110 protein-coding genes (1 of these 110 running past the window's edge) are annotated in these 115,343 nt (G+C 45.5%); 50 read left to right on the top strand and 60 right to left on the bottom strand.

The annotated features are described in order from the left end of the window. Both ACRD67_RS13315 and ACRD67_RS13310 read left to right on the top strand, forming a co-directional pair. Positions 1–1,405, top strand: partial view of a M14 family zinc carboxypeptidase gene (locus ACRD67_RS13315; RefSeq protein ID WP_430967682.1) — the 3' portion only. The gene continues 1,106 nt to the left of window position 1, outside the view; only the last 1,405 of its 2,511 coding nucleotides appear in the window; its start codon lies beyond the left edge, outside the window; it ends in the stop codon at positions 1,403–1,405. A gap of 318 nt (positions 1,406–1,723) precedes the next feature. Continuing rightward, on the top strand, positions 1,724–3,256 hold the full coding sequence (locus ACRD67_RS13310) for an amidohydrolase family protein (RefSeq protein ID WP_430968045.1): 1,533 nt from the start codon (positions 1,724–1,726) through the stop codon (positions 3,254–3,256). A gap of 297 nt (positions 3,257–3,553) precedes the next feature. On the opposite strand, the gene ACRD67_RS13305 is transcribed toward ACRD67_RS13310, so the two are convergent. Then, entirely contained in the window at positions 3,554–3,811 is a 258-nt protein-coding gene (locus ACRD67_RS13305; RefSeq protein ID WP_430967680.1) for a hypothetical protein, read from the bottom strand. A gap of 310 nt (positions 3,812–4,121) precedes the next feature. Here ACRD67_RS13305 and ACRD67_RS13300 point away from each other — a divergent pair, with 310 nt between their 5' ends. The 4 genes from ACRD67_RS13300 (at position 4,122) to ACRD67_RS13285 (ending at position 8,239) form a co-directional block, all read left to right on the top strand. Further along, a complete protein-coding gene (locus ACRD67_RS13300; protein WP_430967678.1) occupies positions 4,122–4,991 on the top strand; it encodes a helix-turn-helix domain-containing protein in 870 nt (289 codons plus the stop codon). 126 nt (positions 4,992–5,117) lie between these two features. Then, positions 5,118–5,354 carry a hypothetical protein gene (locus ACRD67_RS13295; RefSeq protein ID WP_430967676.1) on the top strand — a complete coding sequence of 79 codons (237 nt, stop codon included), beginning with the start codon at positions 5,118–5,120 and terminating at the stop codon, positions 5,352–5,354. Positions 5,355–5,388: 34 nt separating this feature from the next. Further along, entirely contained in the window at positions 5,389–6,513 is a 1,125-nt protein-coding gene (locus ACRD67_RS13290) for an acyl-CoA dehydrogenase family protein (protein WP_430967675.1), read from the top strand. A gap of 169 nt (positions 6,514–6,682) precedes the next feature. Then, a complete protein-coding gene (locus ACRD67_RS13285; RefSeq protein WP_430967673.1) occupies positions 6,683–8,239 on the top strand; it encodes a M81 family metallopeptidase in 1,557 nt (518 codons plus the stop codon). A gap of 47 nt (positions 8,240–8,286) precedes the next feature. On the opposite strand, the gene ACRD67_RS13280 is transcribed toward ACRD67_RS13285, so the two are convergent. Then, a complete protein-coding gene (locus ACRD67_RS13280) occupies positions 8,287–10,788 on the bottom strand; it encodes an ABC transporter permease (protein WP_430968044.1) in 2,502 nt (833 codons plus the stop codon). A 47-nt stretch (positions 10,789–10,835) separates the two neighbouring features. Beyond that, entirely contained in the window at positions 10,836–11,525 is a 690-nt protein-coding gene (locus ACRD67_RS13275; RefSeq protein WP_430967671.1) for an ABC transporter ATP-binding protein, read from the bottom strand. Positions 11,526–11,600: 75 nt separating this feature from the next. Between ACRD67_RS13275 and ACRD67_RS13270 the strand changes: the two genes are divergently transcribed. Then, positions 11,601–12,287 (top strand): arylesterase, encoded by a 687-nt coding sequence (locus tag ACRD67_RS13270; protein WP_430967670.1) that lies wholly within the window; start codon positions 11,601–11,603, stop codon positions 12,285–12,287. A gap of 9 nt (positions 12,288–12,296) precedes the next feature. Here ACRD67_RS13270 and ACRD67_RS13265 read toward each other — a convergent pair whose 3' ends face one another. Together ACRD67_RS13265 and ACRD67_RS13260 are read right to left on the bottom strand one after the other, a co-directional pair. After that, the gene (locus tag ACRD67_RS13265) at positions 12,297–12,533 is read right to left on the bottom strand and encodes a hypothetical protein (RefSeq protein WP_430967669.1); all 237 of its coding nucleotides are present in this window, start codon (positions 12,531–12,533) and stop codon (positions 12,297–12,299) included. A 186-nt stretch (positions 12,534–12,719) separates the two neighbouring features. Beyond that, positions 12,720–13,400 carry a peptidoglycan DD-metalloendopeptidase family protein gene (locus ACRD67_RS13260; RefSeq protein WP_430967668.1) on the bottom strand — a complete coding sequence of 227 codons (681 nt, stop codon included), beginning with the start codon at positions 13,398–13,400 and terminating at the stop codon, positions 12,720–12,722. 294 nt (positions 13,401–13,694) lie between these two features. Between ACRD67_RS13260 and msrA the strand changes: the two genes are divergently transcribed. Both msrA and ACRD67_RS13250 read left to right on the top strand, forming a co-directional pair. Next, positions 13,695–14,381: a peptide-methionine (S)-S-oxide reductase MsrA gene (gene msrA / locus ACRD67_RS13255; RefSeq protein ID WP_430967667.1), complete on the top strand. Its 687-nt coding sequence runs from the start codon at positions 13,695–13,697 to the stop codon at positions 14,379–14,381. A 37-nt stretch (positions 14,382–14,418) separates the two neighbouring features. Next, a complete protein-coding gene (locus ACRD67_RS13250; RefSeq protein WP_430967666.1) occupies positions 14,419–15,150 on the top strand; it encodes a CBM9 family sugar-binding protein in 732 nt (243 codons plus the stop codon). Here the strand turns inward: ACRD67_RS13250 and ACRD67_RS13245 are convergent, their stop codons facing one another. The 3 genes from ACRD67_RS13245 to ACRD67_RS13235 are packed head-to-tail and all read right to left on the bottom strand — an operon-like array spanning position 15,151 to position 17,678. Further along, the gene (locus ACRD67_RS13245) at positions 15,151–16,593 is read right to left on the bottom strand and encodes a hypothetical protein (RefSeq protein ID WP_430967665.1); all 1,443 of its coding nucleotides are present in this window, start codon (positions 16,591–16,593) and stop codon (positions 15,151–15,153) included. Next, entirely contained in the window at positions 16,565–17,152 is a 588-nt protein-coding gene (locus tag ACRD67_RS13240; RefSeq protein WP_430967664.1) for a hypothetical protein, read from the bottom strand. Before ACRD67_RS13240 ends, ACRD67_RS13245 begins: the two co-directional genes overlap by 29 nt. Beyond that, a complete protein-coding gene (locus ACRD67_RS13235; RefSeq protein ID WP_430967663.1) occupies positions 17,136–17,678 on the bottom strand; it encodes an RNA polymerase sigma factor in 543 nt (180 codons plus the stop codon). Before ACRD67_RS13235 ends, ACRD67_RS13240 begins: the two co-directional genes overlap by 17 nt. A gap of 100 nt (positions 17,679–17,778) precedes the next feature. Between ACRD67_RS13235 and ACRD67_RS13230 the strand changes: the two genes are divergently transcribed. Genes ACRD67_RS13230 through ACRD67_RS13210 form a run of 5 tightly spaced genes read left to right on the top strand, consistent with a single transcriptional unit; the run spans position 17,779 to position 22,175 of the window. After that, entirely contained in the window at positions 17,779–18,687 is a 909-nt protein-coding gene (locus tag ACRD67_RS13230) for an aldose epimerase family protein (protein WP_430967662.1), read from the top strand. Positions 18,688–18,714: 27 nt separating this feature from the next. Continuing rightward, entirely contained in the window at positions 18,715–19,275 is a 561-nt protein-coding gene (locus ACRD67_RS13225; protein WP_430967661.1) for a DUF2911 domain-containing protein, read from the top strand. A 2-nt stretch (positions 19,276–19,277) separates the two neighbouring features. Continuing rightward, positions 19,278–20,324, top strand: a complete 1,047-nt coding sequence (gene meaB / locus ACRD67_RS13220) for a methylmalonyl Co-A mutase-associated GTPase MeaB (protein WP_430967659.1) — start codon at positions 19,278–19,280, stop codon at positions 20,322–20,324. A gap of 35 nt (positions 20,325–20,359) precedes the next feature. Further along, on the top strand, positions 20,360–21,316 hold the full coding sequence (locus tag ACRD67_RS13215) for a glycosyltransferase family 2 protein (RefSeq protein WP_430967658.1): 957 nt from the start codon (positions 20,360–20,362) through the stop codon (positions 21,314–21,316). After that, a complete protein-coding gene (locus ACRD67_RS13210; protein WP_430967656.1) occupies positions 21,303–22,175 on the top strand; it encodes a lysylphosphatidylglycerol synthase transmembrane domain-containing protein in 873 nt (290 codons plus the stop codon). The genes ACRD67_RS13215 and ACRD67_RS13210 overlap by 14 nt, the downstream gene beginning before the upstream one ends. Here the strand turns inward: ACRD67_RS13210 and ACRD67_RS13205 are convergent. From ACRD67_RS13205 to ACRD67_RS13140, 14 genes are all read right to left on the bottom strand, one after another. Next, entirely contained in the window at positions 22,169–23,827 is a 1,659-nt protein-coding gene (locus ACRD67_RS13205) for an ArnT family glycosyltransferase (protein ID WP_430967655.1), read from the bottom strand. The genes ACRD67_RS13210 and ACRD67_RS13205 overlap by 7 nt on opposite strands. After that, positions 23,824–24,393: a phosphatase PAP2 family protein gene (locus tag ACRD67_RS13200; RefSeq protein ID WP_430967653.1), complete on the bottom strand. Its 570-nt coding sequence runs from the start codon at positions 24,391–24,393 to the stop codon at positions 23,824–23,826. Before ACRD67_RS13200 ends, ACRD67_RS13205 begins: the two co-directional genes overlap by 4 nt. A gap of 4 nt (positions 24,394–24,397) precedes the next feature. Then, positions 24,398–24,625 carry a DUF8828 family protein gene (locus ACRD67_RS13195; protein ID WP_430967652.1) on the bottom strand — a complete coding sequence of 76 codons (228 nt, stop codon included), beginning with the start codon at positions 24,623–24,625 and terminating at the stop codon, positions 24,398–24,400. Positions 24,626–24,631: 6 nt separating this feature from the next. After that, positions 24,632–26,002, bottom strand: coding sequence for an MATE family efflux transporter (locus ACRD67_RS13190; protein ID WP_430967650.1), 1,371 nt, complete (start codon positions 26,000–26,002; stop codon positions 24,632–24,634). A 150-nt stretch (positions 26,003–26,152) separates the two neighbouring features. Further along, the gene (mazG, locus tag ACRD67_RS13185; RefSeq protein WP_430967648.1) at positions 26,153–26,926 is read right to left on the bottom strand and encodes a nucleoside triphosphate pyrophosphohydrolase; all 774 of its coding nucleotides are present in this window, start codon (positions 26,924–26,926) and stop codon (positions 26,153–26,155) included. Positions 26,927–27,042: 116 nt separating this feature from the next. Further along, complete coding sequence (locus ACRD67_RS13180; RefSeq protein ID WP_430967646.1) at positions 27,043–28,224, bottom strand: Gfo/Idh/MocA family protein; 1,182 nt, start codon at positions 28,222–28,224, stop codon at positions 27,043–27,045. A 78-nt stretch (positions 28,225–28,302) separates the two neighbouring features. Beyond that, entirely contained in the window at positions 28,303–29,631 is a 1,329-nt protein-coding gene (locus ACRD67_RS13175) for a Gfo/Idh/MocA family oxidoreductase (RefSeq protein ID WP_430967645.1), read from the bottom strand. Positions 29,632–29,640: 9 nt separating this feature from the next. Next, a complete protein-coding gene (locus ACRD67_RS13170; RefSeq protein ID WP_430967644.1) occupies positions 29,641–31,020 on the bottom strand; it encodes a 3-keto-disaccharide hydrolase in 1,380 nt (459 codons plus the stop codon). 40 nt (positions 31,021–31,060) lie between these two features. After that, positions 31,061–32,356, bottom strand: a complete 1,296-nt coding sequence (locus tag ACRD67_RS13165) for a TRAP transporter large permease (RefSeq protein ID WP_430967642.1) — start codon at positions 32,354–32,356, stop codon at positions 31,061–31,063. A 4-nt stretch (positions 32,357–32,360) separates the two neighbouring features. Continuing rightward, positions 32,361–32,819: a TRAP transporter small permease gene (locus ACRD67_RS13160; protein WP_430967641.1), complete on the bottom strand. Its 459-nt coding sequence runs from the start codon at positions 32,817–32,819 to the stop codon at positions 32,361–32,363. Between the two features lies 1 nt (position 32,820). Beyond that, entirely contained in the window at positions 32,821–33,804 is a 984-nt protein-coding gene (locus ACRD67_RS13155; RefSeq protein ID WP_430967639.1) for a TRAP transporter substrate-binding protein, read from the bottom strand. 71 nt (positions 33,805–33,875) lie between these two features. Continuing rightward, a complete protein-coding gene (gene uxaC / locus ACRD67_RS13150; protein WP_430967638.1) occupies positions 33,876–35,285 on the bottom strand; it encodes a glucuronate isomerase in 1,410 nt (469 codons plus the stop codon). A gap of 22 nt (positions 35,286–35,307) precedes the next feature. Next, the gene (gene uxuA / locus ACRD67_RS13145) at positions 35,308–36,495 is read right to left on the bottom strand and encodes a mannonate dehydratase (protein ID WP_430967636.1); all 1,188 of its coding nucleotides are present in this window, start codon (positions 36,493–36,495) and stop codon (positions 35,308–35,310) included. A gap of 14 nt (positions 36,496–36,509) precedes the next feature. Next, a complete protein-coding gene (locus ACRD67_RS13140; RefSeq protein ID WP_430967634.1) occupies positions 36,510–37,325 on the bottom strand; it encodes an SDR family oxidoreductase in 816 nt (271 codons plus the stop codon). A 249-nt stretch (positions 37,326–37,574) separates the two neighbouring features. Here ACRD67_RS13140 and ACRD67_RS13135 point away from each other — a divergent pair, with 249 nt between their 5' ends. The 4 genes from ACRD67_RS13135 (at position 37,575) to ACRD67_RS13120 (ending at position 42,109) form a co-directional block, all read left to right on the top strand. Continuing rightward, positions 37,575–38,645 (top strand): substrate-binding domain-containing protein, encoded by a 1,071-nt coding sequence (locus ACRD67_RS13135; RefSeq protein ID WP_430967632.1) that lies wholly within the window; start codon positions 37,575–37,577, stop codon positions 38,643–38,645. 113 nt (positions 38,646–38,758) lie between these two features. Then, on the top strand, positions 38,759–39,652 hold the full coding sequence (locus ACRD67_RS13130; protein WP_430967630.1) for an alpha/beta hydrolase: 894 nt from the start codon (positions 38,759–38,761) through the stop codon (positions 39,650–39,652). 188 nt (positions 39,653–39,840) lie between these two features. Continuing rightward, positions 39,841–40,485, top strand: coding sequence for a GDSL-type esterase/lipase family protein (locus ACRD67_RS13125; RefSeq protein WP_430967629.1), 645 nt, complete (start codon positions 39,841–39,843; stop codon positions 40,483–40,485). 7 nt (positions 40,486–40,492) lie between these two features. Then, a complete protein-coding gene (locus tag ACRD67_RS13120; RefSeq protein ID WP_430967627.1) occupies positions 40,493–42,109 on the top strand; it encodes a beta-N-acetylhexosaminidase in 1,617 nt (538 codons plus the stop codon). 213 nt (positions 42,110–42,322) lie between these two features. On the opposite strand, the gene ACRD67_RS13115 is transcribed toward ACRD67_RS13120, so the two are convergent. The 4 genes from ACRD67_RS13115 to ruvX all read right to left on the bottom strand — a co-directional run bounded on the left by ACRD67_RS13115 (position 42,323) and on the right by ruvX (position 47,444). Next, positions 42,323–45,730, bottom strand: a complete 3,408-nt coding sequence (locus tag ACRD67_RS13115; RefSeq protein ID WP_430967625.1) for an amidohydrolase family protein — start codon at positions 45,728–45,730, stop codon at positions 42,323–42,325. A 105-nt stretch (positions 45,731–45,835) separates the two neighbouring features. Continuing rightward, the gene (locus ACRD67_RS13110) at positions 45,836–46,261 is read right to left on the bottom strand and encodes a DUF5606 family protein (RefSeq protein WP_430967623.1); all 426 of its coding nucleotides are present in this window, start codon (positions 46,259–46,261) and stop codon (positions 45,836–45,838) included. Between the two features lie 56 nt (positions 46,262–46,317). Then, a complete protein-coding gene (def, locus tag ACRD67_RS13105; protein WP_430967621.1) occupies positions 46,318–46,908 on the bottom strand; it encodes a peptide deformylase in 591 nt (196 codons plus the stop codon). A 122-nt stretch (positions 46,909–47,030) separates the two neighbouring features. After that, positions 47,031–47,444: a Holliday junction resolvase RuvX gene (gene ruvX / locus ACRD67_RS13100; protein WP_430967620.1), complete on the bottom strand. Its 414-nt coding sequence runs from the start codon at positions 47,442–47,444 to the stop codon at positions 47,031–47,033. Positions 47,445–47,544: 100 nt separating this feature from the next. On the opposite strand from ruvX, the gene ACRD67_RS13095 reads away from it, so the two are divergent. Together ACRD67_RS13095 and ACRD67_RS13090 are read left to right on the top strand one after the other, a co-directional pair. Continuing rightward, complete coding sequence (locus tag ACRD67_RS13095; protein ID WP_430967618.1) at positions 47,545–48,360, top strand: 2,3,4,5-tetrahydropyridine-2,6-dicarboxylate N-succinyltransferase; 816 nt, start codon at positions 47,545–47,547, stop codon at positions 48,358–48,360. Between the two features lie 95 nt (positions 48,361–48,455). Next, complete coding sequence (locus ACRD67_RS13090; RefSeq protein ID WP_430967617.1) at positions 48,456–49,250, top strand: glycosyltransferase family 2 protein; 795 nt, start codon at positions 48,456–48,458, stop codon at positions 49,248–49,250. Here the strand turns inward: ACRD67_RS13090 and ACRD67_RS13085 are convergent. Then, positions 49,232–50,050 (bottom strand): glycosyltransferase family 2 protein, encoded by an 819-nt coding sequence (locus ACRD67_RS13085; RefSeq protein WP_430967616.1) that lies wholly within the window; start codon positions 50,048–50,050, stop codon positions 49,232–49,234. The genes ACRD67_RS13090 and ACRD67_RS13085 overlap by 19 nt on opposite strands. A 121-nt stretch (positions 50,051–50,171) precedes the next feature. On the opposite strand from ACRD67_RS13085, the gene ACRD67_RS13080 reads away from it, so the two are divergent. The 6 genes from ACRD67_RS13080 (at position 50,172) to ACRD67_RS13055 (ending at position 55,816) form a co-directional block, all read left to right on the top strand. Then, positions 50,172–51,008, top strand: coding sequence for a zinc-binding alcohol dehydrogenase (locus tag ACRD67_RS13080; RefSeq protein ID WP_430967615.1), 837 nt, complete (start codon positions 50,172–50,174; stop codon positions 51,006–51,008). A 30-nt stretch (positions 51,009–51,038) separates the two neighbouring features. After that, complete coding sequence (locus tag ACRD67_RS13075; protein WP_430967614.1) at positions 51,039–51,599, top strand: L-threonylcarbamoyladenylate synthase; 561 nt, start codon at positions 51,039–51,041, stop codon at positions 51,597–51,599. A 7-nt stretch (positions 51,600–51,606) separates the two neighbouring features. Then, complete coding sequence (locus ACRD67_RS13070; protein ID WP_430967613.1) at positions 51,607–53,034, top strand: CCA tRNA nucleotidyltransferase; 1,428 nt, start codon at positions 51,607–51,609, stop codon at positions 53,032–53,034. A 65-nt stretch (positions 53,035–53,099) separates the two neighbouring features. Then, complete coding sequence (locus tag ACRD67_RS13065) at positions 53,100–54,134, top strand: COX15/CtaA family protein (protein ID WP_430967612.1); 1,035 nt, start codon at positions 53,100–53,102, stop codon at positions 54,132–54,134. A gap of 24 nt (positions 54,135–54,158) precedes the next feature. After that, the gene (locus tag ACRD67_RS13060) at positions 54,159–54,653 is read left to right on the top strand and encodes an IS1096 element passenger TnpR family protein (RefSeq protein WP_430967611.1); all 495 of its coding nucleotides are present in this window, start codon (positions 54,159–54,161) and stop codon (positions 54,651–54,653) included. A gap of 104 nt (positions 54,654–54,757) precedes the next feature. After that, entirely contained in the window at positions 54,758–55,816 is a 1,059-nt protein-coding gene (locus ACRD67_RS13055) for a nucleoid-associated protein (RefSeq protein ID WP_430967610.1), read from the top strand. Positions 55,817–56,614: 798 nt separating this feature from the next. On the opposite strand, the gene ACRD67_RS13050 is transcribed toward ACRD67_RS13055, so the two are convergent. After that, the gene (locus ACRD67_RS13050; RefSeq protein ID WP_430967609.1) at positions 56,615–57,703 is read right to left on the bottom strand and encodes a hypothetical protein; all 1,089 of its coding nucleotides are present in this window, start codon (positions 57,701–57,703) and stop codon (positions 56,615–56,617) included. Between the two features lie 90 nt (positions 57,704–57,793). Here ACRD67_RS13050 and ACRD67_RS13045 point away from each other — a divergent pair, with 90 nt between their 5' ends. From ACRD67_RS13045 to uvrB, 5 genes are all read left to right on the top strand, one after another. After that, a complete protein-coding gene (locus tag ACRD67_RS13045; protein ID WP_430967607.1) occupies positions 57,794–58,696 on the top strand; it encodes an ABC transporter ATP-binding protein in 903 nt (300 codons plus the stop codon). Between the two features lie 14 nt (positions 58,697–58,710). Next, a complete protein-coding gene (locus ACRD67_RS13040; protein ID WP_430967606.1) occupies positions 58,711–59,544 on the top strand; it encodes an ABC transporter permease in 834 nt (277 codons plus the stop codon). Positions 59,545–59,573: 29 nt separating this feature from the next. Next, positions 59,574–62,288 (top strand): T9SS type B sorting domain-containing protein, encoded by a 2,715-nt coding sequence (locus ACRD67_RS13035; protein ID WP_430967605.1) that lies wholly within the window; start codon positions 59,574–59,576, stop codon positions 62,286–62,288. A gap of 165 nt (positions 62,289–62,453) precedes the next feature. Beyond that, positions 62,454–64,190, top strand: coding sequence for a T9SS type B sorting domain-containing protein (locus ACRD67_RS13030; RefSeq protein WP_430967604.1), 1,737 nt, complete (start codon positions 62,454–62,456; stop codon positions 64,188–64,190). Between the two features lie 93 nt (positions 64,191–64,283). Then, entirely contained in the window at positions 64,284–66,272 is a 1,989-nt protein-coding gene (uvrB, locus tag ACRD67_RS13025; protein ID WP_430967603.1) for an excinuclease ABC subunit UvrB, read from the top strand. 108 nt (positions 66,273–66,380) lie between these two features. Here the strand turns inward: uvrB and ACRD67_RS13020 are convergent, their stop codons facing one another. Both ACRD67_RS13020 and ACRD67_RS13015 read right to left on the bottom strand, forming a co-directional pair. Continuing rightward, positions 66,381–66,806, bottom strand: a complete 426-nt coding sequence (locus tag ACRD67_RS13020; RefSeq protein ID WP_430967602.1) for an Hsp20/alpha crystallin family protein — start codon at positions 66,804–66,806, stop codon at positions 66,381–66,383. A 134-nt stretch (positions 66,807–66,940) separates the two neighbouring features. Beyond that, positions 66,941–67,342 carry a TerB family tellurite resistance protein gene (locus tag ACRD67_RS13015; RefSeq protein WP_430967601.1) on the bottom strand — a complete coding sequence of 134 codons (402 nt, stop codon included), beginning with the start codon at positions 67,340–67,342 and terminating at the stop codon, positions 66,941–66,943. A gap of 139 nt (positions 67,343–67,481) precedes the next feature. On the opposite strand from ACRD67_RS13015, the gene ACRD67_RS13010 reads away from it, so the two are divergent. Further along, positions 67,482–67,850 (top strand): DUF1456 family protein, encoded by a 369-nt coding sequence (locus tag ACRD67_RS13010; RefSeq protein ID WP_430967600.1) that lies wholly within the window; start codon positions 67,482–67,484, stop codon positions 67,848–67,850. Positions 67,851–67,864: 14 nt separating this feature from the next. Here ACRD67_RS13010 and sucC read toward each other — a convergent pair whose 3' ends face one another. Together sucC and ACRD67_RS13000 are read right to left on the bottom strand one after the other, a co-directional pair. Then, on the bottom strand, positions 67,865–69,058 hold the full coding sequence (gene sucC, locus ACRD67_RS13005) for an ADP-forming succinate--CoA ligase subunit beta (protein ID WP_430967599.1): 1,194 nt from the start codon (positions 69,056–69,058) through the stop codon (positions 67,865–67,867). Between the two features lie 174 nt (positions 69,059–69,232). Continuing rightward, the gene (locus ACRD67_RS13000) at positions 69,233–69,871 is read right to left on the bottom strand and encodes an LON peptidase substrate-binding domain-containing protein (RefSeq protein ID WP_430967597.1); all 639 of its coding nucleotides are present in this window, start codon (positions 69,869–69,871) and stop codon (positions 69,233–69,235) included. A 164-nt stretch (positions 69,872–70,035) separates the two neighbouring features. Here ACRD67_RS13000 and lysA point away from each other — a divergent pair, with 164 nt between their 5' ends. Then, positions 70,036–71,277 carry a diaminopimelate decarboxylase gene (lysA, locus tag ACRD67_RS12995; RefSeq protein ID WP_430967596.1) on the top strand — a complete coding sequence of 414 codons (1,242 nt, stop codon included), beginning with the start codon at positions 70,036–70,038 and terminating at the stop codon, positions 71,275–71,277. Positions 71,278–71,341: 64 nt separating this feature from the next. After that, entirely contained in the window at positions 71,342–71,872 is a 531-nt protein-coding gene (locus tag ACRD67_RS12990) for a thioredoxin family protein (RefSeq protein WP_430967595.1), read from the top strand. 63 nt (positions 71,873–71,935) lie between these two features. Here ACRD67_RS12990 and ACRD67_RS12985 read toward each other — a convergent pair whose 3' ends face one another. The 6 genes from ACRD67_RS12985 to ACRD67_RS12960 all read right to left on the bottom strand — a co-directional run bounded on the left by ACRD67_RS12985 (position 71,936) and on the right by ACRD67_RS12960 (position 78,464). Then, entirely contained in the window at positions 71,936–73,474 is a 1,539-nt protein-coding gene (locus ACRD67_RS12985; protein ID WP_430967594.1) for a hypothetical protein, read from the bottom strand. Positions 73,475–73,586: 112 nt separating this feature from the next. Further along, on the bottom strand, positions 73,587–75,059 hold the full coding sequence (guaB, locus tag ACRD67_RS12980) for an IMP dehydrogenase (RefSeq protein WP_430967592.1): 1,473 nt from the start codon (positions 75,057–75,059) through the stop codon (positions 73,587–73,589). Between the two features lie 58 nt (positions 75,060–75,117). Further along, positions 75,118–75,627 (bottom strand): hypothetical protein, encoded by a 510-nt coding sequence (locus ACRD67_RS12975; protein ID WP_430967591.1) that lies wholly within the window; start codon positions 75,625–75,627, stop codon positions 75,118–75,120. Continuing rightward, positions 75,627–76,163, bottom strand: a complete 537-nt coding sequence (locus ACRD67_RS12970; protein ID WP_430967589.1) for an FMN-binding protein — start codon at positions 76,161–76,163, stop codon at positions 75,627–75,629. The genes ACRD67_RS12975 and ACRD67_RS12970 overlap by 1 nt, the downstream gene beginning before the upstream one ends. A 91-nt stretch (positions 76,164–76,254) precedes the next feature. Further along, the gene (locus ACRD67_RS12965) at positions 76,255–77,433 is read right to left on the bottom strand and encodes a hypothetical protein (RefSeq protein ID WP_430967587.1); all 1,179 of its coding nucleotides are present in this window, start codon (positions 77,431–77,433) and stop codon (positions 76,255–76,257) included. A 164-nt stretch (positions 77,434–77,597) separates the two neighbouring features. Continuing rightward, the gene (locus tag ACRD67_RS12960) at positions 77,598–78,464 is read right to left on the bottom strand and encodes a hydroxymethylglutaryl-CoA lyase (protein ID WP_430967586.1); all 867 of its coding nucleotides are present in this window, start codon (positions 78,462–78,464) and stop codon (positions 77,598–77,600) included. 143 nt (positions 78,465–78,607) lie between these two features. Between ACRD67_RS12960 and ACRD67_RS12955 the strand changes: the two genes are divergently transcribed. After that, positions 78,608–79,030 (top strand): Dabb family protein, encoded by a 423-nt coding sequence (locus tag ACRD67_RS12955; protein WP_430967584.1) that lies wholly within the window; start codon positions 78,608–78,610, stop codon positions 79,028–79,030. A 13-nt stretch (positions 79,031–79,043) separates the two neighbouring features. Here the strand turns inward: ACRD67_RS12955 and ACRD67_RS12950 are convergent, their stop codons facing one another. From ACRD67_RS12950 to ACRD67_RS12930, 5 genes are all read right to left on the bottom strand, one after another. After that, positions 79,044–80,087, bottom strand: coding sequence for a quinone-dependent dihydroorotate dehydrogenase (locus ACRD67_RS12950; RefSeq protein WP_430967582.1), 1,044 nt, complete (start codon positions 80,085–80,087; stop codon positions 79,044–79,046). A gap of 87 nt (positions 80,088–80,174) precedes the next feature. After that, complete coding sequence (locus tag ACRD67_RS12945; RefSeq protein WP_430967580.1) at positions 80,175–80,603, bottom strand: hypothetical protein; 429 nt, start codon at positions 80,601–80,603, stop codon at positions 80,175–80,177. A gap of 141 nt (positions 80,604–80,744) precedes the next feature. Next, positions 80,745–83,582 (bottom strand): TonB-dependent receptor, encoded by a 2,838-nt coding sequence (locus ACRD67_RS12940; protein WP_430968043.1) that lies wholly within the window; start codon positions 83,580–83,582, stop codon positions 80,745–80,747. A gap of 384 nt (positions 83,583–83,966) precedes the next feature. Beyond that, positions 83,967–84,971, bottom strand: coding sequence for a FecR family protein (locus tag ACRD67_RS12935; protein WP_430967579.1), 1,005 nt, complete (start codon positions 84,969–84,971; stop codon positions 83,967–83,969). 89 nt (positions 84,972–85,060) lie between these two features. Next, the gene (locus ACRD67_RS12930; RefSeq protein ID WP_430967577.1) at positions 85,061–85,663 is read right to left on the bottom strand and encodes an RNA polymerase sigma factor; all 603 of its coding nucleotides are present in this window, start codon (positions 85,661–85,663) and stop codon (positions 85,061–85,063) included. 102 nt (positions 85,664–85,765) lie between these two features. Here ACRD67_RS12930 and pepT point away from each other — a divergent pair, with 102 nt between their 5' ends. Next, on the top strand, positions 85,766–86,998 hold the full coding sequence (pepT, locus tag ACRD67_RS12925; RefSeq protein WP_430967576.1) for a peptidase T: 1,233 nt from the start codon (positions 85,766–85,768) through the stop codon (positions 86,996–86,998). Beyond that, a complete protein-coding gene (locus ACRD67_RS12920; RefSeq protein WP_430967574.1) occupies positions 86,995–87,588 on the top strand; it encodes a YdeI/OmpD-associated family protein in 594 nt (197 codons plus the stop codon). Before pepT ends, ACRD67_RS12920 begins: the two co-directional genes overlap by 4 nt. A 73-nt stretch (positions 87,589–87,661) precedes the next feature. Here ACRD67_RS12920 and yajC read toward each other — a convergent pair whose 3' ends face one another. Genes yajC through nusB form a run of 3 tightly spaced genes read right to left on the bottom strand, consistent with a single transcriptional unit; the run spans position 87,662 to position 89,421 of the window. Then, positions 87,662–87,949 carry a preprotein translocase subunit YajC gene (gene yajC, locus ACRD67_RS12915; protein WP_430967572.1) on the bottom strand — a complete coding sequence of 96 codons (288 nt, stop codon included), beginning with the start codon at positions 87,947–87,949 and terminating at the stop codon, positions 87,662–87,664. 4 nt (positions 87,950–87,953) lie between these two features. Further along, on the bottom strand, positions 87,954–88,430 hold the full coding sequence (locus ACRD67_RS12910; protein WP_430967571.1) for a DUF1573 domain-containing protein: 477 nt from the start codon (positions 88,428–88,430) through the stop codon (positions 87,954–87,956). 43 nt (positions 88,431–88,473) lie between these two features. Continuing rightward, the gene (gene nusB, locus ACRD67_RS12905; RefSeq protein ID WP_430967570.1) at positions 88,474–89,421 is read right to left on the bottom strand and encodes a transcription antitermination factor NusB; all 948 of its coding nucleotides are present in this window, start codon (positions 89,419–89,421) and stop codon (positions 88,474–88,476) included. A gap of 159 nt (positions 89,422–89,580) precedes the next feature. On the opposite strand from nusB, the gene ACRD67_RS12900 reads away from it, so the two are divergent. The 6 genes from ACRD67_RS12900 to ACRD67_RS12875 all read left to right on the top strand — a co-directional run bounded on the left by ACRD67_RS12900 (position 89,581) and on the right by ACRD67_RS12875 (position 95,886). Further along, positions 89,581–91,335, top strand: a complete 1,755-nt coding sequence (locus tag ACRD67_RS12900) for an ABC transporter ATP-binding protein (RefSeq protein WP_430967568.1) — start codon at positions 89,581–89,583, stop codon at positions 91,333–91,335. 76 nt (positions 91,336–91,411) lie between these two features. After that, positions 91,412–91,786 (top strand): PUR family DNA/RNA-binding protein, encoded by a 375-nt coding sequence (locus ACRD67_RS12895; protein WP_430967566.1) that lies wholly within the window; start codon positions 91,412–91,414, stop codon positions 91,784–91,786. A gap of 84 nt (positions 91,787–91,870) precedes the next feature. Beyond that, positions 91,871–94,396, top strand: a complete 2,526-nt coding sequence (locus tag ACRD67_RS12890; RefSeq protein WP_430967565.1) for a M14 family metallopeptidase — start codon at positions 91,871–91,873, stop codon at positions 94,394–94,396. A gap of 61 nt (positions 94,397–94,457) precedes the next feature. Continuing rightward, positions 94,458–95,018, top strand: coding sequence for a thioredoxin family protein (locus tag ACRD67_RS12885; RefSeq protein ID WP_430967564.1), 561 nt, complete (start codon positions 94,458–94,460; stop codon positions 95,016–95,018). 14 nt (positions 95,019–95,032) lie between these two features. Further along, complete coding sequence (locus ACRD67_RS12880; RefSeq protein WP_430967563.1) at positions 95,033–95,362, top strand: cupin domain-containing protein; 330 nt, start codon at positions 95,033–95,035, stop codon at positions 95,360–95,362. After that, complete coding sequence (locus tag ACRD67_RS12875) at positions 95,359–95,886, top strand: GNAT family N-acetyltransferase (RefSeq protein ID WP_430967562.1); 528 nt, start codon at positions 95,359–95,361, stop codon at positions 95,884–95,886. Before ACRD67_RS12880 ends, ACRD67_RS12875 begins: the two co-directional genes overlap by 4 nt. 13 nt (positions 95,887–95,899) lie before the next feature. On the opposite strand, the gene ACRD67_RS12870 is transcribed toward ACRD67_RS12875, so the two are convergent. Continuing rightward, complete coding sequence (locus ACRD67_RS12870; protein ID WP_430967561.1) at positions 95,900–96,442, bottom strand: YfiT family bacillithiol transferase; 543 nt, start codon at positions 96,440–96,442, stop codon at positions 95,900–95,902. A 189-nt stretch (positions 96,443–96,631) separates the two neighbouring features. On the opposite strand from ACRD67_RS12870, the gene ACRD67_RS12865 reads away from it, so the two are divergent. The 4 genes from ACRD67_RS12865 (at position 96,632) to ACRD67_RS12850 (ending at position 99,208) form a co-directional block, all read left to right on the top strand. Next, positions 96,632–97,270 carry a peroxiredoxin gene (locus tag ACRD67_RS12865; protein WP_430967560.1) on the top strand — a complete coding sequence of 213 codons (639 nt, stop codon included), beginning with the start codon at positions 96,632–96,634 and terminating at the stop codon, positions 97,268–97,270. A 261-nt stretch (positions 97,271–97,531) separates the two neighbouring features. Next, positions 97,532–98,386 carry a hypothetical protein gene (locus tag ACRD67_RS12860; RefSeq protein ID WP_430967559.1) on the top strand — a complete coding sequence of 285 codons (855 nt, stop codon included), beginning with the start codon at positions 97,532–97,534 and terminating at the stop codon, positions 98,384–98,386. A gap of 2 nt (positions 98,387–98,388) precedes the next feature. After that, positions 98,389–98,781, top strand: coding sequence for a hypothetical protein (locus ACRD67_RS12855; protein WP_430967558.1), 393 nt, complete (start codon positions 98,389–98,391; stop codon positions 98,779–98,781). A gap of 232 nt (positions 98,782–99,013) precedes the next feature. Next, positions 99,014–99,208, top strand: a complete 195-nt coding sequence (locus tag ACRD67_RS12850) for a cold-shock protein (protein ID WP_430967557.1) — start codon at positions 99,014–99,016, stop codon at positions 99,206–99,208. Positions 99,209–99,726: 518 nt separating this feature from the next. Here the strand turns inward: ACRD67_RS12850 and ACRD67_RS12845 are convergent. The 3 genes from ACRD67_RS12845 to ACRD67_RS12835 form a co-directional block, all read right to left on the bottom strand. Next, positions 99,727–100,662 (bottom strand): peptidylprolyl isomerase, encoded by a 936-nt coding sequence (locus ACRD67_RS12845; RefSeq protein WP_430967556.1) that lies wholly within the window; start codon positions 100,660–100,662, stop codon positions 99,727–99,729. Positions 100,663–100,846: 184 nt separating this feature from the next. Further along, positions 100,847–102,241, bottom strand: coding sequence for a M20/M25/M40 family metallo-hydrolase (locus ACRD67_RS12840; protein ID WP_430967555.1), 1,395 nt, complete (start codon positions 102,239–102,241; stop codon positions 100,847–100,849). Beyond that, positions 102,238–103,122 (bottom strand): PPK2 family polyphosphate kinase, encoded by an 885-nt coding sequence (locus tag ACRD67_RS12835; protein WP_430967554.1) that lies wholly within the window; start codon positions 103,120–103,122, stop codon positions 102,238–102,240. The genes ACRD67_RS12840 and ACRD67_RS12835 overlap by 4 nt, the downstream gene beginning before the upstream one ends. Before the next feature lie 201 nt (positions 103,123–103,323). Between ACRD67_RS12835 and ACRD67_RS12830 the strand changes: the two genes are divergently transcribed. Next, positions 103,324–104,019, top strand: a complete 696-nt coding sequence (locus ACRD67_RS12830; RefSeq protein ID WP_430967553.1) for a hypothetical protein — start codon at positions 103,324–103,326, stop codon at positions 104,017–104,019. Between the two features lie 10 nt (positions 104,020–104,029). Here the strand turns inward: ACRD67_RS12830 and ACRD67_RS12825 are convergent, their stop codons facing one another. The 9 genes from ACRD67_RS12825 to mnmC2 form a co-directional block, all read right to left on the bottom strand. Further along, on the bottom strand, positions 104,030–105,193 hold the full coding sequence (locus ACRD67_RS12825; RefSeq protein WP_430967552.1) for a sigma-54-dependent transcriptional regulator: 1,164 nt from the start codon (positions 105,191–105,193) through the stop codon (positions 104,030–104,032). A gap of 10 nt (positions 105,194–105,203) precedes the next feature. After that, positions 105,204–106,073 (bottom strand): DUF6268 family outer membrane beta-barrel protein, encoded by an 870-nt coding sequence (locus tag ACRD67_RS12820; protein WP_430967551.1) that lies wholly within the window; start codon positions 106,071–106,073, stop codon positions 105,204–105,206. A 27-nt stretch (positions 106,074–106,100) separates the two neighbouring features. Beyond that, positions 106,101–106,964 (bottom strand): mechanosensitive ion channel family protein, encoded by an 864-nt coding sequence (locus tag ACRD67_RS12815; protein WP_430967550.1) that lies wholly within the window; start codon positions 106,962–106,964, stop codon positions 106,101–106,103. A 1-nt stretch (position 106,965) separates the two neighbouring features. Beyond that, entirely contained in the window at positions 106,966–108,306 is a 1,341-nt protein-coding gene (locus ACRD67_RS12810; RefSeq protein WP_430967549.1) for an ABC transporter permease, read from the bottom strand. After that, positions 108,299–109,234, bottom strand: a complete 936-nt coding sequence (locus ACRD67_RS12805) for an ABC transporter ATP-binding protein (protein WP_430967548.1) — start codon at positions 109,232–109,234, stop codon at positions 108,299–108,301. Before ACRD67_RS12805 ends, ACRD67_RS12810 begins: the two co-directional genes overlap by 8 nt. Positions 109,235–109,430: 196 nt before the next feature. Then, entirely contained in the window at positions 109,431–110,546 is a 1,116-nt protein-coding gene (gene dnaJ, locus ACRD67_RS12800; protein ID WP_430967547.1) for a molecular chaperone DnaJ, read from the bottom strand. A gap of 9 nt (positions 110,547–110,555) precedes the next feature. Continuing rightward, the gene (locus tag ACRD67_RS12795) at positions 110,556–111,107 is read right to left on the bottom strand and encodes a nucleotide exchange factor GrpE (protein ID WP_430967546.1); all 552 of its coding nucleotides are present in this window, start codon (positions 111,105–111,107) and stop codon (positions 110,556–110,558) included. A 142-nt stretch (positions 111,108–111,249) separates the two neighbouring features. Further along, positions 111,250–112,209, bottom strand: a complete 960-nt coding sequence (locus tag ACRD67_RS12790) for a TIGR01777 family oxidoreductase (RefSeq protein WP_430967545.1) — start codon at positions 112,207–112,209, stop codon at positions 111,250–111,252. Between the two features lie 160 nt (positions 112,210–112,369). Further along, positions 112,370–113,032 carry a tRNA (5-methylaminomethyl-2-thiouridine)(34)-methyltransferase MnmC2 gene (gene mnmC2 / locus ACRD67_RS12785; RefSeq protein WP_430967544.1) on the bottom strand — a complete coding sequence of 221 codons (663 nt, stop codon included), beginning with the start codon at positions 113,030–113,032 and terminating at the stop codon, positions 112,370–112,372. Between the two features lie 176 nt (positions 113,033–113,208). Here mnmC2 and ACRD67_RS12780 point away from each other — a divergent pair, with 176 nt between their 5' ends. Further along, positions 113,209–114,276 carry a branched-chain amino acid aminotransferase gene (locus ACRD67_RS12780; RefSeq protein WP_430967543.1) on the top strand — a complete coding sequence of 356 codons (1,068 nt, stop codon included), beginning with the start codon at positions 113,209–113,211 and terminating at the stop codon, positions 114,274–114,276. Between the two features lie 49 nt (positions 114,277–114,325). Here ACRD67_RS12780 and ACRD67_RS12775 read toward each other — a convergent pair whose 3' ends face one another. Next, positions 114,326–114,712: a pyrophosphohydrolase domain-containing protein gene (locus tag ACRD67_RS12775; RefSeq protein WP_430967542.1), complete on the bottom strand. Its 387-nt coding sequence runs from the start codon at positions 114,710–114,712 to the stop codon at positions 114,326–114,328. 461 nt (positions 114,713–115,173) lie between these two features. Between ACRD67_RS12775 and ACRD67_RS12770 the strand changes: the two genes are divergently transcribed. Further along, the gene (locus tag ACRD67_RS12770; protein ID WP_430967541.1) at positions 115,174–115,335 is read left to right on the top strand and encodes a hypothetical protein; all 162 of its coding nucleotides are present in this window, start codon (positions 115,174–115,176) and stop codon (positions 115,333–115,335) included. The last annotated feature ends 8 nt before the right edge of the window (positions 115,336–115,343 follow it).

Raw genomic sequence — 115,343 nt, 5'->3', positions numbered from 1 at the left:
AAAATACCAACAGGACTTCTTTAAGAGTGCACTGATCAATTCCGCCATAAGTCGAACCAAAGCCTACCGCTTTGGGGATGCCCATGACAAAAACCGGGTAAAGGCCTTTATTGATAAGTTGTTGTTGCATCAAATAGAAGTATACCGGTCTGGTGATCAATATGTGGTGCCCACGGCGCAACCCCAGTACCGTATGGTACAAACCATGTTCGAGACCTATCAGCGATACCGTGACAGTGTGTATTATGATGCTTCTGCCTGGTCTGTGGCCAATTTTTACAATATGAAGTACAGTCCCCAAACGAGAATCAATAGAGGGCAACGGATTACTTCGACCGAAAACATGATCACTGTGGCTCCTGTCCAAAAATCGGACTACGCCTATATCATTGATTGGGACGATTACAATGCCCCTGCGGTGTTACATGCCCTGCAAAGTAAGGGACTCGTGGTCTCCTCGGCCTTTAAGCCATTTTCTGTGAGGGGGGAAAACACCAAAAGCTTTAACTATGGTGCCCTAGTGGTACCTGTTTCCCTTCAAAAGAAAAGTAGCGACGAAGTCTACACCTTGCTCCAAGAGGCGCAACGGCAATTTCAGGTACCCATGTTGGGGGTAGACACCGGATACAGTTTCAAGGGTATCGATCTGGGCAGCCGCTATGTGGAGCCCTTAAAAAAACCAAAAGCAGCCATGTTGATCGGCAATGGGATACGGTCCTATGAAGCGGGAGAGGTTTGGCATCTGTTGGATACCCGTGTGCATATGCCCATTACCAAAATCCCCCTCCGCAATTTTTCACGGGCCAATCTTGACAAGTATAATACCCTGGTCATGGTATCGGGAAACTACCGCCTTACACAAAAGCTGCAGGACAAGATCAAGGATTGGGTCAAAAAGGGCAATACCCTAATTACCATAGGCACGGCCACCAAATGGGCCATTGAGAAAAAACTGGTAAAGGAGAAGTTGGTGAAATCCGAGGAGGATTCCACGAAATTGACGCCCAGAAAACCGTATGTGGACGCTCCGGAAAACATTGGAAAGGAAAGCGTTGGCGGTGTCATCCTACGGGTAGACCTGGATGTGACGCACCCTTTGGCCTTTGGGTATCACGATGCTTCCATTCCGATCTACAAGAACAACACGGTCTGGATGGCCCCTAGCAAAAATGCCTATGCCACCGTGGCCCAGTACGCCAAGAATCCTTTAATCGATGGTTTTATCACCAACAAAAACCGGGATGAATTTTTAAGCAAATCAGCCTCGCTGGTCGTGAGCAAAGTAGGGAGCGGCCGTGCTATTCTATTTGCGGACAATCCCAATTTTAGGGGTTCCTGGTACGGCACCAATAGACTATTCTTGAACGCACTGTTTTTAGGTAATGAAGTAAATGTACCGGAGTAAATTAATCAAGGAATGGAAGACAATCTCCCCGCTCTCGGCAAAGCCGAGACCACCCCTCTTTACCAAAGAGGGGAGCTTAATTGGATTCGTAGTAAAAGTAGATACCAGGCCTCGGGCCTTAAACCAATAAGATTTGGAAATAAAAGATAGCTTTAAAAACTAACCGAAGCTCCTCCCTTTGACAAAGGGAGGTGGCGCGCCGAAGGCGTGACGGAGGGATGGAAATTTAAATCATTGAGGGTGGGCGTTGCAATGGGATCGCCCCACCATTTTATAAAACATATTATGAACACAAAACCTTTGATTATCCTGGCACTGATGGTATTTTGGAGCCTGGGATGCATGGCTCAATCTGCCCAAGGCGATGGCCCACATACGCAGTTGATCATCCGAGGGGCAACCTTGATCAATGGAAACGGCGCGCCACCCCGGGGACCGGTAGATATTGTGGTGGAGAACAACAAAATTGTACAAATCGAGGTGGTGGGTTATCCCGGTGTAGCCATTGATGCCAGCAAACGCCCACAACTAAAGCCGGGCGGAAAGGAACTGGATTGCAACGGCATGTACGTTTTACCCGGTTTTGTGGATATGCACGGACATATAGGAGGGGTGGCCCAGGGAGCGGATTACGATTATGTCTTTAGGCTTTGGATGGCCCACGGAGTTACCACCGTCCGGGAACCCAGTGGCCGTGGGGTGGATTATACGATGGACCTTAAACGAAAAAGTGCCAAAAATGACATTGTGGCCCCACGTATCTTTGCCTATACCGGTTTTGGACAAGGAACCGACCCGATAAGTACACCCGAAATGGCCCGTGCCTGGGTACGGGACAATGCAAAAAAGGGTGCGGACGGCATCAAGTTCTTTGGGGCGCCTCCAGAGATCATGACCGCCGCGTTGGACGAAAACAAAAAGCTCGGACTGCGGTCTGCCTGCCATCATGCCCAATTGAACGTGGCCCGGTGGAATGTACTGCATTCGGCCAGAGCCGGACTCACCAGTATGGAACATTGGTATGGCCTGCCGGAAGCGCTCTTCGAAGATCGTACGGTGCAAAACTATCCGCTGGACTATAATTATCAAAATGAGCAAAACCGTTTTGAGGAAGCCGGTAAATTATGGCAGCAAGCGGCCAAGCCCTATTCCGAGCATTGGAACGCGGTGATGGACGAGCTTCTGACGCTCGACTTCACCCTGGATCCTACCTTTAATATTTATGAAGCCAGTCGTGATCTACAACGGGCGCGTAGGGCCGAATGGCACGAGGAGTATACCTTGCCCTCCCTGTGGGACTTTTACCAACCCAGCAAAATATCCCATGGTTCCTATTGGCACGATTGGGGAACGGAACAAGAAGTGGCGTGGCGGGAAAACTACCGCTTGTGGATGACCTTCATCAACGAATATAAGAATCGGGGCGGACGCGTAACCACCGGATCCGATTCTGGATTTATCTTCCAATTGTACGGCTTCGCCTATATCCGGGAAATGGAGCTCTTAAGGGAGGCCGGCTTTCACCCCTTGGAGGTCATCCGGGCCGCCACACTGAACGGGGCCGAAGCCCTGGGCGTGGATGGTCTAATCGGCACAGTGGAACTGGGCAAACTGGCCGATTTTGTAGTTGTAGCCGAAAATCCGTTAAGAAACCTAAAGGTGCTCTATGGAACCGGGGCCATAAAATTGACCGAGGCCAACGAGGTGGTACGCGTAGGCGGAGTAAAATATACGATAAAGGATGGTATTGTGTACGATGCCAAAGCCTTGCTCCAAGAGGTCAAGGAAATGGTGGCCCGTGCCAAGGCACGATCAAACTATAAAATTGTACAACCTGGGTTAAAAGAATAAAAGAGCCCCTTGTCCTATCCTTCCTCGGGGGAGCGGGTTATCGATATAAGCGCGGAAATTAGCGATGTATCTTTTCCTAAGGCGTTCCTTCCCGGAAGGAAGAAACTACCCGAAGGCAGGTGAAGGGGCCTTTATTATTTATTTCTTACAGGAACCTTTAGTGGTCGTAGTACGCCTTTGGTCTTAGGAAAGATAAGTACGTACGTAAGTACTAAGGTAATTGGGATTAATAGTGCGATGAGTATCATATCATGTAGGTTTTAGTCCGCTATGGGGGAAAGCGGGTTTATAAAAATATTAGGCCAATTTGGCTTTGTTTCTTTTAGTGGTGAAAGCCAAAGCTTTCTTTATTCTTGAATTTTTAAATTTGTATACGCGGGCGATGGTAGTTTCATCCGCTTCCTCAACTTCGTTAAAAGTGATAGTAGCCACAGTGCCAGCATCCAAAACAATACCCATTTCAACAGTTGCCACTTTTCCATCCGTAGTTGTATTTTGAGCTAGTGCGATAGCTCCGAAAAAAAGTACTAAGATTAAGGTTAAAATAGCTTTCATGTCTTTGTGATTGGGTTACATTAAGTTAACTCGGATTTCGTATCCCTGGCAGGTATAAATCGCTTAAACCCCCATATTTTTCGGTATCTGACAAAAAAAAGGATGAAGTGTATAAAAGCCTCGGTGAACGTAAAGACTCCCGAAAACACTTTATCGAAAGGAGCTGCTTTTTATCGGTGGTTTAGAAGGTGCAACAAAGGAAGAAATAAGGGTTTTAGCCCTTTTTTTGATACTCATGGCATGTTTGAAATAGGGAATATTTGGACATTACCCTTATATTTATGATGCGATACGATGCAAAAACACCACAATGATCGTAGACATCTACCAATACTTCAAGGAACATCCCAGCTTCAATAAGCTGGTAGGGGACAACTTTATATTTGTGGAGTACAAATGCCCCATCGATATTGAAGAGTTTCAACTTTGGACGGAATCGCACATCATAACCTATGTGGTCAGCGGGAAAAAGGATTGGATCACGCCCAACAAAACCTATGAACTCTTGGCTGGCGATGCCATATTTGTTAGGAAAGGCGTCTATGTGACCAAGCAGTACTTTGAAGAGGATTATTGCGTAATGCTGTTTTTGATCAACGACGACTTCATCAAAAAATTCATGTCCGAAAATAACCTTAGCCCGGGTGGGTCCGTCCAAGGGCGGGAATTTGAACCCGTTTTCAGAATTGACACCAGTGATTCCTTCCAATCCCTGATCGAAAGTATCTTTCATTATCTAAAACAAGGGGAAAGCCTACCAGAGCGCCTGGTCACGATCAAATTCAAGGAACTGTTGTTCAACATTGCCCTAAACCCTAAAAACCGACAACTGCTCCAATATTTTGGCTCTATCCAACAGCGTGCCAAGGTAGATATGGAAGATACCATGCTACAGAACTTTCAATACGATCTAAGCATGGAGGGTTTTGCCAAATTGTGCGGCAGGAGCCTGTCTACCTTTAAAAGGGATTTTAAAAACCGTTTCAACAGCACGCCCTCCAAATGGTTGAACGAAAAAAGGCTGGAATACGCAAAGGCCCTACTTTTGGGCTCGGATCTTAGTATTAGTGAGGTATGTTATGAAAGCGGGTTTAAAAACACCTCGCATTTTAATCGGATCTTCAAGGACAAGTATCGCTTACCGCCCAATCAGTTCAAAATGTCACAAAACCTTTCTTAAAAAGACCCTACAGCATCCTTTCTTTCCTTTTGAACCGCTCAGGACATCATTTGGACTTTTTAGCAAATCCTTAGTGCGCTCATTATAAGACTTTTGTGATATACCAATCCATAAAAGTTAGAAAGCATGTTAGGAAAGAAAACTAGGACAACCTATAAGGGGTTTTTTAAAAGTGGGGCCACCGCCGATCGGAATGGCAAAAAATCCAAGGCCATTACCTTTTCCCGGGGAGGCATCTCCTTTATGAACGGACTACAGGAACTCGCCTTCACTTCAACAGATTTTGAATTCAGTAATTCGGACCTACAGTTGGATGCCGGTGCTTTGGATCTTTTTTTGTTCGACAGGACAAATAGAAAGTAGGGGTATAAAAAAGAACTATTAAAAACCAAAAAAGATGGAAGTATTGGAAAAAACGGAAACCCAAATGCTCGATGTAATCCACGAGCTGGGCAAATCTTTTGCCGAAAGAGCGGCAAACTATGATTTGGAGGGCACCTTTGTGTCCGAAAACTATGAAGCTCTCAAAGGGGTTGGCCTTTTTGGCGGCCTTGTTCCCCTGGAACTGGGAGGTCTCGGGATGTCCTATCCGGAAATGTGCAACCTCATTCGGACCATGGCGCAGTATTGTGGGTCTACTGCCCTGGCCTTTGCCATGCACCAACATCTGGTGGCCGCTTCGGTCTGGAAATACAAACATAAAGGTGTAGGAGAGGCAACTTTGAGAAAAGTAGCGGAAAGGCAATTGGTATTGGTGAGTACGGGAGCCCGCGACTGGCTTCGATCCAATGGGGAGGTGCAACGTACAGAAGGTGGTTTCCTGGTCTCTGGAAAAAAACATTTTGCCAGCCAGTCCTGCGCCGGAGATATCGCAATAACCAGTGCCCCTTACTTGAATGAGGACAAGGAATGGAAGGTGCTGCACTTTCCGATACCCTTGACCGCTAAGGGGGTAAGTCTGCAAGATGATTGGGACGTAATGGGTATGCGCGGTACAGGTTCACAATGCCTGGTCTATGACCAGGTCTTTGTCCCAGAGGATAACATCGCCCTGGAGCGGGACCGCGAAGGTTTCCATCCCGTATGGAACGTGGTACTAACGGTGGCCATGCCTTTAATCATGTCAGTATATGTAGGCTTGGCCGAAAAAGCAGTGGATATTGCCATTGCCAAAGGAAAGACCTATGCCCGAAACCAGGCGCATTTCAACTATATTTTGGGAAAACTGAACAATAACCTGATCAGTGCCCAAACGCAATGGAAAGCCATGTATGACATGACCAACAATTTTGACTTTGATTTGCACCAAGATTTTACGGTTCCCATTCTAAGTCTAAAGACCAACGTGGCCGAGGCTTGTATGAAAACAGTAAGCGAGGCCATGGAAGGTATAGGTGGACAAAGTTTTTACAGAAAGAATGGCCTGGAGCGGGTCTTTAGAGATGTACAGGCAGCGCAATTTCATCCCTTGCCCAAATGGGAACAGTACGCTTTTTGCGGCGAAAAATTATTGGCGCCGTAAGTCCTTGGATGTACCACCAAGTTAAAGCTCCTTGAACGGGAGCTTTTTTATTGGGCTTAACTGCGGTAATCGTCAGTAGTCTAGCCCCTTACCTACCTTGCCCCAAATTCCAACAGGAATTGCTACCTTTAAACAGCAAGAATACCATAACCAAAATCAATAGACGAACATGAAAAAAATTGTCATCGCCCTTGTATCCCTGACCTTTCTTATCAGTTGCGGAGGACCTAAGGAAAACCCCATACCGCGCATTGCCATCGCCGGCCTTGCCATTGAATCGAGCACCTTTTCCCCGGCCCAAAGCCACGAGGATGCCTTTCACGCCAGGGTGGCCGACAGTATTTTTAGCTTTTACCCCTTTTTGGCGGAGGATTCCTTGAACCGCAAAAGGGCGGAATGGGTTCCCACGATAAGGGGACATGCGCTCCCCGGGGGTATCGTTACCAGGGAGGCCTATGAATCGCTCGTAACCAAAACACTTAACATGCTTAAGGAAAATGGCCCCTACGATGGGCTCTTCTTTGATATCCATGGTGCCATGAGCGTGGTGGGTCTGGACGATCCCGAAGGCGATTTCATCGTCCGGGTCAGGGAAGTGGTCGGAACCGAAACCCTCATTTCCACCTCTATGGACCTGCATGGTAATGTGTCGCCCCGTTTGGCGCAGCACAGCGACCTCATCACTTGCTATAGGATGGCACCTCACGAGGACGCCCTGGAATCCAAAAAAAGGGCAGTAGACAATCTCCTTGAACGCCTGGAGAACGGCAAGGGCAAACCCGCTTACAAGGCATGGATTCCCATACCCATATTGCTGCCCGGAGAAAAAACCAGTACCCGCATAGAGCCTGGAAAAAGCCTCTATGCCAAGGTAGGACCCGCTACGCAGGAAGAAGGGGTTATCGATGCCGCCATATGGATCGGTTATGCCTGGGCAGATGAACCAAGGAATCATGCTGTGGTCATGGTTACCGGGGACGATAAGGAAAAAGTTGCAAGCGCAGCCGAGCATTTGGCCCAAAATTTTTGGGATGCGCGCTCGGATTTTGAATTTGTAGCTCCCACTGCCACCCTCGAAGAAAGCCTAAAAATGGCACTTGCCAGTGAAAAACACCCCTTTATCATAAGCGATATGGGGGACAATCCCACTGCCGGTGGTGCGGGAGACGTTACCTGGACCATAACTCAGATCCTGGCACGGCCCGAATTTCAAACTGAAAATGGCCCCTCCCTGATCTATGCTTCCCTACCGGGACCCGAATTTGTAGCTAAGGCCATGGAAGTGGGCATTGGTGGAAAGATTGAAGCCCAGGCCGGAGCGGCCATTGACGATCGTTTTGCCCCTCCCATTACCCTATCGGGTACTGTAGAAGCCATTGTACACGGAGACCAACATGCGGAAACGGAAGTCGTGGTCAAAGTGGGCAGTGCCCATGTGATTGTTACCAAAAAGCGTAAGCCCTACCATAAGGAAGCCGATTTTACCCGTTTGGGGCTCAATCCCAGGGAAGCGGACATCCTTGTGGTAAAAATTGGGTATTTGGTCCCTGAACTCTATGACATGAGGGCCGACTGGATTATGGCACTGACCCCGGGCGGCGTTGATCAGGACCTGGAACGATTGGACTACCAACGGATCAAAAGGCCCATGTTTCCTTTGGATAAGGACATGGATGATCCCGATCTTAGTGCACAGTGGATACCCGCTTCCAACAGTGACAAATAACAATTTTGGATGAAATATAAGGCTCTTTGCCCAATCTATCGGACCTGCTAAACCCCCTCCTTTCGAAGGACCTCCAGTGGTGGACTTGTTAATACGCTCCGGCTATTGCTAAGGCCGATGAGCAGCACTAAAACCGTAATTCCGGGCAAAAGGAACGCAAAGGGGACCCAGGAGGGCACAAAGGGTGCCTCAAAGACAAATTGTGCCAACAACTGGCTGCTGAACAGCGACAACAAAATACCGATACCACTGCCCAAAACCCCCAAATAAGTATATTCCAGGGCCGTTATCTGTAAAATCTGTCGACTTTTGGCTCCCAGGGTACGCAGCAGTACACTTTCCTTGATTCGCTGGTACTTGCTGGTACGCACCGATCCAATTAATACAATAATACCGGTAAGGATACTAAAAAAGGCCATGAAATTAATCACCCAACTGATCTTGTTCAAGATATCCTCAATAAGGTTTAGAATCTGACGCAAGTCCAAAATGGAGACATTTGGAAACTTTCGTACCAATTCTCGTTGCAGGGCCGCCGAACTGGCCTCATCCGGAGCTTTGGTCGTCAATACATGAAACTGGGGGGCATCTTCCAAGACCCCAGTAGGAAAGACAACAGAAAAATTCAACTGCATCCGGGCCCAATCCACGGCTCGGATACTGCCGATCACGGTTTCCATTAAAACCCCCTGCACATTAAACGTAATGGTATCGCCTACGGCTACCTGTGCATCCCGTGCAATATTATCGGCCATGGAAATGGTTATGGGGCCTTCGCCCGAGTTTTTGGATACCCATTCCCCATCGGTAAGGGTCTCGGAAGCAATCAGGGAATCCCGATAGGTAACCCTGAACTCGTGATTCAAGACCCATTTGTTCATCGTACTGGTTGTATCCAGTCGCAAATCGTTTACAGGTCTTCCCTTAATGCTGTGCATCCGCATGGTAATGATCGGGATCTTATCGATCAAGGGCAAGCCTTTGGGAATAATAGTGTTGGCAACCGCTTCCTTTTGTTCGGTCTGTACATCGAGCAAAATAATATTGGGGCTATTGGTCTGGTCTTCCAACGTGGCCTTTGCCAACAGGATATCCTTGGTAAAATACAATGTGCTGATCAGGAATGCCCCTACCCCAATGGCCAGTAACAAGACCATGGTTTGGTTGTTGGGCCTAAACAAGTTCAACAGGCTCTGGCGTGCGATAAAGCTCCAGGAAGAAGGAAAGAATTTTTTAATGCCCCGCATAAAAAGTATGGCCACACCGGCCAATACGGAAAAGGTGACCAGGATACTTAGGACAAAACCAAGTGCATAGTCCAAATCCTGCAACAACCAGAAGGAAAACAGAAAGATAAAAAGTAAAATTCCCAACAAAATGAGCGTACTTGCCCTTTTTGATTTTGCCGGCTGTCCTTCCTGAATACGCAATACTTCCAAAGGTGAGACATACCAAGTACCCATTAAGGGTAAAAGGGCAAACAAAACCGACATGAATATACCTAACAAGAGGCCCATAGCAATGGGTTGTGGTGCAAGGGCCACCTCAACCTGAAAAGGGAGAAACTGTGCCAACAGGCTAGGAAACGAAAGTTGCAGCCCAATCCCCACAAGGGTACCTAAGATGCCGCCCAAAAGTCCCATTCCAGCAATCTGTATAAGATAGATGAGAAAGGTTTGTCTACGGGTGGCACCCATGCATTTCAGCACGGCTACAGCTCGTAATTTTTCCTTGATATAGATATGCACGGAACTGGCTATGCCCACACAGCCTAAAAGTAGGGCCACAAAAGCGACCAAATTGAGAAACTTACCCACATTGCTGTAACTACGGCCCATGCGCTGACTGTCTACCGTATGGATGTCCATATCCGCATTTTCGGCATCTAGAATGGGATCCAGGACCTTGTTCATCGCTACCAGGTCCAGTTCGGGATCGGCCTCAAAAAAATACTGGTATTCCAATCGACTTCCCACCTGTAAAAGTCCGGTATCCGCAATAAAGCGATAAGGAATCAATACCTGGGGCGCTACAGAGCTTCCTAGGGCCGTACTCCCAGGTACGGATAAGAGGGAACCAGTGATGGGGAGACTTATCTCCCCCACCTTAATCCGGTCGCCCACCTTCAATTCGTATTGCAACATCACGGTGGCATCCACCAGCGCCCCGCCTTCTTGTTGGTAGGTATTTGCTGCGGAAGTGGGTTGGGTATCCAGTTCCCCGTAAAGCGGATAAGCCCCCTTTATGCCACGTACGCGTACCAGCTTGCTTCCCCCATTTTTGGGAAAGGCCGCCATAGAGGAAAAATTCACTTCCATTGCCTGGGCACCGCCCAAGGAATCTATGATGCCCTGCACTTTCTCATTGGGCAAATGACGGCTATCGATGATAAAATCCGCGCCCATAAGCGCTTTGGACTGTAAGGTAATATTGTCTTTTAAGTTTTTGCTAAAGGACTGGATAGACACAACCGCCGCAATGCCCAAAATAATCGAAGCCATAAAAAGTAGCAAGCGCCCTATACTGGCCCTGCCGTCGCGCCAGGCCATTTTAAACAGCCATTGAATTCCCGCCTTCGCTGATGTATTGGGTTTGCTCACCTTACCAGAGTACTTTCGTTTGCCATAATTTTTCCACCCTTTAAACGCAGAATGTGCTGTGTTCGGCGTGCCAGCTCCAAGTCATGGGAAACGATGACCAAGGTAGTACCCGCTTCCTGATTTAGGTCGAACAACAGCTGTACCACTTTTTCCCCGGTTTCTTCGTCCAGGTTGCCCGTAGGCTCATCGGCAAAGAGAATGGACGGGGTATTCGAAAAGGCCCTGGCCAAAGCCACTCGCTGCTGCTCCCCGCCAGAAAGTTGCGAGGGGTAATGATGCATGCGATCAGTGAGTCCAACCTTGTCGAGGAGGTCCTTGCTGTTCGCATTCGCGTTTTTGGCGCCCTGCAGTTCCAAGGGTACACTTACATTCTCCAAGGCGGTAAGGGTGGGCAATAACTGGAAGTTTTGAAAAATAAAACCCACTTCCCTGTTCCGCAACTGGGCGCGTTGATCTTCGTTCAGGGTATCAAGGCGTGTCCCGCAGAGTTCTACATAGCCCGAATCGGGTTGGTCCAGACCCGCGCAAAGACCCAAGAGTGTAGTCTTTCCACTGCCCGAAGGTCCTACGATGGAAAAAGTATCCCCAGCTTCTATCGCAAAGGAAATATCGTCTAGCACGGTCAATTTTTTGGAACCGCTGGTATAAGTTTTCTCTAGATGGTGTACGTTTAATATCTTTGGCATAGCAACTGTGTTGTGACTTCTTCTTTCGAAAGAAGCAAAATAAACAAATGATTTTGATTTTTAGACCCTAATACCATGCGCACCTTCTTAAAGTTTCGTTATTTTTTAGTGTTTTTGCTCCTATTTTCCTGCGGGGACAGTGCTACAAAAAAAGCAGCGGAGGAATCCACCGAGAAATTTAGCGAAGAACCAACCGTCAAAACGGGTGATAAGGTCATCCTTTTCTTTGGAGACAGCCTTACCGCAGGGTATGGTTTAGACCCGGAGGAAGCCTTTCCCGCAGTAATCCAGTCGACATTAGATTCCCTGCAATTGCCCTATACCGTGGTAAACTCCGGGCTAAGTGGGGAAACTACCGCCAGTGGCAGAAATCGGTTAGATTGGGTATTGGGCCAAAAAGCAGATGTTTTTGTACTGGAATTGGGAGCCAATGATGGCCTTCGCGGTATTCCCCTTACGGAAACCCGTACCAATTTACAGGCAATCATAGATGCAGTACGGGAGAAAAGTCCGGAAATAAAGATTGTACTGGTAGGGATGCAGATTCCTCCCAATATGGGACAGGCGTATACGACCGAATTCCGGAGGATATTCCCAGAACTCTCAGAGAAGAACGATGTTCCACTTATCCCCTTTCTTTTGGATGGTGTAGCCGGTATTCCTGAACTGAACTTGGAAGACGGTATACATCCTACGGCCGAAGGGCATATTCTAGTGGCCAGAAATGTATGGAAAGTGCTTGGGGAAGTTGTGCAAGAGTAATCCCTGGGATTAAGCCAATTTGGCCCTGTTTCTTTTTGTGGTAAAGGACAAAGCTTTCTTTACCGTAGCATTGGCCCTTCTGTACAAACGAGCCACTTCAGTTTTTGTTTCCAAGTTAATCTCCTCTTGGCTATCGGTAACGATTGTCATTTCAATAACGTCAACCTTAACATCTACCTTGGCATCTTGGGCCTGGGCAGCTACTCCGATAAAAAGAACAAAAATTAAAGTTAAAACAGCTTTCATGACTTGGGGTTTTGTTATATAAATTTAACGCCCTATGGGCGTTAACCCCGGTCATGAATCGCTCAAAACCCCTTATTTTTCGGTATCTGACAAAAACTTGGATGAAGTGCAAAAAATCTCCGATAAACGTTTCGAAGGGTGAAAACCGCTTACCGAAAGAATATGTTTTTAAACGATGAAATAGAACTATACTTTCAGCAATAAATTGGGATTCGGACAGTTTTTTGCGTAGTATTCCTTGTCCTTTGTAGTACATACCCCAGGATAGTCTCCCTTGTATTCCCCTAAATTGCGAATGATCTGAAAATGAAGATGGGGCGCGTAGTTCACATTGATCTCGGTAGTACCCAAGGTTCCAAGGGTATCGCCCTGATAAAATTTCCTGCCCACATAGAGCGGTTCCAACGAAGCCAGGGAAAGATGCCCGTAAAGGGTGTGGAATCTGATTCCCTCCACTTCATGCACCAGAATGATGGTAGGGCCGTAATCGCCGGCACTGTGGTTGTTCCTAAAGCTATGCACCTTGCCCGATATGGGCACGCGTACCGCTGTCCCGGCCTTGCTCCAAAAATCCATACCCAAATGAATGTTCCGTTGCCCATCCACGAGACCCGAGAAACCGGCCCTGCCGTTATAGAGGTTCCTGCGCTCCAAATACCCTCCATAGGCCACAGACCCCTGGCCTTCATTCAAAACGTCATCTATATATTGCTGACAGGCATTGGGATTGGTAATATCAAAGGAGAGCAAAGCGTTATTATCTATGGAAAGATCAATGGGAACGTATTCTTGGATCGGAATGGTCTCGTCCAAAATGGCTATAGGTTTAACCGAAAAGTTCTTAAAAAAAAGTAAGAGGGGCTCCATAGGGCAAAGATACAGCAGAATTACAGGGGTAAAAAAGCACTTCGATGTATTCCCTAATTTGTTAACACTTTTTAACCTTGGCACTGTAAGTATTCGTATCTTGAATGTACTAAAGAGAAGATGAAAAGAGGAAGGACGGAAAGGGCAAGGAAAATCCAAAGTTAAGATTTAGAATCCTTGGTCCTTAACTCAAAATTATCAGTGAACAGTTCATATTCCGTATTTGGCGTTCAGTGGTAATACTGGGCACCTAACCGTTCCAAATACCAAATAAAACAAATAATATAGATACAGATGAACGTCTTAAAAGTGACCCTATTGACCTTGGTGGCATTAATCTCTACCAACTGCCAGTCCAAAAATAAAAAGGTGGATACCGTCGTGGCCGAGGAAAAGGTAGCGGCCGAACCCATTAAAATGGCTCCCCAAGACCTGGAGGCCTATGAAACGGCATACTTTGCAAGTGGTTGTTTCTGGTGTGTTGAAGCGATTTTTGAAAGTGTAAAGGGAGTCAAGGAAGTTGTTTCGGGCTATGCCGGAGGAACAGAAAAAGACCCTACTTATGAAAAAGTAGCCAGGGGGCTCACCAGCCACGCCGAAGCCGTCGTTGTTTACTACGATCCAAAGGAAATTTCCTTTACCGCCTTGGTCCAGGTGTTTTTTGGATCTCACGACCCCACGAGCCTTAACAGGCAAGGGCCAGACCGGGGCACACAATACCGTTCCATTGCATTTTACAAGAATGATGGGGAAAGGAAGATTATAGAAGACTATAAAAAAACCTTAGAGGAAAGCAAGGTATACGGGCGTCCTATTGTTACGGAAGTGGCAGCCTTTACAGCGTTTTATGAAGCGGAGGCCTACCATCAGGACTACGAGCGCAAAAATCCCTATAATTCGTACATAAGAAACGTCTCCATACCAAGATTGAACCGTTTCAAGAAAAATTTTCCGGAATATTTGAAGGAAGATGCACACTAAAGGGTAGTATAAGACCTAAATTTATTATTTTAGGCTTATGAAAAATATATATATACCCCTGATATTTTTCTTTTTAGCCTGCAATAGCCCCAAAAAGAAAGACCACCAGATCATTGAAGTAAAAAAGGCGGTAAAAAGTCCGGTAGTGGATGGAAGAGCTACCGATAACTGCTGGAATATGGCCCAATGGCATCCGCTGGACCAGAATTGGCTAGGCAATGCCTACTCCCACGAAGACTTTAACGGTAGGTACAAACTCAGTTGGGACAAGGACGCCCTTTACCTACTGGTGGAAGTTACCGATGATGTGCTCTACGATCAATACAAGGACCCGCTAAAACTGTGGTGGGACGATGATTGTCTGGAAGTTTTCGTTGACGAGGACAATTCCGGGGGGCTTCATCAATTTAGTCACAATGCTTTTGCCTATCACATAGCCCTGGACGGCAATGTGGTGGATTTGGCACCCGACAAGGAAGCTCGGTTGTACAACGAGCATGTGACCTCCGAGAAAATCACCGAGGACGGTACGACCGTTTGGGAAATTGCCATAAAACTGTATCCTGATACATATTTGGATGGTGCAAAAAACAGTGCAAAGACTTTGATCAACAATAAAAAGGTGGGCTTTGCCCTAGCTTATTGTGACAATGATGGCAGTTTGGAAAGGGAAAATTTTATCGGTTCTGTTTTTGTACCAGGAGAGGATAAAAACCAAGGGTGGATCAATGCGGATATCTTTGGGACTTTGGTGTTACAGGACAACTGATCAGCGTTCTAGGACAACGTCGCTGTATTTGGAGTTAATCACGATAGACCTACCTGTGTTCTTATTGATGTGATATCCCTTTCGCAAAACGGTATTACGGTCCTCGCTGGTGTCCAGAATAAGACTTGTAGGTCCTATGAACTCTGAGGAGGTGCCGCGTACATAAATTGCAAAGGGTGTTTCGGGAAGCACACAAATAAGCTCCCCGTTCTGCACCGTAATATCCATATCCGTAAAGTTTTCCGACACCGAATTTATTTTGAGCGCCCCTAAATTATTTCTCACATAGGCGCTTTTCAGCAAACGATCAATGGTAACATCCGAAGAGATCGAACTTAGGCGTAAATTCCGCACCTCCTTCAGATTAACCCTATCCGAATAGTCCGTTTTAAGTTGTCCGTAGTTCCATCGTTGTACCGATACCGGTGAATAGGATGCATTTATAATGGTCTGCTCTCCATCAATAGTGCTGGCCAGCAAGCTTGCATAAGACAAGCTTGCTTTGATGTTCCTAGCGTTTTCGGCCAATTTTACCTCCCCATGGCGAACGTTCATTTTTAGTTTCACCGACTTGGGCATTTTTATCTTAATGGTCTTTTTTACCTTGTAGTTTTTGTTTTCCCCATCCGACGACCAATAGAATACGTTGGGCGTATCCCCGTCCCTAGAGATGATGACGGAGCGTTTGTCGAGGGATTTTTTCCGTTCTTCCAGTTCTTCTTTTCGTTCCTGAATCAGTTTCTTGCGCTCCTCCATTTGGGCCTTCCGTTCTTTCAACTCTTCCTCTCGCTCTTTTAAGCGTTCTCGGCGTTCCTCTTCCCTTCGTTCCAAACGTTCCGCACGTTCCTCAGCTCTGGCCTGCACCCGCTCGCTCCATTCTTCAAATCGTTGTTTGTATTCTTCGTCAAAGTTTTCATCAAATTCCTTCTTCCACTCTTTCAGGTATTTTTCGCCTTCTTTTTGATACCTACTGTAATCAAAGCTTTGCATGGGAAGTGGTAGTATGGGAGGAATATCGGGGATGACTTGTATATCCGGAATTCGAAGGTCCAAGAACAAGGGTTCCAAATCAGGGATTTCAGGAATTTCAAAGTGAAGATTGTCAAAATCCCCATGGGCAAACTGCCAGGAACTCTGCCTTCGGGTACGGACTTCAATTTCCTTGCTATTCCCCATTATTTCGATCCCGTTCTTTTCAAAATAAGCTGCCGCCTCCTCTTTGGAAGCTCCCTCCAGCTCAATAATCGCTTCGATCTGGACTTGATCTTTATCCCAGGTCTCGAACTCAATGTCCGCATGACTTGTATTGATGTCCAAAACGGCATCCTTGCCCACGTTAAACGTCTCTTTGTACGTTTTTTTCTGCTGTCCGTACGCCCCTAATAAACCCAGGGAAAACAGCAGGGCAATAATTTTAAATGGTATTTGTGACAACTTGTTCATTTTTTGATGATTTTAATTCGTTTAACTTATCTCTTAATCGTTGTAACAACTGTAACCGTAACTGTAGATTTTTGACCAATGCCGTAATGGTCTGGTCGTTGGGCCCTATTTCATTCAATTCTGTATTCAACTTTTGATATTCGGCATTAAGCTCTGCCAGGCGTTCCATAAAACTGTCTACCAGACCTTTGTTGTTCTGGGAAACCTCTAATTGCGAAAGCTCCAGATTAATGTTGGCCACATAGTAATTTTCCACCTTCTTCAGGTCTGGCGAAAGATCGCCCAGGGAAATACCTTTTTCCTCCACCACACCCTTGTCGCGATCTACTATTTTGGTCTTAATCGTGTCTCCAGCTGCGTATCGATTATAGGTGAAAAATCCGAGGCTGACCAACAGCAGTACCGAGGCTGCAATCTTAAGCGTTAGATACCGCGCCTTACGCGCTTGTGGTAGTTCTTCCTCCAAACGATCCAAAAACCGCTTTTCATGTCCTTCCTTCATGGGAAAAACCTCTTCCTTTTTGTCCTTTCGGAACATGTCCCTAAGATCCTGTGACATACTTTTTGTTTTTTAAAAGTTCCCTTAAACGTCCCTTGCCTCTTAACAACCTGGTTCTGCACGCAGTACCCGATAGGTTGAGGATTTGGGATATTTCATTATGATCATACCCCTCCACCAGAAACAATTGTACCACATACCTGTAATTTTCTGGCAACTCCGTTATGGCTTGTTTTACCTGTTTGACCCCAATCCCGTCCTCTACCGTCCAGTCCTCGTCTTCCTCAATATGCATATACCCTTCATCCAACGATACCAGCTGTTGCTTTTTCGATTTTAAAAAATCGATGCTCTTGTTGATAACGATCCTTTTTAACCACGATCCAAAGGTGACCTCGCCCTTAAATTGATCAATTTTTTGAAACGCCTTGATAAAGGATTCCTGCAGGACGTCCTCCGCATCATCGGCATTGTTCAAAAAACGCATGGCAACACAGAACATCCCCTCGCAATATTGCTTATACAGCTTTAGTTGGGCCCTGCGATCGTTCTTTTTGCATTGCGCTACCAGATCAATTTGAAACATGGTCAGTTTCCAGTTGTGTTACAGTTGTTATTAAAAGGACGATAGGAATATATGGATGTTGCAGAAAATAGTAATTTTACGCACAACTTAAATTCGCCTCTTGAACCAAATTACGATTAAAAATGACGATATACGCCTGGAGGTACTTGATTATGGGGCTATTATCCAAAAAATACTGGTTAAGGACAAAAAGGGCACACCCACCAATGTGGTGGTAGGTTTGGAAGATCCCATGGCGTATTTGGAAGATGACGTATTTTTAGGTGCTTGCGTTGGGCGCTATGCCGGTAGGATATCCAATCAGGGATTTGTACTCAACAACAAAACCTATTCCCTCTATACGGAACAAGGGGTTCACCTGCACGGTGGCAAGGAAGGTTTTGGAAAAAAGTACTGGAAGGTCCTTGAGGAGCATCACGGTCCGGATCCATATGTAAAATTGGGCTACAAGAGTCCGCACTTGGAAGAAGGGTATCCGGGGAACCTCAACGCAACGGTCACCTACAAACTGGTGGGGCCGGCACTACATATCATCCATGTGGCCCAGACGGATGAACCCACCGTGGTAAATTTAACCAACCACTCCTATTTTCATTTGGATACTTCGGACCAATTGGGCCATCACCGGTTGCGCCTAAACCTTTCCCATCGTCTGGAAATCCAGGACAACATGATTCCCACGGGCCAACGTCTCCCTGTTGCACATTCCGACTATGATTTTATGTCGGAAAAAAACATAACGCAAGGATGTTTGGACATGCCTTTTATTATCAGGGATCTGGGCAGGGAGGTCGCCCGGATCTACTCTACCCTATCGGGCATCCTCATGAAGGTGACCACCAATCAGCCGGCCATGGTCGTATATACGCCACCCCATTTTGCCGCCATTTGTTTCGAGGCACAAAACTATCCGGACGCACCTAACCAACCCCTTTTTCCATCGAGCATTTTGAATCCTGGAGAAACCTATTACAATCATACCGTGTTTGAATTTGGTTTTGTAAATTAGGGAGATACTAATTAAATAAGCGACACTATGAAATTTTTGAAATGGTTTTTAATAGTACTAGGGGCTCTGGCCCTATTGTTTTTCTTCGTTGTAGGCCCCTACATGAGAAAACAGACCAAAAAACACAGTCCGGAGACCACAAAGACCTACACGCAAAAGGGGCTGGATCTATCGGTAAACTATAGCAGCCCCTCTAAAAAAGGAAGGGTTATTTTTGGGGAATTGGTTCCTTATGACCTAGTTTGGAGAACCGGGGCCAATGAACCTACTACCCTGACTACGGGTACCGATATTCTCATTATTGATAAAAAACTGTCCGCAGGTACCTACTCCGTGTGGGCGAAACCCGGCAAACAACATTGGGAGGTGATGTTCAACAGCGATATCCCAGATTGGGGCGTTACGGTGAGCAGTGGTGGAAGGGAAACCACTAGAAACCCTGAATACGATGTGGTACAGGTACAGGTGCCTGTGGAAACGCTATCGCAGCCCCAAGAGCATTTTATCATTGATTTTGAGGATTCGGGACAGTTAAAACTAATTTTCTCCTGGGACACCACTAAAGTAAGCATCCCGATCAACCAATAGCCTTGGGCAATACGAAAAATACACGTTCGGAACGTATTTCCAAAATTCAGTCCTTTCGGAAAAGGGCACCTTCGGTAAGTACCTTGGTCGATGGTATTTTTAACGGTGACCCCACTGCCCTGGCTAGGGCCATAACTTTAGTGGAAAGCACCGATAAGCGGCACCAGCAAAAGGCCAATGAGTTGGTGGAGCAGTGCCTGTCCAAAAAGAGTGATGCCATGCGAATCGGGATAACGGGGGTACCCGGTGTGGGCAAAAGTACTTTTATCGAAAGCTTTGGAAAAACATTGACCGCTTTGGGTAAAAAAGTGGCCGTATTGGCTGTTGATCCTACCAGTTCAATAAGCAAGGGTAGCATCCTGGGCGATAAGACCCGTATGGAGGAATTGGTAAAGGATCCCCATGCTTTTATACGCCCTTCCCCCTCGGGAACTTCTTTGGGGGGTGTTGCACGCAAAACACGAGAGACCATTGTGCTCTGCGAGGCGGCCGGCTACAATGTTGTTTTGGTGGAAACCGTGGGTGTGGGCCAAAGTGAGACCGCGGTGCACAGTATGGTCGATTTCTTTCTGCTCTTAAAACTTCCAGGAGCGGGAGACGAGCTCCAAGGTATCAAAAGGGGCATTATGGAAATGGCAGATGCCCTGGTTATCAACAAAGCTGACGGCGATAATTTAAAACGTGCCAATTTTGCCAAATCAGAGTTTACCAGGGCCTTGCATCTGTACCCCCCCAAAGAGAACGGATGGGTGCCTAAGGTGCTCAGTTGTTCGGCCCTGAACAACAAAGGCATTCCTGAGATATGGGATATGATTCAGGAGTACGGGCTGGAAACCAAAGAAAAAGGCCATTTTAGGGCAAAACGGCAGGAACAGAACAAATATTGGTTTATGCAGACCTTGGATAGCAGTCTTAAACAGCACTTTTACCAAAACAAAAAAATAAGAAGTGTGCTGGACTTACTCTTGGTGGAGGTTATTGAGAACAGGATATCGCCCTTTAAAGCAGCAGAAAAGCTTCTTCAGCAATACGAAAGGGAACTTAAATAAAAAACCTAAATTTGTCGCCTAAACACGTCCAGCACATGAATCCTGTTACATCGTCCCTATTGTCCATCGTGGTTCCCCTATACAATGAGGAGGAAAATGTTGCCTTGCTCACCCAAAAAATACACGAGAGTTTGGCGGGATACAACTACCAGATTATTTATGTGGACGATTTTTCGAAAGACGGTACCCGAAAAGTAGTCCGGGACATGGACGATGCCAAGGTACATTTGATTGAACTCAAAAAAAACTATGGACAAAGCCTTGCTTTGGCAGCCGGCCTTGACTATGCCGAAGGCGATTTTATCATAACCATGGACGGGGATCTACAGAATGATCCCAGTGATATTCCAGAAATGTTGAGCTACGCCGTCACCGAGGAATATGATGTGGTTACCGGGATTCGCCAGAAACGAAAGGATTCGCTTGTAAAAAAAATACCTTCGAAAATTGCCAACTTTATGGTAAGACGGGTGACCAAACTGGATATAAAGGACAACGGCTGTGCTTTAAAGGTATTCACCAAGGATATTGCCAAAGAACTGAATCTTTACGGGGAAATGCACCGTTTTATCACCTTGTTGGCGCATCTGGAAGGGGCGCAGATCAAACAAGTGCCCGTAAAGCATCATGCCCGACACGCGGGGGTTTCCAAATACGGCCTGGAACGGGTATTTAAGGTAGTGGCCGATATGATGCTCCTGTTATTCATACGAAAGTATTTTCAACGACCTATTCACCTTTTTGGAATCTTTGGGTTTCTGCTGATTATTTTGGGTATCTTCATCAATATCTACTTGCTTATCATTAAGTTTACCATGGGTGAGGACATTGGTACACGGCCCCTGCTTATGTTCGGTATGATGTTCATTCTTGCCGGAATACAGTTGTTCACTATTGGCATTGTAATGGAACTGTTGATTCGCACTTACTACGAATCCCAAAAGAAAAGACCGTATCGAATTAAAAATGTATTTGTAGGTGGCCCAGCGTAAAAAGCTCATAACCGTCCTAAAAATTCTCTTTAGTGCGGTACTGCTTTATTTTATCTTTACCAAGATCGCATTTAAGGACGTCTGGGAAACGCTCAAGGCCACCCGACCACTGTACCTTGTCGTAGCCCTTGTATTTTTTGTATTATCCAAGGCCATAGCGGCATTTCGCCTTAACCTCTACCTGCACCAATTGCGGGTTTTTCTTGCCCATAAAAGTAACCTGCAGCTGTACTTGTTGGGCATGTTCTACAACTTGTTTCTGCCAGGTGGTATCGGAGGGGACGCGTACAAGGGGTATCTGATCAAAAAAAAATTTGCCGTAGATACCAAAAAGGTGGTATCCATATTGGTGCTGGACAGGCTTAGCGGACTTCTGTTGTTATTCATCTATGCGTGCCTTTTGGCCTTGTTGATCGATCATGACATGCTAAAACCACTTAACCTACTCTTTGGCTCGGGAATTGTATTGGGCATCTTGGTTTTTTGGCTGCTCAACAAAAAGTTCTTTGCTTATGTGCTAGGGATCTTCTGGAGGTCATTTGGATATTCGGCCCTGGTTCAATTGGCACAGTTGGTCTGCGTATTTTTTATTCTCAAAGCACTACACATAGAAAACCATATCCCGGTATATCTGTTCGTTTTTTTAATTTCCTCCATTGTTTCAGTCTTGCCCATCACCTTGGGCGGTATCGGTAGTAGGGAGCTCACCTTCTTTTATGGCGCCCTGTGGTTGGGCCTTGATCAAAACATCTCGATTGGCATCAGTATGGTCTTTTTTTTGATAACTGCACTGGTATCCCTGACCGGTATATTCTATCATTTCAAAAAAGTAGTGCTGAACACTGTGGAAACTCAATAAATATGCACCAAATGCATTTTATTGAGGACTTTCTTCCGGGTTGTGGGGTCCAAAAACTTCAATGACAAACGGGTAGTCCTAAATTGGTCTACGGTATACTGTTTGTCCCAATCAAAGCCAAAATTACGAAGTTGGTCCAGTTCGGAATCGCTCACATAGACCCATATGTCCTTTTTATACTTGATTTGGGAAATGGATGAGATCATCACGGGCCGCTTGTTGTAGAAATCCAGTGCCCAGGTATGCTGCCTGGAGAGTTTGCAAATATTGTCCACCGGGATATTGTTCCTAGCCACCACCTTGGCCATTGAGGAGCCTGCCTGATATTCCAGTAGGGACGGATAAAAATGGGTGTTCAGAACCGCATTTAGCAAGAGTGAACTATAAACAGAAAGCGTAATGATCCGCAAATGGTAGGCCTCCCTTTTTAAACAAAAATAGATGATGATCAGAAATAGGATGCCGAGCAGTACGTGGCCCACAGGGCTTTGGAACTTAAAGGCAAAATAACAGATCAGTACCGAAGCAATAAACACCAGGCTAAGAATAAAGTATTGCACGCCAAGGATGACCTTTACGGCCCTCTTTTTTGTGTATTGGTACAGGCTATAGAGATAAGAGGCAGTTAGTACCGAAAACAAAGGTATAATGATGTTCAGGTAATGCGGCAGTTTAAACTGCGCAAAGCTGATCAAAATGAAAATCAAGGTAATACCTCCCAAGGTCAAAAACTCGTATTTGGGATTATAGGAGAACCGCAACCTAAAAAAGGTCTTTACCCGCGACCAATAGGCGGTAAGACCAATAACCGTCCAAGGCAGGAAGACCCAAAGAAACGTATGGAAAAAGAAGAAGTAATCGCTGCTGTTCTTGCCTACGCCCTGCCCGCTGAGACGTTCAAAACTCTGTTCCCAGAAAATGAAGAATATCCCACTGCGATCGCCCCTGCCCCGAATTATCTTTTCCGGATGCAGATCAAACTGCAGGTAATAGGCATATAACATAGGTGCAATGGCAAGGCCAAAGATCATCAACGCCAAAAGTATTTTCCAACTGAACAAGCTCTTCCAACGCCTGGTATAGGCCAGGTGGCAGGCTATGGGAAGGCCAATGACCAATAGTGCAATCTGCCCTTTCGTGGAAAAGGCGATGCCCGCTCCCAAGGCCCCCAATAACAGATGTCCCAAGGATTTCTTGTTAATATAGGCAGCCAGTTGCCAAATGGCAAAAATGGTAAAACCGGTAAGTACGGCATCGGTGCGCACATCGATATTCCCCAGAACAATAGTCTGTGCCGTGAGGAAAATAAGTGCGGACAGTCTGCCAATATCCCTATGGTACAATAGCTTTCCCAGTCCGAAGCAACTGTAGGCCCCTAAAAGGGTGGCCAAGATGGCAGGGATGCGATAGGCCCAATCGTAAAGACCGAAAATCTTGAAGGACAGTGCCGCCAACCAATAATGCATGTGGGGCTTATCCAAATATTCTTCAGGACCCTTGAACAAATTCACAAAATCGTTCTCTTGGAGCATCCGCATGGCCATAACGGCAAACTGTGCGGAATCATTTTCAAAGAGCGTCACAAACATACCGGCGACAAAAACCAGGACAATCAGAAACAGTAAAAACCAATACCGCTTATCGGATATCATAGATGAAATTTCTGAAGTGCAAATATATATAACTTTGCAAATAACCAACTTAGCATCAGCCCTATCAAGATCCCGGAAATCACATCCAGGGGAAAGTGAACTCCAAGATAAATCCTACTATAGGATACGAAAATAGCCCAAAAAATCAAGAAAATTCCTATATATTTAAATTTTGATGCCAATAGGTACGAAAAGAAAAAGGCGATGGCGAAGGAATTGGCCGCATGGGCCGAGAAATAACCGTAGCTGCCCCCGCAAGAAGGCTTTACCAATCGCATCAAACCAGTAAGGGTTGGATCATGGCAAGGACGCAGGCGTTGTACCCCATATTTAAAGAAATTGGCCAATTGATCGGTACAGGTAATCAGAAGGGCAACGGTCAACAACATCAACAAGGTTCTTCTCCATCCCCAGTTTTTATAGCATAAAACGAGGAGCAGGGCGTAGAGGGGAATGGAACTCCACTTGCTTGTTACAAAGAGCCAAAAACCGTCCCAAGGGGCACTCCCCAAGTTATTTAGAAAGAGAAATAGATCTTTATCGTACTGTACGAGTTCTTCAAACATATTCCTAATCTTCGTAACGGCTAACTTCCCGATCATAGAAGGCGGTTGCCTCCGCTATGAGATTTTCAGCTTCTACCGACAATTCTTTTTCATCTTCCGGAGAAAAATCCTCCAACCACTCTACCTCATCGTTTTCCAGATTTATAATGAAACGCGGAAACTCGGTATGAACGATGAAGATAGCAGATGGAAAATCGGTATTATCACCTAACAAAAACTTTGGAAGTTCCATATGGGTCTACGTATTAAGAATCAATTTCTTGGTCATATAATTAAATCGAATATACAACATAATCGCCGAAGCCGTAAGGCCCGATAGCAGCCCGATCCATATTCCCGTGCTCCCGAGTTCCGTGAACAATCCCAAATAATAGCTGATGGGAAATCCTATGAGCCAGTACGCGATAAAGGTGATTAACGTAGGGATTTTTACATCCTGTAGTCCTCTCAAAGCGCCAAGTACCACCACCTGAATCCCATCGGATATCTGAAAAAAGGCCGCCACAAATATGAGCCGGGCCGCTAAAAGTATCACTTCTGTATTGTCCTGTCTATTAGCAAGGTCATCCACATCCAGATAAATCGTAGGTAGCCAATCGCGGCCGATCAGAAAAAGCAGCGCAAAAACAATTTCCAACAAAAGGGTAAGAAAGAAAATAGACTGTGCGATACGCCGCAATTCACCAAAATTGTGCAATCCTTTTTGATTGCCCACACGGACCATGGCGGCAACACTGAGTCCCATACCTACCATAAAGGTCATACTGCTTAAATTCAGGGCAATCTGGTTTGCAGCCTGCGCATTTTTGCCCAAAACCCCGCTCAGCCATATGGCCGCTGTAAAAATGGCCACTTCAAAGAACATCTGTAAGGCGGACGGAAATCCTAAGGAGATGATTTTGTTCATCACCTTTTTTTCGATCTTCCTAAAATTAAAGCCCGTGACATAGTCCTGGAACTTCTTTTTACTTTTCAATAGATACCAGATGTATAATACCATAATCATCCGGGAGGCCAAGGTACCGATGGCGGCGCCTATGATGCCCAGTCTGGGAAAGCCAAAAGACCCAAAAATAAGTAGATAGTTCAATACAATATTCACCACATTGGCGATAATGGTAGCGTACATGGGGTATCGGGTCTGGGACAGTCCTTCGGAGAATTGTTTAAATGCCTGAAAGATAATTAGGGGCACCAGGGAAAACGCCACGAGGTTAAGGTACGGAATGGCCAGTTCCACCACCTCTGGTGGTTGTTCCATAAGATACATCAAAGGCTTGCACAATAGGATAATCCCAAAGAGCGTAAGTCCCAAGAGGGTACAGAGCAACAAACCATGCTTTAGCGCGCTTTTTCCGTCCGCGCGGTTTCCCGCGCCATCCGCTTCGGCCACCAGCGGTGTGATGGCTGTAGAAAAACCAATTCCTAGGGACATAGCAATAAAAATAAAACTATTGCCCAGGGATACCGCGGCAAGTTCGGCCGTCCCCAACTGACCTACCATGATATTATCCGCAAAGGCCACAAAGGTATGGCCCAGCATACCCAAAATTACGGGTGAGGCCAGACGCAGATTATAGTTAAATTCTTTGGTGTACTGTTGCAGCAAGGTCGTCGCTTTTGAAGCAGCAAAGATAGCAGTTAGGTTTGTGATCCGGAGGCGGGATACCGGATTTTTTTGTTCCCGGAATTTTAGCGTACAAAACGGACTGGAACACTCAAAACAAACCTGGTCCTTTCATTGAAATGAAACGATGTTTTACAATTTCTTGGCCTCTTCCCAAAAAAGCTGCATTTCATCAAGGGTCATGTCTCTAAGGGACTTGCCCGTGCTTTTGGCCTGGTTTTCCAGGTATTGAAAGCGTTTTATGAATTTTTTATTGGTGCGTTCCAGTGCATTTTCCGGATTAACATCCAAAAAACGGGCATAATTGATCATGGAGAAGAGCACGTCGCCAAATTCGGATTCTATTTCTTTGGTATTGCCCACTTTTACTTCATGCTGCAATTCGGCTAATTCTTCCTGAACCTTTTCGAAAACCTGTTGTGGCTCTTCCCAGTCAAAACCTACTCCAGCTACTTTGTCCTGAATGCGATTGGCTTTTACCAAGGCGGGCAAACTACTGGGAACACCTTCCAGCACGCTTTTCTTGCCTTCCTTAAGCTTGATGTTCTCCCAGTTCTGTTTTACCTCTTCTTCGTTTTGGACCTTCACGTCCCCATAGATATGCGGGTGCCTATGAATCAATTTTTCACAGATATCATGGGCCACATCGGCCATATCAAAGGCATTGGTCTCGGAACCTATTTTGGCATAGAAAACGATATGGAGCAACAAATCTCCCAGTTCTTTCTTTACTTCGTCCAGGTCGTTGTCCAGAATGGCATCACCAAGTTCGTAGGTCTCTTCAATGGTGAGGTGGCGCAGCGATTGCATGGTCTGCTTTTTGTCCCAGGGACATTGGGCACGAAGTTCGTCCATAATGGTCAGCAAACGGTCAAAAGCAGCCAACTGGGCCTTTCGGGAATTCATAAGTTCATTTTGGGCAAAAGTACAAAGACAGGGCCGTAGCGGGAAATAATTCGGGACTATTTTATCTGGTGAAAAGTCCTCAGATCACGCCAAGTTCGGGAAGTGTTGGTTCCTGTTCATTGTAGTACTGCCTGCTTCCATGGAATTACTTTTCCTGTATAGAGCGCGTCCAAGCCCATTTGTACACATATAGCCGCTTTGGCTCCCGAAAACACATTGGATTCCGGGGTTTTATTATCCAGCACACTATTCCTAAAATCAAGCAGGGCCTGTTTGCTGGGATCCAAATGCTCAACCTCAATGGGAACTCCCTTATTTTGCTCCCATTGGACGGTGGCCCCGGAAACCCCATCCACTTCGCCCAGTTCCTTTTTATCCCCGATCTTCTCAGGATAAAACCACGCCTTGGTATAATCTATGGTAATGGTCCCTTTATCGCCCAATATTGTAATCAAATAATCATCCTTGGCATTACTGGTCAAACAGGTAAATTTGGCCCTTACCCCATTGGGGTAGGTATAAATCATGTGTATGTTGTCGTAGGTTTCCCTACCATCTTTCCAATAATCGACCCCACCATCGCCCATCACCTTTACAGGAACCGCATCGAGAACCCAATTGATCAAATCCAACTGATGAGAGCATAGTTCGGCCAAAAGGCCTCCAGAATACTCCCGGTACATGCGCCAGTTGATCGCCCGTTCATATTCGGGACCGGGAACCGGCCTGCGCCAATCCGCATTTCTGTTCCACTGACATTCAATGGCCGTAATCTTGCCAACCTTTCCATTGTTGATCAAATCCACGATGTGGGAGTACAAGCGTGAGCTATGATATTGATGCCCGGTCTGAAAGATCTGCTTTGAACCAGAGGTCTTGCTGATGATGGCTTCAATGTCATCATAGCCCTTGGCCAGGGTTTTTTCGCAATAGACGTGCTTTCCCGCATCCAAGGCGTCCAGAGCGATTCGGGAATGGGTGTTGAACGGCGTAGCGATCAGCACGGCATCAATGTCCTTGTTATCCAACAGTTTCCTGTAATCGGAGTACGCGGCCGTTTTCCTGCCCACTTTTTTTAATCCGTTCTCCAATCTAAAGGGCAGTACATCACAGCATCCTGCCACGTTTAGCCCTTGGATATCGTTGATTATAGGGATAAGTCCGCCTCCCCTATCTCCCGTTCCGATCACGCCTATGTTGACGCTCCGATTTTTGGAGAAATACGGCATGCCGGCACTCATGGTGGACACACCTGCCATGGCCACACCACTTTTGACTATAAACTCTCTTCGTTTCATTTGTTTAACTATTTAAATACGTACTGCCGTTTATTCCGAATCTGCCCTGCACGCTAAAGGGTGTTCATTTTTCAATCCCTATAAGCGTGGTTCCCATCCTTTGGCATATTCCCTGCTTAATTTATCCTTGATCTTAGCCTCATTGTTTATTTTCCTGGTCTTGGCCTCAAGGGTCAAGGTCTCTCCCATATCCTGGGCAAGGTTTCCCAAATGGCATAACATAGTGGAAATGCTGGCATCCGAAATAGGGGCGTTCAGCGGGGTATCTATGCGAATGGCGTCAAAAAAGTTCGCTATATGATTTGTGGTAAGTCCGCCGCCGCCGACTGTATCAATGGTGCCGCTTTTTTCCCTTTCAAATTCCTGCTTGATCAACTCTCCGCCAAGGTCATAAAACTCATAGGAGTTACGGCTCAAAGTGATGATACCCTTACTCCCGTAGATCGTTACCCCCCTACCGGGCTGTTTGGGCATGATCACCCCTCTACTATGACCGGTCCATGTTAAGGTCTTATTGCCTTCAAAGGTATAGGTTACCTGCTGGTTGTCCGCAAATTCCCAGTCGTCCTGGTAGGTGTACTTTCCACCAAAGGAAGTCACCGTCTCCGGGATATCCACACCCAAGGCCCAACGGCAAATATCAATTTCATGGGTTCCGTTATTGTGTATTTCACCGGTACCCCAATTGCGGAACCAGTGCCAGTTATAAGGGTGAATATTGTCCTTATATGCTCTTCGTGGAGCCGGGCCCTGCCATAATTCCCAATCCAAGGTGGTGGGTACCGGCACTTCCTTCCCAATACCAATAGATCCCCGATTGTTTGAATAATAGGCTTCACCTTTATATACTTCACCAATAATGCCTTCCTGTATTTCCTTTATCGCTTTGATGGAAGTGTCTGCCGAACGCTGTTGGTTGCCCATTTGGACTATTTTATTATATTTTTTCTGAGCGGCGACCAAAAGTTCATTCTCATGGAGGTTATGGCTACAGGGCTTTTCAACATAAACATGCTTACCCGCCTGTAAAGCCATTATGGCCATGGGTGCATGCCAATGCTCCGGAGTAGCTATGAATACGGCATCTATGTCCTTATCGTCAAGAATTTTCCTAAAGTCCTTTTCCGTTTTGGGCACATAGCCGATTTCCTTCTCGCACCAAGCATTATGTGCTTCCAATATGGTATCGTCCACATCACAATTGTATTTGATGTGGGCCTTTGTGTAATTTTTGATACCGGCAATTAGTCCTTTGGCCCTACTACGCACCCCTATTACAGCTACCTGCAGGGTATCATTGGCCCCGAGTATGTTCGAAAATCCTGCATTTGGCATCAGTGTTCCGCCCAAGGCCAAAGCTGTGCTCCCCAAACCGGTTTTTTTTATAAAATCCCTTCTTGTACCCATGACATTTTTTTAAAGTTGTTTGATTTTAATATTTCTAAAAGCTACCCTGTCCCCATGGTCCTGAAGTAGAATATTGCCACTATCTGCCTCTCCAAATTTAGGCCATTTTACGTACTTACTTTCCGAGACCAATTGTCTATAGGCTTCGCTTTTACGTTCGTACTCCAGCACTTTTACCCCGTTCAACCAATGCTCTACATGATTGTTTTTTGAAATGATATGAGCCGTGTTCCAATCACCTATGGGGTGCACAAGCTTATTGGTATCGGCCTGGATCAGATCGTACAAGGAACCGAGGGTTCTACTACCTTCGTGGTTACCTTTTTTGGCATCGGGATGACGGGCATCATCCAATATTTGGAATTCAAGTCCTATGGACGAGCCTTCCCCTTTGTTCAGATCGGTGTTCACATAGTACTTAATACCGCTATTGGCGCCTTCGGTAATCTTAAATTCGAGTTTCACTTCAAAGTTGTCGTATTTTTTTTCTGTAACAATGTCTCCTCCGGCCTCGGCCTCTCCTCCCCCGGAGGACAGTACAATCAGCTCCCCATTCTCGATGACCCATCCCTTCTCCGGAAAGTGTTCCAATTTGGCACCTCGCCATCCGTGGGTAGTGTTGCCGTCCCATAAGAGTTCCCATCCATCTTTTGCTTCGTGCTGCGTAAGTCTATTCTTGGTAACCACGGGCTCCAAAGGGGAGGGAGTACTGTATTTTTCCAAGTCCTGGGTAAGTATCCGAAGCTTTCTCCATTTGATCTCGGTGCCTTCCTTTTGGTCTTCACTAATACTATGCACCTGCAATCCTATAAAACCGGTTGCCGTAGCATCATCGATAAGATAGGCCGCGGGCACCCCATTGATCCATGTCTTCAGGGTATCCCCAATGGCCTCGATCCGATAGTGGTTCCAAGCATTTTGTTTAAATGCCCCTTGCGCCGCTTTGTTTTCGGTCAACGGATTTAACCAGCCTCTCCTAGCCTCGTCATAAATGCCAGCGCTCCACGCCCTTTGGGAGGGGTCTATTTCAATTTGATATCCGTGGACGCGGCCATCGTGATAATTGGGAATACTATTGCTCCTAACCTGGATTCCCGAATTCATGGTAGAGTCCACCAGATATTCAAGTTCCAAAATAAAATCGCCGTATAGCTCGTTGGAGGTAAGAAACGTATTGGGTGTACGGTACACGGTAGTGCCAACAATGGCTCCGTCCGTTATTGCATATTTGGCCTCTCCTCCCTTAGTGGTCCATCCGTTCAGGGTCTTTCCATCAAATAGGGATACCCATGGAGCACTGTCTTTGGAAGCTTGGTCGCAACCAGCCAAGGTGACCAATGCAAGTAGTGTCAACACTGTTCTCGCGGTATATCGCTTTCGTTTTTTCATTTGTTCAGGTTTTAAAATCATTTGTGTTTGTCCATTAATGTTACAGGCCAAATATTCTTGGCAACCACAGGGATAACTGTGGAAAGTAGGTGATTAAAAAAAGGGCCGCCAGCATGACCAGGAATAACGGCATCAAAGGTTTTATTACATTTTGAATGGAGGTCTTGGCGACACCTACCCCAACGAAGAGTACAGAGCCCACCGGGGGTGTGCAAAGACCGATGCATAAATTCAGGACCATGACGATTCCAAAATGCACAGGGTCCATGCCTAGTTTTGTGACGACCGGTAAGAAGATCGGTGTAAAAATAAGGACCGCTGGGGTAATATCCATAAAAACGCCTACCACCAACAATAGGAGATTTATAACAAGCAGTATCACAATGCTGTTGTCACTAATACCTAAAAGCACCGAGCTGATTTCCTGTGGAATATTTTCATAGGACAGGGCCCAAGACATACTCATCGATGCGCCGATCAACAGCATCACAATAGCTGTGGTACAGGATGAAACCAATAAAACCCTAGGCAAATTATCCATAGAGATTTCCTTGTACCAGAAACCTAACAACAGTGTATACAATACGGCTATCGCGGAAGCCTCGGTAGCCGTAAAAATACCCGCTACTATTCCGCCAATAACAAGGATCAATAGGAACAAACTGGGCAGAGCCTCCACAAAGGTTTTGATTACTTCCTTCAGCGAGCTTCTTTTCCCAAGCTTAAATCCCTTCTTTTTTGCCCAAAGAGAGGCCACCACCATTAACAACAAGCCGGTCAAAATTCCCGGAATATAGCCTGCAAGGAACAAGGCCGCAATGGACACGCCTCCGCTGGCCAGGGAATAAACGATCAATATATTACTGGGGGGTATGATAAGCCCAGTGGTCGCCGAAGTGATGTTGATAGCGGCACCGAATCCTTTGGAGTACCCTTCCTTTTCCATTTGGGGGCCTAGAATACTACCCATGGCGGAGGCCGATGCCAGGGCCGATCCCGCAATGGCCCCCATAAGCATAGCACCAATTACGTTGATCAAGGCTAGTCCGCCCGGAAGTGACCCCACCAAGGTTTTTGCAAAGGCGATCAATCTATGGGCAATGCCACCTTTATTCATCAGTTCCCCGGAAAGAATAAACAAGGGTATGGCCAACAGGGCAAAACTATCCAACCCCACCCCTATTCGCTGCGAAATGGTAGTAAACGCCGGTAGCGCTGGAATACTGACCAAAATGGTCAATAAGGCCGATATGGCAATACTCCATGCAATGGGTGTTCCGATGGCCAGCAGGCCAACAAAGCTTAGGATCAACATCAGGATGGGTATATATTCCATAAGGTTATTTGGTTAAAATATCTGAAATTTTGTAGTACATGATAAGCATTCCACTAAGGGGCATGACCAGATATACCAGGGCCAGCGGTAGCTTGAGGGCCGGTGAATATTGTTCCAGAATAAAGGTCAGGTACACCAATCTGAAACCACCGATCACCAGGGCAAAAAAGGCAAATGACATGACAATGACAGTGACCAGACGACGTAGTTTCCTTTGTTTTTTTGTATTGAGTTTCTTGGGAAGAAAATCTATGGCAACATGGGCGTTTTGTCCAGAAACATAGGCCGCCCCCAAAATACCGAGCCAAATCATCAAGTATCTTGACAGTTCGTCGGTGAAGGAACTTGGAGCCCCCAGGATATATCTGCTAAAGACCTGCCATAGCACATTAAGGACCATCAATGACATGATACCCATTAAAAGTCTAGAGAGTATACGGTCTATTTTATTGCGGATCATCATCTTAATGGGTTGATTGAATTTTCTTTATCAGTTCGTCTATCTCTTTATCCTGCCTATAATTATCGTATACCGTGTTTATCTTTTCGATAAACAATTGTTTATCTGGCCGAATTATTTTTACTCCTGCTTTTTGAACTTCTTCCAGTGCTTCCCTTTCCGATTCTTGCCATAATTTTCGCTGATAGGAAATAGAATTTTTGACAACGGTATTTAGCCATTCCTTTTCTTTTTCCGTGAGCCTGTTCCATAAATGTGTCCCGGCCACCAGTACATCGGGAACAATGGTATGTTCGTCCAAAGTGTAATATTTGCAGACCTCATAATGCCTGGATAGATAAAAACTGGGAGGATTGTTTTCAGCACCATCTATTACACCCTGCTGCAAGGAGGTATATATTTCGCCCCACGAAATGGGTGTCGGAGAACCCCCAAGTTGCCGAACCATGTCTATAGCTGTTTTACTTTCCTGTACCCGGATCTTAAGTCCCTTTAGGTCATCTGGTGCATTTATGGGCTTGTCCTTTGTATAAAAACTGCGACTGCCCGAATCGTAGTATCCCAATCCCCGGAGCCTAAATTTTTTGCAATCCTCCAGAAGTTCTCTCCCAAGGGAGCCGTCAAATATATTGAAGGCATGCTGTCTGTCCCGAAAGAGAAAGGGAAGTCCGAAAACCCGCATCCTTGGTGAAAAATTTTCCATTACCGCACCGGATACCTTGGTCACATCCAAACTTCCGATCTGTAAAAGTTCTAGGCATTCCCGCTCCGTGCCCAATTGCTGGTTGGGATAAATTTTTATGCTAAGTTTTCCATCGGATATCGCTTCCAGGTCTTCTCCCATTTTAACCATGGCCAAATGCACGGAATGATTCACATCGAGGCCATGGGCCAAACGAATGGTCTTGTCCTCCGGCCCCTTATGGCAGCCCAAAAGGACAACTAAGGCCAGGTATAAGAAAAGAAATCCCGTTTTGTTACCCATCATACCGGTTTTAAAATTTCGGATAAACCTAATCCAACTTCCATTGATATCACCATTTTCCCTATTTATATTCCTCAATCGAATTCGAAATATTTTTTTGCATTGTAATAGGATATGTCCTTAACAATACTTCCTACTAGATTTATATCCTGCGGCAGTTCACCCATCTCCATTTCCTTACCCAATAAATTGCACAGTATGCGTCTGAAATATTCATGTCTGGGAAAGGACAGAAAACTACGGGAATCGGTCAGCATGCCAATAAAACAACTAACCAAACCTATATTGGACAGGGCATTCAATTGGTTGGTCATACCTTCCTTTTGGTCCAAAAACCACCATCCGGGACCAAATTGCACCTTGCCCTTTACAGATCCATCGTTAAAATTCCCGATCATACTGGCCAAAACCTCATTATCCGAAGGATTAATGTTATACAGAATCGTTTTCGCCAATTTGTTGTTACGGTCCAGGGCGTCTAAAAAAGCGGACAGGCCCTTCGCCTGTTGAAAATCGCCAATGGAATCCCACCCAGTATCGGGACCTAGTGCATGTAACATTCTGGAGTTATTGTTCCTAAGGGCCCCCAGATGAAATTGTTGCACCCACCCATATTCGTGGTATTTTTCCGAGAGAAAAAGCATAATCGCACTCGTGAATTGCCTTATTTCCTTCTTCTTCAATGCTTTTCCTGATCGTCTTTTATCGAAAACAGCAACAACCTTGTGGTGTGGGGCGGTTTCAAAGGATATGTTTTCCAATCCATGATCGGCCAATTTGCATCCATTGGCATTGAAATATGCGATACGCTTGGCCAACACCTCACAAAGGGCATCATAGGAATCAATTTCCGTATCTTCGGTTTCTCCCAGATCTTCCATATAATCGTTAAAGCCCTCATCACTTATGTGAATGGCCTTGTCTGGTCTGAAAGAAGTCCCTACCTTGATTTCAAAATCGCTCGACGCCAAGTGTTGATGGTGTTTTAAATCGTCAATGGGATCCTCTGTGGTGCATACTACTTCCACGCCCATCCTACGGAGCAGGCCTTGACAGCTATTTTCGGAGGCTGCCAGTTGTGCTGTAGTGTTTCTATAAATGGCTGCCGCATTACCGGCATGGAGCAGTTCACGAATCCCAAAATAACGTGCCAACTCCAGATGGGTCCAATGGAAAAGGGGGTTTCTAAGTGTATAGGGTATGGCCTCGGCCCATTTTTTGAACTTCGCTTCATCCGAAGCGTTCCCCGTGATATATTTTTCAGGGATTCCCAAGGTGCGCATGGCACGCCATTTGTAATGGTCGCCGGCGATCCAGGCCTCGGTGATGTTGGTAAAATTTCGGTTGTTGGCAATAGCTGCAGGCGATAGGTGACAATGGTAGTCTATAATAGGTAATCCCTTTGCATACTCATGATAGAGTTCTTCGGCGAACCTATTGTGCAACAAAAAGTTTTCGTTTATGAATGATGGTATCTTGCCCATGGTTATTAGCGTATTCTATGGGTTAGTCTTCGTTTTTCCATTCCCTGAGTATTCCTTCTTCCAAGCCTCTTAGCTCAGCAAGGCCTCTGAGCCTGCCGATGCATGAATATCCTGGATTGGTCTCTTTTTGTAGGTCGTCCATCATCTGATGCCCATGATCTGGCCGCATGGGGATATGGATATCTGCCCTCCCATTTTCAAACCGACGTTCTTGCTCCTGGAGCACCAGCTTTACCATTTTGTACATATCGGTTTCACCTTCCAAATGATTGGCTTCATAGAAATTTCCATGCGCCACTCTTTTGATATTCCTGAGATGAAGAAAGTGGACTCGATCGCTGAATTGCCCAAAAATACCCTCCAGGTCGTTGTCTGCCCTGACGCCCAAAGAACCTGTACAGAAGGTAATACCATTGTGCAAAGAGGGTACCGCTTTGAATATATGGGCATAGTCTGCCCCGGTGCTCAAAATCCTCGGTAGGCCAAAGATCGAAAAGGGCGGGTCATCCGGGTGTGCGCACAGCAATACACCTACCGTTTCGGCCACCGGGACCACCTCGGAGAGGAAATGCACCAAATGTTCCTGCAATTTGGTTTTGGAAATATTTTTATAGGTTTCAAGTGCAGCTCGAAAATGTGCTATGGAATAACCCTGTTCAGCTCCGGGCAACCCGGCAATAATGTTTTGGGTAAGTTTTGCAACATCCTCCTTGCCCATTGCCTCATAAAACATCCGCGCCCTGGAAATTTCCTCGGGTGAACATTCCTTTTCCGCTCCCGGTCTTTTCAAAATATGCTGGTCAAAGGCCAAAAGCGCATCCCTTTCAAAGGCCAGGGCTTTGGAGCCATCGGGCATATCGTAATCCAAGGAGGTCCGTGTCCAGTCCAAAACCGGCATAAAATTGTAACAGATAAGCTTTATATCACAGCGGGCAAGGTTCCGTATGCTTTGCTTGTAGGTCTCAATATACTGTTGGAAACCCTTGGTTTGGGTCTTTATCGCCTCGTGCACGGGTACCGATTCCACAACAGACCATGATAATCCTTCTGCCTGGATCATTTTCTTGCGCTTCTCGATTTCCTGAACAGGCCATACCCCGCCATTGGGAATATGGTGTAGGGCCGTAACAATACCGCTAGCTCCGGCTTGCTTAACATCTGAAAGGGAAACCGGGTCATTTGGCCCATACCATCGCCATGTCTGTCTCATCTTCCGTTCCATAGTTATACTCCGCTAAACACACTAAAACCCCCATCAATGGGAATGACGGCCCCTGTTACAAATTTAGAGGCCTCACTGCACAAAAAGTGCAGGGCACCGTTAAGCTCTTGAGGTTCTCCAAAACGTCCCATGGGCGTATTCCTGATGATTGCCTCCCCCCTTTCCGTATACGACCCATCTGCATTGGTGAGCAATTTCCTATTCTGATTTCCGATAAAAAAACCAGGTGCTATAGCGTTTACCCTAATTTCATTACTGAATTTGGTGGCCATTTCAACGGCCATCCAGCGCGTAAAATTTTCCATGGCGGCTTTGGAAGCCGAATACCCGGCCACCCGTGTAAGCACCCTAGGGACAGACATGGAAGAGTAATTGACGACGGCACCGCTGCCCTGATCGGCCATAGCTTCGCCAAAAACCAAGGAAGGTACTACCGTACCGTTCAAGTTTAGTGCGGTTACTTGGTTAAAATCTTCTATGGACAGATCAAAAATGGTCTGGTCAGGACCTATGGTAGCACCGGGCATATTGCCACCTGCTGCGTTTAAGAGTATATCTAACCGGCCATATTTTTCCAGCACGGTGGTTCTTATCGCCTCCATAGAAGCCTTGGAGAGAATATCACCCTCCAGCACCAATAATTCCCCGCCTTTGGATCTGATTGCTTTCCCAAGTTCCCGACATTTCCCTTTATCGCGGGTCAGCACGATTAATTTTGCACCTCCAGACGAGAGGCTCAGGGCAGCGGAACTTCCGAGTACCCCTGTTCCTCCAGTAATAACGGCAACCTTATTTGTAATATCAAAAATTGACTTCACCGCTGTGGATTTTTCGTTATGAATTACAATATCCCTAAGACCTCATAGATATATGCGACAAACATAGGTGCTCGGGACGCCTATTTTGGGTCAGCATCCTCAACCATCCTCTAGGTTCTGGTACGATTACCAAAATTTTCGTGTGCGCACACGATAAAAGTAAGGATTGCGCTTGCATTATACAAACTGTAGGGTCAAAAAAGCACGAAATTTAACGGAAGGTCGTATATTAATGCTTTATTTCGGAGCATGATTACGATTAAAGAGATTGCGAAGTTGGCTGAGGTTTCTCCCGGCACCGTGGACCGTGTCATACACAACAGACAAGGGGTTTCTGAAAAAACGGCGAAAAGAATTCGGGGAATTTTGGAGCAACACAACTTTAAGGTAAACCGTATTGCACAATCTCTTGCTCTGAAAAAAAAATATACCATAGCGGTGTTATTGCCGGATTCTGATGACGAAAATCTATTTTGGAAATCCCCTTTGGAAGGTATTTGCAAGGCCAAAGACGAACTAATACCCTTTGGGGTGACCGTGGAAACCTTTTTCTTTGATCAGAAAGATTCCCGTTCGTACATCAATTCATTTAAACTACTTCTGGCGATTAAACCACAGGGGGTAATTCTGGTGCCTACCTTTAAGAAGGAGACTGAAGAACTGACCAACACCTTACGACAGCGGGAAATCCCCTTTAGTTTTTTGAATATTTCCATAAACGGATACGGCAATCTTTCCTTTATTGGCCAGGATGCATTTAAAAGCGGGGTTTTGGCAGGAAAACTGATGGGGCTGTGTATGGGTCATAAAGTCGATGTGCTCACCGTTCATTCCAGGCCCAATCTGTCGAATTTCAATAACATCTCGGAGCGGATAAAGGGTTTTGACCATTATTTTGAGGTCAATGATCTTAAAAACACCAATCACTATTTGGAATTAGAGGATTTCGGAAATGCCGAACGCGTAAGGGGGAGCATTTCGGAAATCTTGCTCAAAAATCCTGAAATAAAGGGGATTTTTGTTCCGAACAGCCGATCGCATATCATCGCAAACCTACTACATGGGTTAGGAAACCCAAAGCCTTTCTTAATAGGTTTTGATATTACGGAACACAATGCAAAAGCCCTTACCGATGGTAAAATCACTTTTTTGATTTCCCAAAAACCGGTTGCACAAGGGTATAGGGCTATCGAAACACTCGCTAAGTTTTTGTTGTATAACAGAAAACCGTCTTCGCAAATTTTATCGCCCATAGAGATTATCACCAAGGAAAACCTCCCCTATGCCGACCAAAAGAGAGATAGCTTGTTGTCTTTTTAGAAAGGGGTCACATTAGGGCGCAAGCAGGGGTTTTTGCAGCCATCATAAGGCAGTGACAGAATATAGGGTCTTGCCAAAATATGTTATATTTAAGATTCGAAAATAAACTGGATATGAAAATACGACTTGCACTGTTTCTCGGTTTGTGTACACTAACAGCCGGGTTATCCCAAACTATCGTAGAACTTCCCCATAAGAATTCCGAAAATGTGGTTTGGGAAGGTGGCGAACGGGAGTACTATTCCAACATATGGAATACGGAAATTGTGAGCAATGTATCGATTCCTACGATGGAGGTCTTTGTCGCGGACCCTGAGCAGGCAAACGGTACTTCGGTCATCATTGCCCCGGGAGGAGGTTTATATGCCCACAGTATCAAAAAAGAAGGAACCGATGTGGCCAAATGGCTCAACGCTAAAGGTATAACCGCTTTTGTGCTCAAATATCGCCTGGTACCTACCCAAGGGGATGCTGTACAGGAAATCACGGAAGCCGGGGCCCGTAATCCGGCAGAAATCGGGGAAAAAGTTACACCTATATTGCCCTTGGCCATCCAGGATGGGCTTTCGGCTTTGTCCTATGTGCGTACACATGCGGACACTTATGGTATTCAACCGGACAAAATAGGCTTTATGGGTTTTTCTGCCGGAGGGGCCGTCACCATAGGTGTTGCCTACAATTCGAGTTTAGAAAATAGACCGGATTTTATTGTACCCGTCTATCCTTGGACCGATATTATCCCTATAAAGGATGCTCCTGATAATGCCCCGCCTATGTTGGTGGTCTGTGCCACGGACGACCCGCTCGGTTTGGCGAAGGGAAGTATTGCTCTTTATACCGCTTGGTTACAGGAAGGAAAAAAGGTGGGCTTGCATATGTACGCCAAGGGCGGTCACGGTTTTGGAATGCAACCTCAAGGACTGCCTTCGGACACTTGGATTACCCGATTTTACGAATGGGGCCTATCGGAAGGTTTTATCGCGTTGGCACCGCCAAAAGAAGAATAAATCCTTGCGGCACATGACTGAGGTAAACTGCTGAAAACAAGTACAATATATTGGCTCCAGGATAGTAAGACCTCCTAGCTGCCAAAGCCTACCCGAGTACGGCTGATTATATATTGGAGGAAAGTGCCATTATAGTAGTTGACCAACTTGCAAAATTGCGGTAATTTAGAATTTCAAATTTTTCACCTATGCGATACCTGATTGTGATGCTACTGGCCGTCTGTATGATGGGTCGTGCGCAGGATAGTCTCCCGTTTGAAGCTGAAGTGGCAGAGATTCAAAAAAAATACGATACGCTTTGGGATGCTTCCAAGGAAACCATAGTATTTACCGGAAGTTCCAGTGTTCGCTTGTGGAAAGATCTTGCAACGATTTTCCCAGAACAGCAAATCGTGAATTCGGGCTTTGGGGGATCGCAGGCCTCCGACCTTTTAATCCATTCGGAAAAACTGATTCTCCGCTTCAATCCCAAAAAGGTCTTTATCTATGAGGGCGACAATGACATTTCGTCAAAAAAAAAACCAAAACGGATCATCGCCGATATACAGCAGATCATTGCCCTGGTAAAGGAGCATAACAAGGCAACACAAATTGTACTGCTTTCTGCCAAGCCCAGTATTGCCAGGTGGCACCTTAGGCGCAAGTACAGACGTTTGAACCGCAGAATCAGGGAAATCTGTGAGCGGGATACCAACCTGGCATTTGCCAACGTCTGGGACATTATGCTCAACGGAAGAAAACTAAGGACCGATCTGTTCATTGCAGACGGTTTACATATGAACGCCAAGGGGTATGCCCTTTGGCAAGAGGTAATAACCAAATACATTAAATAATCTGAACATGCGACAATCAACAGTATTAAAAGCGCTGATCCTATTTACGGGAATTTTGGGATTTCTTGCTTGCGGCGAAAAAAGGGCACCCATCAATTTTCCCCGGACCGATCTGGCACAGGAAAACTTGATCCCAAAACCTTTAAAAATCACTCCTACCCACACGGCCTTTGGTCTAGACAGGTATACCGCCATCTATACGTCCCAGAACGAGCTGGGCTTCGCAGCGGTTGGCGAGTTCCTTGCTAAGAAGATCAAGGAAAAAACCAAGCTTGACCTTTGGGTCAACGACCACGGGGACGAAGGGGTAAAACGGATTATTTATATCAATCAATCTGATAGTACAACACTCCAAGCGCCGGAAGCCTACCAATTGTATATCAATAGAGATTCTGTGATTATCAATGCCAGTACCGCTGCGGGTGCGTTTAGAGGTATTCAAACGCTAAGACAGCTTATTCCCGAGGAAAGCAATGATACCCTGGCCGAACAGAGAATCTGGCCCATTGCATCGGGAAAAATCGAAGATCGACCCAATTTTGAATATCGGGGCTCTATGCTGGATGTGGCCCGCCACTTCTTTAGTGTGGAGGACGTAAAAAAATATATCGACCTTTTGGCGTACTATAAGATCAATGTGCTGCACTTGCATCTTTCCGATGACCAGGGATGGCGAATTGAGATCAAATCATGGCCCAGACTCACAGAGGTTGGTGGAAGTACCGAAGTGGGTGGCGGCCCAGGGGGCTTCTATACCCAGGAAGACTATACTGAAATTGTGGAATACGCTGCGGCCCGATACATCACGATTGTTCCGGAAATAGATATGCCGGGGCATACCAATGCGGCCTCCGTAGCCTATCCCATTTTGAACGGCAATGGAAAAACGCCGGAATTGTACACTGGAATGCGCGTAGGTTTCAGCACCTTTGACGCGCAAAAGGATACGGTTTATGCCTTTATTGATGATGTGGTAGAGGAAATCGCCGCCTTAACCCCCGGTCCCTACTTCCACATTGGCGGGGATGAAAGCCATGTAACCAAAAAGAAAGACTACATCCTCTTTGTAAACAAGGTTGAAAAAATAGTGCAAAAACACGGGAAGCGGATGATCGGTTGGGACGAGATTGTCCAGGCCGATATCGATTCCACCACCATTGCCCAGCATTGGGCCACAAGGGAAAATGCCATCGCTGCGGCCAAAAACGGATCCAAGGTCATTCTATCGCCGGCCAAAAAAGCTTATTTGGATATGCAATACGATACGCTGTCCAAATTCGGTTTGCATTGGGCTGCCTATATTCCCGTGGATACGGCCTATATTTGGACCCCGGAAAAATTAATTGAGGGGATTCCCCTGGAAAATATTTTGGGCATAGAAGCTCCCTTGTGGTCCGAAACGATCAGCACGATAGATGAATTGGAATATTTGGCCTTTCCCAGGATGATCGGCTATTCCGAATTGAGTTGGACCACCGAGGAAAATCGCGATTGGGAAAACTACAGGGTACGCCTGGCGAACCAAGCGCCTTTTCTGGACCGAATGGATGTAAAGTACTACCCATCCAAGTTAATCGATTGGAAAAAAAGCAAGTACACCTACGAAACCATCGAAAAAGATTGATATAACAAAGCGGCTGTTTGAAAAGTGCTCTGCTGTCCGTTCAAGCGCAGTCGAGAACCTTATATGTCCTTATTTTCCAGACATCTCAACTGCCTGCCCTCCGTACAAGACTTCGGGAGGTGGGCGCTCGATATGACAGTTTTTTGTTTTTACCTTTTAAACAGCCGCTCTGATTTAGTCCAATATAACTCCTGTTATTTGTAACGTTTTACGTCATTTTTTTATCCCTGGCACACCTTCAGGTTTTTTGGTCTGCCAATGGAAGGTCTCGGCCTTCTGTTCTGTAGGCCATATCTCGTCCAAAGTATCCGCATGATATACCCTGCCATTTTTGACCACAAGGGTAAGCGAATTCGTATTCCTCAGGTCTTCCAAGGGGTCTTTGTCCAGAATCAGGACATCTGCCAATTTTCCAACTTCCAAGCTGCCCAGGTCGCCGTCCAATCCCAGCGCTAGGGCACCCAAGATGGTCGCCGTTCTAAGGGCGTCCATATTCTTCATTCCGCCACTGGCCACGGACCAAAGTTCCCAATGAAAGCCAAGGCCCTGTAATTGCCCATGGCTGCCAACACCTGCCAGACCACCGGCCTCTACCAAATCTTTCATGAACTCTGCATGTTTTTTAAAGACATGTTCCTCATCCATAAACCAGCCCGGTCTTCTTCTCGATTTACGGGCAAGATCGGCATAGGGGGTGTAATACTGTATTTTTTTATCGCCCCAAACATCTTCCCTCGAGTAGTAATAATTCTCTGCCCAGGGCCCTCCATAGGAGACCAGCAGGGTTGGGGTGACGGCCATTTTGGAATCTGCGATGGCCTTCACTACATCCCCATAAATAGGATAAATGGGCAGGGAGTGTTCGTGTCCCGGATATCCATCCAACAATTGGGTCATGTTCAGTTTAAAATCGAGTCCGCCCTCGGTTGTGGGCATCAACTTCAATTCCTTTGCGGCCATCATGATCCATTGTCGTTGCTGTCGGTTGCCGACCAAGTACATCTTTATGCTTTTGGTATCGTAGTATTCGCTGTATTGGCTAAGGACTTCTTTGGCATGGTCCAAACTTTCTATTTTATACCGCCAGAAACCTACTCCGGGCCCTGTACTGTAGATACGAGGTCCATGGGTCATTCCGGACTCGACCATATCGGCATAGGTCAACACATCTGTGGTACCCGTTTGAGGGTCCCTAGTGGTGGTGACCCCATAGGCCAGATTGGCAGAATACACCCATAACTGGCTTTTGTGCAATCCCCAGCTTGGTCTTAGATGTGCATGGGTATCTATGAATCCCGGAACCACCGTTTTACCACTGACATCAATGGTCTTTGTATTCGGTGGTACATCGAGGCTTCCGCTGGCCCCCACTCCTTTTATACGGTTATTTTCAATAAGGATATCGCCGTTTGCAATGATCTCATCTCCCTTCATCGTCAGAATACGTCCGCCCTTGAGCAACAGGTTTCCCTGAGGAATGTCCCTTTTATAGGCCACCTTCACCTTGAACTCCTCTGCTTCAAATTTGGGGTCTTTTTTCTTATCCTCTTTCCCGTCGGCTTTGGTGGAATCCGACTTCTTTTCCTTCTTCTTAAGCTCTTTTTCCTTCTTTTTGGCCTCGGCCACGCTGTCCTTAAACTGTTTGCCGGCGGCAAGGTCATAGCTAAAATGGCTGGCACCAAGCGACCAGTGTACTTTTTTGCTATCGGACGACCAGGCGGGGAATTCGCCACCAATAATGGTCAGTTTCATGGCCGGAAACGCCGCACCATCCACTTTGGCCAAGGAAATGGAAGGGGTTTTCCCATATTTGGGTATGTCTACGGTGTACATATCGTTGTTGATCATAGCCAAAGCGGTCTTCCCGTTGGGCGCAATACGGATGTTGACAGGTTTGGAAGCCTTTTTGTTTTCCTCGTTCTCCTCCGATGACAGCAAGGTGGGCAAACACACATTCTGGTTGTACGCACCATGCTCATTTTCCAAGATGTCCTGGGAACCGTAGGTCTCTATACCCCTTAATCTCAAATGCTCCTTTTGATCAGATCCGTCCCAACGTATGGAGACAAGACCTTTGTCGAAACTGTACAAGTATATCCGATCATCTACTTGGGTAAAGTGTGGCGCGGCCCTTCCATTGGATTTATCAATAAAATTAATCGTTCCGCCTTCAGGGGAAATCCAAACCAAGTCCTCCTGATATCTCCTAGCCCTAGGGCCTGTAGCATCGTCCCATATCTGCGCTGCACCCCTGTGGAACGCTATACGATTTTGGGTGTAGGACCATTCGGGAAAAGTATAGACTCCTGGTGTTCTTGTCAACTGCTGTATTTTGACCCGTCCTTCCGTATTTACCTTGTACAAATGCCCTCCGCCGTGCTTCCAGGTGGTAAACACCAGGTACTTGCCATCTGGCGACCACGCAGGTTGCGCCTCGGTAAAATTGTTACTGGTAAGCCTTCTGGGCGTACCGTTGGGTAGATCCATTACATATAATCTGTTCAGGGCGGTAAAGGCCAATCGGGAACCATTGGGCGATGGTCTGGCATCCCGGATCTGGGTTACAAAGGCCTCTTCGGTATCTTCGATGGGGTATTTGAAATCCAATCGCGGTCCCAATTCCAGATTCACCGCTACTTTGAACGGTATTTCCGTAGCCACATTGTTTTGCAAGGAAATGGAGTAGATCTTGCCCCCGTAGGAGGCGATCAAATTTTTACTATCTGGTGTAAACGACATGGCCGGCAGTACGCCCAAGGGCGCAATGGATTCCTGTTCATCGCGTTGCACGGGATAGGCCAGCCAACGCTCTTTGCCCGATTTTAAGTTGCGCAACATAAGGCCGGTCTCCTCTTCAAAACGCGTCCCGTAGACCATCCAATTGCCATCATCGGATAAGGTAGGGGTAAATGCGGAGCCATATCGGGAGGTGATAACGGCCATATCCCCATCTTCCATATCATAGGTGCCAATCTGGTATTGTGGGAGTTGGGCATTGTAATTCCAGGAATTTCTCCGTTGGGAGAAGTACAGGAGCTTGCCATCCGCACCAAAGGCAGGGTCTATTAATTTAATCTCCTTGGGCTCGGTCACCAACTGGCTCCCGGACCCCCCGTCCTTATGGTAGATATGTGGCTTGATGTTTCGTCTTCCTTTTACTCCAACGATATATTCCCCGTCCGGAGTCCATTCTGCGGAAAAGAAATTGTGTTTCTTTTGCTTGCTGATCTGCTTGTCCTTCAGGGTGGCAAGATCAAGGGTCCAAATGTTGTCCGAACCACTTTTGTCCGAAATAAAGACCAAGGATTTGCCATCAGGGCTGTATCTGGGGTGTACGTCATAAGCCATACCACTGGTTATTTGGGTGGCCGTGCCACCTGTAATGGGTATACTGTAGATATCACCCAACAGGTCAAATACAATGGTACTGCCATCGGGGCTAACGTCCAAGGAAATCCAAGTGCCCTTGTCCGCAGTAAAGGAGAGTGTGCGTTCAGGCTCCAAAGGAAGTTCCTTGGTGGCCCTCTTCGTAGAATCTTTTTCTTTTTCCTGGGATAAACCAGGGAGGGTGCAAATAATCAGCAACAGCAAGGTTGCGCCAAGTTTAAAACGAGCGTGCATTGTTAGTAAGGTTTTTAATAATAATAAGTCGCCTAAATATAGCTAATTAATTCCTGAAGATATCATAAAAAAACCCTCATTGCGGAGGGTTTTTAAATCGTGATATTACTCTTCTTCAGTAGAAGGGTCATCTTCCCCGCTTTCTGGGAACTCCGTGATTCCGTGATCGTGCAGAATATTGTACCATTGTATTATTTTTTTGATATCACTGGCATATACACGATCCTCATCGTAATCTGGAAGAATTTCAAAAAAGTACTCTTCCAGTTCTATTTTTTCCGCTTTATGTCCAATGGAAGTCTTCTTTCCATTTTCCTTTTCCTTTATTTTTTGGAAGACCACGCGCAGGGGGATTTCCTCGCTTAGGGTATAAACGGCAATTTCGGACAATACGCTCACATTATTTCTAAATCCTACCGTGATTCGCTTCCCATCCAAAAGGGATACTGCAACAAAACCGGTTCGGGTCTGTGTCTTCAGTTGAAAGAGTCCGGGCCTGCCTCCAATTGATAAAATTTTGTCTAAGCTCATATACTAGTATAAATTGGGTGTCAAATATTGCATTTTTACTTCAATAAAGAAACGGATCAGCGCGTTTTTTTGACATTTGGAAAGCGCATTCTATAATCCACATTGATCTTGCCCTTGGAGATATTGGCCAAGCGCCCCTTTAATAGCCGTTTTTTAAGGGAGGACAACTTATCCGTAAACAGAATACCCTCAATGTGGTCGTACTCGTGTTGGATTACACGAGCCAAAAGTCCGCCATAGGTTTCCGTATGGGGTTTAAAATCCTCATCAACATAGGAAATGGTAATAGTGTCTTTTCGTTGTACGTCCTCACGAATATCCGGAATGCTGAGGCATCCTTCGTTGAAGGCCCAATTTTGACCGGTTTCCTCGACCATGTGCGCATTTATAAATACTTTTTTGAACCCGTTCAATTCCTCTTGTTCCTCCGCGGACAGTTCTTCGTCATCTGCGAAGGGGGTAGTATCCACAAGGAACAAGCGGATGGGGCGCCCTATTTGGGGGGCGGCCAGCCCAACCCCATTTGCATTGTACATGGTCTCCCACATATTTTTCACCAAATCGGTCAGATCGGGATACTCTTTTTGTATATCTTTCCCCACCTTTCTCAGCACGGGGTCGCCGTAGGCAACAATCGGTAATGTCATTTTATAATCGAGCGTTTACGGTTTACGGTCAAGAGTTGAGGACTGAGAATGAACAATCCCAGGTTAATAGTTGCTAGTTGTAAACTTTCCATGGCCAACTATTAGCCGATAACTCATAACCCTTAACTATTTCTATTTAAATATGCCTGTAGGATCAGGGTTGCACTTATTTCGTCCACTAAAGCCTTATCTCTACGTTTTTTTTTCTTCAAACCGCTTTCCAACATGCTTTGTACCGCCATCTTTGACGTAAAGCGCTCATCCTGGCGCTCCACAGGGATTTCTGGAAAAGCGTTACCCAACTTTTGTAAAAAGGGCAGTATTAACGCCTCGGATTCCGAGGGGGTGTTGTCCATTTGCTTTGGTTCGCCCACTACAAATCGCTCTACCTGCTCCTCCCCTACATAGTTCCTTAGGAATTCAAGAAGTCCACTGGTAGCAACTGTGGTCAATCCGGAGGCAATCAATTGCAATTCATCGGTAACGGCGATTCCGGTTCTTACCTTCCCATAATCAAGTGCTACAATTCTTCCCAAATCCAACATTTTGGCAAAAATAAGCGATAAATTGTTATAAGTATAAAATTGAAAGGTTTATTGCGGGGTAGCTATTATCTTTGCCAAAATTTAATACGAAATGACGGAATTACGAGCCCTTATTGAAAAAGCCTGGGAAAACCAGGAGCTGTTGGAACAACAGGCCACCCAGGATGCCATTCGCAAAGTAATCGATTTAATAGATGCGGGAGAATTACGCTGTGCAGAACCTACCTCCCAGGGATGGCAGATCAATGAATGGGTAAAAAAAGGGGTGGTCCTCTATTTCCCTATTCAAAAAATGGAAACTTTGGAGGCCGGGATATTTGAATACCACGACAAAATTCCTTTAAAAAGAGGGTATAAGGCCAAAGGAATTCGGGTTGTACCCCATGCGGTGGCCCGGCACGGGGCCTATATATCCCCAGGCACCATCCTAATGCCCAGTTATGTGAATATCGGCGCCTATGTGGACGAGGGGACAATGGTAGATACCTGGGCAACCGTGGGCAGTTGTGCTCAAATCGGTAAAAATGTCCATCTCAGTGGGGGCGTTGGTATCGGGGGCGTTTTGGAACCGCTTCAGGCCGCACCGGTAATAATAGAGGACAATGCTTTTATTGGGTCCCGTTGTATTGTTGTGGAGGGCGTTCGCGTAGAAAAAGAAGCCGTACTTGGCGCCAATGTGGTCCTTACGGCATCTACGAAGATAATAGATGTTACCGGTGACACCCCAAAGGAAGGAAAAGGCCTTGTACCTGCGGGATCTGTTGTGATTCCGGGAAGTTATACCAAGGAGTTCCCAGCTGGTCCGTATCAGGTTCCCTGTGCGTTGATCATTGGCAAACGTAAGGAAAGTACGGACAAAAAAACTTCCCTTAACCAGGCCTTACGGGAATATAATGTTGCCGTATAAAATGTAGGAATTTTATTTACAATATAATTTTTTTACTTTTTTTTTGTTATACTTTTGTAACAATAGATGAATGCTCCCTACTTACACAGATTGCCATGAATAAACAAGACAAGAAGATTTCTGCCTTGGTCATCACCTACAATGAGATCGGGTATATCGAAAAATGTATAGAATCCATCGCCTTTGCGGATGAAATCATCGTGGTAGATTCCTATAGCACGGATGGAACATACGAATACCTATTGGAACATCCCCAGGTAAAGGTTATTCAGCATCCCTTTGAGAATTTTACCCTGCAAAAGTCATATGCCCTAAAACAGGCTTCACATGACTGGGTGTTGTTTACCGATGCCGATGAAATAGTGACCCCAGACCTAAGGGATGAAATTGTAAAGACGGTAACCGGTAACGCGGAGCATGTGGCCTATTGGTTCTACAGGAAGTTCATGTTTCAGGACGAACCCTTAAAGTTCAGTGGTTGGCAGACCGATAAAAACTACCGCTTGTTCCGCAAAACCAAAGCGCATTTCACAGATAAGAAAATTGTGCACGAGACCTTGGTAGTAGACGGAAGCTGTGGCATATTGGAGGAAAAATTAATTCATCGTTGCTACAAGAACTATGAGGATTACAAGGGGAAAATGCTTCGATACGGAAGGTTAAAGGCCAAGGAAGATTTTTATAGGGAAAGGAAATTCAGTTATTTCTTCATGGTCCTAAAACCATTTTGGAAATTTTTCAACCACTACATTCTCCGTCTGGGCTTTTTGGACGGCGAAAAGGGAATTACCGTATGTTATCTGAATGCCTTGGGCGATTTTGAGCGTTACAAGGAGTTGCAACGTTTGGAAAAGAAAAACGAACTGGCGTATTACTTACTAATGCCGTAGTGGGTCCACACGATCTGCTCCCGCTTTACCTCTTTCCGTATTTTCAGATTTTTTGAAATGGATTCTGGCGTCCTATACCCTCTTTTATGGTCTAAATGTACACATACGGCACTGTAACGAAGCTGTTTGGACTTGATTCCAAAATTAAATAATCGCTCTCCCAGTTCACGATCTTGTCCGCCGTATTGCATGCGCTCGTCAAAACCGTTCACGTTGAGAATATCCTTTTTCCATCCGGAGGAATTATGTCCATTCCAACTGGCATTGGTAGTGGTAAACGTATTAAAGAAAATAGACATGAAACCCCTTGCGGTAAGTTTGTTGTTCTTAAAGGTCTTGGGTATGCCCTTCTCCTTCAACCAATTGATATTGAAACAGTTTTGCTCTTCGATATCCTTTAAGGCTATCATTTTTGAAATGTTCATGGGCAACATATAGTAGCCCCCGGAAATAAAGTACCCTGGTTCCTTATTGATATAGTGTACCTCTACAAAATCTTCCCGGGGAATACAGTCCCCGTCCGTCATGATAATATAATCTGCATTGCAGGCAATGATCGACTTGTTCAATATCCTCGATTTCTGGAAACCGTCATCCTCCTGCCAAACATGTATAATAGGATAACCGACCTCTTTTTGGAGTTCCTCCAATAACGCCTTGGTCTTTGGACCAGACCCATCATCGGCCACCACAACCTCAAAATTCTTGAAGGTCTGGCAATTGAATCCCCATAGTACTTTTTTTAACCATGCTTCGGAATTGTAGGTACTTACTATAATGGATATTTTGGGTTTTTCCATAAATACGTTTACTAGTCTGCAAAAATATAAAACTCTTATTGTATATCTTTGGTTTGTGCCAATATTGATTGCATTGGCAAATCGAAATATAGCAAAAATCGGTTAGTATTAACCCCTGCGCATGAAGATTAAAGAAATTCCCGTATCCATTTTCCATACCTTAAAGCTGTTGTCGCTTTCCGCCATAAAACTGCGTTTGAACGAAAAGAAGGAAGTTCCGGTCATTGTCTCCCTTACCTCCATTCCTTCCAGATTGGGCCTTGTACACCTTGTAATACGCAGTCTTATGGACCAGGAGGTACGGCCAAAAAAAATAGTGCTTTGGTTAAACAAGACGCTAAAAGACAGCATTCCAAAAAAACTTGGGAAACTGGAGGGGGATCTCTTTGAAATTCGATTTTCGGCACTCGAATGCTCCCATAGAAAACTGATCCATTCGCTGGACGCTTTCCCTTCGGAAATTATTATCACCTGCGATGACGACCTGATCTACCGTCGCAACTGGCTACGGTTGCTCTTTGAGGCCCATCAGGACCATCCAAACCGTATCTTGGCCAACCAAACACGTTATATCAGTTATGATCAACAGGGCAAGCTATTACCCTATAAACAATGGATCTACCGCGGTGGCACACCCTTTAATGCTGATGCGGTATTGCCCGTAGGTGCCGGTGGTGTGTTATATCCCCCCGGTACCCTACTCGATAAAACTGGGGATATTGACCTGTTTATGGACCTGGCCCCCAAAGCGGACGACCTATGGTTCAAGGCCATGTCCTATTTAAAAGGAACCACCTCTAGCAACGCAGGGAACGCACCCAAAAAGCCCATACCCATAATGGGTTCACAGGTACAGTCCCTAAAAAAGCAGAACGTGGACCAGGATAAGAACCGTTCTACATGGGAAGCGGTAAGTGCCCATTTCGAAATTGACCTATCCCGTCAAACCGGACTTTAGCATCGGACTTGTATAATACATCTTTAAAAAATGAATGAAGAAATTCAGAAAGCCATAGAAGTTCTTACCGCTGGGGGACTTATCCTATACCCCACGGATACCATTTGGGGCATTGGTTGCGATGCCACCAATAGCGAGGCCGTAGAAAAAATATATACCCTAAAAAAACGCCCTGGCACCAAGACTATGATATGCCTGGTAGCCAATGACTTTATGTTGGAACAGCATGTAACCCATATACCGGAAGTGGCCTATGACATTCTGGATTTGGCAACCAAGCCCACCACCATTGTCTATGACGGTCCCAAAGGTGTGGCCAAAAACCTCATAGCCAAGGACAACACCCTGGCCATTAGGGTGGCAAAGGATAAATTTTGCCAGTACCTCATCGGTAAATTCAAAAAACCCATCGTATCTACCTCGGCCAACCTTGCGGGGGAACTGTCCCCAAAGAGTTTCAAAGAAATAGATGAGCAGATTTTAAAAGGTGTGGACTATATAGTAAATTTGGACCGCGATAAGGAAAAAAGCACCCCCTCGTCCATCATAAAATTGGGTGCGGACGGGACCGTTAAGGTCATCCGGGAATAAGACAACAATGCAGAAACGCTACGAAGAAGCTTTAAAAAATCCCATATTTCCATTGATTGCATCGGCAGCCAAAGAGCTTTCATTGGACTGCTATGTCATTGGTGGTTATGTAAGGGATTATCTCTTGGATCGAAGGATTCCCAAGGATATCGATATCGTTGCCATTGGCAGTGGCATTGCCCTGGCCAAAAAAGTGGCTTCCAAGATACCGGGCAAGACCGATGTTTCCGTTTTTAAAAATTTTGGAACCGCCATGATAAAGCATGCGGACTTTGAGCTTGAGTTTGTGGGCGCCAGAAAAGAGAGCTACCATCGGGAAAGTAGGAAGCCCGCCGTGGAGGACGGCAGTTTACACGACGATCAAAAGCGAAGGGATTTTACCATTAATGCGCTCGCTTTTTCCCTTAACGAAAAAGATTATGGCAGTTTGCTGGATCCCTTCAACGGTCTGGAGGATTTGGATAGCAAATGTATCCGTACCCCTTTGGAGCCTAAAATCACCTTCTCCGATGATCCCTTAAGGATGATGCGTGCCATACGTTTTGCTACCCAGCTCGGTTTTACGATTGTTCCCGAATCCCTGGAGGCCATCTCAAAGAACAGGGAACGGATCAACATTATTTCCAAGGAGCGCATTGTGGACGAACTGCATAAAATTCTTGCCAGTAAAACGCCCTCGGTCGGTTTTGCGCTGCTGCACCAAACCGGTTTGTTGAAATTTGTATTGCCAGAACTTCTGGCCTTACAGGGTATAGAGGAGGTTGAAGGGCAAAGGCACAAGGACAATTTTTGGCACACCCTGGAGGTGGTAGACAATATTTCAAAGACTACGGACAACCTATGGCTACGTTGGGCGGCCCTGCTGCACGACATTGGCAAGGCCCCTACAAAAAAGTTCGACAAGAAAATAGGGTGGACGTTTCACGGACATGAATTTGTAGGCTCCAAAATGGTCTATAAGCTGTTCAAACGCATGCGCATGCCGCTGAACGACAAAATGAAATTTGTCCAAAAAATGGTCCGTATGAGTTCCCGGCCCATAGTACTCTCGGAAGACTATGCCACGGATTCTGCGGTTAGACGACTTATTTTTGATGCCGGCGACCATGTGGATGACCTCATGACCCTCTGCGAAGCGGATATCACCACCAAAAACCCCAAAAAACAGAAAAAGTACAAGAACAACTTTAAGCTGGTACGCCAAAAAATTGTGGAGGTAGAGGAAAGGGACCACATACGCAATTTTCAGCCCCCCATAAGCGGGGAGGAAATCATGAAAACCTTTAATTTAAGCCCTTCCAAGGAAATAGGTATCATCAAGGATGCCATTAAGGAAGCCATATTGGAGGGCCATATTCCCAATAAGCACAAGGATGCTCGCGAATTTATGCTAAAAAAGGGAAAGGAGATGGGACTAAAATTGCTCAATAACTAACCGCTTTACCTTCCGTTATATCATAAAAGAGTGGTAATTTTGTGCCTGCTAACCATAGCCGAAAGATGCAAAAACGTTACAGAAAACTAGCCAAAATTTCACTGGCACTGGTGTACTTGGTCATTATTGCCGGTGCTGTGGTGCGCATGACCGGAAGCGGTATGGGCTGCCCGGATTGGCCCAAGTGTTTTGGTTATTACATTCCCCCTACCGATATATCGGAACTGCAGTGGCAGGAGAACAGGTCCTATAAACAAGGGCAGGTCATTATCAGAGCGGAATCGCTTTGGGTAGCCAAGCAAGATTTTAGGACCAACACTGCCTACAACGGGGACAATTGGACATCTTACGATCGCCACAATTATGCGGTTTTCAACCCTTTTCATACCTGGACCGAATACATCAATAGGCTCGCTGGCGCCCTGGCGGGCTTGGCCACCTTGTTGCTGGCCTTGTATTCCCTAAACTATTGGAAAGAGCGCAAAACCGTGACCTTGCTGTCCTTTCTCGTGGTAGTTGCCATGGGGTTTCAGGCCTGGTTGGGCGCCACGGTAGTATACTCCGTTTTGGAACCCGTAAAAATTACGATCCATATGATCATGGCGCTGGTCATCGTGGCCCTTTTGTTATATCTTATAAAGACCACCGATACCAAGGTGCAAAAACATATCTATGACCGGGGCACGCAAGGCTTTCTATGGGTAGTTTTGTGCATTACATTGATCCAGGTGGTGCTGGGAACACAGGTAAGGCAGTTTGTGGACGACCAAATAGGTCTGGTAGGGGAAAATGCGAAAAACCAGTGGTTGCAAGACCCCCAATTGCAGTTTTATGTGCACCGTTCGTTTTCCGTGTTGGTTGTGTTTATCAACGTCATTTTGGCCTATCGGATCAACAAGCGCAAGTTGGGGTACGACAAGATCTATTGGGTCCTGGTGCTGATCTTTCTTGAGGCCGTTACCGGTATGGCTATGTACTACCTGGATTTCCCCTTGGGCAGTCAGCCCATGCATCTGGTGTTGGCCTCCTTGTTATTTGGGGTCCAGTTCTATTTGGTTTTGGAGGCGATAAAATCCAATAAAACCCTCAAATCTTTGTAACTTTGTCCTACCAAAAATAGGGTGATGATTTTTAAAATTAGGGTGATCTTGGATGCGCAGGACGATATCTTTAGGGATATTGAAATAGAAGCGGCCAACAGCTTGGAGGATTTTCACAATGCCATTACCCAGGCCTTTGGTTTTATAGGGAACGAAATGGCTTCTTTCTATACCTGTGATGACCGATGGAACCAAGAAGAGGAAATTGCACTCTTCGACATGAGCGAAAATGGCTCTGGCCTACGCCTGATGAACGAAACCTTTTTGGAGGACATCCTCACCACCGATACGCCCAAACTTATCTATGTCTATGACTTTTTGAGTATGTGGACCTTTTTTGTGGAACTGGCAGATATCGTAGAAAAGGAAGACGGTCGTTCCTACCCCAATGTCCTTTTCAGTTTTGGGGAACTCCCGGATGCCCCACCGGAGAAAAATTTTGAATCGGACCCTTCCTTTGATTTTGACAATACCATGGACAACTATGACGATCTGGATTTTGATGAAAACTGGAATTGAGAGAGATTCCCGACAACCATTTCCAACTCCAAATCACACGGTAATACCCTTAACCCATAATTCATAATTCTTAATTCATAACTCTTAACTCTTAACTCAAATTAATGCTCAACCTATATCCCGCTCAAATCGAAAACGTCTCCCTACACCGGGTAGGAAACAAAAATAGGAACGAACCCGTATTTCTATCTTCGGAACCCTATGCGCTGAACGATGAGACCTCTGGTCTATTAAAGGAATATTTTTTTAAGCCCTTTAGGGAAAAGGAGGAGAATTATTTCCGCTTTGGACATGAGGCCGACCTGGAGTTTCATGAGGTACATGGGATCGTATCCGACATTTTTTCGGCCCCTGACCAGTTGCATACCTACTCTAAAAAACTGGCGTCCCATTTGTACGAACAATCCAATCATCCGCATATAAAGAGCGGAGAGGTCTACGTGGCCTATTTTAGCAATGTGTTGCTAGATAATGAAAAGGTGGATGCCGTGGGCATCTTTAAAAGTGAAATAAAACACGATTTTTTGCAATTTGAGGAAAAGGGAAGCAATCTGGATATCCTGGTACAGCAGGGCGTAAATATCAATAAACTGGATAAGGGTTGTCTTATTTTCAACACGGAAAAAGATACGGGTTACAAGATACTTTCTGTAGACAGCAATCGCTATGATGCCAAATACTGGCTGGAGAATTTCTTGGGGGTAGATGCGCTTACCGATGAGAATTTTTACACCAAGAACTACCTAAAGTTTTGTCAGAATTTTGCCAAGGACGTGGTGCTTCCGGCCGAGGACAAGCAGCAAGAGGTGCTGTTCATGAACCGGGCCGTGAACCACTTTGCCAAAAATGATGCTTTTGAGGAGTCCAATTTCCTGAATGAAGTGATAGAAAATCCCGAGCTTATCCCAGAATTCAAGCATTACAAAGTAGAAAAGGGACCCAAATACAGCATAGAGGACGTTTCCAACTTTGATATTGCCAACAAAGCGGTTTCCGATGCGCGTAAAAAAATAAAGAACGTCATTACCCTGGATACCAATATCCAAATAAAAATGGATTTCATCAATCCCGAATCCGCCGAAAAATTTGTGGAGAAAGGCTGGGACGAGGAACGACAAATGTATTATTACCTTGTGTACTTCAACAAGGAACAAAAGGGGTAAGTTGGTCAATAGGTGATGGTTGATGGTTCAGTGGGCACACCTACGCCATCCGCATGTCGCCATAGCTTTAGCGGAGGCACAAGCTTTAGCGGAGGCACAGGCTGCGGTGTATGCTGACAGTAGGCAGTGGGCGGTTGACAGTTGATAGTTGTTAGTTGTTAGTTCTGAGGGTTAAATGCCAGCTTAAGTGCCCCTAATCCGAAATCAGCCAAAGATATTTTTTAAATCAGCTAGAGATTTATTTTAAATCTGCCAGAGATGTGCTTTGCATATGTCAAAGATGTGCTTTGCATCAGTCAAAGATGTGTTCCCAATATGCCAGAGATGTGCTTTGCACCTGTCAAAGATGTGTTTTGCATCAGTCAGGGATATGATTTAAATCGGAATTCACCATCCCCGATCAGCCTCCTAATCGCTATTGCCTCTTCCCTTGAACTTGCACTTGAGCTTGAACTTTGAACAGTGGGCAGCAGGTAATTGAACCTGAGATTCCTCGCAGGCTCGGAATGACAAATCAATGCATATTGTCATTCAGAGCGCCCACCTTCCGAAGTCTCGTACGGAGGGCAGGGAGCATGGCGCAGCGAAGAATCTCAAACCGTAAGCAGTAGACGGTTGACAGATGATGGTTTTAAGTGCCCAGTGTTAAATGCTAGATTAAGCGCTCGCAATTCGCACTTCGTAATTCGTAATTCGTAATTCAATATGAGCTCTCATCGCTATTCCCTATTCCCTTGCCCTTGAATTTGCTCTTGGGCTTGAACTTTGAACCTTATACCTTAAACTTTGACCCTCCCCTTACGGATTATCAAACTTACTTTCAATGATCTGCTTCATGCTTACATCCTCATAATTCCGTTTCACAAAATCCAGGGCCAGGGTCAAAACCTCGCCCATGGTGGTGCACTTTTTGAAGTTTAGGTCCAGCGTAAGATCATAAATTTCCGCTTTCAGCCTAGTTATGTGGTCTTCTATTGAAATATGGTCCTCGCGGCAGATATCTACCAGTTCCTCTATACGGTCCTCCGAACTGATAATGCGCTTGGCCACAATGGACCTTTCCTCTACCTTATACTGGTCTACCGAGTTCTTTTGCAGTTTTTCCCGTACCAGTTCTACCATCAAATAATTTTCCTTGAAAAATTGGGGACGGTATACCTTTAGCTTCCCCTCAAAGCACTGCTGGTCAAAATCTATGGCCCGGATCTTATAGACCACATGATCAAAATCATGGGTGGGTACGATCACATAGTTGTAGGAACGCATATCGCCCAAGAGGCGAATCATACAGCGCTCATTGAACTTCACAAACTCCTTGGCCAACTGGGCTTTTTCCGATGAGGTGCACTTTGGCAACATTTCCTTGATAAAAATATCCCCTGGAATGCCGGCAATATGTTCCTCGATCAAGGTGTCCTTATAGACCAAAAAGTTAAGGTTATAGGGCGATAACATATGCTCCAGTTCCAGGCCGTAAACCCTTGAGGCATCCGTTTTCTTCACATAAAAATAGGTGTAATTGTCGTTTAGGATGTTCCGGACCTTGATACGGAAGGGTTTGGAGTTTCCAAAGGTGCAATAATCCACCGCATCGATGTTCAAATATTGGATAATACGATTGCTACCATCGGAATGTAAAATGGAATACACCTTCTTAAGGCTCAGATCAATTTCCCTGCGGTCAAATTCCGAATAGTATACCCGCACCCACAAAGTGTCCTCCTCGTTGGAATCATATACCACGACCGAACCTGCAAAGCGAAGGAGGTCGTCATAAAAAATGGGAATCTCGATCTTGCGGCTATAATGGTGCAAATACGCATCTAACCGTTCATTGATCGGATATGCAGGTTTTTTTTTTGACATTAATCGTTCGGACTCGGACATGGTATTTCCTTTATTGTGCCTTAATTTGTAACAAAATAAGGATTTCCTCGTCAACTATAGACATAAGCAATTCAAAAAACCTCTCCTATCTTGGAAACAATACTCACCGTAACGAATCTCACCAAAAAATTCGGATACCTCACTGCTGTAAAAGACCTCTCCTTTACCATTGAAAAGGGCAATGTATATGGAATTCTAGGGCCCAACGGCAGTGGAAAGTCCACCACCCTGGGCATCGTGCTCAATGTAGTGAACAGGACCCATGGCGAGTTTAGTTGGTTCAATGGGAATACCACTACCCATGACGCTCTTAAAAAAGTGGGCGCCATTATAGAGCGACCCAACTTTTATCCGTACATGACGGCAATCCAAAATTTGAAACTGGTTTGCAAAATCAAAGAGGTAGGAACGGGAAAAATCCAGGAAAAACTGGAGCTGGTCGGTCTTTGGGAGCGAAGGAACAGCAAGTTCAAGACCTATTCCCTTGGGATGAAACAACGATTGGCCATAGCCTCTGCCCTCTTGAACGATCCGGAGATCCTAATTCTGGACGAGCCCACCAACGGACTGGATCCACAGGGTATTCACCAAATACGGGAAATCATAAAAAAAATAGCCACACAGGGCACTACCATTCTACTGGCCTCACACTTATTGGACGAGGTAGAGAAGGTATGCAGCCATGTGGTCATCCTTAGAAAAGGGGAAAAGCTTTATTCGGGAACCGTGGATGGCATGCTGGCCAGCCATGGTTTCTTTGAACTGAAAACGGAGCAGACGGAGGCGCTTACCACGTTTTTATCGGGCCATGCCGGTTTTGGGGAAATTAAGCAGGAAAATGGCCTTGTCACCGCCTTTTTGAAGGAAGAAATGGACGCCACCCAATTGAACGGACTCCTGTTCGAAAAGGGAATTGTGCTCTCTCACCTTGTAAAACGAAAGGAGAGCCTTGAAGAACAGTTCCTGACCCTGACCAATAACAAATCCAACTAAAGCACAAACAGACCATGCTACGACTCTTACATATAGAATTTATAAAACTCTGGAACAATAGGGCCAGTAAAATCCTAATTATTTCCTACTTTGTTCTCCTTACCTCCATTGCGTTGATCGCGGCGATCAAGTTCGATATTGGTCCGGTAAAATTTCACCTCGCGGAACAAGGAATCTTTAATTTTCCGTATATCTGGCATTTTAACACCTTTGTCACCGCGTTTTTTAAACTGTTCCTCGCCATTGTAATCGTATCCATGATGGCCAATGAATACAGCAATAAGACCATAAAACAGAACCTGATAGATGGCTTGTCCAAAAAGGAATTCATCCTTTCCAAGTTTTTGACGGTCATCTCTTTTGCCCTTATTTCCACGGCCTTTGTTTTTGTGGTTTCCATGATTTTGGGATTGATCTACTCGGACTACAACGAGTTGTCCATTATATTTTCCGATCTCGTCTTTTTGCTCGCCTTTTTTATAAAACTGGTGGGTTTCTTCTCATTTTGTCTCTTTCTGGGAGTGTTGGTAAAACGTTCTGCTTTTGCGCTCGGGTTTTTGATCTTATGGCAGGTTTTCGAGGGTTTTGTCCGCGGTATGATCCGTTGGAAACTTTTTGACGGGGAAACAACCGATGCCATTATGGGCTTTTTCCCCTTGAACGCCATGTGGAACCTCATCAAGGAACCTTTTACGCGCTTGGGAGCCGTTCAAACGGTAGCCAATCAAATTGGGGAAGAGCTTGCTTTGGATTATAAGGTGCATTGGTATGAGATGCTCATCGTACTCGGTTGGACGTCGCTTTTTATCTATTTGTCCTATGCACTTTTAAAGAAAAGGGATTTGTAGTATATTGTCAGGTGCAACCCATCTGACATATGCTTAAGAGAACACTATTTCTATTGGTTGGTATGCTGTTTCCCTTACTGGGTTTTGGTCAGGGGGAAACCTCCAATTGGTACTTCGGAGACGGTGCGGGCATACACTTCAATAACGATGGGAGCGTAACGGCCTTAACCGATGGTAGGCTCAACACCTTTGAGGGCTGTGCCGCAATTTCTGATGCCGTAGGGGACCTGCTCTTTTATACCGATGGTATTTTTGTCTTTAACCGCGACCACAATATCATGGAAAACGGGACACGCCTCTTTGGCGATTCGTCCAGTACCCAATCGGCCATCATCGTGCCCAAACCGCAAGATCCCGATATCTTTTACATTTTTACGGTAGATACCTCCATTTCCCAAAACGACCCGGACAGGGGCCTTAATTATTCTGTGGTGGATATGTCCATGAACGGGGGGAACGGTGCCGTGGTCCAAAAAAACATCAATCTGTTGCAGGACTGTACGGAAAAAATAGCGGCCGTGGTCAAGGACTGTTCCGAGGAATCCGTTTGGGTGGTTACCCTTTCATCGGAGAGTGGGGAACCGCCCATAGATTTTTTCAACACTTATCATGCCTTTGAGGTAAATGTTACCGGAGTGGTCACCACTTCGGTCAAGACTACCTTCAGCAATCTTCTTATCCAAGACGCCCGGGGGTATCTAAAACTATCCGCTGACGGCACCAAATTAGTAAGTGCCAATGCACTTTCAGGATTATATCTCTATGATTTTGATGCGGAAACGGGGGTGCTGTCCAATCAGGAACGCTTAACCATTAATTCTCCCCACAAGAATTCTTACGGCCTTGAATTTTCCCCAAACCAGCAATATTTATATGTCCAATCCTCCAATAACAATCCCGCGGCCAGTCCTACGGGCCATTTCTCGGCCCTGACCCAGTATGACCTATTGGCACCAGACGTCTCGGCTTCCCAGGTCATATTGGATACCAGGCCCATATATCGGGGGGCCTTGCAGTTAGGGGAAAATGGTAAAATATATCGGGCCCTTACCCAAAGCTACCTCCTGGGCACTACCTTCCTAGGGGTCATTAACAATCCCAATGAGAAAGGGGCGGCGGCAGATTACCGGCACAATGCGATCTCCCTGAACGGAAAGACCGGAACACAGGGATTTCCACCCTTCATACAGTCCTTCTTCAATACTACAACCCTGATCAAAAACAACGCGGAAGCGGTGGGAAATACCTTGACCATATGTGAAGGGGAGGAATTCATCCTGGAGGCCGATTTCCTTGCCGGGGCCATCTACAATTGGGAAAAGGACGGCATCCCCGTGGTAAATCCGGGCAATATTTTTCAGGTATCAAGTGCCATGCTGATCGATTCGGGGCGGTATCGCGTGGAAATAATCCCCCCTGATCCCACGGAATGCAAAATTATTGGGGAATCCTTTATTTCCGTTGACCCTGTACCCGAAGGAGGTGTGCTCAACCTGCTCCAGTGCGATATTGATCTGGGCAATGCCACGGATGGGATAAGTACATTCAATTTGGAACAGGCAATCCCTGTTTCCAATGACCGTTTTGTTTTTTACGCAAGCATACCGGACAGGGATGCGGACAATCCGATTCCCGATCCGGGGGCATTTACCAATACCCAGCCCTTTGCGCAGACCATCTATTACAGGGTAACCAACAGTTTGGGGTGCGAAAATTTTGGTGAACTGGAACTCCAAGTGCAGGATAACGCCTTGGGTGCAAACCCACAGCACTCCCTGTTCAGTTGTGATGAAGATCCCGAAGACACCACATTACAGGCAACCTTTGATCTGGCGACGTTTGCGCAGGACACCTATCCCAGTTTGGAGGTCCGTTTTTATAATACACCGGAAGATGTTTTACTGGAACAAAACGCCTTGCCCAATACCTACGGTTCCTCCTCTCAACTCATATACGCCCGCTTGGAAGATGGTAATGAATGCAGGGGCGTGGAACAAATTCAATTAACGGTAAACCCCTCCCCTAGTTTTAGCTTTCCGGAAAGCCTTGTATGGTGTACGGATGGTCCGGCTTTAAAGATATCCGGCCCGGAAGGTTTTGACACCTACCGATGGGTACAGAACAATGGAGGGGCGGAGTTGTCTTCGCAACAGAGCGTTACCGTCTCGGCCCTGGGAAACTATACCCTGGAAGTGGGCTACACCTATGATGCCAATGGGGAGACCTTGCACTGTACCAGTAGTAAGATCTTTGAAATACTACCTTCCAACATTGCGCTTATCCAAGAGATCCTTATTGCCGATATCTCCGATAACAATACCGTGCAGGTCACCGTTACCGGGGATGGCGACTACGAATTCTCCCTGGATGGAAATACCTATCAGGACTCCAGTTCGTTCGAGAATGTCCCGCCCGGATTTCTAACGGTCCACGTAAGGGATAAAAACGGCTGTGGTATTGCCACGGAATTGATTTCCGTTATCGGTTACCCCAAATTTTTTACGCCCAATGGCGATGGCGTAAACGATTCCTGGCAAATTATCGGCACCAATGACGAATTTCAGTCGGGTAGCCGTATCACGGTTTACGACCGTTATGGCAAGTTACTTGCCCAATTTGGTCCCGGCGACCAGGGATGGAACGGCACGCTTGACAATCGGGTTTTGCCGGCATCGGACTATTGGTTCACCGTTGAACTTGAGGACGGCCGGGAATTCGTGGGGCATTTTGCCCTTAAGCGATAAAGCGGTCCCAAATCCTTTGTTTTTGGGAATTCTCGCAACAGTGCTTAGTAAAACCAGCACCCATTTTTATAACACATTTGAACTGGATATTCTTGAATTTAACGGATTTTTTGCGCCAAAACATGGGGACATTCACTATCTTGAAGGGCTTGTGTTAAACTTGTAATGAAAAAGAAATTCTTATATCTGTTAGTTTTAATAGGTGTAACAGGCTTCTCCCAACAATGCCCGCAGTTGTTGACCCCAATGTCCGGGACGACCAATGTTCCGGTAGAGACCGTTATTTCCTGGGAGGAGATTACGGGTGTACCAGGGTACCGTATAGCCATAGGTTCCACTCCAGGGGCGGATGATATCATACAGGACCAATCCGTGGGAAGTTCCACTTCCTTTGCCCCGCCACTGGGCCTTCCGGAGAATACACAGGTTTGGATCACCATCACGCTTTTTTTCTTCAACGGAGGCAACGTTACCTGTAGTAGCATCCCTTTTACCACAGAAGCCGTCACCACGGTACCCGAATGTGCCGATCTAAGGCTTCCTGCCAACGGCGCAGTGGATGTGAACATCGGGACTAATATCGCCTGGAACTATGCCCCAAGGGCCACAGCCTACATTTTAACCGTGGGGACAACACCTGGAGGAACGGATATCGTGGACAATTTAAACGTAGGCAACGTCTTGTTGTACAATCCGCCGACGGACTTTAGCACGAACACGCCAATTTTTGTGGAAATTACCCCAACCAACACTATTGGACCCAATACAAGCTGTCCTGTCCAAAGTTTTACGACAGGAGACGTGGCTATCCTTCCGGGATGTACGACACTCCGTAACCCTGTTAATGGGCAGACCAATGTGCCCCTGACCCCTTTTTTACAATGGGATGAAGTACCGGGTGCAGTTGGGTATCGGGTATCCATTGGCACCAACCCCTTTGAAAACAATATCTTGCAGGACGCCGTGTTTAACGATCCTGAGACCTTTGTCATCGAGTTTGAGCCCAATCGATCTATATTTGTCCGCATCATTCCCTTTAACGCATCGGGGGACGCCATAGGTTGCGCGCAGGAAACCTTTTCGACCGCCATTGGATGTGGACCCTTTCTGAATCCGCAAACCGGTGAATTGATCTCGTTGTTTCCGGAACTCAATTTCCCGGACGCTGTCTCCATCTGTGTGAATGCATTACCCGCAACGCTCTCTACGGATGCCGTGGCGCAAGGTTTTCGATGGACAAGGACTACCCAGGCCGGTACGGTTATCGAAGATTTGTCCGATACCAGGGAGGCCGCCGTTTCCGAGGCGGGTTTCTATCGTTTGGAAGTATTTAATTTTGCCGACCCAGGAGGAAACAATATTCCCTGTCCGGCCGTACAGGACTTTACCGTTCTTGTTTTACCCGGACCAACGATTACCTCGGTAGATGTGCAGAGCCAGGGCGAGGGGCTTCAGCTCACTGTAAACGCAACGGGGGCGGGAGACTATGAATACGCGCTGAACAATGAGGCAGGTCCCTATCAGGACAGTAACGTCTTCAACAATGTGCCTTTGGGCAATAATACGGTCTACGTCCGCGATAAAAATGAATTGGATTGTATTGTCTCAAAATTGTTGGAACAAGATCTAATATCGGAAGGGTTTCCCAATTTCTTCACGCCAAATGGTGACGGGATCAACGATTTTTGGCAGTTTGTTCCGCCTCCCAATGCCCAGGCCTTTAGTTTGGTAAGCATCTCTATCTTTAATCGCTTTGGACAACTTTTAGTGCAGGTTGACCCAAATTCCCAGGGGTGGAACGGCACCTTTAATGGACGCCCATTGCCCTCTACTGATTATTGGTTCCGAGCGGTTGGCGTAAACAATGAACAGTTTACGGGGCACTTTTCCCTAAGGCGCTAGGCCTAAAATTTAATACAAAAGGACGCCTGTAAAACCTTTATCGTTTTGTAATTTTACGGCTATTGTAAAAATCGGGATTTAAAAGGTAAAAGCGTGAAATTCAAGGTTGTTTCGGAATTTAGGCCTACCGGGGATCAGCCCCAGGCCATTGATCAATTGGTAGAAGGAATTGAAACGGATGAACGGTACCAGACCCTCTTGGGAGTTACCGGTTCGGGAAAGACGTTCACGGTGGCCAATGTGGTGGAAACCGTGCAGCGCCCTACTTTGGTACTGGCCCATAACAAGACGTTGGCGGCTCAGCTCTATTCGGAATTCAAGCAGTTTTTCCCGGACAATGCGGTGGAATATTTTGTATCCTATTACGACTACTACCAACCCGAGGCCTATCTGCCCACCTCGGGCACCTATATTGAAAAAGACCTTTCGATCAACGAGGATATAGAAAAATTGCGCCTGAGTACTACATCGTCCTTGCTTTCTGGTCGTAGGGATGTACTCGTGGTGGCTTCCGTATCCTGCTTGTACGGTATCGGGAATCCGGTAGAATTCCAGAAAAACGTGATTTCCATCCGTAAGGACCAGGTCATCTCGCGCACCAAATTTTTACATCAGTTGGTACAAAGCCTATATTCCAGGACCACGGCGGATTTTAGGAACGGTAATTTTCGGGTTATGGGCGATGTGGTGGATGTATTCCCTAGCTATGCGGACCATGCCTTTAAAATTCACTTTTTCGGGGACGAGATAGAGGAAATAGAGGCCTTTGACCCTTTCAAGAACAAAATCCTGGAAGTTTACGACAACCTCAATATTTATCCGGCAAATATGTTCGTGACCTCCCCAGATATCCTGCAAAACGCCATTCATCAGATTCAGGACGATCTGGTAGATCAGGTGGCCTATTTTAAGGATATAGCCAAGCCTTTGGAGGCGAAGCGTTTGGAAGAACGCACCAATTTTGACCTGGAAATGATCCGGGAACTGGGGTATTGCTCCGGTATCGAGAATTACTCCAGATACTTGGATGGAAGGGAAGCGGGGACCAGGCCTTTTTGCCTATTGGACTATTTTCCGGACGATTATCTAATGATCATTGATGAAAGTCATGTCACCATTCCACAGGTTCACGCTATGTATGGAGGTGACCGTTCCCGTAAGGAAAATTTGGTCGAATTTGGCTTTCGCTTGCCGGCAGCACTGGACAATAGGCCACTAAAGTTTGAGGAATTTGAGGCCTTGCAGAACCAGGTTATCTATGTCAGTGCCACCCCTGCCGACTATGAACTGCAATTGAGCCAGGGCGTATATGTGGAACAGGTCATCCGGCCAACCGGTTTGTTGGACCCGGAGATTGAGGTACGACCAAGCCTTAACCAAATAGACGATCTTGTAGAGGAAATTCAACAACGAGTGGAAAAGGATGAACGGGTCCTCGTTACCACCCTAACGAAACGAATGGCCGAAGAACTGGCCAAATACCTTGCCCGAATCAATGTACGCTGTCGCTATATCCATAGCGATGTGGATACCTTGGAACGGGTGGAGATTATGCAGGATTTGAGAAAGGGCATTTTTGATGTCCTGATCGGAGTGAACCTACTGCGGGAAGGGCTCGATCTGCCCGAGGTGTCCTTGGTAGCCATCCTGGATGCCGACAAGGAGGGTTTTTTAAGAAGCAACCGTTCCCTGACGCAGACGGTGGGAAGGGCTGCCAGAAACCTCAACGGAAGGGCAATCATGTATGCCGACAAGATTACCGAAAGCATGCAAAAAACCATGGACGAGACCAATTATCGCAGGGAAAAACAAATGGCTTATAATTTGGAGCATAACATCATACCCAAAGCCCTGGTAAAAAGTCTGGACAGTGCCTTGGCCAAAAATTCCGTCTCTACCTATCATTTCGAAAAGGAAACCATGCGCGCGGCCGAACCGGACCCTGAATACATGACCAAGGAGCAACGGGAAAAATTAATCAGGGACAAAAGAAAGGCCATGGAAAAAGCGGCAAAAGACCTTGATTTTATGCAGGCCGCAAAACTGAGGGACGAAATTAAGATCCTGCAGGACCAGGATTAAAAAAAGCGCCTTGATCTGGACAATGTCCTACAAGGCGCTCCCTAACTAACCAACTAAACCAACCATTATGAAAAACCCGTTAGGGACTACATAATTTCTTTGTTTTTTTTATGCAATATCAATCAATCGCTTGGGCTTGGGCAATGCTTCTTCCCGCTTGGGAAGTGTAAACCGCAATACCCCGTCTTCATAGGAAGCGTTGATTTTTGTCTCATCAATCGTTTCCGGAAGGCTAAAAGCCCTTTTGAAAGAAGTCAAAACAAACTCCTTTCTTGTGTAATTATCCTCTGTAGTGGTACTTTCCGAGCTGTTCTCGACCGAAACCGTTAGTAGGTGGTCATCGATCTCAACATTAAAATCGGCCTTCTTTCTTCCTGGCGCGACCAGTTCCAATACAAAGTCCTTTTCGTTTTCCCGAATGTTCACGGCAGGGGAATACCTGTTGTGCGACTCCATACCGCCAAACCAATCGGGCTTAAAAATTTCGTCCATTAAACTTGGGAACAATACTTTATGTCTTTTTACTAAACTCATAATACTATGTTTTGATTATCAACTTCACAGCTGTACAGTCAAATCATGTACCAGGTTCGATTATATGTCAGTTTGACATATATTTAAGATTAAATAATGACATACTGTCATTTTTATAATCTGTCAGAAGGGTTTTAGTTGTAATGCGCCTTAAAGATATTAATCAGTACATTAGGTGGCACCACCTTGTTCGGGTATTTGTGCATAATGGACAGCACCTGTTCAATGGCCGAAGGGGGCAGGCCCATACCCAGCCCAATATTGTGCAATCTACTAACCTCGAGCTGATGTTCCTCTTGGTCAACGTTCATGAGTAGGACAAGTCTATGGAACTGTAGGATCCTTTCTGCCTGGGACTTGGGAATCATTTTTTGCACTTCTGTATTGAAAAGGGAATCAAAGGTTTCCTTGTCTACCTTCAGGAGCGTGGCCACCCCCAACAGGAAATTGTACTCTACATCTTTCACTACATTGTCTACCCTGGCAAAGGCAATCATTTCGGCCAGAATACTCAGCTTTTCCTTATAGGAGCTCATACGCGGGAAAATTAAATGTTAACTTCCTCAATTATAATAAGATAACTCTAAAAGCCCGGATTTCGTATAAAAACCGATAAAATACGGTTTAAATGGGGGCATCAACATTTATTTGTACTAATTTGCCAAAAAAGGACAGATGAACAACAACGATATTTTTAAAAAACTCCGCGTGGCCCTGATGCTTCGGGACGATGAAATTATAGAAATTCTGAAATTGGTAGACTTCAAGGTATCCAAAAGTGAAATCAGTGCTTTTTTCAGAAAGGAAGACCATCCGAACTACATGGACTGCGGAGACCAGATATTGCGTAATTTTCTAAACGGATTGGTAATACATCTCAGAGGTACCAAAGAGTATCCCAAACTTCCCGGGGAAGTACTGAGCAGGAGTAAAAAGGAGGTGAAAACAGCTGCGCCGGTCAAGGCCAAATTTAAGCCAAAACGGATAAAACCGACATCACCGGATATTAGCTATGTCAAATACAAAAACAAGAAAAAGCCTTGAAACCAGTATGTTTTTTAGTTCAGAACCGCCTTTACCTTGTCTGCAGCTTCCTGGAACTGCACAGCCGAATGGACGGCCAGGCCGGAGTTGTCTATGATTTCCTTGGCCAGTTCCGCATTGGTACCCTGTAGCCTAACGATTATGGGTACCTTAATGGCATCGCCCATGTTCTTATAGGCGTCCACCACGCCTTGCGCCACACGATCACAACGCACGATTCCTCCAAAGATGTTGATCAGGATTGCCTTTACCGCTGGGTCCTTTAAGATGATTCTAAACGCCTCCTCTACCCTTTTGGCATCGGCCGTACCCCCTACATCCAAAAAGTTGGCGGGTTCTCCCCCTGCCATTTTTATAAGGTCCATGGTAGCCATGGCCAGACCGGCCCCGTTGACCATGCAGCCAACATTGCCATCCAAATCCACATAATTTAATCCAACTGCCCTAGCCTCTACCTCTATCGGGTTCTCCTCCCTTAAATCGCGCATTTCAGCGTATAGTTTTCTGCGGTACAGGGCGTTGTCATCAATGGATACTTTGGCATCCACCGCCATGATTTTATCATCGGATGTTTTCAGTACAGGGTTGATTTCAAAAAGGCTGGCATCGCTCTGCGCATAGGCGCGATATAGGGCAGAGACAAATTTGGTCATTTCCTTGAATGCCATGCCCGACAGTCCAAGATTAAACGCGATACGTCTTGCTTGAAAAGGCAACAGTCCGGTCGCCGGATTTATTTCTTCGGTAAAAATTAGATGGGGAGTGTCCTCGGCCACCTGTTCAATATCCATACCCCCTTCGGTGGAATACATGATCATATTCCTCCCGGTACCCCTGTTCAATAACACGGACATATAAAATTCATTGGTCTCACTATCACCTGGGTAATACACATCCTCGGCCACCAGCACCTGGTGTACTTTTTTTCCTTCGGCCGATGTTTGCGGTGTAATTAAGTTCATTCCGATGATGTTTCCCGCAATCTCCTCGACCTCCTTTAAATTTTTGGCAAGCTTAACCCCTCCTCCCTTACCGCGTCCTCCCGCGTGTACCTGGGCTTTGATCACATGCCACGAAGTTCCTGTTTCCCGGGTGAGCTGTTTGGCGGCATCTACCGCCTCTTTTGCATTATGGGCCACGACGCCCCTTTGGATCCGTACGCCAAAGCTTGCTAAAATTTCCTTTCCTTGGTATTCGTGAAGATTCATAATATACGGTGCATTTTAGTTCGATAGCAAAAATAGGAAACCCATGGGACCTACGCTAATAATTATCGCACGGAAAACCGAGCTGCGGAACGGTTCATTTCATACGGTAAAAATTGAAGTGGGTACCTCAAAAATACGATCCGAATCGGCGGAACTTTTGCCGTGGTTTTGATCCTATAACTTAAAATCTTCAAAATCGAGCGGGTCAAAATTTCGGAAATGACCGTTCATGTCAATGATTTTCTTGGTTCTATTCACCTCCTGTAGCACCGAAATGGTGGTTTTTAGGTGCGCCCTTAGATAAGATAGTCGCTCACTTTCATGGGTCATCTGCAGTAACTCGTGCTCTTGGACGATGGAGAGTCCAATTTTGTGTACTAGGGTATAACTATTGAACGTGGGGAAGGAAACTGCTGAGAACGGAACGTTCATAAGCGCATAGAGCTCTTCAATAAGGCTTAGAACGGTTTCCCTTTGTGCATTTGTACCATCGTCTTCGTTATCCAAAAATTCAACAATACCTCCGGCATACAGTTTTTCGCCCATCTGATTGTCAAATGTCAACACCTTAAACACCCTTTTTGCCGTGCAGATCACATCCATTTCACCATTGTCATAGGTGTTCATGATCTCCTCCAATTTCATCTCCGTGCCATAGGCCAGGGTACCCTCTATATATACAGGGATACCAAAGGCAATGGCCTCTTCTCGGCAATCGTGGATCAGTTGCTTGTAACGCTCTTCAAAAATATGTAGCGGTATCCTTTCCCCTGGAAAGAAAACGGATTGTAACGGAAACAAGGGAATTTTCATAAAGCAATTTTACCTAAAAATACAATACGGAATCCATCGGGGCAAATCGTTCCAAGTGAAGCTTTTGTTTTATTTACAACAATTTGTTGTATTTTTTATACATAGCTCCTTTTTTTTGTCCAGGACCTACAAGTAGCCTAGATTTGCCTAAAATACCCGCTTACATGAAGCATTCCGATCTATTGAACATTGCAAAAACATATGGAAACCCGGTCTATGTATACGACTCGGAAAAGATTGTAACTCAATTCGATAGGCTAACCAATGCCTTCAAAGGTGTTCAAAAGCTAAAATTGAATTACGCGGCCAAGGCCCTATCCAATATTACCATCCTGCGACTGATGAACAGCTTGGGCAGCGGACTGGACACCGTTTCCATCCAAGAGGTAAAGTTGGGCCTGCTGGCTGGTTTTAGTCCTGAAGACATCATCTTTACGCCCAATGGGGTCTCTTTGGAAGAAATTGAGGAGGCCGCTGCCCTAGGCGTGCGGATCAACATAGACAACCTCTCGGTGTTAGAGCAGTTCGGGAGCAAACACCCGGACATTCCCGTGTGTATCCGAATCAACCCACATGTTATGGCCGGTGGTAACTCCAATATATCTGTAGGGCATATTGATTCCAAGTTCGGCATTAGCATCCACCAAATCCCACACTTGTTGCGGATTGTGGAACTGACCAAAATGAATATTAACGGCATACATATGCATACTGGAAGTGATATTCTGGATATTGATGTCTTCCTATATGCCTCCGAAATTCTCTTTGAGACGGCAAAAAACTTTAAAGGCCTGGATTTTATCGATTTTGGAAGTGGTTTTAAAGTACCCTACAGGGAAGGGGATATTGAGACCAATATCGAGGAGCTGGGCAAAAAATTGACCACGCGTTTCAATGCTTTTTGTAAGGAATATGGACGGGAACTTACTTTGGCCTTTGAACCGGGCAAATTTTTGGTGAGCGAGGCTGGGGTGTTTCTGGCTCGTGTTAATGTGGTAAAACAGACCACCTCAACGGTATTTGCCAGTGTTGATTCTGGTTTTAACCATTTTATCAGGCCTATGTTGTACGGGGCTTCCCATCACATTGTAAACATATCCAATCCCCATGGCCGGGAACGTTATTACTCGGTCGTAGGATATATTTGCGAGACGGATACCTTTGGCAATAATCGCCGCATCAACGAGATTTCCGAGGGTGATATTCTTTGCTTTAAAAACGCCGGGGCCTACTGTTTTACCATGGCCAGTAACTACAACTCCAGGTATAGGCCCGCCGAGGTCTTATGGCACAAGGGCAAGGCGGTACTGATCCGGGAACGGGAGACTTTTGACGACCTCATCAAGAACCAGGTCGATGTTAAAGATCTGTTCGTTCCGGCAAGGGAAAAGGTATCGGTAAAATAAAGCTGCAGAATTTTCGTTAGTTTTGGTACAGTTATTGGACTAAATAGTTCGTAAAAACTTAGCCATGCGTAGCAAATCCATTTCACCCAAATTCTTTTTGTTTTTCCTTATGGGCCTTACGGCCATGGCCACCAATGCGCAGCAGGTAGAATGGCTGAGCTGGGAAGAGGCCGTAGCCAAGGCAGAAAGCGATGCAAATCCCAAAAAAATCTTTATCGATGTGTACACCGATTGGTGCGGTTGGTGCAAGAAAATGGATAAGGATACCTTTCAAAACGCAGAGGTAGCCGCCTATATGTCCCAAAACTTCTATATGGTCAAGCTGGACGGGGAAGGAAAAGAACCCATAGAGTACCGGGGAAAGACCTTTAAGTTTGTTCCTTCGGGAAGAAGGGGTTATCACGAATTCGCCGCGGCCCTGATGCAAGGGCGAATGAGCTATCCCACTGTTATCTTTTTGGACGAAAAGCAACAAATGCTGTCTCCTGTCCCGGGCTACCAAAAACCCGATCCCTTTTTAAAAATAGCCAAATACTTTGGCGACAATATCTACAAGGAAAAGGATTGGAAAACCTATGATGGGGAGAGCAAATAAGTATTCTTTAAACCTTAGTTTTTAGGGAAATGATTATCAGCCCCAAGTTGTACGCCTCTATTTTTATTCCAAGTCCAGTCGAAGGCTTGACATATCACCAGCCTCGTTTTTAAAAAATCCAGGAGTGAAAATGACATCGAGGTAATTTATATCCGATTCGAATTTGTACACCGTACTACTGAAAAAAAGCGGGTCGACCAGTTCAGGATCCGTTTCAATTGATTTTACCGACAATTCCATTTCTACCTCCTGCGGAAAGACAAAGTTTCCAAAGTAGGGAATGTTGATTGTGCCGGAGGGCTTATTATAGAAATCCCAAACAAACGAATTTCGCGTTGCACCCGATCCGTCAACTATGAAAAGATTTTGCATTATATAATCAATATCGCCGTCTAAAGTTAAGGACTCTCCCATCCTGGAAATATCAAGATTCGGTATCGAAAAATTGCTTTCAATACCTTTTTGTCTAAGTTCTAACCTTTTTCCATTGCCAAGTTCCAGGGACAGACGTCTTTGGTAAACATCAAATTCGGGCAGTACGGGGATGGTTATATTAATACCAGCCAAACTTTGTGAAGACCTATACACCTCGCTATATTCATATGCTTGGTATGCTGCCTCATCACTATATCCGTACATGTTTAGGGAATATGACTCCCCTTGTGGAATTCCAATCGTAGCAAAAGTGCTTGGAGAAGCAAAATCGTCCTCTTCGTATACCAACTTATTCAAATCAGTTATAAATAAATAGGCATATGACAATGGATCAGCGCCTGTCGAAGGGGTCAGTGTTGTTAGAAAATTGGGCGTAACACTGGTCGCATATTGCAATGTGTAGCCATTAACTGGTGATACGTTTGTAAAAAGAGCGTGGCTGTAGCTTCCCCCATCCGCAAAAACATTGGTATTAATCGTAATCTCCAAGGATTCATCTCGCGGTAATAAAGGGGAATCCGTATTGAAAACATCAGCTTCTTGGGTTTCCGAAAGTACCGTAGTCCCCGGTTCGATATCCCCAAAAGAGTCTAAATCCTGAAAACTCACTGAGGCCTTTCCAATCCTATATCGCGTTAAGGTAAAATTCTGTCGTTCAAAAGTATCATCCGCATAAAAAACGCCATCATCGTTGGTCTCCACCTTTCTATACATCACCAAAGCACCACTGCTATCATTAATGGCCAGATAAGCATCCGTGGTAGCCGGAAAAAAATCCTTTAAAGGGCTTGGAATCCTTACCAAAAGTTTCTTTAACTCAAAGGAAGCGCTGACATTCCCTTCATTGCCACTGGTGTCCGTAGCCCTTACTTCCAAGGTTTTATTACCGGTGGTAAATTCGAAAGGGTCTAAGGTATAGACAAAATCTTTGGCTTCACCGCTGAAAACTTCCTCGCTGTCCACAAAGATTTTGACGGTTATATCGGCTTCATCCGTTATACTTACATCAATATCGGTCTGGACTTCGATAAGTTCGGGAACCGATATCGAAATCTCAGGGGCGGTCTCGTCAGTCCCACCAGGTTCGGGTGTAGGCGTATCTGTACCATCACTGGAACAACTTAAAAAAAGGACAGTCAGCGTTAAGCAATAAAGTAGTTTTTTCATAGTGGTCTTGTAAGATTTGAGAAACAAATTATTAATCCAGGACAAATAAATCATTTCTTGCGTGACTAAAAAACAAACGGGCGAAAAACCGTTTTTTGCGGTAAAAGTATTCTTACCTGCTGTAGTTAGGAGATTCCTTGGTAATGGTCACGTCGTGCGGGTGACTTTCATTGATACCACTTGCCGTAATTTTAACGAACTTCCCTGTAGTCTTTAGGCTGTCGATGTCCTTGGCGCCACAATAGCCCATTCCGGCCCGTATACCCCCAATAAATTGATGTATGCTCTCGAACAGGTCACCCTTATAGGGCACACGGCCCACAATACCCTCGGGCACCAGTTTTTTGATATCGTCCTCCACATCCTGGAAGTATCTGTCCTTACTACCTTCCTTCATGGCTTCCACAGAGCCCATGCCCCGGTACGATTTAAACTTCCGCCCTTCATAAATAATGGTCTCCCCAGGCGACTCCTTGGTCCCAGCTAGCAAGGACCCCAACATAACGGAATCTGCCCCGGCCGCTATGGCCTTGGGAATATCCCCGGTGTACCGGATACCACCATCGGCGATGACAGGAACACCACTGCCCTTAATAGCCGCGGCTACCTCCAGCACAGCTGAGAATTGGGGAAAACCAACCCCGGCCACGACCCGGGTGGTACAGATAGATCCCGGCCCGATTCCCACCTTAACCGCATCAGCACCAGCCTCTACGAGGTACTTAGCCGCTTCTCCGGTGGCAATATTGCCCACAACGACTTCCAATTCCGGAAACTTCTTTTTTACCGCTTTTAAAACGGCCACTACGCCCTTGGTATGGCCATGGGCCGTATCTATCACTACAGCATCCACTGCAGCATTCACCAAGGCCGCTGCCCGGTCTACGGCATCAGGGGTGACCCCAATGGCCGCGGCAACACGTAAACGTCCGTATTTATCCTTGTTGGCAATGGGTTTCTGTGTCAATTTGGTGATATCCCTAAAGGTAATCAGGCCCACCAATTTGTTTTCGTCGTTGACCACTGGTAATTTTTCGATTTTGTTCTCCTGCAAAATGTCCTCTGCCTCTTCGAGCGAAGTTCCCACTCCTACGGTGACCAAATTTTTGGAGGTCATCACCTCCGCTAAGGGCCGGTCATTATTTTTTTCAAATCGCAAATCCCTATTGGTAACGATTCCGATCAACTTGTCAGAAGCATCTACAATGGGAATACCGCCAATACTATATTCCTTCATGTTCGCTTTGGCGTCCCGGACCAAGGAATCCATAGGCAAGGTCACGGGGTCCATGATCATACCGCTTTCTGCTCGCTTCACCTTACGCACTTTCATGGCCTGTTGTTCCGTGGTCATGTTTTTGTGCAATACGCCGATACCCCCCTCGCGGGCCATGGCAATGGCCATCTTTGACTCGGTAACCGTATCCATAGCAGCGGATACGATAGGAATGTTGATCGAAATGTTTCGGGTGAACTTGGTCTGAATGTTTACTTCGCGCGGCAGTACTTCGGAATAGGCAGGGACCAGGAGTACGTCGTCATAGGTGAGACCTTCTCCGAGAATCTTTGTAAGGTGAGCTTCCATGGCAATTAAGGATTAATTGCGTGCAAATATACTACATTTTAAGGCATTTGCACTATCCTCACTTTCTTAATTGGCCGGAAGTATCCCTCACCATCAATTGATAGAGAATGAGGATGGAGGAAACCGCAAAACTAAGGGTCATCAAGATTCCTGAAAAGATGACCACATATTTCATCCAGAGCATCCCGATCCATAGAAAATAGATGCCCCCGAAAGTTAGGACGACCGATACAAAAGGCTCAATGGTCAGGAACAACTTAAGGCTTTTAGGCAGTTTGGCCAACCACAGGATACCTCCTAGCAGAAAAAAAATAAAGGCCATGGAAAGGATGTGGGTGTGTACTATGGTAAGCATCTCACGTTCGCTCTTGCGAAACTTCATCACGGTAGCGTTTTCGTCCTCTTCATTTCCCAGGTAATTTTCCTCTATCCCGCTCGGCGCGGTGCCGTTTGTTTGATTTACAAACAAAAGTCCGGTATAGAAACCCACGGAAAGAATAAGGACAAAAGCGCCTATAAACAGTTTTATTTCCTTTGGAAATGTAGATAAAAGCCCATTATAGTGCATTAGAAAACACCGTTTTCCTGAAGGATTCCTATCGTCTGAAGCAGATTGTCCATAGAGTTGGTCATGGAACGCACTGAAATGGTGGCTCCGGAAATGGCGTCGATATTGGTCTCATGACTTACCCTGTCCTTGCCCGTTTTGCCCAAAAACTGCTTTAACCAACGTTTGCTGCCAATCTCCCCTCCGTATTCCTCCCGGTAGATCAACACTTTTGAGTGAATGACCTTTAACTCTTTATCAAAGACCACGAGGTAGTCAAATTTAGCGGTCTTGCTTGGCGCCTGATCCACGAACAAATACCCCAATTGCTCGGAGCCTTCGGAAAGGATGTATAAATTGTCTGTGGTAATCTTTGTAGGCAATTTGGCATTAAGGGCCTCTGGGATAACCATTGCATTCATGGAAAAATCGGTCACCTCGAACAGTTTAATCACCTCCTTCTCTACTTTCTTCTGGACATTTTTGGGTAATCCAAATCCAAAAAAGAGTAGGGAAATCATTAAAAGGGCCGAGCTGAACCGTTTTCCGTTATGCATGCTGCAAATGTATTAATTTAGACTTAATATTAATAACAATTGTCCGGATTTAATAAAAAAATCCCAAGATGAAGGCCAACTCGTAGTGAAACTAGAACCAAACGCCTATCCCAAAATTAAGTCTATCGGGCACATCACTGGCGTCATCGTCGTTATCCCTGAACTGATAATCCCCTTTGACAACCACTCCGGGAGCTATATGGTAAGTTAAGCCTGTAGTGATATCGGTCCTGTCATAAGCGGGGTTCTGAGCTAAAGCACCGTCAGTATCCGCATGGGTGTCATAGGCCTCGTAGCGCGCAAAGGCAAACAGTTTCTGTTGTTTACCAAGCGGAAGCAGGTTAAAGGCCCCTTCGAGGTACCAGCCTTGAACGGCACTTCCCAAATCTCTACCGGTAAGGGTATTATAGGCTTCCGTATCGGAAAGGGAGGCATAAATGAACTGCCCCCTGGCCGTGAACCTCTGATAGGCATATCTGGCATCCAAACCTACCATGGAAATCCCAATATTGGCCCCATCGGTCTCCTCGATATCATCGGCGGCCTGTGTGTCCCCAAAATAACCGGAAAGGCCAAGACGTAGCCCGGGAATGCCGTAGTAGTCCAATTTGGCAGAAAAGGTAGGACTGTCAATGGTAGACTGAATTCCTTTCTGTCTGCCCCCACGCAATCCGTTGGATCCTTGTAAAAAACCAGAAATTCCACCTTCCCCGTCGGCCTCGGTCGATTTAAAACCATTGAATATATAGGCTTGATATCCCAAGGATATATCATTGAACCTCCCGTTGACACCAATTCCAAGCTCTCGCCAGGTGGTGGGCACGATGACGTTATCCACTGCAGGGCGCTCCGTACCGTTGAAGGTAGTAGGTTCATGGTATTCGTTGACAATTCCCATGGGCACCAGCATGAGTCCTCCCCTGATGTTTACGTTGGTGGCCAGGTTGTAGTTTACAAAGGCTTGTTCAACAAATACTTCCTCCACATGCTCCAATTCAATTTCAGTGAAAAACTGCGCACGATCGTTAAATCGATATCCGAACAACAATACCAAACGCTGCACATCCAGCTCCCCATTATCGCCTTCCGGTTGGTTGTACAACATTTCCCCGTAGGCACCCACAATGACCTCAGAGGCATAATTTCCGGATAAAATCCGCTGGGCCGCGTTTAACTGCTTTTGCGGATCAAAAGTGATGGAGTCCTGTACGGTTTGCGCGGTGATGATTGATGCAAATAGGGACATCATCAAAAAGGTAATTCGTTTCATAAACGTCTCTTGTCTTTATTTAGATTGATTTTAAATTGCACTGTTCGCAGGGGACAAATATACAGCTTGGAGGGAAAGAAAAAAATTTATTTAAATTAAATCTAAATAAATTTAAAGATTTAACATTTCGGGGATATCAGTGAGAAAAATAGGAAAGCCAAAGGTCAATGATAGGCACTGAAAAGCGCTGTAGCTTTATTGTAAGCGGCTTCAAAAACCATGGCGTTTACTCGAGTATCCACTTTTGCCGAGGTAAAATAGGAAAGCATTTTTTCTGTGGGCATATTACCGGTAAGTTCATCCTTGGCCATGGGACACCCACCAAAACCTTGAATGGCACCATCAAACCTACGGCACCCTGCCCTATAGGCGGCATCTACCTTTTCATGCCATTTGGTGGGCGTGGTATGCAAGTGGGCGCCAAACTCTACTTCTGGATATTTCGGTATCAAATTCGAAAAAAGATAATCGATTACTTCGGGCGTAGACGTACCCACGGTATCGGAAAGCGACAGGATCTTCACGCCCATAGCCGTAAGCTTCTCTGTCCATTCCCCTACAATTTCCACGTTCCAGGGGTCGCCATACGGATTGCCAAAACCCATGGAAATATAGGTGACCACTTCCTTATTGGCGGTATCGGCTATGTTTAGGATCTCCCTTAGGGTATCGACGGATTGGGCAATGGTCTTATGGGTGTTCCTCATTTGGAAATTTTCGGAAATGGAAAACGGATACCCAAGATAGGTTATGGCCTCATGTTTACAAGCGTCCTCAGCTCCCCTTACATTGGCAACAATGGCCAATAATTTGCTCCGTGTTTCTGTAAGGTCCAACTCCGAAAGCACACGGGCCGTGTCCACCATTTGGGGTATGGCCTTCGGGGATACAAAGCTACCAAAATCGATGGTGTCAAAACCGCATTGCAACAAGGACTGTATATACAGTACTTTACGTTCTGTGGGAATAAACGCCTTAATTCCCTGCATGGCGTCTCGTGGACATTCAATTATCTTGATAGCTTTGGGCATGGACCGTGGTATATGCTAGCCCAAAATTACCATTATTTATCAGATAACGGCATAGTAAAAAACATAGATCGGGATGCATTTAGGACCAAAAGTGCAAACCCGGCCCAAATCTGGATCTGTTTTCCTATCTTGACAAAAAAAAGATGAAAGCATTCTCCTTGGGACTTACCGCTCTGATCCTGATGGTATCCTTGGGCCTGATGTCCTATACTCTGGATGGGGCATCAAAAGAAGCAATTCTAAAAACCGTTGTTATGCAAGATAGCGTTTTGCGTCATGTTGTATTGTTCAAGTTTAAAGACGGTACGTCCGGGGAAAAATTAGCCGAAATAGAAAAGGCATTTACGGCCCTGCCAACCAAAATACCACAGATACAAGGGTACGAATGGGGACTGAACAATAGTCCGGAAGGTCTTGAAAAGGGTTTTACCCATTGTTTTTTCCTCACCTTCAAAAGTGAGGCGGACCGAGCCATTTATCTTCCACATCCCGACCATCGGGCTTTTGGAGCCCTCTTAAAACCTCATCTGGAAGATGTCTTGGTTGTAGATTATTGGACACATTAGCCTAAGGTTACTTTTATACTGCAGTTTTCTGAAGAATGGCCTTGTTGATCTTTTTGACCAAAGCAGGCCCCTCATAGACAAACCCAGTCCAAAGCTGTACCAAATCGGCTCCTGCTTCCAACTTTTCGAGAGCGTCATCTGCGGAATGGATTCCACCCACCCCAATGATCGCAAAGGCTTTGTTGCTCCGCTCCGCTAAAAAACGAATGACCTCGGTACTTCTTTGGCTAAGCGGTCTACCGCTAAGGCCACCCTTTTCCTCTACAAGGGTACAGTCTGATTTCAACTCTTTGCGGGTTATCGTGGTGTTGGTAGCAATAACGCCGTCTATTTTGGTGCGTTCAATTATTTTAATGATATCCAATAACTGGACATTCTCCAAATCGGGTGCTATTTTCAATAGGATCGGTTTCTCCTTTACCTTCCCCTTTTCGGCATATTTACTGTTCTCGCGCTTAAGTGCGTTCAACAAGGCGGTAAGAGGTTCCTTATCTTGAAGCTCCCTAAGTCCAGGAGTATTGGGCGAACTTACATTGACCACAAAATAGTCCACATGATCAAAAAGGGCATCAAAACAAATAAGGTAGTCCTTGATGGCTTGATCGTTTGGGGTACTCTTATTTTTTCCGATGTTTCCCCCGATCAGCACCCTGTGCTTTTTTTTAAGCTGCTCCACCGCATCAAAAACTCCTTTGTTGTTAAATCCCATTCGATTGATGATGCCTTCATCGGCCTTAAGGCGGAAGAGTCGTTTCTTAGGGTTCCCTTCTTGCGGTTTTGGGGTAAGGGTCCCTATTTCCACAAATCCAAAACCAAAATTGGAGAGTTCGTTATACAGTTTTGCATCCTTGTCAAAACCGGCCGCCAAACCCACGGGGTTCGCAAATTTTAAACCGACTACCTCGCGCTGCAAACGCGGATCGTTTAGCTGGTACATGGACCTAAAAATGGGGGCAAATCCCACTTTGGAAAGACATTTGATCAGGAAGAAAGAAAGGTGGTGCACCTTTTCCGGGTCAAGAAGGAAAAGTAGCGGACGAATTAGAATTTTATACATGAATGGCAGAAAACTTTGCGCAAAAATACAAACTCGAATCGAGTAGCAGTGCTACCTATCATTATTTTATGGCATCAAAGCCAAAAATCATTCGGGCTGGACCACCATAGGCGTACGTATTGCCTCTCTGCAAAGGGCAACATATCGCTGGTATTGTCTTTCATTGAATATGGCAATCAGCTTCTTATCATAGGATTTGGAAACGGCGAGCACTTCCTCCTTTAGGATATCGAACTTCTTGGCCAATTTGTTAAGGTCTTCCTGGGTCTCTTGAGGGTGATCGTTGAGCAGCACCTTCATTTTATCTTCTATCTGTTGGCGCTTAATTTTAAGTTCGCCCCTCCAGGCCTCCATTTTTCCTATCTGCTCTTCGTTCAATTGAAATACTTTGAGAATGGTCTCCTTATTTTTTCCTCCAATATCCAAAGTACAATCCTGGGCATTTCCCCAAGCGCAACAAAGCACAAAAAGGGCAAGGAGATAAAATCGTTTATTAAGGGCTACTTTATGGTGCATAGCTGGCATACTTTAAAAATACCACTAATATAAACAGTGTTTTCAATCAAAAAGTATGTGGGCTGCACTTCTTTTTTAACAAAAAAACTGCCCAAAAATGGGCAGCTTCCTTCAAAAAACTAACTTAAACTACATTCACGCCTACTTGAGCGTAAAATTTAACCTAGCAAATAAAAATCTTCCCGCAATTCCAAATTGCTGAGATCTTCGCGACCAATCAAAACGGCCAGAGCTGCGGTTGTTACCGCCATCTCCCAATTCTTGGGCCGCCCTATCGGGGAAGATGTCAAATAAGTTGTTTGCCCCAATGGTCAGCCTCAGCTCATCAAAGACCTTGTATCCAATGGATAGGTCCGTGACCAATTTGGTTCCAAAAACCTGTTGGCGATCCACATTGGTGGTAGCCTCGGTTACCTCCCCGAAATAGACATTCCTCAAAAAGAAAACCAATTTATCCGAAGTAAGGCTGTTGGTCAAATTTATCTTTGTTCTTGGCACGGCTTCTTCCAGATATACCCTGCTGTCTTCCGGAAAATACGTATCTACCAATCCGGCATCCCTTAGCACTTGGGAGGCATTGATGTCCCCTACCTGTTGCGTTTTGGAAAAGGTCCCCGCCAGGTCTGACTTCAACCGCCATTGGTCACCCAAATCTACCTTGTGCGTTACCACGATGTCCAAACCTTTGGACTCCGTATCAATGGCATTGGCAAAGAAAGCGGCCCTGGAAGCATTGGCCTGCCTTAATAGATTGTCCAATTCCGTACCCGTTCCCGGTCCACTGAATTGGCCGGTAAAGACCACTCTGTCATCTATTTTTACAAAGTACCCGTCTACCGTAATGGTCAGGTTTGCATCGGGAATCTTTGTGGTAAAGCCCAAGCTAACACTTTGTGAAGTCTCCTCCTTTAACTGGGGAATGCCCAAGAGCTGCGCTGCCCTACTGTCGTTGGCAAAGGTACCAACCTCTTGCGGGTTGCCGTCCTGATCAAATATGGTAGAGGTGGAATTAAAATTGATCTGATGCAAGGACGGTGCCCTAAACCCGGTATTGACCGCGCCCCGAAGATTAAAATTATCGGACAGTTTTATCCTGGTGGACAATTTAAAGTTGATTGTGGATCCAAAATCGCTGTAATTCTCAAATCTCGTGGCAAAACTCGCCAAAAAAGACTCTGAAAAGTCGGCCTCCACGTCAAAGTACCCGGCCACACTGCTTCGCCCTCTGGACAGTTCATTGGACGGACTGAAACCAGGAAAAACCTGGGACCCCCCAGGCCTGGCATTTCCGAAGAAATCCTCGGAAGGCAGTTGTGTGGATAATGTGATTACTTCCCCTTCGGCCGTGTACTGTGAATAGGATTCTTCCTCTCCGGCCACGATTTCATAATTCTCCACCCGGTATTCCGCTCCAAAAGCGATGTTCAACCCAGAAAGGACATCGTCGAAAAATTGGGTAATGTCCAAATTGGAGGTGTTTTGGGAAAACGAGAAGCCACCAGCATCAAAGGTAGTGGGAGATGCACTCTGCAAGGAGGCGTTAAAGGTGTTTCCAATAGTATACAAAAAGGAGTTCTGTCCATAGGTATTACTAAAGTCCACGCTCCAGTCGCCTATCATACCCTTTATTCCAACGGAGATCGACTCGTCCTTGATATTGGAGTTGATTTCCGGCAAAAAACCATTGATAAAGGCAGGGGTAAAGGTCCTGCTTTGGTTTGGAAGTCTATAAAATCCGGCAGAATTACCGGTTCGAGAGCTAATTCCCGCAAAGGAATAGAGTTCCGTGCCATTATCGTCCAACGGAAGGGAGAAGTTGGCAAACAGGCGGCCTCCCCGCAGTGCCGACTGTCCCACGCGCATATTAAAATCGCTTCGTTGTTGCCCCCTGGCAGCCAATTCGGCCGTTGTATTATCCACGGACAGTACGGTACGTAGTTCATCCTTGGTGGTTGCCCCGCCCAGGTCGATTCCTGCGGTATTGGCAAATTGTATCACATCGGCCACATCGTCATCCAACAAATTGGTAATGTCAAAACCGGAATCGTTAGCTACCCTTTCCACGGTATTGTATAGATTGTAAACATCACCTTCCCATTCGAACATACGGCTATAATCCTCGCGAACATCAAAATCGCCCGCAAAGGTAAGATAGCCTCCATTATCACCTAGTGGGAGGCCATAACTGGCGGCCACATTGGTGGTTTCCCCGTCCGAACCCCCTGTTTGCCCATTGGCCTCCTTGGAGAAATTGGCACCGGAGGTCACTGTGGCACTGAGTTCGTTTACGCTTTTGTTCAAAACAATATTGATAACACCTGCAATGGCATCTGAGCCATACTGAGCGGCCGCACCATCACGTAGTACTTCAATACGTTGTATGGCCGCTGCCGGAATGGAATTCAGATCGGTACCAACACTACCCCTACCAAAGGTTCCATTCACATTGACCAGTGAGGAGGTATGCCTTCGTTTTCCATTGATCAATACCAAGACCTGATCGGGACCAAGGCCCCTCAAAGAGGCTGGATCTATATGATCCGTACCGTCAGAAATGGTCTGTGTATTGGAAGTAAAGGAAGGAGCCACATAATTCAAAATCTGGTTTAGGTTTACCTGTGGTGCCACATTGTTCAATTCCTTCACATCAATGACATCGACCGGCACCGTGCTTTCAGTTGCTGTTCTATTGGGATTACGGGAGCCCACGATGATTACTTCGGATAGCTCCAGGCCAGAGACCATTCTTACGTTCACCGTAGAACCACTTACCACCACGCGTTGGGTCTCGTATCCGATATAGGAAATCTCCAAAGTGTCTCCCTGAAGGGCGTCAATCGTGAAATTTCCATCAAAATCCGTTGTCGTACCGTTGGTTGTTCCTACTACGAGCACCGTGGCGCCGGGAAGTGGAGATCCGTTCTCATCGGTTACTACACCGCTTATGGACTGCTGAAGCTCAAAAATGGAATTGACCATGACATAGTCCAGACTGCCCAGCGTGCTCACCTTGTCCAATTGCAGTTTAGGGACCTTCTTATGGTATACTACATAATATTTATTGCCCAGGTATTCAAAATCAAAGCTGGTTCTTTTCTCCAGTTTGTTGATGACCTTATCCAGTACCTTGTACTCGTATTCCTCGGGGTTTAGGTGGGTACCGGAGAGCAGGCCCGGGTTGTAGGTAAAAAACACTTCATGTTTTTCACTTAGTTCCGCTAGGAAGTCGGTCAGCGCCACCATTTTACTGGTCGCAAAACTTCGCGACTCGGTTACTGCCTTTGCTTCCGTGATTCCTATGGATAGGAGCAGGAGCAGCAGTACTGTAAAGCGTTGTTTTCCTTTCATGTTCTTGAGTTTTAGTTATTGATCGTTGTAAATTATGAGTTTATTGTCCTGTTGGACAATTCGGGTTCCCGTCGTCTTTTCGATTGCCGACAAACATATTTTAAGGTTTTCATTGGGAATACCTCCCGTGAGTGTCTTCCCTTCAAGGGTCTTATCCATAAATTCCGCAGGAAGTCCATAGGTATGCCCTAAATGTTTCATGACCTCCTTTAGGCTAATATTATTAAAGACATAGGTGCCTTCGCGCCACAAATAGGTATTGGGCTTTTCGGCACCTTCATGGAGTACTACCTTGTCCACGTTGGAATAAGAGACATATTCTCCGGGTAACATTTTCTTGGCAATACCGTTTTTGAGCAAGAGATTGATCGAGCCCTCATCCAAGGTAACATCGGTCTTGCTATCTCTCGTATTTACATGGAATTGTGTACCGTATACCTCTACTCTAAGATCTTCGGTATTGACCCAGAATTTGGCTCGAGTCTCGTTTTGGGGCTTCACCTTAAAATAGGCCTCCCCCTTCAAAGTAACGTCACGTGTGTTCTTTTTGCCGTATCGAATCTCCGAATTACCGTTTAGAACCACCGAAGTGCCATCGGGCAATTTGAGATTGATGACCTCCCCAAAACCAGTTTTATGAACAATCTCATCCGAAGTTCTCGAAAAATTTAAGGCAACCACCATCAAAATTAAGCCCACTGCGGCTAAGGAGGCTACCCTCTTTACTGTTTTGGAAAGTTGTATGACCGGTTTACCGTCTCTGGCTTGTGCCCTTTTCTGAATTTGGCCCAGGACCGCATCGAGTTCTTTGTTCATATGGGTCTCGTCTACCCCATGCGGCTGGAAGGCAATACCCAGTACAATGTCCTTTGCATTATAGACCACATCAATTTTATCAGGATTATCCTTGATCCAGGTATTCCAAAAGGCAACATCGTTCTCGTTGCTGTTTTTAGCCCAGTTTCTAAAAGAGGAATCGCTTAAGAGTTTTTCCAAAAATGCTTGGGTAGCTTCGTCCATCAGTGACAATTAGGTGCATATAAAATGCCATTCATCGATAAAGAGGAATCAATCGCTGTTTTATACCCTGTTTTTTTGAAAAATTCGTACTACCGCTGAAGTATTTGCCGGATCACCTGGGTTTCAACCGAATTTCGGAGCTTTACAAATGCTTTTTGAAGCGTATTGAGGACGCTTTGGTATGAAATGCCCATGACCTCAGAAATTTCCTTGGTTTTAAGGTCGCTGTAATATTTTAAATACACCACTTCCCGTTCCCTTTTGGAAAGACCGTTGAGAATTTCGGCCAAGACCTCTTTCCGGGCAGAGACAAGCTCCTGTTCCATGGCAATCTCCTCCGGGGAAAACTCAAACTTGGACAATGCCTCGGGCGTCCCCTCCAAATCCGTAAACCGCCGTTCCCGTTTTAAGGATTTAAAAATTGCCCTTCGGAAAGAAACAAACAAATAGGCTTTGATGTTGTGCACCTCGCCCAAATTCCTTCGATTCTCGAACAGATAGATAAAAAAGTCCTGAAGGCAGTCTTCGGTAAGATTTAGGTTTGCCGATATCTTATAGCCATAATTGTGAAGCATAGCGTAATACCCCTTGAACAAGGTGGAGAAGGCATGGAGGTCGCCGCCTATAAAAAGGTGCCATATGACTTTTTCCGGTTGGATAGTAGTTGTTTTTGTACGATTCTGTACTACCAAATATAAGGAATATTCTTAAGGGTGTTTTTTTGAAAGTTCTTAGGGGAAAATGCTCGGTGTAAACTTTGGTGTTATATTGTATTTTTGGGCAAAACTCAATACATGCAGCATATCATAGATCGATTTATTGGTTATGTGACCATTGATACCCAAAGTGACCCCCGTTCCAACACTACACCTAGTACGGCCAAGCAATGGGACCTGGCCAACAAATTGGCAGCAGAATTAAAACAGATTGGCATGGAAGAGGTGACCATAGATGAACACGCGTATATTATGGCCACCCTACCGGGAAATGTGGACAAGAATGTACCGACCATAGGCTTTATATCCCATTTTGATACCACACCCGACTTCACAGGAACCCATGTAAGGCCAAAAATCATCAGGGATTACGACGGTACCGATATTGTACTGAACCAGGAAAAGAATGTGCTGCTATCCCCGGACTATTTTGAAGAACTCTTACAGTACAAGGGCAATACCCTCATAACCACGGATGGGACCACTTTGTTGGGAGCCGATGACAAGGCAGGCATTGCTGAAATCATGACGGCCATGGAGTATTTGATCCAACATCCCGAAATAAAACACGGAACCATTCGCGTGGCATTTACGCCCGATGAGGAAATAGGACGCGGCGCACATAAGTTTAATGTAGCACAATTTGCAGCTGAATGGGCCTATACCATGGATGGGAGTCAAATTGGGGAGCTGGAGTATGAAAATTTTAATGCGGCCGCGGCCAAGCTCACTGTTCAGGGCAAAAGTGTGCATCCAGGATATGCCAAGGGAAAAATGGTCAACGCGATTGGGGTGTTAAATGAATTCATGTTCAGACTTCCCCCAAAGGAGCGCCCGGAACATACTTCGGACCGAGAAGGTTTTTTTCATGTGCACGAGATAAAAGGTACTATTGAACATGCCGAACTGGAGCTGATCGTTAGGGATCACGACAAGACGCGTTTTGAAGAAAGAAAGCAGCTGTTGTTGGATGTTGTACAAGAACTAAACGAGTTGCACGGGCACTGCCTGGAGCTACAACTCCAGGACCAGTACTACAATATGAAGGAAAAAGTGGCTCCCCAATTCCATATTGTGGAGATAGCCAAACAGGCCATGGAAACCCTAGGTATTGAACCCATTATAAAACCGATACGTGGTGGTACGGATGGCGCCCAATTGAGTTTTATGGGCCTCCCCTGCCCCAATATTTTTGCCGGGGGACATAATTTTCATGGAAAATACGAGTATGTTCCGGTAGAGAGTATGCAAAAGGCAATTGAGGTTATCATAAAAATTTGCGAAATTACAGCAGAAAAGTATCAAAGATGAAAAACTCGGAAAAAGTAGATACGTATTTTGCCAAAGAGGGGCCCTTTAAAGCGGGGATGGCGATCCTAAGGGACCTGGCCAAGCAAACTGATTTGGAGGAGCAGTGCAAATGGGGTGCGCCCGTATATACGATCAACAATAAGAATGTCCTGGGCATCTTGGCCTTTAAGCACCATTTTGGGCTGTGGTTTTACCATGGTGTCTTTTTGAACGACCCCAAAGGCGTTTTGGAAAATGCCCAGGAAGGAAAGACCCGTGGCATGCGCCACTGGAAGTTCAAATCCGTAGCCGATATAGATCCTATAGTGGTGCTTTCCTATATCAAGGAGGCCATTGCAAACCAAAAGAAGGGAATGGTCATTAAACCGATTAGAAATAGCACTGTGGAAGTTCCGTCACTGCTCGCGGAAGCCCTGGCCAAAAAAGAAAGTCTGCGCATGGCCTTTGATGCACTTACCCCTTACAAACAGAAGGAGTATTCCGAACACATCGCTACGGCCAAGCAGGAAAAGACCAAAAAATCGCGTTTGGAAAAAATTCTCCCTATGATCGCTCAGGGTATTGGATTAAACGACTCCTATAGAACATAGCTCCAAGCCTACCCCTAGCACAAAAAAAACGCCAACCCGAAAGTTGGCGTTTTTTAATCCGATGCAATTGGGTTTATTTTTTCTCCGGAGCGTTGAGTTTTTTGCTCATTTCCATAGAAATGGCTGAACGATCAAATTTGATCCTGCCGGCCATGGTCTCAACGATACAGGAAAAGTCCTTTTCGTTCAAATCCACGATTTTTCCGTACATGCCACTTTTGGTAACGATTTTATCTCCTTTTTTCAGCTCCTTTGAAAATTTCTTCTCATCCTTTTGACGTTTCATTTGTGGGCGTATCATAAAAAAATAGGCCACCACAAATATCAAAATAAGCGGAAGAAATGGATATTGTTCTAACATAGTATTATTTTACCGGTCCGGCTACGGTATTGCCGGTCTTTGGGTTCACAAATGCCTTAATTCGAAGGGTCTCCTTGCCTTTGGCCGTATTGGCGCTGACCGTAATGGTCTTGGTAACCTGGTTTTGGCCAGAACCGTTGAATCTCACCAATAATTCTCCAGAATCCCCAGGTGCTACCGGGGTGTTCTTTGGATATTCGGGTACAGTACATCCACAACTGCTTTTGGCATCTGTGATGATCAAAGGGGCATTCCCCGTATTGGTAAACTTAAAAATAGTTTCCTGTGATGTTCCTTGTGTGATGGTCCCAAAATCGTGTTCCGCCTTTTCAAAACTCATTACGGGCAAGTTTTTCGAAGCTTCGTCCCTTTCTGCCGCTACCTCAACATTGGCCGCATTGATCTTGTTCGATGCTTTGTCCTTACAGGAAACAAAAGCGACCGCGGCAGCTAAGCTTAAGGTCAAAAATATTTTTTTCATGATTGTTGAATTTTTATACGTGTGTAAAATTAGCAATATTTTTTTATAATAATCCCCTGCCTGTTTTTTTAAGTTTTCCTTCACTTTTGTACTCCTTGACCAGTTTGTCCAAAATACCGTTGATAAAGATACTGCTCTTGGGTGTGGAATATTCCTTTGCAATCTCGAGGTATTCATTAATGGTAACTTTTTCGGGTATGGAGGAAAAGTTGAGCAGTTCACATATGGCCATCTTAAGCAATATGGCGTCAATATCCGCTATTCGGTCCTTGTCCCAATTGGGGGTTTTCCCTTCTATTTCCTTTTCCAGTTCTGCATTGTTCAGCAAGGTTTTGGTGAGTAATTTCCGGGCAAAATCCATATCCTCCTCATCCTTTAACAATGGTGGCAAAAAGAAAGACTCGTGTTGATTTTCCTTTACTTTTCTCAGTTGTTTTAAAATAAAGGTGTTCACAATAGGAATATCATCTACCCAGGTCAATTTGTCGTCCTCGAAATAGTCATATATCTTCTCGTTGGGCGCAATAATTTCCTTGAACAGGTTGATTAGCAACTGCCGGTCTTGCTCATAACCATTTTGGGCGCTGGACATATAATCCTCATAAACAGAGCTGGCAACAATCTCCTTATAGACTATTTTTACATACTCCTCGTTCAGGTACCAATTCTTTAATTTCCTTTTCGATAGCTCTGTCACCAATAGACTGTTGTTGGCTATTTGCAGCATCAATCTATTGTTTAAAAATTTCTCCTTGTTGGGATAAGCATCGGACGGTGTAGCCAGGTATTTTTTGGAGGAAAGTTTAAGTTGGTTTTCGGCCATCAGATGAATCTCGGCCAATAAGCTCAACATCAACAGATAAAGGGAATACATGTTCGATATGCTTACTTTCAAAAATTTTTCCTGTTTTTCAAGGGCGTCGTCCTGCGACTGGGTCAGTGCGTAGATGCATTGCATCACCTTTACCCTAATATGCCTTCTTGTAAGCATTTTTAAAGAACTTCTGTTTAGTTATATTAAACTTAATGCCGCAAAAATAGTAATCTATTTTCAATTATATCTTATCACTTTTATAACATTTGATTTAAACCCAATCCCATATCTTTGCTAAATCGTCATTAAAACAGGACCGCCCAGCAAACACATTGGATGAAGGAACTTAAACATCTAAACAAATACTTCAAAAAATATTGGTTAAAACTGCTTATCGGCATCATCATTACGATTATAGCCCGTGTTTTTCAGTTGGTAATGCCCTCCTATGTAAACAAATCCATTGCGGTAGTAGAGAACTTTTTGGGGAACAGGATTTCAGAGGCCAGTGCCAAGGATATGCTCCTGGAGTATATTTTGATCATTGTAGGGGCGGCTTTGCTTTCCGGTTTTTTTACCTTTCTCATGCGGCAGACCATTATCAACGTTTCCCGATATATAGAGTACGACCTGAAGAATGAGGTATTTGATCACTACCAGTTGCTCAACCTCAGTTTTTATAAAAAAAACAGGACGGGCGACCTCATGAACCGGATCAGTGAGGATGTCAATCAGGTACGCATGTACGCAGGTCCCGCCATCATGTACGGCATACAGACATTGACACTCTTTGTCTGCCTAATCCCCTTGATGTTCATCAAGGCACCCACCATAGCGTTCTATGCCTTATTGCCCTTACCCGTACTATCGGTGTTGATCTATCAGATCAGCAGAATAATTCATAGGCGAAGCACCAAGGTCCAAGAGTATTTATCGGCCCTTTCGACCTTTACCCAGGAATCTTTTTCCGGGGTCTCCGTTATAAAGGCCTATGGCCTGGAGCCTAAAATCAATACTGAACTGAGGGAATTGGCCTTGGAAGGGAAAAACAAGAGCATGGACCTTGCCAAGGTGAACGCCTGGTTCTTTCCCTTGATGATCCTCTTGATCGGGGTGAGCAATATTTTTGTCATCTATGTGGGTGGCAAACAGTACATTGATGGGGAAATTGCGTCCGTTGGGGTCATAGCAGAGTTTATCCTCTATGTGAACATGCTTACATGGCCAGTGGCCATAGTAGGATGGCTTACCTCTATAGTACAACGCGCGGAGGCATCACAAAAAAGAATCAACGAGTTTTTAAAGGAAGAGCCCGAAATTAAGAATGAAGTGCCCGAAACTTCCCCCATCCAAGGGGAAATCGAGTTTAAAAAGGTGACCTTCACCTATGAGGACACCAATATCACTGCCTTAAAGGAACTTTCCTTCAAGGTCCATACCGGGGAAACGGTAGCGATTATTGGAAAAACGGGATCGGGAAAATCTACCATTTTGGATTTGGTGGCCCGCTTGTACGATGTAAGTGCCGGAGACGTGTTGATTGACGGCATCTCGGTCAAGGATCTAAATCTCCAGAGTCTTAGAGCGGCCATAGGGGCGGTTCCCCAAGACGCCTTCTTATTTTCGGACAGTATAAGGAACAATATAAAGTTCGGAAAGGCAGACGCTACCGATGAGGAAATCCATGCCATGGCCAAGCAGGCAGTGGTCCACGACAATATCATGGGCTTCTCCAAAGACTACGACACCGTACTGGGTGAGCGTGGAATTACACTGAGTGGAGGACAAAAACAGCGGGTATCCATTGCGCGGGCATTGATTAAGGAACCTCAGATATACTTATTCGACGATTGCCTTTCGGCCGTGGACACCGAAACAGAGGAGGAAATCTTGAACCACCTGAAAAAAGCATCCGAAAACAAGACCACCTTGATCGTGAGCCACAGGGTATCTTCCGCCAAAAATGCAGATCGAATACTGGTTCTAGAGGACGGCCAGCTGGCTCAAGAAGGTACACATGATGATTTAATTGCGGCCGAAGGATACTACAAAGAGCTTTATATCAATCAGCTATCCGAGAAAGAAAACTAAAAAAATGTTGCTGGATTAGCTTTTTTTTCACATTTTTGAAGGAAGCTAATTACAATTCATAAACACACTATACCATATGAGCGACAAAGATTTAATGGATCAAGAGGAGATTTATTCCAAAGTTTTGCGAGCCGGTAGGAGAACTTATTTTTTTGATGTTAGGAGCACCAAAGCCGGGGATTACTATTTGACCATAACGGAAAGCAAAAAATTTACCCATGATGATGGTTCGTTCCATTATAAAAAGCACAAGATTTATCTGTACAAGGAGGACTTTCATTCCTTCAAGGACATTATGGAAGAGATGATGGACTACATCATTGATGAAAAAGGCATCGAAGTCATATCGGAACGCCATCAAAAGGACTTTAAAAAAGAAGAGGAACCAAGCAAAAATGGTGACCTGGAATCAACTGAAAGTTTCACGGATGTGGATTTTGACGACATTTAGATTGTTACTTTCTTAAAAAAATGATAACGGCCCTTGGAATTGAGGGTCGTTTTTTATTTTTATGACCAGACTAATTCAACTTAAATGAAAAAAACAATTCTCCTACTGGCCATGGGGCTGTTTCAAACCATCAGCGCCCAGGAAACATTAGATCTTACCTACTACCTGCCGCAGCATATATCTTATGACACCAGTATTCCCAAACCTGCCGATATTATTGGCCATGAGGTAGGCGAATGGCATGTTACCCATGATAAATTGTTGTTCTATATGCAACAACTGGCGCAGGCGAGCAACAGGATTAGCTTGGAAAACAGGGGAGCCACTTTTGAAGGCAGGCCTATCGTATTGTTAACGATCACCTCGCCCAAAAACCATCAAAATATTGAAAAAATACGACAAGAGCACCTTGCCCTTACCGAGAGCAGCGGAGCCTCCCAATCCTTGGAAACCATGCCTATAGTGGTATACCAGGGATTTTCCATTCACGGCAATGAACCAAGCGGCGCCAACGCAGGTCTTGCCTATGCCTACTATTTGGCGGCCGCCCAAGGTCGGGAAATAGACGAACTTTTGGATTCCATGATTATCCTAATGGATCCTTCCTATAATCCGGATGGATTGCAACGATTTGCCTATTGGGCCAATACAAATAAAAGTAAACAATTAAATCCTGACCGGAACGAGCGGGAATATCATGAGGTCTGGCCAGGCGGACGTACCAACCACTATTGGTTCGATATGAACCGTGATTGGCTGCCTGTACAATTGCCTGAGAGCAGGGCCCGTATTGCTTCCTTTCACAAGTGGTTGCCCAACATTCTCACGGACCATCACGAAATGGGCACCAATTCTACCTTTTTCTTTCAACCCGGCGAGCCTAGCAGGGTACATCCGCTTACCCCAAAATTGAACCAGGAACTTACCGCCGAAATAGGCACGTACCACGCCAAGGCCTTGGATAAAATAGGATCCCTGTATTATTCAGAGGAAAATTATGACGATTACTACTATGGTAAGGGCTCCACTTTTCCAGATATCAATGGAAGCATTGGCATTTTGTTTGAACAGGGCAGTTCCAGGGGGCACATACAGGAAAGTGAAAACGGCATTTTGACCTTTCCTTTTACGATCAGAAACCAATTCACCACTGCACTGTCCACTGTTGAAGCAGCCCGGAACATGCGGACCAAGATCCTGGGATATCAGCGGGATTTTTATGCGGGAGCTAGAAACGAGGCGACCAAAAGCAGCGCCAAGGTCATTGTTTTTGGTGATCGGAAAGATGCGGCCAAAACCTGGCATCTGGCCGAAATATTGCACCGCCATAAGATTAAGTTCCACGAACTGGCAAGGGAGACCACCATAGCTGGCAAATCCTATGAAAAAGGAAGCAGTTATGTGGTTCCTATGAATCAAAAAAACCATCGTTTGATCAAGGCCATGTTCGAAAAACGAACCAGCTTTACCGATAGCCTGTTCTATGACGTCTCGGCATGGACATTTCCGTTGGCCTTCAATCTGGATTATGCAGAAGTAAATTCTACGGCCCATCTAGGACCTGAGGTCACCAATTTTGTTCCCCTAAGCGGAACCGTGGATAAAAAAAGTAGTTATGCGTATCTTTTTGAATGGCATGAATACTACACCCCCAAGGCGCTAAATAAAATTCTGAACAAAGGTTTGCGGGCGAAAGTGGCAAAAGCCCCCTTTAGTCTTGGAGGAAAGCAGTACGATTACGGCACCATTATGGTTCCTGTACAACATCAGGATTTGGATGCCGATGCACTGCATCAATTTCTGATGAACGTTGCCCAAGCAAGTAAGATTCGGGTCCATGCAGTGAGTACGGGTCTTACCAAGGGTATTGATCTGGGCAGCAACGATTTTGACCCGCTTACCCGACAGAAAGTGGGTATTTTGGTAGGTGATGGGGTACGGTCCTACGATGCCGGGGAAATATGGCATTTGTTCGATACGCGATATGATATGAAGATTACCAAGATCGATACAAAATACTTCAATACGGTGGACCTGAGTAGGTATACAGACCTGATTCTTCCTGCTTCACAAGGCAATACTTTCCTTGATGCAACTGGGGTGGATAAATTAAAGACATGGGTGAAAAATGGCGGGACGCTCATTGGTTATAGGACCATGGCCGAGTGGTTCCACAAACAGGAAGTGGTGAAGCTAAACCTTAAAAAGGATTCCTTGGTGGCCAAAAATGTCTCTTTTGGACAAAAAAGTGATTTTAAGGGTGCCCAGGTTACCGGGGGTGCGATATTCGAAGCAAAATTAGACCGCTCCCATCCCATTAATTACGGTTACAAAAGTGACAAACTGGCTTTGTTCAGAAACACCAATATTTACATAGAACCGGATAAGAACAGTTACAACAATCCCATTCAATATACCAACAGCCCATTGCAAAGTGGTTATATTTCGGAAGAAAAACTGTCGCTTTTAAAAAACAGTGTTCCTTTTCAAGCAAGGCAATTGGGCAAAGGAAAAGTACTCGTCTTCACCGACAATACCAACTTTAGGGCATTTTGGTATGGCACCAACAAGCTTTTGATGAATGCCATTTTCTTTGGAAAAATGATGTAGCCCGTGTTTCATATCGGGAATCAGACCGACATTTTATACCTTTGTCAAAAAATAAAAAATCATGGCAAGGACTCCGAGCAATATGTTATCCCTGGGAACCCCAGCATCGGATTTCACCCTTTTTGACACGGTATCCGGAAAGCAAATGGGTCTAAAAGACCTTCAGGGTGACAAGGGAACGGTGATTATGTTTATCTGCAACCATTGCCCCTTTGTAATCCATGTGAATCCGGAGATTACACGCTTGGCCAAGGAATATCAGGCCCAAGGCATCGCGTTTATAGCCATCTCCAGCAATGACGTTGAGAACTACCCCCAGGATGCACCAGATCTCATGCAACAGGTGGCAAGGCAACAAGGGTATAGTTTCCCGTATTTGTACGATGAAACCCAGGAAGTGGCCAAGGCATACGATGCGGCCTGTACCCCGGATTTTTATCTCTTCGATTCCCAAGTGGAATTGGTCTATCGAGGTCAGTTAGACGATTCTAGGCCAGGGAACGGCATTCCCTTGAGCGGTAACGACCTTAGAAACGCCATGGACGCTTTGCTCCAAGGCAAGGAAGTGGATTCGCATCAAAAACCCAGCATTGGTTGTAACATTAAGTGGATACCAGGATAGGAAAGCGGAACGGTATGAAGATCGATAAGGAAGAAGCCTTGGCAAAATTGGCAGATAGTGGCACCCCGTTTCTCCCACTTTTTGAACATGGTACCTTGACGATCGAAATGTACAAACCCCAACAGGTGGACTTGCAAGAACCGCATACCCGTGATGAAGTATATATTGTGGTTGCCGGTCATGGGGAGTTTCTGAACCAGGGCGAGCGTACTACCTTTGGTGCAGGTGATTTTCTTTTCGTACCCGCCGGGGCAGAGCACCGTTTCGAAAATTTCACGGAAGATTTTGCAACCTGGGTTATTTTTTATGGCCCTGAAGGAGGGGAAAACCCAGAAAAAGAGTGAGCAACAGTATTTCCATAGTGCCGCTTTCCCCAAAAACACTGGATGTTTATGTTCGCGTAGGTAGAAAGGCTTACGAACAACATTACCTGGATGTCTGGGAAAACAGGGATGCAAGCTCCTATGTGCAAAGCAGTTTCTCGGTAAAAGCTGTTGGCGATGACCTAAAGAATGGCAAGAACGGCCTCTTTGTTATCTATTTGGAAAAAACGCCGGTGGGGGTACTTAAAATTGTTGTGGACCAACCGGTCGCTTCCTTTGGAGCAAAGGAAGCACTGCTGTTGGAAAAAATTTATCTTTTAAGGGAACATGCGGGCAAGGGTATTGGCAAAACAGTCATTCAATTTGTGGTAGAGCATGCCGGCCAACTGGGAAAAAAAGCCATATGGCTCGATGTCATGGATTCAAGTCCCGCCTTCCGTTTCTATCTCAAAAACGGTTTTGTCGAAGTAGGACGGAAAAATTTGGATCTTCCGGGTATAAAGCAGAACGAAAGTGGCATGCACATCTTGATGAGGACCCTTTGAACAAAGGGCGTAGCTACACCCACCGCTTGTCTTTCAACAAATTCTCGATATGGGCAAAATGATGGTTCCCGTGCCATGCGTACCGTCCGATATTTTCTTTCAAGGAAGTGGTGACCCCTCCTTCCGGATGAACAAATTCCCGCTCCAGGTCCAAGGGCGATAATCCCTTTAGCAGATACACCAATTTGGCATGTACCGCCTTTAAATGGTCCAAGGACATTTGGATCGGCGCCGTTCGCGCATCAAAAAGCGAGGACCAACCGTTTTGGTCATAGGGTTTTATGACCGGTTTATCCTCCGTCAAGGCCCATTTAAATCGGATGTAACTGTGGTGATGACTATCGGCGGTGTGGTGTATCACCTGCCGCACCGTCCATCCTTCGGGCCGGTACGGGGTGTCCAATTGTTCTTCTGAAAGTCCCTTTACCAATGCTTCCAGACGTTTGGGTAAGGCCTCCAAAGCTGAGATCCATTCCCCAATATGCGTTTCCGTAATTGAGCCGGGTGCCTCAAATTTTCCAATGGGATAGCGCAATTGTTCTTGTGTTTCTTCCATGCCTTAAAATTACTAAACTTTTGCTTTCGGATATCCTTTTTGAGATCGGTCCTTGATCCGTTGAGATAGAAACAAAACTTTAATAGAGTTTTAACCTTATAATGCGGCGAATAGTGCATAATCCACTAAATTTGTAAGACCCCCGTTCAAGAGAACAGAATTATTTTTTCAACTCAAAAATTTATTGATATGGCAGCTATACGATTGGGCGATGTAGCCCCGAATTTTGATGCGGAGACCTCAATGGGTCCCCTTAATTTCTACGATTATTTAGGCGATGGTTGGGGTATCCTTTTCTCCCATCCTGCAGATTTTACCCCGGTATGTACTACCGAGCTGGGAACTGCGGCCAAATTCAAGGACGAATTTGCCAAGCGCAACGTAAAAATGATTGCTTTGAGTGTAGATGGTGCGGAATCGCACAAAGCATGGATCAAGGACATCGATGAAACACAGCACACCACAGTTAACTTCCCCATCATTGCCGATGAGGACAGAAAGGTATCGGATCTTTATGATATGATCCATCCCAATGCGGATGACACCCTTACCGTGCGTTCGGTATTCATTATTGCACCAGACAAAACGGTTAAGCTCACCCTAACCTATCCAGCCTCCACCGGCCGTAACTTTTATGAGTTGCTCCGCGTGGTGGATTCCTTGCAGTTGACGGCCTACCACAAAGTGGCTACACCTGCTAATTGGGAGCATGGGCAGGACGTAGTGGTTAGTCCGGCCATACCCACGGAAGAGGCCAAGGAAATGTTCACACAAGGGGTGGAAGAAATAAAACCCTATTTGCGCATGACGCCAGATCCTTCCGCATAACCAATATATGTTTCCGGGCCGGCAACCACAAAGGAATCGGCCCGGGATTTGGTTCCGTTTATTGCTTACAGCGTCCGTTTATATCGTGATTCCTTATTTTTCCTTCTTCCCTGCCCTTAAATTTCTGTTTTTTCCTATCTTGTATTTCCTACAGCTTTCTTCCAAGGCCCTTGTAGCTCAAATGAGCTAGCACTACCCCGAAAGGAAACCGGAAGTAGCTGTTCGCCAAAAAGTAAAGCAATGCCTTGATAACCGAAACCTATGAAAAAAGTATTTCCAATACGGGGCCTTTCTCTGCTATTCCTTATGATAGGTGTAGTGGGCTGCACCAATCTTAAGCATGTAAATCGTTTCTCCACTTCCAGTCTTGATGGCTTGCAAAAGTTTGAGGAAATCGAATATGGTTTTAAACACCACTGTTTGAACAATTGTAGGGAGAATGCCTTCCATAATCTGGATCTTAGGGCGGCAAACTGTGATTGTAAAATGGACCAAAAGGCCGATCAGGCTACCTTAAAAATCTACCGGGCGATCAAGGGATATTTGGATGGATTGGGCAAACTATCGGACAATGAGCTCACCGAATACAAGTTGAATGCCCTAAATGAAGCGCTTACTGAGGGGGAATTCGGCGGATTGCGCCTCGAAAAAAAAGAAGTAGAAGCACATTCACGGGTGGTAGGGCTCCTCTTGAGGGCTTTTACCGACGGTTATCGGAAAGATAAGCTAAAGACGTATGTAAGGGAGGCCAATGCGCCCCTGCAGGTTTTATTGGATTACCTGAATCTGAACCTCGCCCAAAATCTGGACGGAAAACTGAGGGTACAAAAACAACGCTTGGAAAATCGATATCTGGATTTGGTCAGGGAATCCGATCTTTCGGACTATGAGAGACTTAAAGCGGTAGAAGAGTATTACCAAAAACTGGACGATCTGTCACAAAAACAAGAGGCCATCGCCGCGTACACCAAGGCACTGAAAAAGATAGCGGAAGGGCATCAAAAACTCAACGATCAAATTGACCAGGTTACCGCGGTTGAAATCAAGGATGCCTTGGTACACTATGGAAGTGAAATCCAGGATATCATTTCAGAATTCAACAAGATAAAGGAGTAAAAATGGCAAAACTAACGGCAAAACAGGTAAATGAACTTGCCAATTCCTTTTTGGCCATGGCACAGGCCATAGGGGACTATCGGTATCTAAATTACGATTCCATTACCAAGGGGCAGAAACAAAAACTTAAAGCCCTACACTGGTCGGTGCTGCAAACCGCAGATGATTTCTATACGCTTTCGGCAAGCCTTACCCTGGACGATGCCGAAACCGCTTTGCAGGCCATTGGCAAAATAAGCAAGGACATAAAGGCCTCTTATAAAAAACTCAAGGATGTGCAAAAGGCCATCAAGCTGGCAACCTCCATGGTAGTCTTGGGATCTGCGGTACTCAGTAAAAACCCTTTGGCGCTACTGGAGGCCATAACTGCGTTTGAGCCCAAAAAAACCTCTTGAGATTTTCCCGTGCTCCGCGGGTAAAGTCTATAGGCCTATTTAAACCTTTTCAGCAGGGCCGTGTCCCTATGGCCCAAGTCCTGACAAAATGATTGTTCGCCCATTTCCCTATCTTTTTCATTGCTTCCCAGGACTTCCTATGTGCCATAAGAAATATTCTTACAAAAAAACAGCATTTCCCATTATTTAACGCTACCTTTGCGCTTTAATTTAATTTTCTTAATTTTTTATTATGAGTAAAGGAACAGTAAAATTCTTCAATGATTCAAAAGGTTATGGCTTTATCACTGAGGAAGGTTCAGAAACAGATCACTTTGTACACATTTCTGGCTTAATTGACGAAGTACGTGAAGGTGACGTTGTAGAATTTGAACTACAACAAGGAAAAAAAGGATTGAACGCCGTAAATGTGAAAGTTGTTGACTAGGTAGATACGTTTTATTTTTTTTTATAGCACAGGGCCTTGACGCGATAATTGTCAGGGCTTTTTTAATGCCCAAATCCGATCGACAAAAAAAAAGAACAAATTTCTATTAGCAGCACGCAACCTTTTTTAGTCTTCCAATCTTAAGATTAACAACCGCACCCCACCTGCACTAAATAAACACTGCTATGACCACCTTCCTGGGTATCCTTTTGCTGCTACTTGCCATTAACATCTTTCTATTGATACTAAGCGTCAATAATTCCAAGCGTTAAAAAAGTAGGGTTTTCATATGCTCAGGTGTTCCTTAGGTAGAAAACCGTTTCTTCCCCACGGAAACACCGAATATTTTACCATGTCTACATTTTTAAGTATACTACTGGTTTTGGTAGCGGTTAATGCCATGCTCCTTATAGCCAGTGTCAACAACAGATCTAAATAAAAAGGGAATGCCGTTCGGGCATTCCCTTTTTATTTCGTACAGGCGTTTGCGGTATAGTGTCAAACGCCGTGAGATTGGATTACTTTACATCCATAAGTTCTACATCGAAAACGAGCGTAGCGTTCGGAGGAATGACCCCCCCACCTGCTCCAGCACTGCCATAAGCCAGATTGGAAGGAATTACAAAACGGGCCTTGTCCCCAACCTGTAAAAGACCTATTCCTTCGTCCCATCCCGGGATGACCTGCCCAACGCCCAATTGAAAATCTATGGGCTGGTTGCGCTTGTAGGAAGAGTCGAAAACCTGACCATTGGAAAGGGCGCCCTCGTAATGCACGGAAACGGTTTGCCCCTTTTCCGCCTTGCTTCCCGAACCTTTTTGGATGATCTTGTACCGTAGGCCACTTGTTGTTTCATCGAATCCAGTCGCTATTTTGTCCAGTTCGGCTGTTGCTTTTGCCTTTTCTTCCGCCAATCTTTTTTCTCTTGAACTTTCGAAGGTCTTGAACGCCTCCTGGGCGTTCCAAGCCTCGGCCTCGGCCCCTACCCTAAGGATTTCCAAGCTGTCTATGGCATCGCCCTGAGCTATGGCGTCAACTACTTCCTGACCATGGGCTACATGTCCAAAAACCGTATGCTTGTTGTCTAACCAGGGTGTGGCCACGTGCGTAATAAAAAACTGACTCCCATTAGTGCCCGGTCCCGCATTTGCCATGGACAGTACACCCGGTTCTGCATGGGTAAGATCTGGATGAAACTCATCATCGAACTTATATCCCGGATCCCCGGTACCTGTACCTTGTGGGCATCCACCTTGAATCATGAAGTCGGGGATTACCCTATGGAAATTTAAACCATTGTAGTAGGGTGTCCCTTGGGGCTTGGCACTGTTCTCCAGTTTGCCCTCTGCCAGGGCCACGAAATTACCGACCGTTCCCGGGGTCTTATCATGTGTAAGTTTTACTAAAATCTCACCTTTTGGGGTATTGAATTTTGCATAGATTCCGTCTTGCATATCGCGCTATTTTAATGAGCGGCAAAGATATGGATTTTTAATAGGATGGAAAGCGCATTTGTAGGACGGATTTCGGCTTTGCCACTGTCTCAAGATAATCGCATGGTGATGATTATTGGGTATACTCCCGCTACCTATCTAGAACCGTACAATTTCCTCGCTCCTAATCTAACCGGGAGGTCCGTTATCCTTTGATGCTTTTTTTGGTTATAATACCATATTTATCAATGAGGTACACCAGACTTGCCATAGTGGCCGCACCGAGTTCCAGTTCGCGCTTGTTTACATGCTCAAAGGTATCGTTCTCCGCGTGGTGGTGATCAAAATACCGCTGCGAATCGGGCATCAAACCGGCAAGCACCATATTATCGTGTTTTAAGGGGCCTATATCCGCACCACCACCACCCTTGACGAAAAGGTGTATCAAATAGGGTTCAAAAAGTTTCTTCCATCCTTGTACACGTGCGTAATTAGCATCGGAACAATCCAATGAAAAACCTCTTGGGGTAAATCCCCCGGCATCGCTCTCCAAAGCAAATATGTGTGTTTCCCCCCGGTTCTTGGCCACCTCGGCATATTTGTTTCCTCCCCGCAGGCCATTTTCCTCATTCATGAAGAGGACCACGCGTAGCGTGCGCTGTGGCCTGTATCCGGATCGCTTGAATAAACGCAACACTTCCATACTCTGTACACAGCCTGCGCCGTCATCATGCGAACCATCACCAAGGTCCCAGGAATCCAAGTGCCCGCCAACGACCATGATTTCGTTCGGATAGGTGCTTCCTTTAATCTCACCGATGACGTTATAGGATTTCACATCTGCCAATTGCTGGCAATTTTGTCTAAAAAAGAATTTAATCTCTGGATTTAACTGCAGTGTGGTGCTCAACAATTCGGCTGCATTGGTACTGATCGCAGCGGCAGGAATCCTTTCCGCTACTGCGGTATTCCCATAGCTCATAGATCCCGTGTGGGGCAAATCGTCCAAACGCAGATTCATGGAACGTACAATAACTCCAGCAGCTCCATATTTCCCAGCTTCTTCAGCACCGGAATAGCGTTGGTCCACACAACCGGAATATGCTTGGAAGGTACTGATCAAGGTGGGGTCCATAGGTCGGTTGAAGAACACTATTTTGCCGGCTATTTTTTCCTTGCCCAATATCTTTAGTTCCTCTATGCCCGAAACTTCTATCACGTTAGCCTTGATACCCCCAGCCGGAGTGGCTACGGACCCTCCAAGAGCACAAATAGGAACATTATTGGTAACTCCGGGCGTACTTTCAATATAGGCAAATTCCGGGGTGCCACGCACCCATTTGGGGACCATAACCTCTTGTAACCAAACACGATCCAAGCCTAGGGAATCCAATTGCGCCTTCGTATATTCCACCGCCTGTTGCGCCTGTATCGACCCTGAAAGTCGACCACCTATTTGATTGGACAAATGGTTGAGCCAATCATAGGCCTTGCCCTGTGTAAGTGCAGCATTGTAAATGGATTTAATTTGCTTTTCGTCCTCGCTTTGCGAAAACATCGGGGAAGCGACCAAAAGAAGTATTAGCCATGCTTTCTTCATTCCTTTTCTTTTTCCAATTGTTTTTTATAGGTCTCTAAATTAGCCTTTATTTCATCATCCAGATCGGGCTCGGCAATATCTTTGTATTTTTTTAACTCTTTCAACATAATGGACGCCACGATCAAACGAGCCGCTTTTTTATTATCGGCCGGAATCACGTACCAGGGTGCATGCGGTTTAGAGGTTTTATTGATAGCCTCCTCATAACAGACCTGGTAGGCGTCCCACAGTTTTCTTTCCTTGAGGTCCCCAGGAGAAAATTTCCAATGTTTCTCCTCCCGTTCCAACCGCCGTAACAAGCGCATCCGTTGCTCTTCCTTGGAGAGGTGTAGGTAGAATTTAAGCACGATGGTCCCATTTTCCGTGATATGGCGCTCAAAGTTGTTTATCTGTTCAAAGCGTGCGTCCCAAAAGTGTTGATCAATATCCGCAACGCTATGGATTCCGGGAATGTCCTCTCCCAGAATATATTCTGGATGCACCCGGGTCACCAGTACATTTTCGTAATGGGTACGGTTAAAGACGCCAAATTTCCCTTTGGCGGGCAAGGCGATATAATGTCGCCAAATATAATCGTGCTTGCGCTCCAGTTCCGTGGGCACTTTAAAACTGTGCACCACCACGCCGCGGGCGTTGAAATCCTTGAACACCTCCCGGATAAGGCTATCCTTGCCAGCAGTATCCATGCCCTGCAGACAGACGAGCACGCCATATTTGCTATGGGCATAGAGGACATCCTGAAATTTACCCAAGGCTTCCCGTGTCCTTTCCAATCGTTTTTTTAGGTCATCATCGGAACGGTTGAGGGTATCCAAGGTCCTGTAATCCGAAAGTTTGATTGTTTGGCCCACTTTGTAGGCTTTTATGTCTATATCGTTCATAGCTTGAATATATAATATTTTGTTGTTGAAAGCTGCTTTTGTTAAAAAAAAACCGACCATTGAACCCTGGAAAATACCTTTTTATCCAAAAAAGGGCTTTACCACCGTATTATGTCGAAAAAAGTGGGACTTGAGAGATTTCCCTTACTATATTTACTTGCTCCTATAATCTTAAATAGAACTTAATCAATACGTTAAGTTATGAAAACATATGTACTTACTCTAGGCGCCCTCTTCTTGCTGACCCTCCCTTCCTTTGGTTCGGAAAAGGCCTGTGCCTACGCAGGTTCCAATGTGGGCTATGTCATATCGCAAACGCAAAAGGCCATAGACTCGGATGACATCAATATTTCCAAGTTTTTTGCCTACAAAGCGCTCAACGCCATCGAAAAGTCCAGAAGACAATTTGAGGCTTGTGGCTGCGATTATGCCACCAAAAGTATTGATGATGCCCTTGAAAATCTAAAACGTGCGGCGCGGACCACTTCCTTGAGCGGGACAAGAATTTTGTTGAAAAGGGCCATAGAGAACGAAATGGGAAGTCTGGAAGCCATGGAAGAACACGAACTTCATGACAGTAAATACGCCAGTGATGTCCTATCCTTGAACACCAAGGCCTCCAAGGCCGGAAAATTGGCTATGCAACAGCCTGAAGGAAGACAGTTGCATCAAAGAATAGATAAGACTTTGGAAAGTTTTCAAGAGTCTTTGGATCAGGTAGTGTCTTCGGTGGATTGCGAAGAAGCCAATGCTTTTGCCCAAAAGATATACGACCATTGCGAACAACAACTCCTGCGGCCCAATTTAACGGAGGCCAAGAAGTACTATAACCTAAGAACCAAGGAAATAGTGGCAAAGGCACTGTTACAACTGAATCAGTGCAATAGCGACCAATAGCAGTGGGGGCCTATTTGCTGGCAAACAGTTTTACATCCTCCTCGGTGACCTCATTGCCGCCCAGAATGATGAGCCGTTCCACCACATTGCGCAACTCCCGGATGTTCCCTGTCCAATCGTAACCCTTTAGCAAATCGATTGCCTTCTTGGAGAAGGTCTTTGTAGCCGTACCCTGCTCGTCCGCTATTTTTTTGGAAAAATGTGAAATAAGTAGGGGAATATCGTCCCTTCTGTCGTTCAAGGCCGGAACTTGAATCAAAATTACGGCCAATCTGTGGTACAAATCCTCCCGAAAACGACCTTCTTCGATCTCTTTCTTAAGGTTTTTGTTGGTAGCTGCGACGACCCTAACGTCTACCTTGATATCCTTATCGCTACCCACCCTGGATACTTTGTTCTCCTGCAGGGCCCTGAGGACCTTGGCTTGGGCCGAAAGGCTCATATCACCTATCTCATCCAGGAAAATGGTTCCCTTGTTGGCTGTTTCAAATTTACCTGCCCGATCGCGAACTGCAGAGGTAAAAGCCCCTTTTACATGTCCAAATAGCTCGCTCTCTATGAGTTCCGAGGGAATGGCCGCACAGTTCACTTCTATAAAAGGGGCCTTTACCCGTTGACTTTTTTCATGTATCCAATGGGCCACCAACTCCTTGCCCGTACCATTAGATCCCGTAATCAATACCCGGGCATCGGTTGGGGCCACTTTTTCAATGATATCCTTGATTCCAGTAATCTCCTTGCTTTCGCCCACCATTTCATAATTCTTGCTTACCTTTTTCTTCAAGATCTTATTTTCCACCACCAGTTCCTTTCGATCCAGAGCGTTGCGTACAGTGGTCAGCAGTCTGTTTAGGTCCGGGGGTTTGGAGATATAGTCAAAGGCTCCCAAACGCATGGTGTTTACGGCAGTATCCAGGTCTCCGTGCCCCGATATCATGATAAACGGTATTTCGGGTTTTACCTTTCTTGCGGCTTCCAGGACCTCAACACCGTCCATTTTGGGCATTTTTATATCGCAGAGCACTAGGTCAAAATCCTCTTTTTTGATGATTTCCAGTCCTTTGAGGCCATCTTCAGCCTCGTTGACCACATAAGCCTCATTCTCCTCCGACAGGATCTTTACCAAGACCCTGCGTATAGCCGATTCATCCTCTATTACCAGTATTTTTGACATGCTTGTCGTTTTAAAAGATTGAAATTTTAAATCCTGTTCTAAAATAAATATTTCCCTCGTCATTTAACAGAAAAACATTGTTCCTGTTATCGTCCCGTAAAATTCCTTTTTGGGTCAACGAATACCCTACAAACCCATAAAAGGAGATAATGTCCGTGAAATTATACTGATAACCAAGGGTACCCACTATTGCAGAAAGGGAGACCGCCGAACCCAATTGCCCATCGGGCAATAAAATATCGTCCTGAAGGTTTACGAAATATCCGTCCAACAAGGCCCCTAGCTGTAGGGTGTGCTTGTTTATGTGATAGCGGATGTTTGCCTTGGGAATTCCTAAAGCAAAGGACCAGTCTGGGTGAAACCTTCTTTGGTAGCTTACTATAGGCAGTGGAAAAGGCAGCCCGGTTGCACTGTTAAAGCTCAGTCCCACAAGTAGCCGGTAGGGGCGTTCCACGTCCTTTTTATCGTGCAATACGCTGGCGGTCAGATTCAGCCTAAAATCGTCGGACTCCACGCCCTCGATAAAATTCGAGGCCAGTCTTGGCGTTACAATACCAATAAAACGCCAGTCCGGTGAAAATTTGGTGACGTATCCGAAATTCAGGTCGATGATCCGTAGTTTTTCCAGTTGACTTTGATCGAACGGAAACTGGGTGGATATATCAAACTTTATCGTGCTGTATTCCGCTCCCGTGATTAAAATGGATCGGTCATTTAATTTAATGGGCAAATTGGCCAAAAAGCGGTACCTGGTGGTTTCGATACCAGAATTGTTCTCGGGAATCAAGGTGTATTCCACACGTACGATATCACCGCTCTGTGATATCCCTTTGGACAGGCTAAAGACCAACAACAAACAAGTGCTGATATGCCTTATCATATATGTTTTACCATTGCTCGTACGCTATTAATTTTTGGACGTATCCTTATGCTGAAACAGGTGTACATCTCTTTGAGGAAACGGTATACTGATCCGATGCTCCCGAAACCCGGCATCGATTGCATAACGCATTTCACTTTTTATCTTGGGATCTGAAAAGCTATCAGAAATATAATAATTAAGCGAGAACAAAAGGGCGGAGTCACCAAAATCCTCGAACAGCACAAAAGGTTTCGGGTTCTTCAAGACACTTTTTTGTTCCTGTGCAACCTCTTCCAGAACCTTGGTGACCAGGGCTACATCACTGCCATAGGCCACTCCCACACTTACCGTTTCCCTAGTGGTCTTGTGATTCTGGGTATAATTGTAAATACTATCGGTCAAAAACTTGTGGTTTGGAATCACGATGACCTTGTCGTCTCTCGTAAGTGCACGAGTGGTACGTAAACGTATCTCAAAAACACGACCTACCTTACCCTCTACTTCTATGATGTCCCCCACATGGAGCGACTGGTCCAATATGATCAGAATCCCTGAGATAATATCCTGAAACAGGTATTGCAGCGCAAAGCCCAGCCCCACAAAAAGGGCTGCGGAAGCTGTTAGCAGCACGGTGAGGTTCACCCCGGAGGAATGTAAAATCGTTACCACCACCAGGATATAAAAGAGGTATTTCAAAAAACCGAAAATACTTTCAAACTTGTTCTTGTCCTCCTCGGGCAGTTTGGCGGTGACCAAACGATGTATAAGCCTTAGGGTATAGGTAATAATGATCAGGGTGACAATGATCGTAAGCAAGGTGCCAATGGTAATATGGATCTCTGCACTGTCGTATATCTTATACAACAGAAAGTCCTTTATTGCGCCAAGAATATTTTGTAATCGTTCCATATCAATACCTCAACCATTTATAGAGCTCCTTGTAACTGGGTTTTTTGCCGTACATGAGTATACCAACCCGGTAAATTTTGGCCGCCAGCCAAACGATACCCATAAATGTACCGATTAATAACACAATAGAGGTCATCAATTGCCAAAGTGGTACCCCGCCCTCTCCTATCCCTCCCGGAAGACGCATGAGCATAACGATGGGAGACGTTAAAGGGAAGAGCGAAAACCCTACTGCAATGGGTCCGTGCGGGTTGCTAAAAACGGAAAAGAAACCCACATAAATGGCTAACATTAACGGCAAGATTATAGGAAATATAAACTGCTGTGTATCCGTTTCGTTGTCCACGGCGGCACCGATGGCTGCGTATATGGAGCTGTATATCAAGTAGCCCAATACAAAATAGACCACAAAAAAACAGATCAGCATCACCCAGGGAATCTTGAAAAACTCATCTACATATAATTGAAAGGTGGCATCACCAGGGGCTACGGGAGCCATATTGGCCGCGGTGCTCGTAGTGGGCAAATTGGCGGTAGCTCCAAGTCCTTGTGGATCTATATCAAAAATAAACAGCACGGCGATCAGTAATAGGGAGGCCGAAACGATCCAAATAGCGAACTGGGTAATCCCAGCGAGTGAAGTGCCAATGATTTTTCCGAGCATCAATTGAAAGGGCTTTACCGAAGAGATGATCACTTCAATAATCCTACTCGTTTTTTCCTCAATGACACTACGCATCACGAAACCGCCGTAGATAATTATGAACATCATGATCAGATACCCAAACCCTCCGCCGATAAATGCCTTGATCTCATTGATCCCTTTTAGGTTCTGTTGTCCCGAAAAGGTAGCCGTATTGATTTCGTACGGGTCGTCAAAGGCGGCGAACTCCTTGGCCGATACCCCAAGATCCAAAAGCCTCTTTTGCTGTATCCGCTCTTGAAAGATAGCCTCAAGCCCATCGAGCACCGAAGTACTTGGAGCATCTCTGGTATAAAAATAGGAACGGTCGGCCACCCTTTCAAGGTCATTTTCCCCAGGAATATAGACCAGGCCATAGTATCCTAAACTGGCCGTTGAATCTTTGGCAGCTTCCAAAGCAATATCTTGGAAAATCACATAGGAGGTACTTTCGGTGCTCACAAAATCATTGGAAAAATAGTTGCTCTCGTTCAAAACGCAAATCACCTTTTTTTCACTGTCGTTCACCTTGGTTAAATAGGCAATAAGCACCACCATACCAACCATTAGGATAGGGCTTAGAAAGGTCATGATAACAAAGGATTTGTTTCTCACCTTCGCCAAGTACTCCCGTTTTATGATAAGTCCTAATTTATGCATCCTGGTCCTTTCTTTGAACGGTTTGTATGAAAATGTCGTTGGCAGTGGGAATTGTCTCCACAAAACGATTGATATTGGATTTGCCAGCCACAAACCCCAGGAATTCTTTGGTATCATCGGAGGGTAATTGTACGGTGAGATCTAGCTGGCCCGCCTTGCCGTCGTAAGCAGCGGATGAAATTTGAAATTTTTCTGAAAGTTCACCTACCAGGGCTTCCCCATCACCAATCTGTAGACCTACTTCAAAAATGTTGTTTTTGTAGGCTTTTTTTATGTCCGACAGTTTTCCGTCGAGTATTTTTTCGGATTCGTGGATCAGTGCAATATGTTCGCAAAGTTCCTCTACGGATTCCATACGGTGGGTAGAAAAAATAATAGAAGCTCCATTTTCCTTTAATCGCAGGATCTCATCTTTGATAATGTTGGCGTTGATAGGGTCAAAACCACTAAAAGGTTCATCAAAGATGAGGAGTTTTGGTTCGTGGAGGACGGTAACGATGAACTGTATCTTCTGGGCCATTCCCTTGGAAAGTTCCTGTACCTTTTTGCCCCACCAGTCGCCTATCTCCAATCTTTCGAACCAGAATTTCAACCGTTCCTTGGCGGTGGCCTTACTGAGTCCCTTGAGCTGTGCCAAATACAATACCTGCTCCCCGACCTTCATGCTTTTATAGAGCCCTCTTTCCTCGGGCAGGTAGCCTATCATGGCAATATGATGCGCTTCCAGGGGAGCTCCATCAAAATAAACCTCGCCCTGATCTGGGTAGGTAATTTGATTGATAATCCGTATCAATGTGGTCTTTCCTGCCCCATTTGGACCCAAAAGGCCGTAAATGCTATTTTTTGGAATTTCAAGAGAAACTTTGTCAAGCGCTACGTGGTCCCCGAATTGTTTGGTGACCTCCTTTGCGACCAAAATATTGTTCATGTAAGCAATTTTGCCAAAGATATAGAAATGCTTTAAAAGACCCCCGATTTTAGTGGAAATGAGACCCAAAAAACAAAACCCACCCTTAAAAAGATTAAGGATGGGAAAAAAATTGCTATGAAAAAGAAAATTAATATTGGTTGCCCAATATTGAATCAAATATACGTTTTTTATTTAAATAGGAAACTTAAATTACCTAGGAGAACATATCTTTAACTTTTTCAAAGAAGGATTTGTCGGATTTCTCGGGTTTCGGCTCAAAATTTCCATCGCCCCGCATACGCTCAAAAAAGTCTTTTTGTTCCTTATTGAGTTCCTTGGGCGTCCATACATTTACATGTACCAGAAGATCTCCATTTCCGTAGCCGTTGAGGCTGGATATGCCCTTGCCCCGTAAACGCAATATTTTTCCTGACTGAATTCCGGGTTCCAATTTTATCCGCACCTTCCCTTTGACCGCGTCGATCTCTTTGGAAGTGCCCAATACCGCGTCGGATAGACTTACATACAGGTCGTAATGCAAGTTGTCCCCTTCTCTCTTCAAGGTTTCGTGCTCCAGGGTCTCTATCGCTACCAGAAGATCTCCGGGTATCCCATTTCCCGGGGCCTCGTTTCCTTTGTTGGGAACTTTGAGTTGCATCCCGTCCTCTACCCCTGCCGGTATTTTTATGGAAACGGTTTCCTCTACCACTTTTAGTCCCTGCGCATCCGAATCGTTTGGGCGTTTATCCAGGATTTGGCCGCTACCGGCACAGCTGCTACATGTGGCCGCCGTTTGCATTCTTCCCAAGATGGTATTGGTTATTTTGGTCACCTGTCCCCTACCGTTACAAGTGGTACAGGTTTTATAGGTAACTCCCTCTGCCTGTACTTTTCGGCGTACTTTTACCTTTTTCTCCACTCCATTGGCCACCTCGTCCAAAGCGAGCCTGACGCGAATCCGAAGATTGCTTCCCTTTACACGGCGCTGACCTCCACTAAAGCCGCCAAATCCTCCGAAACCACCTCCGCCAAAGGCACTGCCGAAGATATCCCCGAACTGACTGAAGATATCCTCCATATTCATACCGCCACCACCGAAACCACCGCCTTCAAAGGCTGCATGGCCATATTGATCATAGCGGGCCTTTTTATCGGGGTCACTCAACACCTCATAGGCCTCGGCCGCTTTTTTGAACGTTTCCTCAGCTTTGGTGTCACCAGGGTTCTTATCGGGATGGTGTTCAATCGCTTTTTTCCGGTAGGCCTTTTTGATTTCGGCCGCCGATGCATTTTTTCCCACACCCAATATTTCGTAATAATCCTCCTTCATACCTTTTTTTTAGTTCCCGACCACCACTTTGGGGTGCCTTATTATTTTCTCGCCCAAGGTAAAACCTTTTTCCACCACGTCAATAATCTTGCCTTTTAGTTTTTTGCTCGGAGCCGGTATCTGGGTAATGGCATCATGGACCTCTGCGTCAAAAGCATCGCCCTGTTTGATTTTTATTTCCTGTAACCCTTTTACTTTCAGGGTTTCCTTAAGTTTATTGTGAATGAGCTCCACGCCCTTGAACATTTCCTTATCCTCGGACTTGGAAAGTTCCTTGGTGGCCCGGTCAAAATCGTCCAAAACGGGTAAGAGGGAAACAATAACTTCCTGTCCTGCAGTTTTAAAAAGTTCCATCCGCTCTTTGGAGGTACGTTTTTTATAGTTCTCGAACTCCGCAAAAAGACGCAAAAACTTGTCCTTCTCCTTGTCCAATTCTCCCTGGAGCTTTTCTTCTACCGTTTGTTCCTCTACGACAGACTCCTCAACGCGTTCGGTTTCCTCCTGTGTTTGGGTGTCTTGGATAATCTCATCCCTTTCCCCAGCCTTGTTCTTTTTACTCATGTAGTACAACTTTTAAATACTCGGAATTAAAGATGGCAAAAGTACTGCCAATTCTTTAAAAATGTCAAAATGTCACGAAACTTTACAAAAAAAAATCCGCCTGAAGCGGATACGGAAGTAATTACAAACACCCATTTGGTACCTAGACAAACTCCTTGCTGTACTTCTGATCGCTGCTGTCGTGCGGTTGCTCGTCCATATAAAGGTTTTCGAGCGATCTACGGATATTTTGATTATCAAAGACAAAGCCTTCTTCCTCGATTTTTTTACTGCTTACCCGTTGACTGGTGAACAACAGATACGACATTTCTCCAAGAAGCGCCCGCATGATAAATTGCGGAATATTGGGCAGCAACAACGGTCTATTGAGCACGTTGGCGATTTCCTTTGTCAGCTTACTATTGGTCACAGGGTTTGGGCCTACCCCATTATAAATGCCCTCCAACCGATTTTCCACAACAAACAGGAAAATCCTTGCCAAATCCGTAATGTGGATCCAAGATTGCCATTGGTTGCCAGAGCCAAAAGCAGCTCCCATATAGTGGTTAATGGGCCCGGCCATTTGTGGCAAGGCGCCGCCATCTGTTGAAAGGACCAAACCGATCCTCAGCTTGGCCACCTTGCAATTGAAGACCTTAAAGGTGTCTATTTCCTGCTCCCATGCACGGGTAACCTCACCCAAAAAGCTTTTATCTACCTTAGCTTCATCCTCCTCATAAAAATTGGAGAGGGAATTGGGGTAAATACCAATGGCCGATGCAGATACAAAAGACCTTATACTACCGTTATCCATGGTCTGTAGGGCACGGTGCAAGGTCCGTAAACTGTTTATCCGGCTAGACAGGATCTTTTTCTTATAGCTCGGGGTCCACCTTTTTGAAATGGATGCCCCGGCGAGGTTGACGATGGCGGTAACCCCATTAAAACAGTCCAGGTCTATTTCACCAGACTCCGGATTCCAATAAAAACCACGATACCCGTCCTGGCCTACCATCTGTTCTCTCCGGGTAGATAGGTAGTTGACCGATATGTTTTGCGCACGGCACAACGCCACTAGCTTTTGGCCCACCAATCCTGTTGCTCCGGTGATTAAAACCTTCATTTGTTATATTTTATGCCGTTAAATGCATGTGCGGTTACAAAAATATAGGTTTTTGACGCTCAGCCCCAAAGCTTTAGTGCAGGTTTAACAGTATTCTTTAAGCTTTCGTTAAGGGGAACAAAAACTTATGTTAGAATTTAACTTTTTTAGGTGTACCCGTTTAGTTCCTGGTTGCCCGCAACATCTCCCGCTTTCCTGGTGGCCCCGGTAAGCGCTCAACCACAAAACCTACCGCTTGCATGGCTCGTCTTACACTTCCCTTGGCCGAATAGGTGACCAGCACCCCTTTTGGCTTAAGGGCCCGAAACATGATGGAAAAAATAGCAACCGTCCATAACTCGGGCTGTACCCGGGGCCCAAAGGCATCAAAATAGATAAGGTTGAACAAACCGATGTCCTGGATTTCCATAAAGTCCTTTTGCTGTTTGGTCAGCCTAAAGTTATCCGCAATAACCGCCTTCTTTTCCCAATCCGCACTGTGCATTTTATAAAATCCATCCTTGTAGGCAGGGGCGTTCAGCGCTGTAAGGTAGTCCAGTTGGCGTAATTCCGATTCGAGCACAGGATAAGCCTCCACTCCGGTATAATCCACATCCAACTGCTTTTTTTTGCTCTCTATCCAGGTCACCAACGCGTTTAAACCGGTACCGAAACCGATTTCCAGGATGGCCAGCTTTTGTTTCTCAAAAAGCGAGAGTCCGTTGCCAATAAATACGTGATATGCCTCTTGTACCGCACCATGTACGGAATGGTACTGTTCATTCCATTCCTCAATCTGAATGGTTTTGGAACCGTCCGAGGTAGTAATTATTTTTCGTTTCACCCTATTTTTATTGCGCTGATCGCTTAAAATGCACTGCTAAAAGTGTAAGTAAGATGTTAAAACCTTTCGGATATGGCAAAAATTGGATTTCTACAACAAAACTGAGCATTTTTGATTTAAAAAAGAAGCATCAACTTGCGATAATTCTTTAATTTTAACGCATAAAAGCTTTTTATATGGAAACGACCCTAAGCAAATTGAACATTGAAAAAGCAAAAAGTTCAAGAATAAATCAGGTAGATTTTGATAACCTTACCTTTGGATCGGTGTTTACAGACCATATGATGGTGTGTGATTACAGGGATGGGGCTTGGGAAACACCAAGTATAATGCCATATCAGGGCTTGACCCTGGAGCCTTCCGCAAGGGTGTTCCACTATGGCCAAGCTGTATTTGAAGGCATGAAGGCCTATAAGGACGATGACGGTAAATTATGGTTGTTTAGACCGGACGAGAATTTTAGAAGAATCAACACTTCTTGTGCCCGTTTGGCCATGCCCGAGTTTCCGGAAGACTATTTCTTTGACAGCTTAAGGGCATTGCTTCAACTAGACAAGGAATGGGTTAAACCGGGTTATGGAAATTCCCTTTATGTTAGACCTTTTGTTATTGCCTCTCAGCCCAGTGTGATGGCTTCACCTGCCGAAGAGTATAAGTTTATTATCATTCTATCCCCGGCACAGTCCTACTATGGCGGCGAGGTTCGTGTAAAAATCGCGGAAAAATACAGTAGGGCCGCAGACGGTGGTTTTGGCTACGCAAAGGCCGCTGGCAACTATGCGGGTCAGTTCTATCCTACCCAACTGGCCATGCAGGAGGGTTACCAACAAGTGGTTTGGACCGATTCCAATACACATGAATATATTGAGGAAGCAGGTACCATGAACGTTTTTGTGCGTATCGGTGACACCTTGCTCACGGGTCCGACCAATGATAAAATTTTGGATGGGGTAACACGTAAAAGCGTAATTGAGCTTGCAAAGGATCAAGGAATTTCTGTAGAAGTTAGGCCCATTAAGGTATCGGAGTTGGTAGAAGCTTCCAAAAACAATACCCTAAAGGAGATGTTTGGTAGCGGAACCGCAGCGGTCATCAATCCCATCTTAGGCTTTGGGTATAAGGGCGAGCGCTACGAACTTCCCCAATTGGATAATTCCTATGCCGGTAGGTTCAAGAAGCAGCTTATGGATATCCAATACAACAAATCGGAAGACAAGTTTGGCTGGCGCTATGCGGTAGACTAGTTCAACTCTTTTTAAGAGGATATAGGGCGCCACCTTCCGTGGCGCTTTTTTATTTGTCCAGGACGGCCTTGATGTTTGGCTTGAAATAGTTGGGGCCCTTAAGGACCTTGCCGTCCTCCCGATATATCGGATTGCCATCCCTGCCCAACTTGCTCATATTGCTTCTTTGGATTTCCTCAAAGACCTCTTCTATTTTGTCTTGCATGCCGTGCTCCAAGATGGTGCCGCACAAAATATACAACATATCGCCCAAGGCATCCGCCACCTCTACCAAATCCCCCTTATTGGCAGCCTCCAAATATTCCTTGTTTTCCTCATCCATAAGGTTAAACCGCAATTCATTCTTTTGCGTGCCCAGATTCCCACGTAGGGTTTCCGACACTCCAAGCCCAAAGGACCTGTGAAAAAGGGCAACAGCATTAATTTTACTTTTCATTTCCAACTGTTCGTTTAAGGTTTGACCTTCATTGCCCCACTGAAGTGTACGGCAATCCAGGTATATGTGTTTTGGATTTGAACACTATGAAATAATCTATCCCATATGATTTTTCCATATGTTTTTTTGACTTAGCTTTGCGTAAAAGTATGAAATATGTTCAGCAACGGGCAACTAATTTTTGCAGGTATTTTTGTCTTGGTCTTTGCCGGTATTTTAATCCTTTCATATAAAAAAGATAAAAAACTGCATCGGAAGAACTACAGCGGTGTCAAATGGATCGGAATCACCTTTATATCTTTCGTACTCATTCTGTTTTTGATTAAACATTTCCTCAAAAATTAACAGAAACCTTCCATATACCACAAAAATTAACATCTTTACAACATTATTTCTGTTTTCCTCGTATACTATAAGAAAAGACGTACTTTTGCGTTATAACACTAACTATATCCGTTGAAATGGTCACTTTTTTAACTATTCTTTTTGTTTTGATCGCTGTAAATGCGGCCTTACTTGTCTTTAGTGTCAATGGTACCCATAAAAAATCCAGAAAGGCAGCACCTGCTTCCAATATCTTTCCTTTGGATTTGCCTGCTTCCAAATACAAAAAAGCGGTTTAGTTTTTTAC

Origin of the sequence: Eudoraea algarum, from assembly GCF_050589645.1 — a bacterium.
Lineage (GTDB): Bacteria > Bacteroidota > Bacteroidia > Flavobacteriales > Flavobacteriaceae > JBNGOQ01.
Note: the sequence above shows the minus strand (reverse complement) of the source record. Positions and strands in the feature narration are given on the sequence as shown.

What these genes read in the sequence shown, in the direction of transcription:
- msrA (WP_430967667.1), top strand. Translation starts at nt 13,695, where the DNA reads ATGAACGTCTTAAAAGTGACCCTATTGACCTTGGTGGCATTAATCTCT.
- ACRD67_RS13040 (WP_430967606.1), top strand. Translation starts at nt 58,711, where the DNA reads ATGCTACGACTCTTACATATAGAATTTATAAAACTCTGGAACAATAGG.
- ACRD67_RS12960 (WP_430967586.1), bottom strand. Translation starts at nt 78,464, where the DNA reads ATGCCCAAAGCTATCAAGATAATTGAATGTCCACGAGACGCCATGCAG.
- ACRD67_RS13070 (WP_430967613.1), top strand. Translation starts at nt 51,607, where the DNA reads ATGCAGAAACGCTACGAAGAAGCTTTAAAAAATCCCATATTTCCATTG.
- pepT (WP_430967576.1), top strand. Translation starts at nt 85,766, where the DNA reads ATGCAGCATATCATAGATCGATTTATTGGTTATGTGACCATTGATACC.
- ACRD67_RS12845 (WP_430967556.1), bottom strand. Translation starts at nt 100,662, where the DNA reads ATGCAAGACGGAATCTATGCAAAATTCAATACCCCAAAAGGTGAGATT.
- ACRD67_RS13290 (WP_430967675.1), top strand. Translation starts at nt 5,389, where the DNA reads ATGGAAGTATTGGAAAAAACGGAAACCCAAATGCTCGATGTAATCCAC.
- ACRD67_RS13085 (WP_430967616.1), bottom strand. Translation starts at nt 50,050, where the DNA reads ATGGAAAAACCCAAAATATCCATTATAGTAAGTACCTACAATTCCGAA.
- ACRD67_RS13160 (WP_430967641.1), bottom strand. Translation starts at nt 32,819, where the DNA reads ATGATGATCCGCAATAAAATAGACCGTATACTCTCTAGACTTTTAATG.
- ACRD67_RS13245 (WP_430967665.1), bottom strand. Translation starts at nt 16,593, where the DNA reads ATGAACAAGTTGTCACAAATACCATTTAAAATTATTGCCCTGCTGTTT.
- ACRD67_RS13285 (WP_430967673.1), top strand. Translation starts at nt 6,683, where the DNA reads ATGAAAAAAATTGTCATCGCCCTTGTATCCCTGACCTTTCTTATCAGT.
- ACRD67_RS12790 (WP_430967545.1), bottom strand. Translation starts at nt 112,209, where the DNA reads ATGAAGGTTTTAATCACCGGAGCAACAGGATTGGTGGGCCAAAAGCTA.
- ACRD67_RS13300 (WP_430967678.1), top strand. Translation starts at nt 4,122, where the DNA reads ATGATCGTAGACATCTACCAATACTTCAAGGAACATCCCAGCTTCAAT.
- ACRD67_RS12865 (WP_430967560.1), top strand. Translation starts at nt 96,632, where the DNA reads ATGGCAGCTATACGATTGGGCGATGTAGCCCCGAATTTTGATGCGGAG.
- ACRD67_RS13130 (WP_430967630.1), top strand. Translation starts at nt 38,759, where the DNA reads ATGAAAATACGACTTGCACTGTTTCTCGGTTTGTGTACACTAACAGCC.
- ACRD67_RS12975 (WP_430967591.1), bottom strand. Translation starts at nt 75,627, where the DNA reads ATGCACTATAATGGGCTTTTATCTACATTTCCAAAGGAAATAAAACTG.
- ACRD67_RS13165 (WP_430967642.1), bottom strand. Translation starts at nt 32,356, where the DNA reads ATGGAATATATACCCATCCTGATGTTGATCCTAAGCTTTGTTGGCCTG.
- ACRD67_RS13180 (WP_430967646.1), bottom strand. Translation starts at nt 28,224, where the DNA reads ATGAAACGAAGAGAGTTTATAGTCAAAAGTGGTGTGGCCATGGCAGGT.
- ACRD67_RS13035 (WP_430967605.1), top strand. Translation starts at nt 59,574, where the DNA reads ATGCTTAAGAGAACACTATTTCTATTGGTTGGTATGCTGTTTCCCTTA.
- ACRD67_RS12820 (WP_430967551.1), bottom strand. Translation starts at nt 106,073, where the DNA reads ATGATAAGGCATATCAGCACTTGTTTGTTGTTGGTCTTTAGCCTGTCC.
- ACRD67_RS12970 (WP_430967589.1), bottom strand. Translation starts at nt 76,163, where the DNA reads ATGCATAACGGAAAACGGTTCAGCTCGGCCCTTTTAATGATTTCCCTA.
- uxaC (WP_430967638.1), bottom strand. Translation starts at nt 35,285, where the DNA reads ATGGGCAAGATACCATCATTCATAAACGAAAACTTTTTGTTGCACAAT.
- lysA (WP_430967596.1), top strand. Translation starts at nt 70,036, where the DNA reads ATGAAGCATTCCGATCTATTGAACATTGCAAAAACATATGGAAACCCG.
- ACRD67_RS13205 (WP_430967655.1), bottom strand. Translation starts at nt 23,827, where the DNA reads ATGATATCCGATAAGCGGTATTGGTTTTTACTGTTTCTGATTGTCCTG.
- ACRD67_RS12950 (WP_430967582.1), bottom strand. Translation starts at nt 80,087, where the DNA reads ATGTATAAAATTCTAATTCGTCCGCTACTTTTCCTTCTTGACCCGGAA.
- ACRD67_RS13275 (WP_430967671.1), bottom strand. Translation starts at nt 11,525, where the DNA reads ATGCCAAAGATATTAAACGTACACCATCTAGAGAAAACTTATACCAGC.
- ACRD67_RS13155 (WP_430967639.1), bottom strand. Translation starts at nt 33,804, where the DNA reads ATGATGGGTAACAAAACGGGATTTCTTTTCTTATACCTGGCCTTAGTT.
- ACRD67_RS12870 (WP_430967561.1), bottom strand. Translation starts at nt 96,442, where the DNA reads ATGGAAGAAACACAAGAACAATTGCGCTATCCCATTGGAAAATTTGAG.
- ACRD67_RS12855 (WP_430967558.1), top strand. Translation starts at nt 98,389, where the DNA reads ATGGCAAAACTAACGGCAAAACAGGTAAATGAACTTGCCAATTCCTTT.
- ACRD67_RS13015 (WP_430967601.1), bottom strand. Translation starts at nt 67,342, where the DNA reads ATGAGCTCCTATAAGGAAAAGCTGAGTATTCTGGCCGAAATGATTGCC.
- ACRD67_RS13170 (WP_430967644.1), bottom strand. Translation starts at nt 31,020, where the DNA reads ATGAAAAAACGAAAGCGATATACCGCGAGAACAGTGTTGACACTACTT.
- ACRD67_RS13280 (WP_430968044.1), bottom strand. Translation starts at nt 10,788, where the DNA reads ATGGCCTGGCGCGACGGCAGGGCCAGTATAGGGCGCTTGCTACTTTTT.
- ACRD67_RS13065 (WP_430967612.1), top strand. Translation starts at nt 53,100, where the DNA reads ATGCAAAAACGTTACAGAAAACTAGCCAAAATTTCACTGGCACTGGTG.
- ACRD67_RS13175 (WP_430967645.1), bottom strand. Translation starts at nt 29,631, where the DNA reads ATGGGTACAAGAAGGGATTTTATAAAAAAAACCGGTTTGGGGAGCACA.
- ACRD67_RS12860 (WP_430967559.1), top strand. Translation starts at nt 97,532, where the DNA reads ATGAAAAAAGTATTTCCAATACGGGGCCTTTCTCTGCTATTCCTTATG.
- ACRD67_RS13250 (WP_430967666.1), top strand. Translation starts at nt 14,419, where the DNA reads ATGAAAAATATATATATACCCCTGATATTTTTCTTTTTAGCCTGCAAT.
- ACRD67_RS12955 (WP_430967584.1), top strand. Translation starts at nt 78,608, where the DNA reads ATGAAAGCATTCTCCTTGGGACTTACCGCTCTGATCCTGATGGTATCC.
- guaB (WP_430967592.1), bottom strand. Translation starts at nt 75,059, where the DNA reads ATGGAAGCTCACCTTACAAAGATTCTCGGAGAAGGTCTCACCTATGAC.
- ACRD67_RS13090 (WP_430967617.1), top strand. Translation starts at nt 48,456, where the DNA reads ATGAATAAACAAGACAAGAAGATTTCTGCCTTGGTCATCACCTACAAT.
- ACRD67_RS13200 (WP_430967653.1), bottom strand. Translation starts at nt 24,393, where the DNA reads ATGTTTGAAGAACTCGTACAGTACGATAAAGATCTATTTCTCTTTCTA.
- ACRD67_RS12890 (WP_430967565.1), top strand. Translation starts at nt 91,871, where the DNA reads ATGAAAAAAACAATTCTCCTACTGGCCATGGGGCTGTTTCAAACCATC.
- ACRD67_RS13055 (WP_430967610.1), top strand. Translation starts at nt 54,758, where the DNA reads ATGCTCAACCTATATCCCGCTCAAATCGAAAACGTCTCCCTACACCGG.
- ACRD67_RS13075 (WP_430967614.1), top strand. Translation starts at nt 51,039, where the DNA reads ATGAATGAAGAAATTCAGAAAGCCATAGAAGTTCTTACCGCTGGGGGA.
- ACRD67_RS12920 (WP_430967574.1), top strand. Translation starts at nt 86,995, where the DNA reads ATGAAAAACTCGGAAAAAGTAGATACGTATTTTGCCAAAGAGGGGCCC.
- ACRD67_RS13115 (WP_430967625.1), bottom strand. Translation starts at nt 45,730, where the DNA reads ATGCACGCTCGTTTTAAACTTGGCGCAACCTTGCTGTTGCTGATTATT.
- ACRD67_RS12985 (WP_430967594.1), bottom strand. Translation starts at nt 73,474, where the DNA reads ATGAAAAAACTACTTTATTGCTTAACGCTGACTGTCCTTTTTTTAAGT.
- ACRD67_RS13195 (WP_430967652.1), bottom strand. Translation starts at nt 24,625, where the DNA reads ATGGAACTTCCAAAGTTTTTGTTAGGTGATAATACCGATTTTCCATCT.
- ACRD67_RS12780 (WP_430967543.1), top strand. Translation starts at nt 113,209, where the DNA reads ATGGAAACGACCCTAAGCAAATTGAACATTGAAAAAGCAAAAAGTTCA.
- ACRD67_RS12815 (WP_430967550.1), bottom strand. Translation starts at nt 106,964, where the DNA reads ATGGAACGATTACAAAATATTCTTGGCGCAATAAAGGACTTTCTGTTG.
- ACRD67_RS13000 (WP_430967597.1), bottom strand. Translation starts at nt 69,871, where the DNA reads ATGAAAATTCCCTTGTTTCCGTTACAATCCGTTTTCTTTCCAGGGGAA.
- ACRD67_RS12965 (WP_430967587.1), bottom strand. Translation starts at nt 77,433, where the DNA reads ATGAAACGAATTACCTTTTTGATGATGTCCCTATTTGCATCAATCATC.
- ACRD67_RS12835 (WP_430967554.1), bottom strand. Translation starts at nt 103,122, where the DNA reads ATGAACGATATAGACATAAAAGCCTACAAAGTGGGCCAAACAATCAAA.
- ACRD67_RS13225 (WP_430967661.1), top strand. Translation starts at nt 18,715, where the DNA reads ATGAAATTTTTGAAATGGTTTTTAATAGTACTAGGGGCTCTGGCCCTA.
- ACRD67_RS12830 (WP_430967553.1), top strand. Translation starts at nt 103,324, where the DNA reads ATGAAAACATATGTACTTACTCTAGGCGCCCTCTTCTTGCTGACCCTC.
- ACRD67_RS13135 (WP_430967632.1), top strand. Translation starts at nt 37,575, where the DNA reads ATGATTACGATTAAAGAGATTGCGAAGTTGGCTGAGGTTTCTCCCGGC.
- ACRD67_RS13270 (WP_430967670.1), top strand. Translation starts at nt 11,601, where the DNA reads ATGCGCACCTTCTTAAAGTTTCGTTATTTTTTAGTGTTTTTGCTCCTA.
- nusB (WP_430967570.1), bottom strand. Translation starts at nt 89,421, where the DNA reads ATGCTTACAAGAAGGCATATTAGGGTAAAGGTGATGCAATGCATCTAC.
- ACRD67_RS13010 (WP_430967600.1), top strand. Translation starts at nt 67,482, where the DNA reads ATGAACAACAACGATATTTTTAAAAAACTCCGCGTGGCCCTGATGCTT.
- ACRD67_RS12940 (WP_430968043.1), bottom strand. Translation starts at nt 83,582, where the DNA reads ATGGTCAATTCCATTTTTGAGCTTCAGCAGTCCATAAGCGGTGTAGTA.
- ACRD67_RS12945 (WP_430967580.1), bottom strand. Translation starts at nt 80,603, where the DNA reads ATGCACCATAAAGTAGCCCTTAATAAACGATTTTATCTCCTTGCCCTT.
- ACRD67_RS12850 (WP_430967557.1), top strand. Translation starts at nt 99,014, where the DNA reads ATGAGTAAAGGAACAGTAAAATTCTTCAATGATTCAAAAGGTTATGGC.
- ACRD67_RS12775 (WP_430967542.1), bottom strand. Translation starts at nt 114,712, where the DNA reads ATGAAAAGTAAAATTAATGCTGTTGCCCTTTTTCACAGGTCCTTTGGG.
- ACRD67_RS13240 (WP_430967664.1), bottom strand. Translation starts at nt 17,152, where the DNA reads ATGTCACAGGATCTTAGGGACATGTTCCGAAAGGACAAAAAGGAAGAG.
- ACRD67_RS13125 (WP_430967629.1), top strand. Translation starts at nt 39,841, where the DNA reads ATGCGATACCTGATTGTGATGCTACTGGCCGTCTGTATGATGGGTCGT.
- ACRD67_RS13060 (WP_430967611.1), top strand. Translation starts at nt 54,159, where the DNA reads ATGATTTTTAAAATTAGGGTGATCTTGGATGCGCAGGACGATATCTTT.
- ACRD67_RS13120 (WP_430967627.1), top strand. Translation starts at nt 40,493, where the DNA reads ATGCGACAATCAACAGTATTAAAAGCGCTGATCCTATTTACGGGAATT.
- mazG (WP_430967648.1), bottom strand. Translation starts at nt 26,926, where the DNA reads ATGAATTCCCGAAAGGCCCAGTTGGCTGCTTTTGACCGTTTGCTGACC.
- ACRD67_RS13030 (WP_430967604.1), top strand. Translation starts at nt 62,454, where the DNA reads ATGAAAAAGAAATTCTTATATCTGTTAGTTTTAATAGGTGTAACAGGC.
- ACRD67_RS12895 (WP_430967566.1), top strand. Translation starts at nt 91,412, where the DNA reads ATGAGCGACAAAGATTTAATGGATCAAGAGGAGATTTATTCCAAAGTT.
- ACRD67_RS13080 (WP_430967615.1), top strand. Translation starts at nt 50,172, where the DNA reads ATGAAGATTAAAGAAATTCCCGTATCCATTTTCCATACCTTAAAGCTG.
- dnaJ (WP_430967547.1), bottom strand. Translation starts at nt 110,546, where the DNA reads ATGAAGGAGGATTATTACGAAATATTGGGTGTGGGAAAAAATGCATCG.
- ACRD67_RS13215 (WP_430967658.1), top strand. Translation starts at nt 20,360, where the DNA reads ATGAATCCTGTTACATCGTCCCTATTGTCCATCGTGGTTCCCCTATAC.
- ACRD67_RS12825 (WP_430967552.1), bottom strand. Translation starts at nt 105,193, where the DNA reads ATGTCAAAAATACTGGTAATAGAGGATGAATCGGCTATACGCAGGGTC.
- ACRD67_RS12770 (WP_430967541.1), top strand. Translation starts at nt 115,174, where the DNA reads ATGGTCACTTTTTTAACTATTCTTTTTGTTTTGATCGCTGTAAATGCG.
- ACRD67_RS12910 (WP_430967571.1), bottom strand. Translation starts at nt 88,430, where the DNA reads ATGAAAAAAATATTTTTGACCTTAAGCTTAGCTGCCGCGGTCGCTTTT.
- ACRD67_RS12840 (WP_430967555.1), bottom strand. Translation starts at nt 102,241, where the DNA reads ATGAAGAAAGCATGGCTAATACTTCTTTTGGTCGCTTCCCCGATGTTT.
- uxuA (WP_430967636.1), bottom strand. Translation starts at nt 36,495, where the DNA reads ATGAGACAGACATGGCGATGGTATGGGCCAAATGACCCGGTTTCCCTT.
- ACRD67_RS12885 (WP_430967564.1), top strand. Translation starts at nt 94,458, where the DNA reads ATGGCAAGGACTCCGAGCAATATGTTATCCCTGGGAACCCCAGCATCG.
- ACRD67_RS12990 (WP_430967595.1), top strand. Translation starts at nt 71,342, where the DNA reads ATGCGTAGCAAATCCATTTCACCCAAATTCTTTTTGTTTTTCCTTATG.
- ACRD67_RS13050 (WP_430967609.1), bottom strand. Translation starts at nt 57,703, where the DNA reads ATGTCCGAGTCCGAACGATTAATGTCAAAAAAAAAACCTGCATATCCG.
- yajC (WP_430967572.1), bottom strand. Translation starts at nt 87,949, where the DNA reads ATGTTAGAACAATATCCATTTCTTCCGCTTATTTTGATATTTGTGGTG.
- ACRD67_RS12810 (WP_430967549.1), bottom strand. Translation starts at nt 108,306, where the DNA reads ATGCATAAATTAGGACTTATCATAAAACGGGAGTACTTGGCGAAGGTG.
- ACRD67_RS13260 (WP_430967668.1), bottom strand. Translation starts at nt 13,400, where the DNA reads ATGGAGCCCCTCTTACTTTTTTTTAAGAACTTTTCGGTTAAACCTATA.
- ACRD67_RS12900 (WP_430967568.1), top strand. Translation starts at nt 89,581, where the DNA reads ATGAAGGAACTTAAACATCTAAACAAATACTTCAAAAAATATTGGTTA.
- sucC (WP_430967599.1), bottom strand. Translation starts at nt 69,058, where the DNA reads ATGAATCTTCACGAATACCAAGGAAAGGAAATTTTAGCAAGCTTTGGC.
- ACRD67_RS13235 (WP_430967663.1), bottom strand. Translation starts at nt 17,678, where the DNA reads ATGTTTCAAATTGATCTGGTAGCGCAATGCAAAAAGAACGATCGCAGG.
- ACRD67_RS13110 (WP_430967623.1), bottom strand. Translation starts at nt 46,261, where the DNA reads ATGAGCTTAGACAAAATTTTATCAATTGGAGGCAGGCCCGGACTCTTT.
- ACRD67_RS13295 (WP_430967676.1), top strand. Translation starts at nt 5,118, where the DNA reads ATGTTAGGAAAGAAAACTAGGACAACCTATAAGGGGTTTTTTAAAAGT.
- ACRD67_RS12805 (WP_430967548.1), bottom strand. Translation starts at nt 109,234, where the DNA reads ATGAACAATATTTTGGTCGCAAAGGAGGTCACCAAACAATTCGGGGAC.
- ACRD67_RS12880 (WP_430967563.1), top strand. Translation starts at nt 95,033, where the DNA reads ATGAAGATCGATAAGGAAGAAGCCTTGGCAAAATTGGCAGATAGTGGC.
- def (WP_430967621.1), bottom strand. Translation starts at nt 46,908, where the DNA reads ATGACATTACCGATTGTTGCCTACGGCGACCCCGTGCTGAGAAAGGTG.
- ACRD67_RS13020 (WP_430967602.1), bottom strand. Translation starts at nt 66,806, where the DNA reads ATGAGTTTAGTAAAAAGACATAAAGTATTGTTCCCAAGTTTAATGGAC.
- ACRD67_RS13305 (WP_430967680.1), bottom strand. Translation starts at nt 3,811, where the DNA reads ATGAAAGCTATTTTAACCTTAATCTTAGTACTTTTTTTCGGAGCTATC.
- ACRD67_RS13310 (WP_430968045.1), top strand. Translation starts at nt 1,724, where the DNA reads ATGGTATTTTGGAGCCTGGGATGCATGGCTCAATCTGCCCAAGGCGAT.
- ACRD67_RS12935 (WP_430967579.1), bottom strand. Translation starts at nt 84,971, where the DNA reads ATGGACGAAGCTACCCAAGCATTTTTGGAAAAACTCTTAAGCGATTCC.
- ACRD67_RS13265 (WP_430967669.1), bottom strand. Translation starts at nt 12,533, where the DNA reads ATGAAAGCTGTTTTAACTTTAATTTTTGTTCTTTTTATCGGAGTAGCT.
- ACRD67_RS12795 (WP_430967546.1), bottom strand. Translation starts at nt 111,107, where the DNA reads ATGAGTAAAAAGAACAAGGCTGGGGAAAGGGATGAGATTATCCAAGAC.
- ACRD67_RS13095 (WP_430967618.1), top strand. Translation starts at nt 47,545, where the DNA reads ATGACGGAATTACGAGCCCTTATTGAAAAAGCCTGGGAAAACCAGGAG.